Origin of the sequence: Thermaurantiacus tibetensis (assembly GCF_015354055.1) — a bacterium.
Classification (GTDB): domain Bacteria; phylum Pseudomonadota; class Alphaproteobacteria; order Sphingomonadales; family Sphingomonadaceae; genus Thermaurantiacus; species Thermaurantiacus tibetensis.
The window spans coordinates 221392-332088 of the sequence record NZ_JACHTM010000004.1; the positions used below are offsets into that span (position 1 = coordinate 221392).

Annotated in this window: 108 protein-coding genes, 2 tRNA genes, 2 pseudogenes and 1 riboswitch (2 of these 113 cut by a window edge); of the genes and pseudogenes, 41 read left to right on the forward strand and 71 right to left on the reverse strand. The window is 72.8% G+C overall.

Annotated features, from left to right (window positions below):
- A protein-coding gene (locus H3H34_RS11570; RefSeq protein WP_194745438.1) for an N-formylglutamate amidohydrolase crosses the window boundary here: on the forward strand, nt 1–21 show its final stretch. Its footprint begins 819 nt before the window's first position; only the last 21 of its 840 coding nucleotides appear in the window; its start codon lies off the left edge, out of view; it ends in the stop codon at nt 19–21.
- A 4-nt stretch (nt 22–25) separates the two neighbouring features.
- The gene (locus H3H34_RS11575; RefSeq protein ID WP_194745439.1) at nt 26–1369 is read left to right on the forward strand and encodes a flavin-containing monooxygenase; all 1344 of its coding nucleotides are present in this window, start codon (nt 26–28) and stop codon (nt 1367–1369) included.
- Nucleotides 1370–1682: 313 nt separating this feature from the next.
- Here the strand turns inward: H3H34_RS11575 and H3H34_RS11580 are convergent, their stop codons facing one another.
- The 3 genes from H3H34_RS11580 to H3H34_RS11590 are packed head-to-tail and all read right to left on the reverse strand — an operon-like array spanning nt 1683 to nt 3792.
- Complete coding sequence (locus tag H3H34_RS11580) at nt 1683–2096, reverse strand: type II toxin-antitoxin system VapC family toxin (protein WP_194745440.1); 414 nt, start codon at nt 2094–2096, stop codon at nt 1683–1685.
- Between the two features lie 10 nt (nt 2097–2106).
- On the reverse strand, nt 2107–2346 hold the full coding sequence (locus tag H3H34_RS11585; protein WP_194745441.1) for a type II toxin-antitoxin system Phd/YefM family antitoxin: 240 nt from the start codon (nt 2344–2346) through the stop codon (nt 2107–2109).
- Nucleotides 2347–2406: 60 nt separating this feature from the next.
- The gene (locus H3H34_RS11590; RefSeq protein WP_194745442.1) at nt 2407–3792 is read right to left on the reverse strand and encodes an MATE family efflux transporter; all 1386 of its coding nucleotides are present in this window, start codon (nt 3790–3792) and stop codon (nt 2407–2409) included.
- 60 nt (nt 3793–3852) lie between these two features.
- On the opposite strand from H3H34_RS11590, the gene H3H34_RS11595 reads away from it, so the two are divergent.
- The 5 genes from H3H34_RS11595 (at nt 3853) to H3H34_RS11615 (ending at nt 6532) form a co-directional block, all read left to right on the forward strand.
- Complete coding sequence (locus H3H34_RS11595; RefSeq protein WP_194745443.1) at nt 3853–4089, forward strand: DUF2312 domain-containing protein; 237 nt, start codon at nt 3853–3855, stop codon at nt 4087–4089.
- Nucleotides 4090–4123: 34 nt separating this feature from the next.
- A complete protein-coding gene (locus H3H34_RS11600) occupies nt 4124–4765 on the forward strand; it encodes a glutathione S-transferase family protein (protein ID WP_194745444.1) in 642 nt (213 codons plus the stop codon).
- A gap of 188 nt (nt 4766–4953) precedes the next feature.
- On the forward strand, nt 4954–5439 hold the full coding sequence (locus tag H3H34_RS11605) for a (2Fe-2S)-binding protein (protein WP_194745445.1): 486 nt from the start codon (nt 4954–4956) through the stop codon (nt 5437–5439).
- Nucleotides 5436–6218, forward strand: a complete 783-nt coding sequence (locus H3H34_RS11610) for an FAD binding domain-containing protein (RefSeq protein WP_194745446.1) — start codon at nt 5436–5438, stop codon at nt 6216–6218. The genes H3H34_RS11605 and H3H34_RS11610 overlap by 4 nt, the downstream gene beginning before the upstream one ends.
- Nucleotides 6215–6532 carry a heavy metal-binding domain-containing protein gene (locus H3H34_RS11615; protein WP_194745447.1) on the forward strand — a complete coding sequence of 106 codons (318 nt, stop codon included), beginning with the start codon at nt 6215–6217 and terminating at the stop codon, nt 6530–6532. The genes H3H34_RS11610 and H3H34_RS11615 overlap by 4 nt, the downstream gene beginning before the upstream one ends.
- A 193-nt stretch (nt 6533–6725) precedes the next feature.
- Here H3H34_RS11615 and H3H34_RS11620 read toward each other — a convergent pair whose 3' ends face one another.
- The 8 genes from H3H34_RS11620 to H3H34_RS11655 all read right to left on the reverse strand — a co-directional run bounded on the left by H3H34_RS11620 (nt 6726) and on the right by H3H34_RS11655 (nt 15577).
- Nucleotides 6726–8036, reverse strand: coding sequence for an acyl-CoA dehydrogenase family protein (locus H3H34_RS11620; RefSeq protein ID WP_194745448.1), 1311 nt, complete (start codon nt 8034–8036; stop codon nt 6726–6728).
- A 76-nt stretch (nt 8037–8112) separates the two neighbouring features.
- The gene (locus H3H34_RS11625; protein WP_328831964.1) at nt 8113–9288 is read right to left on the reverse strand and encodes an alanine racemase; all 1176 of its coding nucleotides are present in this window, start codon (nt 9286–9288) and stop codon (nt 8113–8115) included.
- Nucleotides 9276–10229, reverse strand: coding sequence for a pyridoxal-phosphate dependent enzyme (locus tag H3H34_RS11630; protein ID WP_328831966.1), 954 nt, complete (start codon nt 10227–10229; stop codon nt 9276–9278). The genes H3H34_RS11625 and H3H34_RS11630 overlap by 13 nt, the downstream gene beginning before the upstream one ends.
- A 79-nt stretch (nt 10230–10308) precedes the next feature.
- Nucleotides 10309–10383 (reverse strand) — tRNA-Gln (locus H3H34_RS11635).
- Between the two features lie 70 nt (nt 10384–10453).
- Nucleotides 10454–11515: an MraY family glycosyltransferase gene (locus H3H34_RS11640; protein ID WP_194745449.1), complete on the reverse strand. Its 1062-nt coding sequence runs from the start codon at nt 11513–11515 to the stop codon at nt 10454–10456.
- The gene (locus H3H34_RS11645; RefSeq protein WP_194751916.1) at nt 11512–13998 is read right to left on the reverse strand and encodes an SLBB domain-containing protein; all 2487 of its coding nucleotides are present in this window, start codon (nt 13996–13998) and stop codon (nt 11512–11514) included. Before H3H34_RS11645 ends, H3H34_RS11640 begins: the two co-directional genes overlap by 4 nt.
- Before the next feature lie 299 nt (nt 13999–14297).
- Complete coding sequence (locus tag H3H34_RS11650) at nt 14298–14531, reverse strand: hypothetical protein (protein ID WP_194745451.1); 234 nt, start codon at nt 14529–14531, stop codon at nt 14298–14300.
- A 158-nt stretch (nt 14532–14689) separates the two neighbouring features.
- Nucleotides 14690–15577: a branched-chain amino acid aminotransferase gene (locus tag H3H34_RS11655; protein WP_194745452.1), complete on the reverse strand. Its 888-nt coding sequence runs from the start codon at nt 15575–15577 to the stop codon at nt 14690–14692.
- 63 nt (nt 15578–15640) lie between these two features.
- Here H3H34_RS11655 and H3H34_RS11660 point away from each other — a divergent pair, with 63 nt between their 5' ends.
- Nucleotides 15641–16186 (forward strand): MarR family winged helix-turn-helix transcriptional regulator, encoded by a 546-nt coding sequence (locus H3H34_RS11660; protein ID WP_194745453.1) that lies wholly within the window; start codon nt 15641–15643, stop codon nt 16184–16186.
- On the opposite strand, the gene H3H34_RS11665 is transcribed toward H3H34_RS11660, so the two are convergent.
- The 3 genes from H3H34_RS11665 to aceA all read right to left on the reverse strand — a co-directional run bounded on the left by H3H34_RS11665 (nt 16107) and on the right by aceA (nt 19042).
- Nucleotides 16107–16736: a hypothetical protein gene (locus tag H3H34_RS11665; protein WP_194745454.1), complete on the reverse strand. Its 630-nt coding sequence runs from the start codon at nt 16734–16736 to the stop codon at nt 16107–16109. The genes H3H34_RS11660 and H3H34_RS11665 overlap by 80 nt on opposite strands.
- Nucleotides 16733–17626: a pyrroline-5-carboxylate reductase gene (gene proC / locus H3H34_RS11670; protein ID WP_194745455.1), complete on the reverse strand. Its 894-nt coding sequence runs from the start codon at nt 17624–17626 to the stop codon at nt 16733–16735. Before proC ends, H3H34_RS11665 begins: the two co-directional genes overlap by 4 nt.
- 135 nt (nt 17627–17761) lie before the next feature.
- On the reverse strand, nt 17762–19042 hold the full coding sequence (gene aceA, locus H3H34_RS11675; RefSeq protein ID WP_194745456.1) for an isocitrate lyase: 1281 nt from the start codon (nt 19040–19042) through the stop codon (nt 17762–17764).
- A 173-nt stretch (nt 19043–19215) separates the two neighbouring features.
- On the opposite strand from aceA, the gene H3H34_RS11680 reads away from it, so the two are divergent.
- From H3H34_RS11680 to H3H34_RS11695, 4 genes are all read left to right on the forward strand, one after another.
- Nucleotides 19216–20610: a helix-turn-helix domain-containing protein gene (locus H3H34_RS11680; protein WP_328831973.1), complete on the forward strand. Its 1395-nt coding sequence runs from the start codon at nt 19216–19218 to the stop codon at nt 20608–20610.
- A 19-nt stretch (nt 20611–20629) separates the two neighbouring features.
- On the forward strand, nt 20630–22213 hold the full coding sequence (gene aceB / locus H3H34_RS11685) for a malate synthase A (protein ID WP_235945775.1): 1584 nt from the start codon (nt 20630–20632) through the stop codon (nt 22211–22213).
- A gap of 777 nt (nt 22214–22990) precedes the next feature.
- Nucleotides 22991–24409 (forward strand): sulfatase family protein, encoded by a 1419-nt coding sequence (locus H3H34_RS11690; RefSeq protein WP_235983269.1) that lies wholly within the window; start codon nt 22991–22993, stop codon nt 24407–24409.
- A gap of 167 nt (nt 24410–24576) precedes the next feature.
- The gene (locus tag H3H34_RS11695) at nt 24577–25437 is read left to right on the forward strand and encodes a sulfotransferase (protein WP_235945858.1); all 861 of its coding nucleotides are present in this window, start codon (nt 24577–24579) and stop codon (nt 25435–25437) included.
- Between the two features lie 35 nt (nt 25438–25472).
- Here the strand turns inward: H3H34_RS11695 and H3H34_RS11700 are convergent, their stop codons facing one another.
- Both H3H34_RS11700 and H3H34_RS11705 read right to left on the reverse strand, forming a co-directional pair.
- Nucleotides 25473–26516, reverse strand: coding sequence for a DUF1972 domain-containing protein (locus H3H34_RS11700; RefSeq protein ID WP_194745460.1), 1044 nt, complete (start codon nt 26514–26516; stop codon nt 25473–25475).
- 82 nt (nt 26517–26598) lie between these two features.
- Nucleotides 26599–27438: a 2OG-Fe(II) oxygenase gene (locus H3H34_RS11705; protein WP_194745461.1), complete on the reverse strand. Its 840-nt coding sequence runs from the start codon at nt 27436–27438 to the stop codon at nt 26599–26601.
- Nucleotides 27439–27604: 166 nt separating this feature from the next.
- On the opposite strand from H3H34_RS11705, the gene H3H34_RS11710 reads away from it, so the two are divergent.
- The gene (locus H3H34_RS11710) at nt 27605–28636 is read left to right on the forward strand and encodes a glycosyltransferase family protein (protein WP_194751918.1); all 1032 of its coding nucleotides are present in this window, start codon (nt 27605–27607) and stop codon (nt 28634–28636) included.
- On the opposite strand, the gene H3H34_RS11715 is transcribed toward H3H34_RS11710, so the two are convergent.
- From H3H34_RS11715 to H3H34_RS11730, 4 genes are read right to left on the reverse strand one after another with little or no spacing between them, the layout of a single operon-like run.
- Complete coding sequence (locus H3H34_RS11715; protein WP_194745463.1) at nt 28578–29519, reverse strand: hypothetical protein; 942 nt, start codon at nt 29517–29519, stop codon at nt 28578–28580. The genes H3H34_RS11710 and H3H34_RS11715 overlap by 59 nt on opposite strands.
- The gene (locus H3H34_RS11720; protein WP_194745464.1) at nt 29516–30175 is read right to left on the reverse strand and encodes a glycosyltransferase family protein; all 660 of its coding nucleotides are present in this window, start codon (nt 30173–30175) and stop codon (nt 29516–29518) included. Before H3H34_RS11720 ends, H3H34_RS11715 begins: the two co-directional genes overlap by 4 nt.
- Complete coding sequence (locus H3H34_RS11725; protein WP_194745465.1) at nt 30172–31347, reverse strand: glycosyltransferase; 1176 nt, start codon at nt 31345–31347, stop codon at nt 30172–30174. The genes H3H34_RS11720 and H3H34_RS11725 overlap by 4 nt, the downstream gene beginning before the upstream one ends.
- 3 nt (nt 31348–31350) lie before the next feature.
- Nucleotides 31351–32379 (reverse strand): hypothetical protein, encoded by a 1029-nt coding sequence (locus H3H34_RS11730; protein ID WP_194745466.1) that lies wholly within the window; start codon nt 32377–32379, stop codon nt 31351–31353.
- 167 nt (nt 32380–32546) lie between these two features.
- Here H3H34_RS11730 and H3H34_RS11735 point away from each other — a divergent pair, with 167 nt between their 5' ends.
- Complete coding sequence (locus H3H34_RS11735; RefSeq protein WP_194745467.1) at nt 32547–33494, forward strand: GumC domain-containing protein; 948 nt, start codon at nt 32547–32549, stop codon at nt 33492–33494.
- A 2-nt stretch (nt 33495–33496) separates the two neighbouring features.
- Here the strand turns inward: H3H34_RS11735 and H3H34_RS14230 are convergent, their stop codons facing one another.
- The 4 genes from H3H34_RS14230 to H3H34_RS11750 all read right to left on the reverse strand — a co-directional run bounded on the left by H3H34_RS14230 (nt 33497) and on the right by H3H34_RS11750 (nt 36566).
- On the reverse strand, nt 33497–33853 hold the full coding sequence (locus H3H34_RS14230) for a hypothetical protein (protein WP_456243386.1): 357 nt from the start codon (nt 33851–33853) through the stop codon (nt 33497–33499).
- Nucleotides 33854–34036: 183 nt separating this feature from the next.
- Nucleotides 34037–34309 carry a transposase gene (locus H3H34_RS14235; RefSeq protein WP_456243387.1) on the reverse strand — a complete coding sequence of 91 codons (273 nt, stop codon included), beginning with the start codon at nt 34307–34309 and terminating at the stop codon, nt 34037–34039.
- A gap of 74 nt (nt 34310–34383) precedes the next feature.
- Complete coding sequence (locus H3H34_RS11745) at nt 34384–35562, reverse strand: DegT/DnrJ/EryC1/StrS family aminotransferase (RefSeq protein WP_194745468.1); 1179 nt, start codon at nt 35560–35562, stop codon at nt 34384–34386.
- A complete protein-coding gene (locus tag H3H34_RS11750; protein ID WP_328831979.1) occupies nt 35559–36566 on the reverse strand; it encodes a GDP-L-fucose synthase family protein in 1008 nt (335 codons plus the stop codon). Before H3H34_RS11750 ends, H3H34_RS11745 begins: the two co-directional genes overlap by 4 nt.
- Nucleotides 36567–36622: 56 nt before the next feature.
- On the opposite strand from H3H34_RS11750, the gene gmd reads away from it, so the two are divergent.
- Nucleotides 36623–37705 (forward strand): GDP-mannose 4,6-dehydratase, encoded by a 1083-nt coding sequence (gene gmd, locus H3H34_RS11755; RefSeq protein WP_194745469.1) that lies wholly within the window; start codon nt 36623–36625, stop codon nt 37703–37705.
- Here the strand turns inward: gmd and H3H34_RS11760 are convergent.
- The 3 genes from H3H34_RS11760 to putA all read right to left on the reverse strand — a co-directional run bounded on the left by H3H34_RS11760 (nt 37684) and on the right by putA (nt 43586).
- Complete coding sequence (locus tag H3H34_RS11760; RefSeq protein WP_194745470.1) at nt 37684–39120, reverse strand: mannose-1-phosphate guanylyltransferase/mannose-6-phosphate isomerase; 1437 nt, start codon at nt 39118–39120, stop codon at nt 37684–37686. The two genes, gmd and H3H34_RS11760, sit on opposite strands and share 22 nt — an antisense overlap.
- Nucleotides 39121–39149: 29 nt before the next feature.
- Nucleotides 39150–40352 carry a non-hydrolyzing UDP-N-acetylglucosamine 2-epimerase gene (wecB, locus tag H3H34_RS11765; RefSeq protein WP_194745471.1) on the reverse strand — a complete coding sequence of 401 codons (1203 nt, stop codon included), beginning with the start codon at nt 40350–40352 and terminating at the stop codon, nt 39150–39152.
- Between the two features lie 150 nt (nt 40353–40502).
- On the reverse strand, nt 40503–43586 hold the full coding sequence (gene putA, locus H3H34_RS11770) for a bifunctional proline dehydrogenase/L-glutamate gamma-semialdehyde dehydrogenase PutA (RefSeq protein WP_194745472.1): 3084 nt from the start codon (nt 43584–43586) through the stop codon (nt 40503–40505).
- Between the two features lie 150 nt (nt 43587–43736).
- Here putA and H3H34_RS11775 point away from each other — a divergent pair, with 150 nt between their 5' ends.
- The 3 genes from H3H34_RS11775 to H3H34_RS11785 are packed head-to-tail and all read left to right on the forward strand — an operon-like array spanning nt 43737 to nt 45933.
- On the forward strand, nt 43737–44402 hold the full coding sequence (locus H3H34_RS11775) for a hypothetical protein (RefSeq protein ID WP_194745473.1): 666 nt from the start codon (nt 43737–43739) through the stop codon (nt 44400–44402).
- Complete coding sequence (locus H3H34_RS11780) at nt 44402–44818, forward strand: TadE/TadG family type IV pilus assembly protein (protein ID WP_194745474.1); 417 nt, start codon at nt 44402–44404, stop codon at nt 44816–44818. Before H3H34_RS11775 ends, H3H34_RS11780 begins: the two co-directional genes overlap by 1 nt.
- Nucleotides 44815–45933 carry a pilus assembly protein TadG-related protein gene (locus H3H34_RS11785; RefSeq protein ID WP_194745475.1) on the forward strand — a complete coding sequence of 373 codons (1119 nt, stop codon included), beginning with the start codon at nt 44815–44817 and terminating at the stop codon, nt 45931–45933. Before H3H34_RS11780 ends, H3H34_RS11785 begins: the two co-directional genes overlap by 4 nt.
- Nucleotides 45934–46049: 116 nt before the next feature.
- Here H3H34_RS11785 and H3H34_RS11790 read toward each other — a convergent pair whose 3' ends face one another.
- From H3H34_RS11790 to H3H34_RS11850, 13 genes are all read right to left on the reverse strand, one after another.
- A complete protein-coding gene (locus H3H34_RS11790) occupies nt 46050–47048 on the reverse strand; it encodes a type II secretion system F family protein (RefSeq protein WP_194745476.1) in 999 nt (332 codons plus the stop codon).
- Nucleotides 47045–48016: a type II secretion system F family protein gene (locus tag H3H34_RS11795; RefSeq protein WP_235983270.1), complete on the reverse strand. Its 972-nt coding sequence runs from the start codon at nt 48014–48016 to the stop codon at nt 47045–47047. Before H3H34_RS11795 ends, H3H34_RS11790 begins: the two co-directional genes overlap by 4 nt.
- Before the next feature lie 10 nt (nt 48017–48026).
- Nucleotides 48027–49682: a CpaF family protein gene (locus H3H34_RS11800; RefSeq protein ID WP_328831983.1), complete on the reverse strand. Its 1656-nt coding sequence runs from the start codon at nt 49680–49682 to the stop codon at nt 48027–48029.
- Between the two features lie 232 nt (nt 49683–49914).
- Entirely contained in the window at nt 49915–51216 is a 1302-nt protein-coding gene (locus H3H34_RS11805; RefSeq protein WP_194745478.1) for an AAA family ATPase, read from the reverse strand.
- A complete protein-coding gene (locus H3H34_RS11810; RefSeq protein WP_194745479.1) occupies nt 51213–51611 on the reverse strand; it encodes a hypothetical protein in 399 nt (132 codons plus the stop codon). Before H3H34_RS11810 ends, H3H34_RS11805 begins: the two co-directional genes overlap by 4 nt.
- Complete coding sequence (locus tag H3H34_RS11815) at nt 51608–52867, reverse strand: type II and III secretion system protein family protein (RefSeq protein ID WP_194751919.1); 1260 nt, start codon at nt 52865–52867, stop codon at nt 51608–51610. Before H3H34_RS11815 ends, H3H34_RS11810 begins: the two co-directional genes overlap by 4 nt.
- Entirely contained in the window at nt 52864–54015 is a 1152-nt protein-coding gene (gene cpaB / locus H3H34_RS11820) for a Flp pilus assembly protein CpaB (protein ID WP_194745481.1), read from the reverse strand. Before cpaB ends, H3H34_RS11815 begins: the two co-directional genes overlap by 4 nt.
- A gap of 3 nt (nt 54016–54018) precedes the next feature.
- Entirely contained in the window at nt 54019–54543 is a 525-nt protein-coding gene (locus tag H3H34_RS11825; protein ID WP_194745482.1) for a prepilin peptidase, read from the reverse strand.
- 390 nt (nt 54544–54933) lie between these two features.
- Nucleotides 54934–55116: a Flp family type IVb pilin gene (locus H3H34_RS11830; protein WP_194745483.1), complete on the reverse strand. Its 183-nt coding sequence runs from the start codon at nt 55114–55116 to the stop codon at nt 54934–54936.
- A 77-nt stretch (nt 55117–55193) separates the two neighbouring features.
- Complete coding sequence (mmsB, locus tag H3H34_RS11835) at nt 55194–56096, reverse strand: 3-hydroxyisobutyrate dehydrogenase (protein WP_328831987.1); 903 nt, start codon at nt 56094–56096, stop codon at nt 55194–55196.
- Nucleotides 56093–56866, reverse strand: coding sequence for an enoyl-CoA hydratase-related protein (locus H3H34_RS11840; protein ID WP_194745484.1), 774 nt, complete (start codon nt 56864–56866; stop codon nt 56093–56095). The genes mmsB and H3H34_RS11840 overlap by 4 nt, the downstream gene beginning before the upstream one ends.
- A gap of 11 nt (nt 56867–56877) precedes the next feature.
- Nucleotides 56878–58377, reverse strand: a complete 1500-nt coding sequence (locus H3H34_RS11845) for a CoA-acylating methylmalonate-semialdehyde dehydrogenase (RefSeq protein ID WP_194745485.1) — start codon at nt 58375–58377, stop codon at nt 56878–56880.
- 46 nt (nt 58378–58423) lie between these two features.
- A complete protein-coding gene (locus tag H3H34_RS11850; protein WP_194745486.1) occupies nt 58424–59440 on the reverse strand; it encodes an NAD-dependent epimerase/dehydratase family protein in 1017 nt (338 codons plus the stop codon).
- A gap of 158 nt (nt 59441–59598) precedes the next feature.
- On the opposite strand from H3H34_RS11850, the gene H3H34_RS11855 reads away from it, so the two are divergent.
- The 5 genes from H3H34_RS11855 (at nt 59599) to H3H34_RS11875 (ending at nt 66706) form a co-directional block, all read left to right on the forward strand.
- Nucleotides 59599–61005, forward strand: coding sequence for a sodium-dependent transporter (locus tag H3H34_RS11855; RefSeq protein WP_194745487.1), 1407 nt, complete (start codon nt 59599–59601; stop codon nt 61003–61005).
- Between the two features lie 75 nt (nt 61006–61080).
- On the forward strand, nt 61081–61875 hold the full coding sequence (locus H3H34_RS11860; protein ID WP_194745488.1) for an SDR family NAD(P)-dependent oxidoreductase: 795 nt from the start codon (nt 61081–61083) through the stop codon (nt 61873–61875).
- Between the two features lie 7 nt (nt 61876–61882).
- Nucleotides 61883–63154 (forward strand): cytochrome P450, encoded by a 1272-nt coding sequence (locus H3H34_RS14045; protein ID WP_194745489.1) that lies wholly within the window; start codon nt 61883–61885, stop codon nt 63152–63154.
- Nucleotides 63155–63158: 4 nt separating this feature from the next.
- Entirely contained in the window at nt 63159–64208 is a 1050-nt protein-coding gene (locus tag H3H34_RS11870) for a dihydrodipicolinate reductase (protein WP_194745490.1), read from the forward strand.
- A 137-nt stretch (nt 64209–64345) separates the two neighbouring features.
- The gene (locus H3H34_RS11875; RefSeq protein WP_194745491.1) at nt 64346–66706 is read left to right on the forward strand and encodes a TonB-dependent receptor; all 2361 of its coding nucleotides are present in this window, start codon (nt 64346–64348) and stop codon (nt 66704–66706) included.
- A 36-nt stretch (nt 66707–66742) separates the two neighbouring features.
- On the opposite strand, the gene H3H34_RS11880 is transcribed toward H3H34_RS11875, so the two are convergent.
- Nucleotides 66743–66818: transfer RNA gene (locus H3H34_RS11880), tRNA-Ala, on the reverse strand.
- A gap of 226 nt (nt 66819–67044) precedes the next feature.
- Entirely contained in the window at nt 67045–67371 is a 327-nt protein-coding gene (locus tag H3H34_RS11885; RefSeq protein ID WP_194745492.1) for a TIGR02300 family protein, read from the reverse strand.
- 97 nt (nt 67372–67468) lie between these two features.
- On the opposite strand from H3H34_RS11885, the gene aroA reads away from it, so the two are divergent.
- The 3 genes from aroA to H3H34_RS11900 all read left to right on the forward strand — a co-directional run bounded on the left by aroA (nt 67469) and on the right by H3H34_RS11900 (nt 70636).
- Complete coding sequence (aroA, locus tag H3H34_RS11890; RefSeq protein WP_194745493.1) at nt 67469–68821, forward strand: 3-phosphoshikimate 1-carboxyvinyltransferase; 1353 nt, start codon at nt 67469–67471, stop codon at nt 68819–68821.
- 84 nt (nt 68822–68905) lie between these two features.
- A complete protein-coding gene (locus H3H34_RS11895) occupies nt 68906–69139 on the forward strand; it encodes a (2Fe-2S)-binding protein (RefSeq protein ID WP_235945786.1) in 234 nt (77 codons plus the stop codon).
- Between the two features lie 252 nt (nt 69140–69391).
- A complete protein-coding gene (locus H3H34_RS11900) occupies nt 69392–70636 on the forward strand; it encodes a cytochrome P450 (protein WP_194745494.1) in 1245 nt (414 codons plus the stop codon).
- A 10-nt stretch (nt 70637–70646) separates the two neighbouring features.
- Here the strand turns inward: H3H34_RS11900 and H3H34_RS11905 are convergent, their stop codons facing one another.
- The 7 genes from H3H34_RS11905 to thyA form a co-directional block, all read right to left on the reverse strand.
- Entirely contained in the window at nt 70647–71570 is a 924-nt protein-coding gene (locus H3H34_RS11905) for a bifunctional riboflavin kinase/FAD synthetase (RefSeq protein WP_194745495.1), read from the reverse strand.
- 10 nt (nt 71571–71580) lie between these two features.
- Complete coding sequence (locus H3H34_RS11910) at nt 71581–72132, reverse strand: dihydrofolate reductase (protein ID WP_328831996.1); 552 nt, start codon at nt 72130–72132, stop codon at nt 71581–71583.
- Nucleotides 72129–72908 (reverse strand): ABC transporter ATP-binding protein, encoded by a 780-nt coding sequence (locus H3H34_RS11915; protein ID WP_328831998.1) that lies wholly within the window; start codon nt 72906–72908, stop codon nt 72129–72131. The genes H3H34_RS11910 and H3H34_RS11915 overlap by 4 nt, the downstream gene beginning before the upstream one ends.
- On the reverse strand, nt 72905–73855 hold the full coding sequence (locus H3H34_RS11920; RefSeq protein WP_194745496.1) for a FecCD family ABC transporter permease: 951 nt from the start codon (nt 73853–73855) through the stop codon (nt 72905–72907). The genes H3H34_RS11915 and H3H34_RS11920 overlap by 4 nt, the downstream gene beginning before the upstream one ends.
- Nucleotides 73852–74631, reverse strand: a complete 780-nt coding sequence (locus H3H34_RS11925; RefSeq protein ID WP_328832001.1) for an ABC transporter substrate-binding protein — start codon at nt 74629–74631, stop codon at nt 73852–73854. Before H3H34_RS11925 ends, H3H34_RS11920 begins: the two co-directional genes overlap by 4 nt.
- Complete coding sequence (locus H3H34_RS11930) at nt 74618–76486, reverse strand: TonB-dependent receptor plug domain-containing protein (RefSeq protein WP_194751920.1); 1869 nt, start codon at nt 76484–76486, stop codon at nt 74618–74620. Before H3H34_RS11930 ends, H3H34_RS11925 begins: the two co-directional genes overlap by 14 nt.
- Nucleotides 76487–76601: 115 nt before the next feature.
- Nucleotides 76602–76805: riboswitch (cobalamin riboswitch) on the reverse strand.
- Nucleotides 76806–76837: 32 nt separating this feature from the next.
- A complete protein-coding gene (thyA, locus tag H3H34_RS11935) occupies nt 76838–77758 on the reverse strand; it encodes a thymidylate synthase (protein ID WP_194745498.1) in 921 nt (306 codons plus the stop codon).
- 143 nt (nt 77759–77901) lie between these two features.
- On the opposite strand from thyA, the gene H3H34_RS11940 reads away from it, so the two are divergent.
- The 3 genes from H3H34_RS11940 to H3H34_RS11950 all read left to right on the forward strand — a co-directional run bounded on the left by H3H34_RS11940 (nt 77902) and on the right by H3H34_RS11950 (nt 81489).
- Nucleotides 77902–78519: an acyl-homoserine-lactone synthase gene (locus H3H34_RS11940; RefSeq protein ID WP_194745499.1), complete on the forward strand. Its 618-nt coding sequence runs from the start codon at nt 77902–77904 to the stop codon at nt 78517–78519.
- A gap of 236 nt (nt 78520–78755) precedes the next feature.
- On the forward strand, nt 78756–80162 hold the full coding sequence (locus H3H34_RS11945) for a glycosyl transferase family protein (protein ID WP_194751921.1): 1407 nt from the start codon (nt 78756–78758) through the stop codon (nt 80160–80162).
- Nucleotides 80155–81489 (forward strand): hypothetical protein, encoded by a 1335-nt coding sequence (locus H3H34_RS11950; protein ID WP_194745501.1) that lies wholly within the window; start codon nt 80155–80157, stop codon nt 81487–81489. The genes H3H34_RS11945 and H3H34_RS11950 overlap by 8 nt, the downstream gene beginning before the upstream one ends.
- Here the strand turns inward: H3H34_RS11950 and H3H34_RS11955 are convergent.
- A complete protein-coding gene (locus H3H34_RS11955; protein ID WP_207790922.1) occupies nt 81486–82235 on the reverse strand; it encodes a MerR family transcriptional regulator in 750 nt (249 codons plus the stop codon). The genes H3H34_RS11950 and H3H34_RS11955 overlap by 4 nt on opposite strands.
- Nucleotides 82236–82274: 39 nt before the next feature.
- On the reverse strand, nt 82275–83834 hold the full coding sequence (locus H3H34_RS11960) for an FGGY family carbohydrate kinase (RefSeq protein ID WP_194745503.1): 1560 nt from the start codon (nt 83832–83834) through the stop codon (nt 82275–82277).
- Nucleotides 83835–83935: 101 nt separating this feature from the next.
- On the opposite strand from H3H34_RS11960, the gene H3H34_RS11965 reads away from it, so the two are divergent.
- The 3 genes from H3H34_RS11965 to H3H34_RS11975 are packed head-to-tail and all read left to right on the forward strand — an operon-like array spanning nt 83936 to nt 88221.
- Complete coding sequence (locus H3H34_RS11965; protein ID WP_194745504.1) at nt 83936–85645, forward strand: ATP-binding cassette domain-containing protein; 1710 nt, start codon at nt 83936–83938, stop codon at nt 85643–85645.
- Nucleotides 85632–86693 carry an HlyD family secretion protein gene (locus tag H3H34_RS11970; protein WP_235945789.1) on the forward strand — a complete coding sequence of 354 codons (1062 nt, stop codon included), beginning with the start codon at nt 85632–85634 and terminating at the stop codon, nt 86691–86693. The genes H3H34_RS11965 and H3H34_RS11970 overlap by 14 nt, the downstream gene beginning before the upstream one ends.
- On the forward strand, nt 86683–88221 hold the full coding sequence (locus tag H3H34_RS11975; protein ID WP_194745505.1) for a TolC family protein: 1539 nt from the start codon (nt 86683–86685) through the stop codon (nt 88219–88221). Before H3H34_RS11970 ends, H3H34_RS11975 begins: the two co-directional genes overlap by 11 nt.
- A gap of 118 nt (nt 88222–88339) precedes the next feature.
- Here H3H34_RS11975 and H3H34_RS13910 read toward each other — a convergent pair whose 3' ends face one another.
- The 6 genes and pseudogenes from H3H34_RS13910 to H3H34_RS14200 all read right to left on the reverse strand — a co-directional run.
- A complete protein-coding gene (locus H3H34_RS13910; protein ID WP_194745506.1) occupies nt 88340–88492 on the reverse strand; it encodes a tyrosine-protein phosphatase in 153 nt (50 codons plus the stop codon).
- A 94-nt stretch (nt 88493–88586) separates the two neighbouring features.
- Nucleotides 88587–89391 (reverse strand): annotated as a pseudogene (locus tag H3H34_RS13915) (tyrosine-protein phosphatase); the annotation flags it as partial.
- A 49-nt stretch (nt 89392–89440) separates the two neighbouring features.
- Nucleotides 89441–90610, reverse strand: coding sequence for a TonB-dependent receptor domain-containing protein (locus tag H3H34_RS11990; protein WP_328832037.1), 1170 nt, complete (start codon nt 90608–90610; stop codon nt 89441–89443).
- A complete protein-coding gene (locus H3H34_RS14050) occupies nt 90607–90759 on the reverse strand; it encodes a hypothetical protein (protein ID WP_194745508.1) in 153 nt (50 codons plus the stop codon). The genes H3H34_RS11990 and H3H34_RS14050 overlap by 4 nt, the downstream gene beginning before the upstream one ends.
- Nucleotides 90735–91631, reverse strand: a complete 897-nt coding sequence (locus H3H34_RS14055) for a hypothetical protein (protein WP_328832010.1) — start codon at nt 91629–91631, stop codon at nt 90735–90737. The genes H3H34_RS14050 and H3H34_RS14055 overlap by 25 nt, the downstream gene beginning before the upstream one ends.
- A gap of 43 nt (nt 91632–91674) precedes the next feature.
- A pseudogene (locus tag H3H34_RS14200) lies at nt 91675–91983 on the reverse strand (TonB-dependent receptor plug domain-containing protein); the annotation flags it as partial.
- Nucleotides 91984–92193: 210 nt separating this feature from the next.
- Between H3H34_RS14200 and H3H34_RS12005 the strand changes: the two are divergent.
- The gene (locus H3H34_RS12005; protein ID WP_328832012.1) at nt 92194–92841 is read left to right on the forward strand and encodes a class I SAM-dependent methyltransferase; all 648 of its coding nucleotides are present in this window, start codon (nt 92194–92196) and stop codon (nt 92839–92841) included.
- 165 nt (nt 92842–93006) lie between these two features.
- Here the strand turns inward: H3H34_RS12005 and H3H34_RS12010 are convergent, their stop codons facing one another.
- From H3H34_RS12010 to H3H34_RS12050, 9 genes are all read right to left on the reverse strand, one after another.
- A complete protein-coding gene (locus H3H34_RS12010) occupies nt 93007–93636 on the reverse strand; it encodes a cell wall hydrolase (protein ID WP_194745510.1) in 630 nt (209 codons plus the stop codon).
- A 185-nt stretch (nt 93637–93821) separates the two neighbouring features.
- Nucleotides 93822–94157 (reverse strand): DUF1491 family protein, encoded by a 336-nt coding sequence (locus tag H3H34_RS12015; RefSeq protein ID WP_194745511.1) that lies wholly within the window; start codon nt 94155–94157, stop codon nt 93822–93824.
- Nucleotides 94154–94627: a PaaI family thioesterase gene (locus H3H34_RS12020; protein WP_194745512.1), complete on the reverse strand. Its 474-nt coding sequence runs from the start codon at nt 94625–94627 to the stop codon at nt 94154–94156. The genes H3H34_RS12015 and H3H34_RS12020 overlap by 4 nt, the downstream gene beginning before the upstream one ends.
- Before the next feature lie 179 nt (nt 94628–94806).
- On the reverse strand, nt 94807–95382 hold the full coding sequence (hpf, locus tag H3H34_RS12025) for a ribosome hibernation-promoting factor, HPF/YfiA family (RefSeq protein ID WP_194745513.1): 576 nt from the start codon (nt 95380–95382) through the stop codon (nt 94807–94809).
- Nucleotides 95382–96101 carry a DNA polymerase III subunit epsilon gene (gene dnaQ, locus H3H34_RS12030; protein ID WP_194745514.1) on the reverse strand — a complete coding sequence of 240 codons (720 nt, stop codon included), beginning with the start codon at nt 96099–96101 and terminating at the stop codon, nt 95382–95384. The genes hpf and dnaQ overlap by 1 nt, the downstream gene beginning before the upstream one ends.
- Entirely contained in the window at nt 96061–96780 is a 720-nt protein-coding gene (gene coaE / locus H3H34_RS12035; protein ID WP_194745515.1) for a dephospho-CoA kinase, read from the reverse strand. Before coaE ends, dnaQ begins: the two co-directional genes overlap by 41 nt.
- On the reverse strand, nt 96777–97610 hold the full coding sequence (locus H3H34_RS12040) for a shikimate dehydrogenase (RefSeq protein ID WP_328832017.1): 834 nt from the start codon (nt 97608–97610) through the stop codon (nt 96777–96779). Before H3H34_RS12040 ends, coaE begins: the two co-directional genes overlap by 4 nt.
- Nucleotides 97607–98209: a Maf family protein gene (locus H3H34_RS12045; RefSeq protein ID WP_194745516.1), complete on the reverse strand. Its 603-nt coding sequence runs from the start codon at nt 98207–98209 to the stop codon at nt 97607–97609. Before H3H34_RS12045 ends, H3H34_RS12040 begins: the two co-directional genes overlap by 4 nt.
- On the reverse strand, nt 98202–99047 hold the full coding sequence (locus H3H34_RS12050; protein WP_194745517.1) for a pyruvate, water dikinase regulatory protein: 846 nt from the start codon (nt 99045–99047) through the stop codon (nt 98202–98204). Before H3H34_RS12050 ends, H3H34_RS12045 begins: the two co-directional genes overlap by 8 nt.
- Nucleotides 99048–99412: 365 nt before the next feature.
- Between H3H34_RS12050 and hemE the strand changes: the two genes are divergently transcribed.
- From hemE to H3H34_RS12075, 5 genes are all read left to right on the forward strand, one after another.
- Entirely contained in the window at nt 99413–100474 is a 1062-nt protein-coding gene (gene hemE, locus H3H34_RS12055; RefSeq protein ID WP_194745518.1) for a uroporphyrinogen decarboxylase, read from the forward strand.
- The gene (locus H3H34_RS12060) at nt 100471–100914 is read left to right on the forward strand and encodes a CopD family protein (RefSeq protein WP_194745519.1); all 444 of its coding nucleotides are present in this window, start codon (nt 100471–100473) and stop codon (nt 100912–100914) included. The genes hemE and H3H34_RS12060 overlap by 4 nt, the downstream gene beginning before the upstream one ends.
- 133 nt (nt 100915–101047) lie before the next feature.
- Complete coding sequence (locus H3H34_RS12065; RefSeq protein WP_194745520.1) at nt 101048–101851, forward strand: DUF2189 domain-containing protein; 804 nt, start codon at nt 101048–101050, stop codon at nt 101849–101851.
- Between the two features lie 122 nt (nt 101852–101973).
- Complete coding sequence (gene rho / locus H3H34_RS12070; protein WP_194745521.1) at nt 101974–103230, forward strand: transcription termination factor Rho; 1257 nt, start codon at nt 101974–101976, stop codon at nt 103228–103230.
- 162 nt (nt 103231–103392) lie between these two features.
- On the forward strand, nt 103393–103950 hold the full coding sequence (locus tag H3H34_RS12075) for a PEPxxWA-CTERM sorting domain-containing protein (protein WP_207790924.1): 558 nt from the start codon (nt 103393–103395) through the stop codon (nt 103948–103950).
- Between the two features lie 312 nt (nt 103951–104262).
- Here the strand turns inward: H3H34_RS12075 and H3H34_RS12080 are convergent, their stop codons facing one another.
- The 5 genes from H3H34_RS12080 to H3H34_RS12100 all read right to left on the reverse strand — a co-directional run bounded on the left by H3H34_RS12080 (nt 104263) and on the right by H3H34_RS12100 (nt 107665).
- Nucleotides 104263–105054 (reverse strand): JAB domain-containing protein, encoded by a 792-nt coding sequence (locus tag H3H34_RS12080; protein WP_194745522.1) that lies wholly within the window; start codon nt 105052–105054, stop codon nt 104263–104265.
- 43 nt (nt 105055–105097) lie between these two features.
- Complete coding sequence (locus H3H34_RS12085; RefSeq protein ID WP_194745523.1) at nt 105098–105532, reverse strand: hypothetical protein; 435 nt, start codon at nt 105530–105532, stop codon at nt 105098–105100.
- Nucleotides 105533–105608: 76 nt separating this feature from the next.
- Nucleotides 105609–105962 carry a hypothetical protein gene (locus H3H34_RS12090; protein WP_194745524.1) on the reverse strand — a complete coding sequence of 118 codons (354 nt, stop codon included), beginning with the start codon at nt 105960–105962 and terminating at the stop codon, nt 105609–105611.
- 80 nt (nt 105963–106042) lie between these two features.
- The gene (locus H3H34_RS12095; protein WP_194745525.1) at nt 106043–106693 is read right to left on the reverse strand and encodes a helix-turn-helix domain-containing protein; all 651 of its coding nucleotides are present in this window, start codon (nt 106691–106693) and stop codon (nt 106043–106045) included.
- Between the two features lie 195 nt (nt 106694–106888).
- Nucleotides 106889–107665, reverse strand: a complete 777-nt coding sequence (locus tag H3H34_RS12100; RefSeq protein WP_194745526.1) for a GntR family transcriptional regulator — start codon at nt 107663–107665, stop codon at nt 106889–106891.
- A gap of 123 nt (nt 107666–107788) precedes the next feature.
- On the opposite strand from H3H34_RS12100, the gene H3H34_RS12105 reads away from it, so the two are divergent.
- The 3 genes in view from H3H34_RS12105 to H3H34_RS12115 are tightly spaced (at most 2 nt apart) and all read left to right on the forward strand, a layout consistent with a single transcriptional unit that may run on beyond the window.
- Nucleotides 107789–109396 (forward strand): FAD-binding oxidoreductase, encoded by a 1608-nt coding sequence (locus tag H3H34_RS12105; RefSeq protein ID WP_194745527.1) that lies wholly within the window; start codon nt 107789–107791, stop codon nt 109394–109396.
- A gap of 2 nt (nt 109397–109398) precedes the next feature.
- A complete protein-coding gene (locus tag H3H34_RS12110; protein WP_194745528.1) occupies nt 109399–109836 on the forward strand; it encodes a cupin domain-containing protein in 438 nt (145 codons plus the stop codon).
- Nucleotides 109833–110697, forward strand: partial view of an LLM class flavin-dependent oxidoreductase gene (locus tag H3H34_RS12115; RefSeq protein ID WP_194745529.1) — the 5' portion only. 197 nt of this gene lie beyond the right edge of the window; the window shows 865 of its 1062 coding nt (coding positions 1–865); it begins with the start codon at nt 109833–109835; the stop codon falls past the right edge of the window. The genes H3H34_RS12110 and H3H34_RS12115 overlap by 4 nt, the downstream gene beginning before the upstream one ends.

Sequence of the window (110697 nt, forward strand, 5' to 3'; positions counted from 1 at the left end):
CTCCCCCTCGCTGCGGAATAGCCCCGTGCCTCACGCCCCTCGCCCGCCCCACGCCCTCCTCATCGGCGCCGGCTGCTCCGGCTTCACCACCGCCAAGCGCCTCAAGGACGAGAGGCTATCCTTCGACTGGTTCGAGATGTCGGACCGCATCGGCGGCAACTGGGCCTATGGCAACCCCAACGGCCGCTCCGCCGCCTACCAGAGCCTCCACATCGACACCTCCAAGTGGCGCCTCCAGTTCGAGGACTTCCCCTGCCCGGCCGACTGGCCGGATTTTCCCCACCACAGCCTGATTGCCGCCTATTTCGAGGCCTATGTCGACCACTTCGGCCTCCGCCCCCTGGTGCGCTTCCGCCACGAGGTCCGCCGGGTGTGGCAGGAGGGTGCGGACTGGTTCGCCGAGGTCGAGGGGCCCGGGGGCAGCGCCACCCATGGGCCCTACAGCCATGTCATCGTCGCCAATGGCCACCACTGGGATCCGAACGTACCCGAGATCCCCGGCACCTTCTCCGGCCACGAGTTCCACGCCCGCCACTACCGCTCGCCCTTCGAGCCCATCGACTGCCGGGGGAAGACCATCGTCGTCATTGGCCTTGGCAACACCGCGGTCGACATCGCCTCCGAGCTCGGCCAGCGGTCGCTCGAAACCCGCCTCATCGTCTCGGCCCGGCGGGGTGTGTGGGTGCTGCCGAAATATCTCCACGGCAGGCCCATGGACAAGACTCCCGCCCCGCCCTGGATGCCGGGCTGGCTGAAGCGTCGCCTCGGCGCCGCCGCCATCCGCCGCGCTGTCGGCCGCATGTCGGACTACGGCCTCCCCGAGCCCGACCACGCCCCGCTCGAGGCCCACCCCACCGTCTCGTCCGAGTTCCTGCTGCGCTGCGGCAACGGCGACATCGAGGTGAAACCGATCGTCACCGCGAAGGAGGGGGACCAGCTCGTCTTCGCCGACGGCAGCCGCGAGCGGGTCGACATCCTCATCCACGCGACCGGCTACCGGCTCTCCTTCCCCTTCCTCTCGCCCGAGGACGCGCCCGTCCGGAACAACCACCTCCCCCTCTTCAAGCGGATGGTGCAGAGCGACCCGCGCCTCCATGGGCTCTGGTTCATGGGCCTCGCCCAGCCGCTCCCCACGCTGGTCAACTTCGCCGAGCAGCAGGCGAAGCTGCTCGCCGCCTTCATGAGCGGCCGCTACGCCCTCCCCTCCCCTGCCGAGATGGACCGCATCATCGCCGCCGACGAGGCCACCCACCGCGGCCACTATTACGCAAGCCCCCGCCACACCATCCAGGTCGACTTCGACACCTACTGCCACGATCTCAAGGCCGAACTCGCCCGCGGCGCGAAGCGCGCCCGCGTCGCGGCCTAGCAACGGGAGACAGAGGCCTCCGGCGGCCGGGGCCTGAGGCCCCGGACCCCCCATCGGACTCAGCGTTCGCGCCGCACCGAAGGCAGCGCAAACCGAGGCGCCGCGGGCATTGACGCGCGCGGGATGCCTGATTCCGGTCGCTGTATCAGAGGGATGAAGGGCCTGCGGCGCTTCAAGCTGCGCGGACCTCGCCGCCGCGCTCCGGAAGGAAACTTCGGGGGGTGCAGGGGCGTCACGCCCCTGCCCGCCGGAGACCCTTCCTTCTCCTCCGTGCGTCTCTCCGTCCCGCATCCGGTCGCCCCGGGGTCGCAGGTCAGGGAGTGCCGATCACGTCGAGGCCCTCGGCGCGGGCGGCTTGGGCGAGGGCCGCATCGAGGGTGGCGAGCGTCGCGCCGTGGTGGCGGGCGCATTCGAGATAGGCGGCGTCATAGACCGTGAGGCCGTGGAGGGTGGCGAGCGCGAGCGTTGCGCCGATCGCGCCGGCGCCGCGCTGGTCGTCGTGGATCGGGAGGGCAGCGACATCGGCGAGAATGAGGGGAGGAAGCGCGGCCGCGATGCGCCCGCGTCGGGCGGCGGCGAGGAGGCCATTGGCAACCTCGTAGCGCCACAGGGCGGGGACATGCGCGCCCTCCCGGGCAAGGCGGGCCTCGAAGGCGTCGAGACCGGGGGCGCCGTCTTCGGCGAGCGCGACGGCGAGGATGTACGAGGCATCCACCACGAGGGCCATGGTGGACCCGTTACCGGCGCCCGTCGTCGATCAGGGCGCGGAGGTCGGCGGGTCCAAGGCCGGTCTTCAGGCGCGCGGCACGCTTGCGCAGGCGCCGGAGCGCGGCCGTGCCCGCATCGGGCGCCGGGGCGGGGACAAGGCGGGCGACGGGGCGGCCGCGGTGGGTGATGGTGACGCTCTCGCCGGCGCGCGCGCGGGCGAGCAGGCGGGACCAGTGGGTCTTGGCGTCATAGGCGGAGATGTCAGCCACCACTCCCGAATAGACCAGTTTCCAGACCGGTTCAAGCCGGGGTCCGGGGCCGCTCGGCCCTCAGTGCGCCAGCCCCTCCGCCATCCTTGTCCCCAGCGCGCGGAAGCGCCACCAAAGGGCGCCTGCCGAGAGGAAGCTGGCGACAATGACCGCCCAGAGGATGCCCTCGAGGCCATGGCCCAGCGTGATGGCGAAGGCCCAGGCCAGCGGCAGCATGACCGCGATATAGGAGACGGCGTGCATCATGGTCGGGAACCAGATGTCGCCCCGGGCGCGCAGCGCATTGGCCGCCACCACCTGCACCCCGTCGGCCATGTAGAAGAGCGCGCCGAGCGCGAGCGCTCCGGGAAGGATGGGGAGCACCTGCGGGTCCCCGGTGTAGAGCCGGGCGACGGGCCCGGCGCCCGCGAACAGCACGACCGAGACGGCGGCGAGCAGGGCCAGCGTCACCCCCATGCCGAGGCGGAAGGCGCGAAAGACGCCGGGCAGGTGCCGCGCGCCCACCGAGCGGGAGACGAGCACGGCGGTTGCCGTCGCAAGCCCCAGCGGCGCCATGAAGACGACCGCCGCGACATTGCCGACCACTGCCCAGGCCGCGACCGTCAGCGCCGAGATCTGCCCGGCAATCACGTTGAGGAGCGAGAAGCCGCCGCCTTCCATCACGTAGGAGGCGCCCGCGGCATAGCCGAGGCGCCGCTGCTCGCGCGCTTCCGCCGGGTCGGGCGCGTGGCGGCGGAAGGCGCCATAGGCCCGCGCCGGCCTCCAGAGGAGGAGCATGACGAGAAGGGTGAGCATCAGGAAGCTGCGCGCGCCGAGCGTCGCCCAGCCGGCGCCGACTGCACCCTCGACGCCGAAGGGCGAGTGGCCCGGCACCAGCCACAGCGCCAGCGCGAGGTTGACGGCGTTGGCCAGCCACAGCGCGATCGCCGGCTTCTCGGGCCGCTCGTGCGCCTCGAACCAGAAGATGAGCGCGTCGGCCACCAGATAGGGGGTGAGCGAGAGGGCGAAGATGGCCATCGCGGCGGAAGCCCCCCGGGCAAGCTCGGAATCGAGCGCGAGGTGAAGCGCCGGCGGCCCCAGGAGAAGCAGCGCCGCCGTCGAGACCAGGCCGATGACGAGCGCATCGCCAATGCCCCGCTGCAGCACGGCGCCCGTGCGTTCGGGCCGGCCGGCGCCGCGGTGGCGCGCGGTCAGCACCTGGGTGCCGAGGAGCAGGCCGATCCCGCCGACCAGCACGATGGCGGTGAGCGACCAGCCGAGCGCGTGGTAGCCGAGCTCGACCGCCGAATGGCGGCCGACGACGATGGCGTCGGTCACGCCCATCGCCATGATGCCGAAGCGCGAGACCATGACCGGCCCGGCGAGCCGCAGCAGCTCGCCAAGCGTGCCTTCGGGCGCGGAGACGGGCGCGCCGGTCCGGCTGTCGGGAGGCGGCGCGGCGTCCATGGCGGCGGCCCCTTACTTGAAGCCATTGCCGGCCGAAAGGTGGCGGGCTAGGCGGCGGCCATGACGACGGTTGCCTCCGACCAGCTCCGCCAGTTCATCGAGCGGATCGAGACCCTCGAGGAGGAGAAGGCCGCGGTCATGGCCCAGATCCGCGAGGTCTATGCCGAGGCCAAGGGCACCGGCTTCGACCCGAAGACGATGCGGGCGGTCATCCGTCTCCGCAGGATGGAGACGCACAAGCGCGCCGAGGCGGAGGCGCTGCTCGAGACCTACAAGGCGGCGCTGGGGCTGGCATGACGACAAGCCTGTTGCGGAACGGGAGACGGGACTGATGCGGATCCTGGGTGGGCTTCTTTCGCCCTACGTCATGCGGGCGGCGCTCGCGGCCCGCTTCAAGGGGCACGACATTCCGGTCGAGATGCCGGAAGGGGGCCTGAAGTCGCCCGCCTATCTGGCACGCAACCCCATGGGCAAGATGCCCTGCCTCGAGGACGGGGACTTCCACCTGCCCGAGTCCGCCGTCATCGCCGAATATCTCGACGAGACGCTCGACGGCCCGAAGCTCCTGCCGGCAGACCCGAAGGCGCGAGCGAAGGTGCGGCTCCTTGCCCGCTTCGCCGACCTCTACCTCGCACCAGCGCTCACCCCCATCTTCCGCGCGCGCGAGAAGCCGGAAGAGGTGCCCGCCGCGCTCGAGGCGCTGGGGAAGGCGCTCGACCAGCTCGAGACGCTGCGCGGGGCCGATACCCCATGGGCCGCAGGCGACGCGCCAACGCTTGCCGATGCGACGCTGATGCCGGTGTTCTTCTTCCTCGACGCCTTCGACGGCGCCTTCGGCACCGCGAAGCTGCTCGAGGCGCGCCCCGGGCTTGCCGCCTGGTGGGCGCGGGCCAAGGCGAGCCCCGAAGGCCAGCGGATGGTGGCCGAGCAGGGCGCGGCGCTCGCGGCCTTCATGGCGCCCAGGGCGGCCTGAGCGGCGACGGGGCCGGGCAGGGGCGACGGCGACGGGCGCGAAGGGACGGCGGACCGGGCCGGCGGCGGAACGGACGGGCGGCGGGCCGGGCGGGCGGCGGAACGGGCGGGCGGCGGAACGGGCGGGCGGCGGAACGGACGGGCGGCGGAACGGGCGACCGGGCAGGCTGCGAGAGAGAAGGAGGGCTGATGCGGATCAGGGTGAACGGCGAGGACCGCGAGGCGAACGCACCAGACCATCGCCTCCTCGTCGACTGGCTCCGGGAGGATCTCGAGCTCACCGGCACCCACGTCGGCTGCACCACCAGCCAGTGCGGCGCCTGCAACGTCATGGTCGACGGCGAGGTGGTGAAGGCGTGCACCACCCTCCTCGCCAGCTGCGCCGGCTCCGAGGTGGTGACGATCGAGGGGCTGGGCACGCCCGAGGCGCTCCACCCCATGCAGGCGGCCTTCAGGGCGGCCCACGGCCTCCAGTGCGGCTTCTGCACGCCCGGCATGGTGATGGCGGGCATCGCCATCGCCCGCGCCCACGGGCCCGACGTCTCCGAGGCGACCATCCGCCACGAGCTCGAGGGCAACCTCTGCCGCTGCACCGGCTACCAGAACATCGTCGCCGCCATCCGCCAGGGCGCGCGCGCCATGGCCGAGGCCGGCCTGCTCGAGGAACCCGCATGACCCCCTTCACCCTCGCCCGCCCCGAGAGCCTCGAGGCCGCGCGGCGCGCCTTCGCGGGCGATGCCGCCTTCCTCGCCGGCGGCCACACCCTCATCCCGGCGATGAAGTCGGGCCTGCGCAGCGTCGAGACGCTCGTCGACCTCGCCCGCGTGCCGGGGCTCGATTCCATCCGCCGCGAGGGCGACCGGCTCGTCGTCGGCGCCATGGCCCGCCACGCCGCTGTCGCCGCCTCGCCGCTCGTCAATGCCACCATTCCCGGCCTTGCCCGGCTTGCCGCCGGAATCGGCGACCCGCAGGTCAGGCGGCGCGGCACCATCGGCGGCTCGATCGCCAACAACGACCCGGCCGCGGACTACCCGGCCGCCGTCCTCGCGCTCGATGCCATCATCGAGACGAGCGAGGGAACCCACGCTGCCGACGACTTCTTCCAGGGCATGTTCGCAACGGCGCTGGGGGACGGCGAGATCATCACTGCCGTCCACTTCCGCGTGCCGCACGCCTTCGCCTACGCGAAGTTCCGCCACCCCGCCTCGCGCTACGCGCTGGCCGGCGTCGCCGTCGCCCGCTTTCCCGAAGGGGTGCGCGTCGCGGTCACCGGCGTCGCCTACTCGGTCTTCCGCTGGACCGAGGCCGAGGAGGCGCTCTCGGCCAGCCTCGACGCCGAGCTTCCCACCCTTGCGCGGGACGACCTCACCTCCGACATTCACGCCTCGGGTGAATACCGCGCCCATCTGGCCCGGGTGATGCTCGCCCGGGCGCTTGCAGGAGTGCGGGGATGATCGTGACGACGACGCCGACGGTCGAGGGCCGGCCGGTCCAGGAGTATCTCGGCGTGGTGGCAGGCGAAGCGATCGTGGGGGCCAACCTGTTCCGTGATCTCTTCGCGAGCATCCGCGACATCGTCGGCGGCCGCGCCGCGTCCTACGAGCAGGTGATGGAGTCGGCGCGCGAGACCGCGCTGTCGGAGCTCGCCGCCCGCGCCGAGGCGCTCGGCGCCAACGCCGTCGTGGGCGTCAGCCTCGACTACGAGACGGTCGGCGGCGGGAGCTCGATCCTCATGGTGGCCGCAACCGGCACCGCCGTCCGGGTCTGAGCCCTCCGCCCCGCCGCGGGGGGCAGGGCGGGCGAGGGCGGGGAAGGCAGGGGTCGGCGCAGCCGGGCCCGGGGCGGAGCGGGGAAGCGGCGGAGCGGAGGAACGCGCCGCGCGGGCTGCCCACCCGCGCCGCGACCCGGCGTGCCGCGCCCGGCCCCTCGCCAGCCTGCCCCCGCCGCGGTGGAGCCCGCCGCTACTCCGCTGCCTGCCGGAGCTCGGCCCGGAACTGCTCCCGCTTCGGCCCGAGATAGCCGAACAGCCAGGCTGCCACCTTGCGCATCTGGATCTCCTCCGAACCCTCGGTGATCCGGTACCGGCGGTGGTGCCGGTAGATGTGCTCGAAGGGCTTGTGCCTCGAATAGCCGATGCCGCCATGCACCTGCATCGCCCGGTCGGCGGCTTCGCACACCAGCCGGTTCGCCCAGTAGTTGCACATCGAGACCTTGTCGGAGAGCGTCTTCTCCACCTCCGGCTTCGACATGCGGTCCATCTCCCACGCAGTCTTGCGGATGAGGAGGCGCAGCATCTCGCACTGGGTCGCAAGCTCGACGAGCGGGAACTGGATCGCCTGGTTCTCGGCGAGCGCCCGGCCGAAGGGCTTCCGCGCCCTGGCATATTTCACCGCCTCCTCGATGCAGTAGGTGGCAGCGCCGAGCGAGGAGGCCGCCTGGCGGATGCGGTTCTCGTGGACGAAGTGCTGGGCAAGCGCGAGGCCGCCGCCCAAGGGCCCGAAGATGGCGCTCTCGGGCACCCACACGTTCGTGAACGAGACGCGGGGGTGGTCCGTCGGCATGTTGAAGGTCCAGAGATACTCCTCGATCCGCACACCCGGTGCATCGGCGGGGACGAGGAAGCAGGTGATGCCCGAGGCGTCCCCATCCTGGCCCGAAGTGCGGGCGAAGAGGGCGCAGTGGGTCGCCACATGCATGCCCGTCGTCCACATCTTCTCGCCGTCGATGCGGAAGCCGGCCACGCCGTTGCGGCGCTCGGGCACGGCGCGGGTCTCCATGTGCGTCGCATCCGAGCCGTGGTTCGGCTCGGTGAGCCCGAAGGTGATTCGCCGCTCGCCGTTCAGCATCCCTTCGATGAACTCGGCCTGCTGCTCGGGCGTGCCGAAGTCGCGGAACATGAGCACGAACGGGTTGTTCCCCACGATCGAATGCTCGTTCTGGAGATCGTTGTGAAGGCCCAGGCCCTTGGCCGCCAGATGCTCGCGGATGACGGCCATCCAGAGGTTCGAGCCGTCGCGCCCGCCATATTCCTTCGGCATGGCGAAGCGGTAGTGGCCGGCCCGGTCGGCCCGGCGCTTCGCCTCGGTGAGGAGCGCCTCCCACTCCTTGCGCGGCAGGCCGCCGTTCTCGAAGTCGGTCCGCGCCCATTCGCGGCGGTGGTCGAAGAAGCGGATGTTGTCGTCGGCCTCTTCGAGCGGCTTGATCTCGGCCTCAATGAAGGCGTCGAGCTCGGCAAGATAGGCGACGAGATCGGCGGGCAGATCGAAGTCCATGGCGTCCTCCTCCGCGGCCTTCCTGCCCGCTTGCCGCCGCTTCGCCAACCCCGTCTTGCGCGAGGCTGAAGCCCCGTCAGGCCGCGCGGCGGGCGTCGACCGCGACGCGCGCGAGCGCGCCGTCCTCGTCGGCGAGGAAGAGGGCGGCATGGAGGTTCACCGTCGGGTCGACGTGCCCGGGCTGGAGCCAGACGAGCGCCCCCTCCGGCGGAAGCGGCGGGTCGGGACGGAAGCCGGAGTCGCAGTCGAGGCGCGCGACTGCCCCGGCGAGCGCCAGCGTATCTGCCGCGGTGGCGAGGTGCGGGAGCGCCGCGGGGTGGACGATGGCGCCATGCTCGTCGCCCTGGAAGCGGAAGCGGCTGCCCTCCGGCGCGCCGGCCACCACCCGCGGCGGGGGGCCGTCGGCCGCGAGCGCCTTGAGACCGGCATCCACCGTCACGTGGGTCCGGTGGGTCGCGGAGACGACGGCGGTGGCGAGGAAGAGCGCGGGCGCGAACTCGGCGCCGGCCTCGGCATACTGCACGTCCATGAAGGCGTAGGAGCCGGCCTGGAGCTCGGTGAACACGCCCGAGGCAAGGTCGAGGGGGGCCGTGCCGGTGCCGCCGCCGGTGACCGTGGCGGGCGCGAGGCCGGCGGCGCGGAGCGCCTCGACCAGCCGGGCGAGCTCGGCCACGGCAGCGGCGTGCGCGGCGGCGCGCTGGGCATGGTGCTGGAGGTGGCCGAGGTAGCACTGCAGCCCCTCGAACCGGAGCCCGGGCGCAGCAGCGGCAAGGCGGGCGAGGGCGGGCGCCTCGGCCGGCGGCACCCCGCTGCGGCGCTGGCCGAGATCGACGTCGACGAGGAGGCCGAGCGTCGTGCCAAGAGCGGTCGCCGCGTCCGCAAGGCGCGCGACCTGGGCGGGGCTGTCGGCCACGGCGGCCACGCGGTAGCCGGCGGCCGCGAGCGCGGCGAGCGGGGCCGCGCCCCAGGGCGGGACGGGCGCGGTGACGAGCAGGTCGGCGATGCCGGCAGCCGCGAAGGCCTCGGCTTCGCCCACGGTCTGGCAGCAGAGGCCGACCGCCCCGCGCGCGACCTGCATGCGGCCGATGGCAGAGGCCTTGTGCATCTTGCCATGCGCACGCAGCCGCACGCCCGCGGCGTCGCACGCGGCCTGCATGGCGGCAAGGTTCGCCTCGAGCGCGGCGCGGCGGACGACGAGCGCGGGCGTGCGGGGCGGCGGGATGCGGGCGAGGAGCGCCGTCAGCTGTTCCACGGCAGGCGGTCCAGGTCGACGTTGCCGCCGGTCAGGATGATGCCGACGCGCCGGCCCGCCACGTCCACCTTGCGCTCGAGGATGGCCGCCAGCGGCAGCGCGCAGCTCGGCTCGACGACGATCTTGAGCCGCTCCCAGATGGTGCGCGTGGCAGCGACGATCGCGGCCTCCGAGACGGTCACGATGTCGCGGGCAAGCCAGCACATGATCTCGAAGGTCATCGGCGACATCGCGGTCGTCACCCCGTCGGCGATGGTCGTGACGGGGAGCACCTGCGGCTGGAGCATGCGGGTGCGGAAACCGCGCGCGGCATCGTCCGCGGTCTCGGGCTCGACTCCGATGACGGCGGCGCGCGGCGCGTGAGCGGCGGTTGCGATGAGCGTGCCCGCAAGCAGGCCGCCGCCGCCTACGGGAACGAGCAGGAGATCGAGCGGACCGGGCGCGTCGGCGATGAGCTCGACGGCCGCCGTTCCCTGACCGGCCACGACGGCCGGGTCGTCGAAGGGCGGCACCAGGGTCGCCCCCGTCTCGGCGACGATCCGCCCGGCGGCCTCCTCGCGCGCAGCGAGCGTCGGCGCGCAGGAGACGATGGTGGCGCCATAGGCCTCGGCCGCGGCCCGCTTCGCCGCCGCCGCGGTCTCGGGCATGACCACATGGGCGGCAAGGCCACGGAGCGCAGCAGCGTGGGCGAGGGCTGCGGCGTGGTTGCCCGAGCTGTGGGTGGCAACCGCCCTGACCCCGGATGGAAGCGCGAGGACGGCATTGGTCGCGCCGCGGGCCTTGAAGCTCCCCGTCTTCTGGAAGTTCTCGCACTTGAAGAGGAGTTCGGCCCCTGTCTGCCGGTCGAGCGACCGGCTCCTGAGGATCGGGGTCCGGTGGACGTGGGGGGCGATGCGGCCGCACGCCTCCTCCACGTCGGCAATCATTGGTGGTGGCTTCACCCGTTGGTCCCGTGGCGCCGGCAGGTCGTGAGGTCGGCAAAACTGGCGCACCGCGAGCGGCTTGCCAAGAGCCGCGGGCTGGCTGGGGTGCCAGGATTCGAACCTGGGAATGGCGGAACCAAAATCCGCTGCCTTACCGCTTGGCGACACCCCAATCCGGCCGGGAGGCGCGCTTTAGCGCCGCTGCCGCCAGCTTGCCAAGCCCCGGCGCGCGCCTTCGGCCCTCAGCGGCGCGGGTGCGGCACGCCGCCGGGCTCGGGAGCCGGCCGGGTCGCGAGCCGGAGGAGCGCGAGGTAGCCGACAAGCGTGACACCAAGCCAGAAGAGACCCGTGCCCGGCACGAGGAGCGCCCCGAGATTGGGAAGAAGCACGAGGAGCAGCACCCAGGGGAGCGGCCTAGGCCAGCCCCAGCGGGCATGGAGATAGTGGTGGAGATGGTCCCGGCCCGGCGTGAACGGGGTTCGGCCCGAGGCGAGGCGGTGGAGGATGAGGCGGATGGTATCATAGACCGGCAGCGCGAAGATGAGCGCGACGTCGGAGGCGCGCATCGCGGCGAAGCCGTTGTTCCAGGCGTGGATGGCGATGAGGCCGAAGATGGCGGAGAGCGCGTAGCTGCCGCTGTCGCCGAGGAACAGGCGGCCGTGCCAGTTGAACCAGAAGAGGACGACGAGCGCGCCGCCGATGGTGGCGACGAGCGGTGCCTGCTCCGGTGGCAGCCGGAAGAGCAGCACGAAGGCCCAGACGATCGCCTGGCCGATGACGAGACCGTTCTTGCCGTCGGCCATGTTGACCGCGTTCAGGAGGCCGATGAGGCAGAGGAGCGTGAAGCCGATCCCGGCAAGCGTCGGGAACACGAGAAGCTCGCGCTGGCCTTCGAAGAGGAGGAAGGCGAGCCGGAAGTCCGGCACCTGAAGGAGCACGAGCGCCAGAAGTCCGGTTGCGAACAGCAGGCGAAAGGGAGCGGTGAGCCCGAAGCGGTCGTCGGCGACGCCGGTCGCGAACAGGCCGATCGCGGCGATCGCGAACCACGCCCGGTCGAACCCGGCGCCGACGCCGGGCACGAGGAGGCCCGCGAGCGCGGCGAGGAGCACGGCAAGCCCGCCGACGAGCGGCGTGACCCGGGCATGGAGCTTGCGCCCGCCCGCCGGGTCGGGGAAGTCGAGGAGCCCGAGCGCGCGGCCGATCCGGTCCGCGCTGTGGCCGATCACGAAGGCGATTCCGGCGCCGGCAGCCATGGCGCCGAGCACGGCCAGCACGGGCGCCGACCCGGTCAGCGCTCCGCTCATCGGGTGGCGAGCACGCCGACGGTCGCGGCCGAGACCGCAAGGTTGGCAATGATCGACGAGACGTCGCGGAAGACCGAGAGCCGGTAGAGCGGGTCGATGTTCTTCGGCACGACGATCGTGCTTCCGGGCGGCGGCGTCACCCGCGTCCGCGCCGCCCACAGGCCGGTCCGGATCGGCTGGGCGAGCCCGTTGGGGAAGACGATGTAGGCCCGGCCTTCGTCGGCGGTCGCAAGCGTGCCCCCCGCGTCGCGCAGATAGGCTTCGGCCGGCTTGCCGTCGACGAACTGGAGCGCGCCCGGGTTGAGGACGTCGCCGAGAGCCAGCACGTAGTTGGGCCGCTTCGGAATCGAGATGGAGTCGCCGGCCTCGAGCAGGGTGTCGAGGTCGGGGCGGATGGCAAGGACGCGCGGATCGGCCTCCACCACCACCCGCCCGGTCGCCTCGGCGGAGGCGATGAGCTGGATGAGCGCTGCAGCCCCCTGCAGCCCCTCGGTGCCTCGGCTCTCCGAACGCGCGGTGACCGCAAGCAGGCTGTTGTTGAGTTCCCGGGCGGTGCGGCGGAAACCCTCCTGCTCGGCAAGCCGCACCCGCTGGCGCGTGAAGATGGCGCCATAGGGGTAGGCATTCTCGGTGAGCCCGCCTGCACGCGCGAGGAGCTGCGAGAGCGTCTCCCCCTTCCGGATGGTGTAGAGCCCGGGCCGCATCACCTCGCCCGAGACGAGCACGGCCGAGGTCTCGAAGGCCGGCTGGCGGCCGTTGAACCGGAGGTCGTCGCCGACCGCGAGCCGGAGCTCGGACATCGCCCGGTCCCCGGCGGCCAGCGGCACGCTCTCGAAGCCTGCATCGAGCGCGCGCGTGACATCGAGGGAGAGAGCGGTGGTGCCCGGCACCAGCCCTTCGGCCAGCGCAAGGAGCTCGCCGGCGGTCGCGGAGCCGGCGATGGGGTAGGCACCGGGCTGGCGCACGGCACCGGTCACCGTCACGCTGTTCTCGAGAAGGACGGCAAGCAGCTCCGGCTCCAGCTCGAGAACCGGGGCACAGCCCGTCGGCGCATCGGCCCCCCGCTGCAGCCGGCTTGTATCGCGGACCGTTTCCCCGAGATTGGCCCCCGTCGCTGCCACCGCCGCCTGGCCCTCGCCCTCGCGGACGACCAGGCTCCCGCGGGTCGCCGCGGCAAAGCGCAGCGAGCCCGTGTCGCGCACGAGCGTCGCGAGACGCTGCAGAGAGCGGCACTGCGGCAGCGGGTTGGGCTGGCCCAGCACCACGGTCCGCACGGCCACGCTGTTCAGGAAGGCGATGTCTGCGCGCGAGAGGAGGAACAGGCGGTCCTGCCCGCGCAAAGGGGTTGCGGTCATGCCGCGCAGCTCGCGGGCGAGATTGACCGGCTCGAACAGGCGGGCGCCGGTGCCCGGATCAACCCGCTCGAGGACGGCGAAGGCCTGATAGGTGTCGGGCCGGAGCAGCTCGACAGGGCCGACGAGGTCGGCAACCGTCCGGGCCGTCGCGAGCGGCCGCGGACCCGGGTTATCGACATGTCCGTCGAGGACGACCCGACCGACCGCGCCGCCGGCGGAAAGGCCCACCACGAACAGCGCGTCCCCCGCCTCGACCGCGGCCTCCCGGCCAACCCCGCGGATGAAGCGTTCGGCCCCGTCGCTGCCCACGCGCGCAACGACAATGTCGGCCCCGCGGCCCCTGAGCGGCCCGCCGGCGAAGGCGAGGACGTCGGCCGCGCGGGCGGAGCCGCGCAGCTCGTAGATGCCCGGTCGCGCCACGGCGCCGGTCACCGCGACCGTCGGGCCGATGACGGGGACGACGATCCGGTCGCCATCCCGAAGCTGGAGGGCAGGCGGCGCGCCGATGCCAAGGAAGGGGTAGAGGTCCACGACGGTGGCGCCGCCGGCGCGCACCAGCCGTACCTGCCGCAGCGTTCCGGTGCGGCGGACACCGCCCGCCTGGGCGATCGCCGTCATCACGTCCGCGAGCGAGGAGAGCTGGTACTGGCCCGGGCGCTCCACCTCGCCGCCGACGAACACGCTAATGGCGCGCACCTGCCCCACCGACACGAACGCGTCCGTGGCAAGCAGGGTGGCGCGGGTCTCGGCCTGAATGTCAGCGCGCACGGCCGCGAGCGTTCGCCCCGCCGCCGGGATGGGCCGCAGCTGCCCGATGATGAGCCGGCCGTCGCGGTCCACGCGCGCCGTGCGGCTGTCGTTGGTGGCGCCGCGGAATACGACCTGCACCTCGTCACCGATCCCGAGCACGTAGGAATCGCCCACGGCCCCCGTGCGGCCGCCGGTCGGGGCGGGAGCAGCCTGGAGCACGTCGTAGCCGAACTGGCGGAGCGTCCGGTCGCCGGTGCGGGCGCGAAAGTCGCGTTCGAGCGGAGTCGGCTCGTAGAGTTCCGCGAGCTCGGCGCGGGCCCGCGCCCGTCGAAGCTGCTGCTCCTCGAGCGTGTCCACCCTGCCAGGAAGGCCGCCCATTCCCGGCCCGGCCGCCTCGCCGGGCTCTCCAGGCGGCGGGGCGGCAGGCCGTTCGGCACCCGCCGTGTCGCCTGCCCCGAGCGACCGCTGAATGGCGCGAAGCGCCTCCGGGTCGATGGCCTGTGCCCCCGCTGCCCCGGGGATCACACCCGCAAACGCTATCGCGCATCCCAGGGCCAGCACGCGGTGGAGAAACGAGACCCCGAGGTGCAGCAACGTTCGCCCCTTCACCGGGGCGGCCATAGGCAAGAGGGTTACCACGGGTCAACAGCGCCGGAGCGCCGTCGTGGGCACGCCGCTCAGGGGAGGGGACGGGCGCGCCGGGCGGCGACTTCCTCGCTCACCACCCGCGCCAGCGTGTCCGCGGACGCCCCTGCGGGACCGGCGCCCTGCCCGAGGCCGGTCGTCGAGGGAACCAGCACGAGAAGCGCGACGATCGCAACCACGGCCGCGATCTCGCCGAGGCGTACCGGCGATACGCCCGTGCGCCGCCACCGTTCATCCGCCAGCCGCAAGGGATGATCCTGGGTCATTTCCAATCCTGAGCACTTTTCCCCGACGCTCCGCCCTGCAGCGCCTAGCTAGACCATGTTGCAGTCGCGAGACAGAGGTAAATGTGAAGGCGCGAGCCGCTTGTCGCGCCCGGCAAACCGCTTGTCGCTGCCCGTCGCTGCCTGTCTCTGTCGGCGGCTCAGTCGCCCCGGCGGTTCCCGCGCACGTGGGCGGCATAGTCCCGCATCAGCTGGCGGGTGAGCGCGCCCACCTCGAATCGCCATGGCCCGATCGCGCCCACCGGCGTCACCTCGGCCGCGCTTCCGGTCAGGAAGCACTGCTCGAAGCCTTCCATCTCCTCGGGCCAGATGGCGCGCTCGACGACTTCGACGCCCCGTGCGCGGGCGAGCGCGATCACCGTGCGGCGGGTGATTCCGTCGAGGAAGCAGTCGGGCACGGGCGTGTGCAGCACGCCCTCCTTCACGAAGAAGATGTTGGCGCCCGTGGCCTCGGCCACCTGCCCGCGCCAGTCGAGCATGAGGGCGTCATCATAGCCGCGGTCGGCGGCCCGGTGCTTCGAGAGCGTGCAGATCATGTAGAGGCCGGCCGCCTTGGAGGCGGTGGGCGCCGTGTAGGGCGCCGGCCGGCGCCAGGGCGCGATGTCGAGGCGCAAGCCGCGGGCGAGCGCCTCCTCGCCGAAATAGGCCCCCCACTCCCAGCAGGCGATGGCAAGGTGGATGCGGGCGTTGGGCGCGGCCACCCCCATCTGCTCGCTCCCGCGCCAGGCGATCGGGCGCATGTAGGCGTCGCGCAACCCCGAGGCCGCAAGGGTTTCCCGGCAGGCCGCGTCGATCTCGGCGACGCTCCACGGAATGGTGAAGCCGAGCAGCTCCGCCGAGCGGACAAGACGCTCGCTGTGCTGCGTCAGCGCGAAGATCTGCCCACCATAGGCGCGCTGCCCCTCGAACACCGCGCTCGCGTAGTGCATGGCGTGGGTCAGCACGTGGACATGCGCCTCGCGCCAGGGAACCAGCCGGCCATCCATCCAGATGGTGCCGTCGCGATCGTCGTAGGATTGGCTCGCCATCCGTCCTCCCGCTCGCCTGCCGAGGCTTGCGGCGGCTATCATGGCAGTGCAATATAGGTCAATATGATTGACGCATCTCGCCCAGGACCCTCACGCGCCGCAGGTGCTGCCTCCCCGCTCTTCCTGCGCGACGCCGAGGTTCGGCGGGGAATCGAGCTCCTTTACTTCGGCTATGCCAGCATGATCCGCGGCGCCGACCGGATCCTCGCGGAGCGCGGCCTCGGGCGGGCGCACCATCGCGCGCTCTACTTCATCGCGCGCCGGCCCGGCCTTGCCGTCTCCGACCTCTTGCGCCTGCTCGCCATCACCAAGCAGTCGCTCTCGCGCGTGCTGGCCGACCTCGTGCGCCACGGCCTCGTCGAGAGCCGGGTGGGCGAGGAGGACCGCCGCCAGCGGCGCCTCCGGCTCACCGAGGAGGGCGCAGAGCTCGAGGCCGAGCTGTTCGAGGCGCTGCGCGAGCGGGTGGCCGGCGCCTACGCCCAGGCCGGGCAGGAGGCGGTCTCGGGCTTCTGGGCGGTGCTCACCGGCCTCATTCCGCCGCAGGATCGGGCGCTGGTCCTGTCCCTCGATCGCGACCCGCGGGGAAGGCGGGAATCAGCCGGCGGATGAGGGCGCCGATGCCGCCCTCGGCCACCTCCTCGGCCTCGGCAAGCAGGCGGTCGAGCGCCGCCATGGTGCCGGCCATGTCGCCGCTGTCGTCGCGGCGCCAGGCGTGAAGCGCGCGGGCGGCAAGGCCGGCGAGCGCCGCGAGCCGCGCGGCCCCCGCGGGACCGGTTGCGTCGATCCCGGCCGCCACGGCCAGACGCCGCAGCGCCGGCCCCGCGCGCGCGGCAAGAAGCGCGTGAACACCCGGGTCCCGGCTCTTCACCAGCGCCTCCACGGCCGCGCGGTGCGGCTGGAGCGCGTCGAACCCGGCCATGAAGCCGTCGAACAGCCGGTCGCGCACCTTTCCGCCTGCGCCTGCGGCGGCCGAAACTGCGGCTCGCGCGACCCGGTCGGCAAGCGCGGCGACCGCGTCGAAGGCATCCCCTGCGCCCGAGACGCACTCGGCCTCGCTCACGCCCGCTTCCGCGGCAGCGGCGGCAAGCGTCGCACCACGCCAGCCGTCGCGGCCGATGACGGCGAGCCAGGCGTCGACCAGGCGGTCGTGCGCGCTCATCCGGCCCGCGCCGGCTCGCGCGCGAGGAGCCGCTCCTCGACTTCCGCCTCGGCCGCTGCGGCCAGCGCCCGCGCGCGCTCGGCCGCGGCCCTCACCGTCGCGCGCATCAGCGCGGAGAGCGCGCCCGCGCCGTCGAGCACGTCGAGGCCGGCCTCGGTCGTGCCGTGGGGCGAGGTCACCTGCTGGCGGAGCTCGGCCGGAGAGTGGGGCGAGCGGGCAAGGAGCGCCGCCGCGCCTTCGACGGTGCGGCGGGCAAGCGTCTGTGCCATGGCAGGTTCGAGCCCGGCCGCCTCGCCGGCCCCTGCCAGCGCCTCGACGAACCGGTAGAGGAAGGCGGGCCCGGAACCGGAGAGCGCCGTCACCGCGTCGAACCGGCTTTCCTCCTCGAGCACCACCGTCTCGCCCGCAGCCGCCAGCAGGAGGTCAAGCGCCGTGCGGTCCTCGGCCGCGATCGCGGGCGCGTAGAGCGCCGTCACGCCCGCGCCCACGCGCGCGGCGAGGTTGGGCATGATCCGGGCAACCGGAAGGCCCGGCATGAGGCCGGCGAGCGTCTGCACCCTGACGCCTGCCAGCATCGAGAGCAGCACCGGGCGCGCGTCGTGCGGGGGGAGCGCGGCGGCAAGCGCGGGGCCCACTTCGGCCACCAGCTGCGGCTTGACGCCAAGGACCACGAGCGTCGGCCCGGGCGCGGTCGCGGCCGCCTCGGCGGGCGTCGCGACGCACGCCACCCCCTCGGGCAGGGCGCGCGGCGCCGGGTCGACGGCCAGCACCGACGCCGGGGGAAGCCCCAGCTCGAGCCAGCGGGCAAGAAGGGCGCCGGCCATCTGCCCGCAGCCCACCACCCAGATGCGCGCCAGCCGCGCGTGCGATTCGAAGCTGCTCCCTGCCATGCCGGCGGAGTTAAGGAACGGCCGCGACGGGCACAAGGCCGCGAGGCGCATGCGCCCGCGCGGGGTCCCGCGCGGGCGCTCCTCCCCTCGAGGTTCGCGGCATCCGGCCCGCCGCCGCGTCGGTCTCGCCCGGCCTCAGGCGGCCTTCTCGAACTGGGCCGCCTCGGTGGACTCCTTCAGCGCGGTCGTGCTGCTGGTCCCGCCCGAGAGCGTCTCGGCGACGAGGTCGAAATAGCCCGTGCCCACCTCGCGCTGGTGGCGGGTGGCGGTGTAGCCGTGGGCCTCGCTCGCGAACTCGGCCTGCTGCAGCTCCGAGTAGGCCGCCATGCCGCGGTCGCGGTAGCCGCGGGCCAGCTCGAACATGGCGTGGTTCAGGCTGTGGAAGCCGGCGAGCGTGACGAACTGGAACTTGTAGCCCATGGCGCCCAGCTCGCGCTGGAACTTCGCGATCGTGTCGCGGTCGAGGTTCTTCTCCCAGTTGAAGCTCGGCGAGCAGTTGTAGGCAAGCAGCTTGCCGGGGAAGGCCTTGTGGATGGCTTCGGCGAAGCGCCGGGCCTCCTCGAGGTTGGGCTTCGACGTCTCCCACCAGAGAAGGTCGGCATGCGGCGCAAAGGCGAGCCCGCGCTTGATGCAGTGATCGACTCCGGTGCCCGGCTTCAGCCGGAAGAAGCCCTCGGCCGTGCGCTCGCCGGTCAGGAACTCGCGGTCGCGCTCGTCGACGTCGGAGGTGAGAAGCATCGCCGATTCGGCATCGGTGCGGGCGACGAGAAGGGTCGGCACCCCCATCACGTCGGCGGCAAGCCGGGCGGCGTCGAGGTTCCTGATGTGCGCCTGGGTCGGGATCAGCACCTTGCCGCCGAGGTGGCCGCACTTCTTCTCCGAGGCGAGCTGGTCCTCGAAGTGGACGCCAGCCGCCCCGGCCTCGATGTAGGCCTTCATGATCTCGAAGCAGTTGAGCGGCCCGCCGAAGCCGGCCTCGGCGTCGGCGACGATGGGGGCGAACCAGTCGCGGGTGACGCCGCCTTCCGAGTGCTCGATCTGGTCGGCGCGCTGGAGCGTGCGGTTGATGCGGCGGGCAAGCTCGGGGCCGGCGTTGGCCGGGTAGAGCGACTGGTCCGGGTACATCTGGCCGGCGGTGTTGGCATCGGCCGCCACCTGCCAGCCGGAAAGGTAGATGGCCTTCAGGCCAGCGCGGACCATCTGCATCGCCTGGTTGCCGGTGAGCGCGCCGAGCGCGTTGACGTAGGGCTCCTCGTGGAGGAGCGCCCAGAGCTTCTCGGCGCCGCGGCGGGCGAGCGTGTACTCGATCCGGACCGAGCCGCGCAGCCGCTCGACGTCGGCGGGCGTGTAGGGCCGTTCGATGCCGGCGAAGCGGCCGGCCGGCGCGGGGACGAGATCCTCGAAGCTGAGCGACATGGGGGGACTCCTCGACGGTTGGGGCACAGGCCCCGGGGCGTGCTGTGCTGCAGCATGGCTTGACCCGGCCGAGCCGCGCTGTCAACGAACTCACACAGGATTGCGCAGAAATCGCGTCGCGAGGTCCGAACTTGACAGTCCAGGCTGGTGAAGTTGTGAAGGAGTTTACAGGCGTGGCGAGCGAGCCGGCGCCCGGCAAGCTCTTCGCCGGCGGGCGGCTCCGCCGCCTGCGCCTGCGCCTCGGCCTCACCCAGGCGCGCATGGCCGAAGACCTCGCCCTCTCCCCCTCCTACCTCAACCTCCTCGAGCGCAACCAGCGGCCGCTCACCGCCGCCGTCCTGCTGCGCCTCGCCGAGGCCTATGACGTCGACATCCGCGAGCTGACCGGTGCCGACACCGACCGCCAGGCCGCCGACCTCGTCCGCCTGCTCGAGCGGGTGGCGCCCGCCCCCGTGGGCCGCGCCGAGGCGCGCGACTTCGCCGACTCGCACCCTGCGATCGCCGAGGCGGTCCTGAAGCTCGGCGAGCGCCTCAGGGACGCGGCCGCCCCCCAGCCCGCGCCGCCCTCGCCGCTCGCTGCCGTCCGCGCCCACCTCCTCGAGCGGGCCAACCACTTCCCCGCGCTTGAGTCCCATGCCGAGGAGCTCGCCGATTCGCTCAGGCTCTCGGGCCTGTCGCTCGATGCTGCCATCCGCGAGCGGCTGCGCGCCCGCCACGGGCTGGTCGTGCGCCTGCTCCCGCTCGACGTCATGCCCGATCGCCTGCGCCGGCTCGACCTCCACGCCCGCCAGGTCCATCTCTCCGAGGCCCTCGACGGCGCCTCGCGCACCTTCCAGCTCGCCGTCCAGCTCGCCGACCTCGAGGCGCGCGCCCTCATCGACGCCGAGGTCGAGGCCGCGCGCGGCAGCCTCGCCCCCGCCGGCCCGGTGGCCGAGCGGCTGCTCCGGCTCAACCTCGCCAACTACTGGGCCGGCGCGCTCATGATGCCCTATGCCCGCTTCCATGCCGCCGCCGAGCAGCTCGGCTATGACCTCGAGCTCCTCCAGGCGCGCTTCTCGGCCGGCTTCGAGCAGGTGGCGCACCGCCTCACCACCCTGCAGCGGCCGGGCGCGCGCGGCATCCCCTTCATGATGATCCGCGCCGACCGGGCAGGGCAGATCTCGAAGCGCCTCTCGGCAGCCCCGCTCCCCTTCGCCCGCGACGGCGGCCGCTGCCCGCTTTGGGTGCTCTACGAGGCCTTCGCCCAGCCGGGGCGGATCCTGACGCAGGTGGCCGAGGACGAGGACGGCACCCGCATCTTCACCATCGCCCGCACCGTCCGCCCGCAGGTGACGCCCTGGGGTGCCGAGCGGCCGAGCTTCGCCATCGCGCTGTCCTGCGCCCTCGACCATGCCGGCGCGCTCGTCTATGCCGCCGGCACCGATCTGGCCGCCCAGCGCGCGGTTCCGGTCGGCCCGTCGTGCAATGCCTGCCTGCGGCGCCAGTGCCGCCAGCGCGCGGCGCCGCCCGATGGCGCGGTCCTGCGGCTCGACCCGCTCGGGCGCGGGCTCACCCCTTACGAGTTCTGAAAGACCACGGGAGACGAACATGGCGGTCGAAGGCGTCGAGATCCTGGGCGAAGTGCGGGAGGGCTGGCGCGAAATCCTGTCGGACCCGGCGCTGGCCTTCCTGGCCAGGCTCCACCGCGCCCACGAGCCCACCCGGCAGGCGCTGCTCGCCGCCCGCAGCGCGCGCCGGGCGCTTCTCCGCGCGGGCGAACCGCTCGACTTCCCGGCCGAGACCGCCGCCATCCGCGCCGGCGACTGGCGCGTCCGCCCCGCGCCCGCCGACCTTCAGGACCGCCGGGTCGAGATCACCGGCCCCTGCTCGGCCAAGATGGTCATCAACGCCCTCAACTCGGGCGCGAAGTGCTTCATGGCCTGCCTCGAGGACGCGACCTCGCCGACATGGGCGAACATCGTCGAGGGCCAGCTGAACCTCCGCGCCGCGGTGGCCGGCACGCTCGCCCACGAGGAAAAGGGCAAGGCCTACCGGCTTGCCGACGAGACGGCCGTCCTCATCTGCCGGCCGCGGGGCTGGCACCTGCCCGAGGCCCACATCCTGGTCGACGGCGCCGAGATGGCCGGGGCCCTCGTCGACTTCGGCCTCTACGCCTTCCACAATGCGCGCGCGCTGGTGGAAAAGGGCACCGGGCCCTACTTCTACCTGCCGAAGCTCGAGCATTATCTCGAGGCCCGGCTGTGGCGCGACGTGTTCGCCATGGCCGAGTCGGCGCTTGGCCTGCCGCTTGGCACCATGCGCGCGACCGTCCTCATCGAGACGCTGCCGGCCGCCTTCATGGCAGAGGAGATCCTCTACGAGCTCCGCGACCACATCGTCGGCCTCAACTGCGGCCGCTGGGACTATATCTTCAGCTACATCAAGACCTTCGCGCACGATCCGGCGAAGGTTCTGCCCGACCGCGCGGCGGTGACCATGACGGTTCCCTTCATGGCCGCCTATGCCGCGCACGTGGTGCGCACCTGCCACCGCCGCGGGGCGCATGCCATGGGCGGCATGTCGGCCTTCATTCCGGTGAAGGACGATCCCGCGAGGAACGAGGCGGCGTTCGCGGCCGTCCGCGCCGACAAGGAGCGCGAGGCGCGCCTCGGCCACGACGGCACCTGGGTCGCGCACCCGGCCCTCGTGCCGGTGGCGAGGGAGGTGTTCGACCGGCTGATGCCCGCGGCCAACCAGCTCTCCGTTCTTCCCCCGGGCGAGGCCACGGCCGAGGCGCTCACCACGCCGAGCGAGGGCCCGCGGACGGCGGAGGGCCTTGCCATGAACGTGAACGTCGCCATCGGCTACATCGCGGCCTGGCTCAGGGGCCAGGGCGCGGTGCCGCTCCACAACCTCATGGAAGATGCGGCGACCGCCGAGATCAGCCGCGCCCAGCTGTGGCAGTGGCGCCACCATGGAGTCACGCTTGAGGACGGGCGGCAGGTGACGGCGGAGCTGGTGCGCGACGAGATCGCCCGCCAGCTCGAGGCGTGGAAGGCGGAGGTGGGGGACAATTTCTTCGCCTCGGGGCTGTACCGCGAGGCAGCCGACCTCCTCGACGCGCTCGTCATGGCCGAGGACCTTCCCGACTTCCTCACCCTTCCCGCCTACCGCCGCTTCCTGGCGGGGTAGGGGAAGCCTCGCACGCTTGCGCATTAGCCCGCGACACAGCTAATAAGCAGGTGTGATGGGTGAGCCTGCAGCGCTTCGCGTTCTCGGCTGGCTGTTCATCCTTGCTACAGCTGCTCCCGCGCACGCGTACATCGATCCCAACGTTGGCGGCCAAATATACCAAGCACTTTATCCAATTTTGGCGCTCCTCCTCGGCTTGGTCGCCTTCGCCAGGCAGTGGTTGATAGTCCTCGTTCGATGCCTCTCTAGGCTTGCTCTGTCGGTTATCTCTCGGATATCCGGCAGAGGATGATGCGGGGCCCGCTGGCACGAAGCGCGCAGGCGCTGCCGCTGGCGATCGCCGGTTTCCTTCTGCCATTGATGGCCGTGAGCAAATTGGGGTCGCTCAGCCACTATCTGAGGCCATTCGAAATTCTCGAGGCCTACGGTACAAGCGTGCTTCTCCATCTCCCAATCTTGTTCGTAACCGCTCTACTCGGGCTTTTTGCGGCGCTCCTCGCCGAGGCGCTGCCCAGACGGGCCCGAGCTGCAGTGGTTGAACGGCTGCCTGTCGTCCTGCTTTCGGCTGGGTTCGGCCTTGCCGTCTTCATGGGGGCCCGACCCCTGCTTGACCCCCGAGGTCTTGTCGGTACCTTCTCTCCGGCGCTCCTGGCCGGCCTTGCGATTGGGGCGGGCGCAACGCTCGGAGCACTGTGGCCCCGTGCGGCAGCAGGTGCCGTTCTCCCGGCAGGACTTCTGACCGGCGCCGGCGCCGTGTCCGCGCTGGTTGCAGTCCTCATGGCGGTGCGGGCCCCGGGACAGGTTCCACCGGCGCCGGCTCGATCGTCTGACCGACCGGACATCCTTCTGATTACCTTAGACTCGCTGGCGAACGCGCATCTCTCAGCCATTGGACATCGACGGCCGACTACGCCGACGATTGACCGGCTAGCGGCAGCGGGAACTTTTTTTACCCACACGGTAGCCTCCTCAAACTATACGACGCCCACGCTCGCGACGCTGATGACGGGCCTTCACCCTTGGCGGCACAAGGCGCTTCAACTGAAGTCGCAGCCGGTATCTGACGCGGTCGCTGGAGGTCTGCCCGCCCGGTTGCACGCCGGGGGCTACGTGCTGCGCGCGGTCTCGACCAACCCCTATGGTGGTCCGCATAAAAACGGGTTTGGGCCTTGGTTCGAGACAGTGGCCGCTGATCGTCTGCGCTGGCTTACAGGTTGCTCCGATTGGCTGAGCCGCTACCTGCCGCGTGCCTGCGCGGCCACCGAGATTGGCGTAATCGACCCGCTCGCTGCGCGGATCAATCTGCTCCTCGATTGGTTAGGCGCATGGGAACCGGGCCGGCACCTCGATCCCCGTCTCGCATTCACCGCGGCAGCCCAGCTGTGGGTGAAGCCGACCGGCGGGCGGCCGAAGTTTTTGTGGGTGCACGTGGTACCGCCGCACGACCCCTATGTAGCGCCCGCCCCCTTCCTCGGCAGGTTCGACGGTTCGCCCGGAGCCCGCACCATCCCAGACAGCCGTCCGCTCTTCCACTTCTCCTTCAGCGCGGAGGGGCCAGCGCGGCAGCAGCTGCTTGAGGCACGCTACGATGAATCGATCGCTGCGACGGATGCCGACCTAGCCGCCTTCGTGGAGACGCTGGAGCGTGACGGCCAGTTAAGCAATGCCGTTGTCATACTGTCCTCCGACCACGGCGAGAGTTTTTCACACGATTACGGCGGTCACGGCGGCCCTATGCTGCACGAACCGCTGATCCGCATCCCGCTCATCTTTGCCGGGCTCGGGATTCCCGTTGGGAATCGGATCTCAACTCCAGTAGAACAGGCGGATGTTCCAGCGACCATTATCGCGCTCGCGGGCCTCAACGTCCCGTCCGAGTGGGACGGACGCTCCCTTCTGACGCTGATCCGGGCGGGTGGGGGAGCGTGGAAGCCTACCCTTTCAATGAATCTTGAGTCCTCCTCTCGCTTCGGCACTCCTATCGCTGGTTCCGTGGCCCGCACCGAGGGGCGGTGGAAGCTCGTCCACTACTGGGGGCTTCCAAACAAACCAGGCGTACGCGACCTGAGGACGAGCTTGTTCGATTTAGAAACCGACCCCGGGGAGAGAGCAGATCTCTCAGCCGCCAATCCCGCGCGCGCCGCGGGCATGCGGGCTCGGATCGAACAGGCGTTGGCCGCAGCCTGGCCCAATTGAGAAAGAGGGGGGCACCTCCTGCGCCCGTTCTTTGGGGGGGGATGGCGCTGCGGCGCTGGCTGCTGGCGGGCGGGCGGCCGGAGCGGCGTTCGCCGCTCCTGTCAGCCTCGCGCGCGCTGGCCTTCGAAGCCGCGCGGAAGCTACAGCATCACCTCCCGGCAGTCCCGATGCCGGAACTTCCGCCGCTGTTCTTGCTTGGTTTATGGCGCTCGGGAACGACTCTTCTGCACGGTCTACTCGGAGCACTTCCCACCTTCGTCACACCTCGCGGGTGGCAGTGCTTCCGGCCAGCGACGCTTCGGCTAACCCCGCCGCCACGCCATGGTATGTCTGTTCCGCGTCCGATGGACGGCGGGAGGATCGAAACCATGGGACCACAGGAGGATGAGTTCGCGCTCCTGCTCCTTGGGGAGCAAAGCCTCTATCGCGGGTTTCTTGATCCGCGCAGGCTATCCGAGCTTACACCGCTGCTCTTCGGCGCGGATGACACCAGCTTCGGTCGGCCGCTTTCTGCCTTCATCGCAGCCGTTGCAGCCGGCGCTCCAGCACGGCCGCTTCTTAAATCCCCGAACCATCTTTTTCGAGCTGCAGCGCTATCCACGATCTTTCCTGGGCATCTTTCGATCGTGACAGTCCGAGATCCGGCAGAGACCTACTGGTCGACGCTGCGGATGTGGAGCACTATGACGAGATACCACGGCCTGTGGGTGGCGCCGGAGCATGAGATCTCCAGGTTCGTCGTTCGCGCACTCTCTGCCGGAGCCAACCATCTCGTCGAGCTGTGTGGAACCCGACCGGTTGCTGTCATTCGCTTCGAGGCGCTCATCCGAGACCCTGTGACCGTCGTGCTGCGGACCCTTAGTTTGCTCGGGATTGCTCACGGACCGGACGCCGCGCCGCGACTTCGGGCAGCCGCTGCGCGGCTTCGCGTTGTCCCTCGAACAGAACCACGTCCCGTGCCACCAGAAGCCGAGGCGGCCTGCGCCCAGCTGGCCGAGGCCCAGCAGGTCCTGCTCGCCGGACATTGAGAGCTGGCGCGAAAGGCCACACCGGACGCCCTACCTTAGCGGGGACCTAGAAGGCCAAAGACATCAAGATAGGCTCTGGAGACTGTCTGCCAGCGGTAGCGAGCTCGAAGCCGTGCAAGGGCCTCAGGGGAAATCCGGCCGGATTCTGGCTGCCGCATCAGTGTGGCCAGTGATGCTGCATCTGAAAAGTAGGCACCCTCCCCCTCCAGGGTTGCGCGGTTGAAAGGGCAGTCGAAGGCCAAGATCCGATCGACGTGGAAAAGCGCCTCGACAAGGGAGGGATTTGTCCCGCCGACACTGTGGCCGTGGACATAGGCAGAGGCTCCCGCGCGCAGCCGGCCAAGGCGATCTGGATCATAGACGGGTGGGTGGAGCATAATACCCTGGGTTCCACCATAGCGCGCGGCAAGCGCCCGAGCATAGGAATTGCCCTTCCACGTGCCGACGAAAAGAAGCGGTGCCCCCGCAGCCTCCGCCGCCTTCAGAATAAGGTCCGCTTTGTTCTCTGGCTCCACCCGCTGAATTACAAGGAAGGGGCCGGCAGGATCACGTCCTGCGCTCTCCGGAAGGCGGATGTGATCCCCTCCGTAGGCTATCATTCGAGGGATCTTGCCATAGGTAGAGTATACGATCGGGACCAGCGCATCATTATCGGCCACGACGACATCGGACGCACGGACGGCCAATTGCTCGAGCGCCTTCAGCAGAATCCGCACAGCACGGGAGAACTTGTCGCGGCGCCACTCCAGCCCGTCGATGTTTGTGACTATTGTAAGGCCGGGCCGAAGGCGACGCAGAAACGGAAGAATCCAAGCCCCGGAGGTGCCAAGAACGAGCAGCCGCCGGTGGCCGTCGCGCATAACGGCTGTTGCAGCCTGGAGTGCATCGTGAACTAAGCTTTGTGCTCCTTGGGCCCGCAGAGGCAGCCAGACGCGCTCGTGGCCCTCAAACGGGCCAGCTCGCTCGACTGGCGAGAAGGCGGAACGCTGGCCGTAGAAGGTAAGCCGGGCAACGTTAGGAGGGATGTTGCGGGCAAGCTGCTCTGCAAGCGTCTCGAAGCCGCCGTAGCGGGCAGGCACCCCCCAGCAACCAACAACAGCTATCCGCGGGACTGACACATCCACCCCGCCTGCCAGCCCGCACTCTTTCCCGGAGGGCACTTCAGCGGTTCCGAGCGCTCCCGATCCCGAACAGACGGTTCTTCCAGCGGACTAGTGGAAGGACGAAAGGAGCGACCACGCTACGCAAACGGCTCCCGTCCGGCTTCCAAGCGGTGGATCTAGGGCGAATGGCCTGCCCCGGAACCATCAGCGAGTAGCCGTACGCGGCGATACTGCAGCGAAAGCGGCCTTGCGGAAATGTAATCGCATCGTAGCCGTGGAGCGTGTGATCCTTTGTCAGCATAATGACACAGCGATTAAAAAGTGGCGCAATCTCAGCTTGTTCGCCGGTTACAGAGTGTCGAAGCTTCAAGGAGCCGCCCCATTCTGGCTCCCAGCCGGGATTGAGGTAGAGGAGGATATTCACTTCCCGCACCCATTCCGAGTTCAGGGGGTGAACATTAAAGTCGGCGTGCATGTCGAGGAAGCTGCCTGGCCCGCCAATGTGAAGGCCACCGCCGAGGAAGTCAGGATCGAGAAAAAGATCAATACCGGTAACAGCTCTGAGCCATGTACGGAACCTGTCTGAAAGCAGCTCTTCGCGTAGCTGCTGCGTTAGGGGGCTAAGCGCGGCGAACTGGTTTTTCTCGTACTTCTCGCGTGCAAATATGTAATCCCGGCTGCGTTTGAGCTGGGACAGGTTGGGGAAGGTCTGCAGGATCGCTAGGAGCTTGTCTGGATCGCCAAATTCGTCAATGATCACGTGTTCGAACGGCTTGGCGGCGCGCCAAGCCTGCGCCAGCAGGGCCGAGTCTCGCTCGAGACGAGAAAAGTGAATAATGGAAGACGCCATGGCGCCTGGGGCGACTGAATGGATGGACTCGCGTGCCAGGTCGTTCATACGACCCCCTATCGCAGCTGGAGCGGGCTAACACAAGCTGCTTCCAGAGCTCCCGACTTGCCGTTGGACAGCACCCAGTCTACCACGAGCAGCATCTCAGGGGTCGTGACTTCCATTGCGAATCCTCTTTCTCCACGCCTTCGACGCCAAGGCCGGGGCGCAGCGTATGGCTGCGCTGACGATTGCATGCCTCCGAGCTGCGGGACTCGCACCCGAAGTTTCGGTCGGCTTCGGCGCGCGGGGCTTCCTCAGCGAAAAAGCCGGGGTAGCGCCCTTCCTGGCGATCGAGAGCCCGCGGCTGCGCCGGCTCCTGTACCCGGTCTGGCTCGCGGTTGCAGCGCTGCGCTGCCTTGCTGCCGTTGCGAGGGGCACCCTCATCTTCGTTAATGCCGTCTACGCGCTACCGGCGGCTCTGCCAGCGCTGATGCTCCGGCCGGGGCGCATTTTCATCCACGTTCACGAGCTTGAGATGCCGGGCCTCTTCCGCAGCCTGCTTCTCTTCGCCCGGGCACGGGGCGCGCGGGTAATCGCCGTCTCGGCTACCCACGCCGCCGAGCTTGGCTGCGCAACCGACGTGCTCATGAACGCAGTTGACGCTGGCGCACCACCTCCGCCGCCGACACGGCGGAGTCGACTAGTTTTCGTAGGAGACAACCGGCCCTCCAAGGGTTTTGGACTCTTCGTAGCGATCGCTGAGGCTGGTGTTCCTTGGTCGCCTCGTGCCGTGCTTGGCGGCTGCCCTAAGGCGCACGACCCCAAGCTCCTCGCACGCGCCAGAGCGGCCGGCATCGAGCTATGCTTTGGCCTTTCTGACCCTGCCCAGATGCTTGCTGATGCTGCACTCCTCCTTCAGCTTACCGATCCGGCACAAGTGACGGAGACTTTCTCGCTGACCGCCGCGGAGGCAGTCTGGCATCTCGTGCCGGTGGGCGCTGCCGGCTCAGCGGCAATCGCGGAGGTGGCTGGGCCAGCACTCGCCTTCAGCCTCAACACCCGGGATCCCGGAGAGTTTGCGAACGCGATCCGGGCTCTCGCGAGCGACCAAGGACGTTACGCCGAGCTCGTCTCGGGATGCGAGCACGTCCGCTCGGCTCTGGCACGCGAGCGCTACTGCCAAGAGCTCCTGACTCTTCTGACATCTAACGGGCCGCTGCCACCGAAGACGTGTGACCTCGCGGTCGGATCGAAAGGACTGTGAGCACAAGCATTGCGATCAATGGCGGGACGACGACGAGCGCCTCGCCCGGGCCGATCAGCTGCAAACTCCGAGGGGCCAGAGCAGGTGCCAGCGCGTTGGCCGCAAGGATCACAACCATCCCGGCAGCGTAAAGGAGAGTCCCGAGGACGATCGCGCCGGGAACCGAAAGCCGGCGGGCGTTGAAAGCCGCCGCCTGAACAGCAGCGTTTCCTAACTTGAGAGCGAGAATCGGGCCGAGGAGGCCAAGAAAGTTGAGCGAAAGCACAGTAGCCGCTTCGATCAGCCGAGCACCCATCAGCTGGCGGAACTGGAGGCTCGTCAGCGCCGCCCTGAGCCCGACTCGCAGGAGACGGAGGTCAAGTCTCAGCCGCGGCAGCGGGGCGCAAGGGACGCCTGTTGCTGCCATGGTTCCGGCAACGGTGGTAAGCGACAGGACGAGCCCAGCGACGTAGGCGACCGGCTGACGCTCAAAAAGCAGAACGGCGGTCAAAAGGGCGAGACTGTTGAGGCAACCGCGCGAGAAGTCGGCTCGGACGAAGGTTGCAGTGCGCTCCTCGTAGAGCATGAGATGAGGCAAGAAGGCCGCTACCTCGACGGCAAGCAGGAGCGCGAACAGCAGGCCGATGGTGTTCGGATGCGTGAGAAGGAGAACGAGAACGCCGCCGGCTGCCAGTGTTGCCTGGAGGCTGCGCAGGTCGTGCATACGATCCGCGCGATACTCGAAGACGCTGGGCAGGACCCAGAGGCACACCCACGAGACGATACCGTATAGCACCGAGGCGGAGATATAGTCGGCAAGCGCCGAACCCGGGGCGAGCATGATGAAGCCGGCGGCGTTGAGGAGGTGAAGCCCTGTCGAGAGGACGGAGAGCGGGACGCTCACCGCCGCCGCCGTTCCGCACGCACCCGCCGCACCTCGGCCATCAGCGCGGCGAACCGGCGCTCGGAGAGCCCGCCGCCGGGCATGGAGACGACGGTGAGCGGCCGGAAGCCGGCCCGCATCCGATCCCCGGCGCGCAGAAGGAACTCCCAGTCGCCGGCAATGTGGAGCGCCGGATCGAAGCCGGTCTCGAGCACGAATTCGCGGCGAAGGATGGCGCCCACCATCGCAACCTGCTGGCGCCAGTAGTGGATGCGGCGGCGGAACGGCGCGCCAAAGATCCGCTCGCGGCGGCCGTCGAAGACGAGGGCGCGCGCGAAGAGGGCGTCGAGGCCGGTGAGGTCGGCGCCGTCAAAATGGTCCGGGTTGATGACGCAGTCGCCGAGGCCAAGGAAGGTGAGCTCCTCGCCGTTTGCCAGCGCCGCCGCCCGGTTCCAGCCGTCGTAGAGCGAGCGGTCCTTGAGCACGGCAAGGTGCACCCGGCCGCGCGCCTCCCACGGTGCCAGCGCTGAAGCTGTTGGCTCGTCCGCTTCGCTCAGGCCGACGAGGACGTCGGCGCGCCGGACCGCAAGGCAGGAGGCGAGCTGGGCATCGAGCGTCTCGGTCGCGATGCCGGGACCGGGCTTGATGCACAGGATAAAGGTGAGGCGCGCGCTCACGGGGCTGTTTCGCCGAGCCAGTCCACGCCCCCGGCGGTTCCCAGAAGGAGGTTTGCGACGTGACACGAGAGGCGCTCGACCGTTGCGTGGCGCTCCACCCAGGCGCGGTTGCCTGCCCCGATGCTGCGGGCGAGCGCCCGTTCGGCGATGAGCCGCGTGGCTGCCGCTGCAAGCCCTCCGGCATCGCCGGGGGCGAAGACCGGCCCCGGCCGCCCGGCCGACAGGTAGCCGGCGAGGCCGGCGATGGCGGTTGCGACGACCGGAAGGCCGCAGGCCATCGCCTCGACGAGGGCAGTCGCCCCGGCGGCGTAGGCGACCGGGCGCAGCGGCAGGACGGCAGCATCGGCGGATGCGATCCGGTCGCGAAACGCTGCGACCGGCAGGTGCGGCATCAGCCGGACGTTGGCCGGAAGGGCCTGCCCGGCGAGGCGGGCGGCATCCGGCCCGGAGTAGCCATGGCCGAAGATCTCGATCTCGGCGTCGATCATGGGCGCGGCGGCAAGGAGGGTCGAATAGTCCCGGTCGGCGGCGCCTACGGCGACGAGGCGCGCGCGCCCGGGCGCGCGAGCGGCCGGGCGGAAGAAGCCGGCGTCTGCCGGGATTGGGACGCAGCTCGTCCAGCCCGGCGGCACCCCTGCGGCGACAAGCGCCGAGCGCTGCGCGGCGGCATAGGTGAGGAAGTGGGTGATGGGCCGGCCGGCCAGAAGGCGGACGAGGCGGCGGCGGCGCGGCGAGAGATGGTGGACGAGGAGGACGAACCGCCCCTTCCAGCCGCGCGCTGCGAGGAGGAGCGCCGCCCGCAGGCCGACGTCCTCGTCAAGCGCGTAAACGCGGCCGTAGCGGGCGGCATCGAGCGCCGCGCTCGCCGCCGAGCCCCACACCGGGCGGGAGGCGAACAGCCGCGCGAAGAGCGGCCCGCGGCGGGCGCTCGCGGTGGAGAAGGAGGCGATGTCGGCACCCACCATGCGGGCGACCTCGCGCCAGTGCGGCTGGGGCTCGCCTGGTGGCGGCGGCCCTGCCGTCTCGTCCATCCGGTGGCCGAGGCTGAGGAGCACGAGGGTGCCCCTGGCCGCGGCGGCATCCCGCAGCACCGCGTCCTGGCCGGGGCCGGCGGCAGGCGCGGGCTCCGGCGAAGGCTCGGGAGCGGCCGGCTGAGTCGGGTCGAGCCGCATTGCTCAGGCCGGGACCGGCGCGCGGCGAACGGGCGCCGTGGCAGGGGGGGCTGCGGCCGGCGCGGGCAGCCGGCGGGCGAGCCACAGGAGGACGGCTGCGGCGATCGCGAGATCCTGGTTCACGAGCCCGTGGATCGCAACGAAGCCGACCGCGAGATAGGCCAGCATCACGAACCGGCCGGCGGGGAAACCCTTCATGCCGCGCGCATAGCCTACAAACCAGGCGAGGATGGCAAGAGATCCCACCGCTCCGAACTGGAAGAAGATTCCGATCACCTGGTTGTGGGGGACATAGACGGGATCGCCGCGGAAGCCTAGAAAGTCGCCGGGCATGTAGATGAGATCCCGCGAGCCGAAGAGCAACTCCGAGAGTGTCGCCGTCTGGAACCAGGAGAGGAAGATGAGGAGCTCGACGGCGCGCAGGTTGATCCCGACCTCGGGGAAGGGGTTGGTGAGCTCGTCATAACTGTTGGCAACTCGATCCCAAACTTCAAGCCTTGGGAAGGACAAGGCGGCTGCGAGCACGAGGGCGCCGGCGGCCAAGATCGGCAGGCTCAGACGCCGGAGCGCGAAGACCAGCCAGACGAGGAGCGCAGTGCGCGAGCCGGCCCCGACAAACGGCAGCGCGAGCGAAGCGAGCGCGAGCGCGGCGACCCGCCGACCGGTGCCGGCCACGGGCCGGGCGAGGCGGCGCTGGCGCTCGGCAAAGAAGGCCGCCCAAAGAAGCAGGATGATGGACGGCCCAACGGTGAACAGGACCGAGAATTCGCCTGTCCTTCCGAAGAAAAGGAGGAGAGCGCAGGCATAGATGGCGAGGGCAACAGACGGCGAGACCGGAGCATAGCGCGCCATGACAATGAAGGCGGCTGCGAACAGCGTCTGGCGCACACCGAGATAGCCGAGCTCACCGCCAAGGGCGGCGCTGAGTGCGAGGAGGAGGAGGAGGAGGAACCGCTCGGCTGGCGCGCCACGCAGCAGCAAGAAGGCGAAGGCGAGAAGCCCAGCCGCCCAAGCGCCGGCATAGCTCTCCAACGCCCGGCCTAGAAGGATGAGGGTGGCAAGGAGGGAGCCGGCAACGTCTGCGGCGAAAGACTGGCTCAAAGGCCGGGACCCCCGCTCGTTCACCATCGGCGCACGGCTAGCACAAGCCGGCCGGGGGCGCTATCCGGAACGAGGTCAACATCGCGGAAGGCTGCCGATTGAACGACATGGGCTCTGACCTGCGGACCGAGACACGGCCCGATCCTGGCCTCTCCGCGATTCTTCTCGTGCTGCGTCGGCACTGGCAGTTCCCTACCGTGGGCGTCGTCCTCGGCCTAGCGACCGCGCTAGTCATCCTGCACGCTGTCCGGCCGCGCTTCGACGCCTATCTGCAGATCGTGCCCGTCGAGCGCAGCGGCGAAACGGTTTCGCGGAACCTTGCCGGGTTGGCATCGCTTGCAGGGATCAACATCCGCAACGAGCCAATCTCACAGTTCCACCTAACTCTTGAAATACTCGCCGGGCGCGATGTCGCCGCAGAAATCGCAGCCAATAAGGCGCTTATGCGCCGAATGTTCGCCGATGAATGGGACGATAGAGCTCAAGTATGGAGGCCGCGTCCTGATGCGTTCAGGAGCCTAAAGAAGGCTGCCAAGGCGCTCCTTGCGATCCCGGTACGCGAGTGGAGTCCGCCAGATGACGCCGATGTGCAGGATTATCTCGATCGACGACTAACCCTGGAAGAGAACAAGCAGCGCGGGGTGGCGACGATCATCCTCAGGGATCCCGACCCGGATCTCGCGCGCGACCTTCTTGTTGCCACCTACGCGGCCGCCGATCGGCACCTGCGACAGCGAGCGGACGCGCGCGCCGAGGCCTACATCGGTTACCTTGCCAAAAAGCTGTCCGAAGTGACCCTCGCCGAGCATCGGGCAGCGCTTGCTGAAGCGCTTGCCGAGCAAGAGCGCCTCCTCATGATGGCCCGCTCCGGCCAGCCATTTGCTGCCGAGCCGCTTGGCGCGGTTACGGTAACAGACCGGCCAACTTGGCCGCCGGTCTTGCTCGTGTTGGCCGCCGGGCTGGTCGCTGGAGGGCTCGCTGGAGCAAGCGCGGCACTGCTATTGGATCAGGCGCGCAGACCGCTCCCGAACGAACGGGAGCCCTAGGCTCAGAACTCATTGACCAAGCCAAAAGACGGCGGTGGCTGCGATGCAGATGGCTGAGAAGAAGGCGTGTGCGCAGCGGTCGTAACGGGTGTGGATGCAGTGCCAGTCTTTGAGACGACCGAACATGTTTTCGATCTTGCGGCGCTGGCGGTAGAGGACGGGGGCGTGGGGATGGCGATCTTTCGGCTGGACTTGGAAGGGATGCAGGCGGCGATGCCCCGCTCGGCCAGTGCATTGCGGAAGCCGTTGCCGTCATGGCCCTTGTCGGCGATCCGCTCCTTGGGGGGCGGTAAGGCATTGCGCAGCAACGCAGCGCCCCAGTAATCGCTGGCCTGACCTTCGGTGAGCAGCATGACCAAGGGCCGCCCCTCGCTATCGGTGAGGGCATGCAGCTTGGAGTTCAGTCCGCCTTTGGTTCTCCCGATACATCGGGGAGCGAAGCGGACCAGAAAATGATGCGGTGAATCATTTTCCCGCTGAGCCCCCCTTGTTGCGTAGACTGGCAGCGGTTCGATGCGCCTTCAGGTGCGTCGCGTCGATCATCAGCCTGTCCGGCTTGCCGCCCTTGGCCGCCAGCTCGGCGAAGATCCGGTTGAACACGGCCAGGCGGCTCCAGCGGATGAACCGGTTGTGTGACGCGTCTTGTGCGGCCCAGAGGCCGGCGGCGCATCCCGCCAGCGCAGGCCGTTCTCGAGCACGAAGATGATTCCGGAGATTACCCGCCAATCATTAGCCCGCGGAACCCCATGAGAAAGCGGGAAGAATGGCTCGATCCGCCGCATCTGCGCCTCGCTCAGCAACCACACGTCCGACATCAGCAGCACCTCAGAGATGCCGCCATTGAATCAACGCAGTGCCGCCAACACAAGCGACTAAATAGGTCCTGCGATTAGAAGGAACCTAGAAGATCGGCAATGTCGTCAAGCACCGGCCCGAGCGGATAATGATGGTTCCCTATAAACAGGCCCTGTTCGTGGATGTGGTCAGCATTAGCGAGCCGGCCGAAAATCTCATGGTCAAAGCAGTTGATAACAGGGTTTCGAACGAAATTCCCTGCCACAATCGGACGGGTTTCCACCCCATGCGTCTCAAGGAGCTGACGCACTTCGGCGCGTTGAAGCCCGGAGTTTTTTTTGCACACGATGGAGAAACCAAACCAGCTGCTCGTCCCGGTCTCCCGCTGGATGGCGATCCGCGGGTGGCCGGACATGCGGCAAACCCACTGATCGGCATTGGCCCGCCGCGCAGCGATGAACCCGTTGAGCTTCTTCAGCTGCTCGCGTCCGATCGCGCCCTCCATCTCGAGCGGCCGCACGTTGTAGCCAGGAAGCACGAACCGGAAGCTCTCCTCGAACGGGTCGGGGCTCTTGCGCCCGGTCACCCTGTTCTCTTCTGGAAGGTTGCGGGTCCAGCCATGGGCGCGAAGGCACAAAAGAATTTGGTGGAGCTCCTCGTCATCGGTGACGATGACTCCCCCCTCCATCGTCGAAATGTGATGCGAAAAGAAGGTGCTGAAGCTGCCCATAAGTCCGAAGGTTCCGGCCTTTCTGCCCTCGAACTCCGCACCCATGGATTCGCAGTTGTCCTCGATGAGCGTGATCGGCCGGTCACCAACGATCTTGCGAATACGACCAAAATCGTTCGGATTACCGAGAAGATTTACCGCAAAAATCAGCTTCGTGCGATCGCTGATGGCTTCTTCCAGCATATCGAGATCGATGTTTAGAGTCTCGAGGTCGATGTCGACAAACTTGATGCGAAGTCCGTACTGGTGAAGCGGATAGTAGGTCGTGCTCCACGAAACAGCCGGCACGATGACCTCGTCTCCTCGTCGCAGGCGGCGATCACGCTCTTCAGTAAAGAAGAGAGCGGCCACCATAAGGAGGTTGGCAGAGGAACCCGAGTTGACCATGACCGCATGGCGGGCGCCGAAGGCGCGCGCGAATTCCTCTTCGAAGGCTTGCACTTCCGCTCCCATCGTGAACCGGCCGGACTCGACCACCCGCCCGATGGCCGCATGTTCGGCTTCGTCCCAGGTAGATGTGGCAAGGGGGAGTCGGATGCTCATGTCGAGTGGTTCTCCAGGAAAAAGCGATAGGTCTCCGCCAGCCCCTCCTCAAGGGGTCGCGGCGCGGGGAAGCCCAGCCGGCGCTGCCATTCGATGCTGACGAGCTTGCGCTGCATGCCCGCCGGACGGGAAGGGTCGAACCGAAAGCGCCCCTGCCATCCAACCACCCGGGCGGCCGCTTCATAATATTCGAGGATCGAGTGGTCGCTGCCGACACCCAGATTCATGAGCTCCGGCAGATCCTCGAAGTGACGGCAAGCGTGCCAGATCATCCGGGCAGCGTCGCCCGCATACAGGAACTCCCGGCGCGCCGAGCCATCGCCCCAGATCAGCACATCCCCGCCCGAACGGGACGCTTCATGCACCTTGCGCAGCGCAGCCGGCACGAGATGGGAGGTGAGCGGATCGAAGTTGTCATGCCGGCCGAACAGGTTGCACGGGATGAGCGACTTTATGCGCGCGGCACCCGCGGACTGGTTGAGGTACTGCCCGAGGCGCACGACCGACAGTTTGGCCAAGGCATAACCTTCGTTGGTCGGCTCGAGCGCTCCGGTCAGGAGGCAATCCTCGGAAAAGGGGATCGGAGCTTTCGGCGGGTAGATGCACGAGCTGGCGAGGTTGAGACACCGAATCCCACCCCGGTACGCGGCCTCGAGGACGGCAAGTCCCATGCGGAGGTTCTGGACGAGAAAGCCGGCCTGATCGGCCATGTTCGCCGCAATGCCCCCAACGCGCCCGGCCGCGTGAATGACGAAATCGGGCGCGGCGGCATCGAAAGCTCGCCGCACCGCCTCGGGATCCGTCAGGTCCACCTCGCCGCGCGAAGGGGCGACAAGCTCCACGTCCGTCGGCGCCGTCTCGCGAAGATTGCGCCCGACCATGCCGCTGCCGCCTGTGAGCAGGACCCTTATCACCCTACCACCCTTCACGCCCGCCAGTGGCGACACGGAAAGCAACGGCGTGACATGGACGCCGGATGGCCCCCGTGGCGCTCCTCTAGACACGTCCGCAAGCTCCGGCTACCTCCCCGCGGCATTACATCGGGCGAAAGGCGCTTGTCATGAAGACCGCTTTGATTACTGGCGTAACTGGGCAGGATGGAGCCTATCTCGCCGAGCTTCTTCTCAACAAGGGCTACAGAGTTCACGGTGTCAAGAGGCGGTCTTCCTCGTTCAATACTGGACGAGTTGATCATCTTTTCATAGATAGGCATGAGGGAGAAAATCGTTTTTGTCTTCACTTTGGTGATATGACAGATGCGACCAATCTCATTCGCCTGGTACATGAAACGCAGCCCGACGAAATCTACAATCTCGCTGCCCAGAGCCACGTCGCCGTCAGCTTCGAGACACCGGAGTATACTGCCAACGCCGACGCGCTCGGCGCCCTTCGTCTGCTCGAGGCCATCCGGATCCTCGGGCTGGAGCGTTCCGTTCGCTTCTACCAGGCATCCACCTCGGAACTCTACGGGAATGCACCGGAATGTCCGCAGTCCGAGACGACGCCCTTCCGCCCGCGTAGCCCCTATGCCGCCGCCAAGCTGTATGCCTTCTGGATCACCGTCAATTACCGGGAGGCGTACGGCATCTACGCCGCCAACGGAATCCTCTTCAACCACGAGAGCCCAATCCGTGGCGAAACATTCGTCACGCGCAAGATCACTCGGGCAGTCGCTGCCATCGAGGCCGGACTCCAGAAGACCCTCTGGCTCGGAAACCTCGACGCGGAACGCGACTGGGGCCATGCCCGGGACTATGCGGAAGGCATGTGGCGGATCCTGCAACATCCCGTCCCGAAAGACTGGGTGCTCGCGACAGGACGAACGACGAGCGTGCGACGCTTCGTCGAGCTGGCGTTTGCGGAGGTTGGTCGCAGGATCGTCTGGGAGGGCGAGGGCATCTCGGAAGTGGGGCGTTGCAACCGGACCGGTCAGGTCCTCGTCGCCGTCGATCCGGCCTACTTCCGCCCCACCGAGGTCGACCGGCTTCTGGGAGACGCCAGCCAAGCCGAACGCGAGCTCGGCTGGACGTGCCGTGTTACCCTCGAGGAGCTCGTGCGCGAGATGGTCGCGCATGACCTTCGGCTGATCTCGCACCGAGCGGAACGCAACCAAAAAACGGCTCAGGCGGGCGCGCGGCCGTAGAGGTCGGCCAGGCGGACGATGTCATCCTCGCCGAGGTAGCTTCCCTGCTGTACCTCGATGAGCTCGAGCGGCTCAGGCCCCGGGTTCTCGAGCCGGTGGACTGCACCGACCGGAATGAAGATGCTCTCGCCCGGCCCCATCCGCCGGCACTCCTCGCCCACCGTCACGTCGGCCACGCCGGCCGCGACCACCCAGGTCTCGGCCCGGTGGGCGTGGCGCTGCAGGCTCAGCTTCGCGCCCGGCTTCACCGCGATCCGCTTCACCTGCCAGCCCTCGCCGCGGCCAAGCCCGCGGAAGCTGCCCCAGGGCCGGCGCACCTCGTGGCTGGTGCGGGCAAGGTCGAGCCCTTCGGCCTCGATCCGCTCGACGACCTGGCGGATCTCCTCCGCGCGAGCACGCGGCGCGATCAGCACGGCATCGGCAGTTGCCACCACCACCATGCCCTCAAGCCCGAGCGCGGCCACGAACGGGCCGCCGTCATTGCGGACCAGGCTGTCGCGGCAGTGGATCAGTGCGCCCGCCCCGCGCAGCACGTTTCCCTCGCCGTCGGGTACCGTCACCCGCCAGAGCGCGTCCCACGAGCCCACGTCCGACCAGCCCATGTCGACCGGCACCACGCTTGCGTTGTCGGCGCGCTCCATCACCGCATAGTCGACGCTGATCGAAGGCACGCCCGCGAACGCCTCTGCATCGGGCCGGACAAACGGGCCATCCACCGCGAAGCGCGCGGCCCGCGCGCAGGCTTCCGCCACCTCGGGCGCGTGGCAGCGAAGCGCCTCGAGGAACGTGTCGGCGCGGAACAGGAAGATGCCGGCGTTCCAGAGAAGGCCGTCGGCCACGTAACGGGCGGCCGTCTCGGCATCCGGCTTCTCGACGAACCGCCGCACCGGCCGCACCGCCCCCTCCGCCGGGCCGGCCTCGATGTAGCCGTAGCCCGTCGCCGGCTCGCTCGGCGTGATGCCGAAGGTGACGAGCCGGCCGGCGGCGGCTGCCGGCGCGGCCGCGGCCACCGCGGCCCGGAACGCGGCCTCGTTGCCGATGAGGTGATCCGACGGCATGGCAAGGAGGAGCGCCTCAGGCGCGCCTTCCGCCTGCTGCCACAGCGCGGCGAGCGCGATCGCAGGCGCCGTGTTCCGCCCCTGCGGCTCGAGCAGGATCGCCCCCGGCTGCACCCCTGCTTCCGCGAGCTGCTCGGCGACGAGGTGGCGGTGCCCCTCGCCGGCCACCACGAGCGGGGGCAGGAAGCGCACGCCAGGCACATCCACCGCCGTCCGCCGGGCAGTCGCCTGCAGCATCGTCTCCTCGTGCGCAAGCGCCTGCAGCTGCTTGGGCATGTCCGCCCGTGAAAGCGGCCACAGCCGCGTACCCGCCCCGCCGGACAGGAGAACCGGGCAGATCTCGGTTACGTCCGTCATCCTCGCCTCCGGCGGCCCCGGTGGCGCCCTTACCCTGCAGCCGCGCTCGCTGCAACGCGGCCAGACCTGCGCACCCGCACCGGCCGCATCTGCGAAGCGGGGGGAAGCGCCCCGGCCGGCAAGCCCCGCAGGCGCGCAGCGATCCGCTGGGCCGCCCGGCCGTCGCCGAAGGGGTTGCGCGCGGCCGCCATTTCGGCGCGGGCGGCCGGGTCGTCGAGCAGGCGGTCGATGGCTGCAACCAGCGCGCCGGTCCGCGTGCCCACCACGCGGGCCAGGCCGCATGCGACCGCCTCGGGCCGCTCGGTCGCCTCGCGCGTCACCAGCACCGGCCGGCCGACGCCCGCGGCCTCCTCGAGCACGCCGCCCGAATCCGTCACCACGAGATCCGCCCGCCGCAGCAGGTGGAGGAAGGCGAGCGGGTCCTGCGGCGCGAGGAGGTGGACGCGCGGCAGCCCGCCAAGGAGCGTCCGCGCCGTTTCCCCGACCGCAGGGTTGCGGTGGACGAGGAAGACGATCTCGACGTCCTCCCGCGCGGCCACCATGCGCAGCGCCGCGCACACCCGGGCAAGGCCGCTTCTCAAGGACTCTCGGCGATGGCCGGTGGCAAGGATCAGCCGCCGCCCGGGGGCGGGGAAGGGCAGGCGGGCGGCAAGCGCCTCGCCAAGCGCCTGGTCGGCATCGAGCCGCGCCTCGAGCCAGCGCAGCGCATCGATCACCGTATTGCCGGTGACCTCGATGGCGGAGGCGGGAATGCCCTCGGCCCGGAGGTTGGCGGCAGCCCCGGCGGTTGGCGCGAAGTGCCGCCGGGCGAGCCGCGCGACGAGCTGGCGGTTCCCCTCCTCCGGCCAGGGGGCGGCGAGGTCCCGCGTGCGCAGGCCCGCCTCGACGTGGGCCACGGCAACGCCGGCGTGGAAGGCGGCAAGCGCCGCGGCAAGCGTCGTCGTGGTGTCGCCCTGCACCACCACCCAGTCCGGCCGCTCGGCAGCAATCACCGCGCCCACGCCTTCGACCGCCCGGGCGAGGAGCGTGTCGAGCCCCTGGCCGGCGCGCATGAGCGCGAGGTCATGGTCGGGCCGCAGGCCGAAGCAGGCGAGCGCAGGCGCAAGCAGCTCCCGGTGCTGGCCGGTCGAGCAGAGCCGCGAGGTGACACCAGGCGCGGCCGCCAGCGCGTGGAGCACGGGCGCGAGCTTCACCGCCTCCGGCCGGGTGCCGAGGACGGTCAGGACGCGCATGCGCGCCTGCGGTTCGCCCAGGCCGGCAAGGGGAAGACAGGTGCCACGGCCGCGCCATCCTCGAAGCTGAGGTGCGCCCTGCCGCGCCACCCGGTGCGGGCTTCCGACAACCCTTGACGGCCAAGGTCTTACCGCATCGGCGCGCCGTGCTCAAGACGGCGACGCCTCGTCGGCTTCCGCAAGCAGGGAAGCGTTGCCGCCTGCAGCCGTCGTGTCGGTCGAAGTCACGCGCTCGGTCGCGAAGCGGAGGAGATAGTGCGGCCCGCCCGCCTTGGGGCCGGTGCCCGAGAGCCCCTCGCCGCCGAAGGGCTGCGAGCCCACCACCGCGCCGATCATCGCGCGGTTCACGTAGAGGTTCCCCACCCGCGCCAGCCGCTCCACCTCGGCCGCGCGCCCGGCAATCCGGCTGTGAAGCCCCATGGTAAGCCCGTAGCCCGAGGCGTTGATCCGCCGGACGAGCCCGGCGATGTCGCGGCCGTCCCAGGTGGTGACGTGGAGGAGCGGCCCGAACCACTCGGCGTCGAGCGCCTCGACCGACGGCAGGCGGATGAGGGCAGGCGGCACGAAATGCCCCGTCACGGGCACGGGGAGGCGGTGGAGCACGGAATCGCCCATGGCGTCGAGGCGGGCCAGGAGCTTCGCCCGCGCGGCCGCGTCGATCACCGGGCCGACGTCGGTCGCCGGGTCGCGCGGGTCCCCCACCACGAGGCAGTCCATCGCGCCCTTCAGCATGGCAAGCACCGGCTCGGCCACCTCCTCCTGCAGCACGAGCAGCCGGAGCGCCGAGCAGCGCTGCCCGGCCGAGCGGAACGCCGAGGTGACGACATCGGCCACCACCTGCTCGGGCAGCGCCGTCGAGTCGACGATCATGGCGTTGAGGCCGCCGGTCTCGGCGATGAGCGGCACGAGCGGCCGGCCGTCGTCGGCAAGGAGCGCCCGGGCGATCGCCCGGGCGGTGGCGGTCGAGCCAGTGAAGGCCACGCCCGCGACGCGCCGGTCGGCCACCAGCGCTGCGCCCACGTCCCCGCCGCCGGGCAGGAGGTGGAGGACTTCCGGCGGGATCCCGGCCGCGTGGGCATGGGAAACCGCACGGGCCGCGATGAGCGGCGTCTGCGGCGCCGGCTTCGCCACCACGGCGTTGCCGGCGACGAGCGCCGCCACCGTCTGGCCGAGGAAGATGGCGAGCGGGAAGTTCCAGGGCGCAATCGTTGCGAACACCCCGCGCCCATGGAGCCGGAGCAGGTTGGCCTCGCCCGTCGGGCCGGGCAGCGCCTCGGGCCGGAACAGGATCCGCGCCCGCGCTGCGTAGTAGCGGCAGAAGTCGACCGCCTCGCGCACCTCGGCCAGCGCATCGGGCAGGGTCTTGCCGGCCTCGGCCTGGAGCAGGGCGAGAAGCGCGGGCCGGTCGGCCTCGAGCAGGTCCGCCAGCCGCTCGAGCGCGGCCGCGCGCGCCTCGACCGGCGTTGCGTCCCACGCCGGCTGGGCGGCCTCGGCTGCTGCCACCGCCTCCGCGCAGGCGGCAGCGTCGGCCTCCACCACCTCGCCCACCCGGAGCGCCGGGTCGAAGGGGGCGACGACCGGCAGCAGCGGGCCCCGCCGCTCGCGCCCCGCAACCACGGGCGCCGCCCGGAAGCCCTGCCCGAGTGCCGCCTGCACCGCAGCGACGGTTGCCTCGAGCACGTCGGGGTCGGCGAGGTCGAGCCCTTCCGAGTTGCGCCGCTCGGGCGCGAACAGGTCGCACGGCAGGGGGATGCGCGGGTTGGGCGCGCCGCCCGTTGCCCTCACCCTGGCGACCGGGTCGGCCAGGAGCTCGGCCTCGGGCACGCTCCGGTCTGCCAGCTGGTGGACGAAGGAGGAGTTGGCGCCGTTCTCGAGCAGCCGCCGGACGAGATAGGCCAGCAGATCCCGGTGCCCGCCGACGGGCGCGTAGAGGCGGCAGCGGTAGCCCTCCTCGCGCACCATCCGCTCGTAGAGCCCGGCCCCCATCCCGTGCAGGCGCTGGAACTCGAAGTCCCGCCGGGCCCCTGCCCACTCGGCGATGGTGGCCACCGTCAGCGCATTGTGGCTGGCGAACGCCGGGAACAGCCGGGGGGCCGCCAGGAGCGCCCGGGCGCAGGCCAGGTAGGAGACGTCGGTCGCCGCCTTGCGGGTGAAGACGGGGTAGCCGGCCAGCCCCGCCTCCTGCGCGCGCTTCACCTCGCTGTCCCAGTAGGCGCCCTTCACCAGCCGCACGCCGAGGCGCCGGCGGGTGGCGCCAGCAAGCTCCTCCGCCCAGTCGACGAGCGCGCGCGCCCGCTTGCCATAGGCCTGGATCGCGAAGCCGAAGCCGTCCCAGCCGGAGAGCCGGGGCGCCCGCGCCACCGTCGCCAGGATGTCGAGCGAGAGCAGCAGCCGGTCCTGCTCCTCGGCATCCACGGTGAGCGGCACGCCGGCCGCAGCTGCCGCCACTGCCAGCGCCTCCAGCCGCGCACCGATCGCCGGCACGGCGCGCTTGGCCTCTGCCGTCTCGTAGCGGGGGTGGAGCGCCGAGAGCTTGACCGAGATGCCGTGGCCGCGGCGGTTGGCCTCCCGCCCCACCGCCCGCACCGCCTCCATGTAGGCGTCGAAGTAGCGCTCGGCATCGGCGGCCGTGCGCGCGGCCTCGCCCAGCATGTCGAAGCTGGCCGAGAAGTCCCGGCTGTCGGCCCGGTCGGCCCGGCGGAGCGCCTCGTCGATGGTGCGGCCCATGACGAACGCGTCGGCCATCAGCCGCATCGCCGCGGCAACGGCGGTGCGGACGAAGGGCTCGCCCGCCCGCCGCACCAGCCGCCCCAGCACCCCGCCGTCGGCCGCCAGCATGGCGCGCGAGAGGAGAAGCCCGAAGGTCGCGGAGTTGACGAGGAGCGAGTCCGACCGGCCGGCATGCGCCTCCCAGTGGGCCGCGCCGATCCGGTCGCGGATCAGGAGGTCGGCGGTCGCCGCATCCGGCACCCGCAGGAATGCCTCCGCAAGCGTGAGGAGTGCGCGGCCCTCCTCGCTGCTCAGGCGGTATTCGAGGAGGAAGCGGTTGACCCAGCCATCCTGCTCGCCGGCGCGGATGTCGGCGAGGAGCCCGGCGGCGCGGGCGAGGACTCGCTCGCGCAGCTCCGGCGAGTCCTCGGCCTCGGCAAGCAGCGGCGCCAGCACCTCCGGCTCGGGCGCGCGGGCAAGGCGCGCGAGGCGGGCGCGAAGAGGATCGGGCCTTGGCTCGGGCATGGGGCCTCCGGGCACGGGCGGCCGGGAAGGGTGACCGCCCGTTCACCATCTTCCCCGCAACCACAGCGGGCGCGCCCATGCAAGCGCCGCCCCGCCCGCCGTTACTGTCATGCGGAAAGGCGGAACCCGGCGATGCAACGGTGGCTCGGAATGGCACGCTGCCGGCCCGGCCGGCAGCCGCGCATCGCGCGGCAGAGCGCACGCGCGGAGGAAGGGCCGCGGGAAGCGCAGCAGGCAGGGCAGCCGGGCGCGCGGGCGGGGCGGCAGGAGGGACGGCGGGAGAGAAGGCAGGCGGGACGGCGGGAAGGGCTGGGGACAGCGCGGCACCGGAGGCTGCTCGCCGACGACGCCGGAACCGCCGCGCTCGAATTCGCCCTCACCCTCCCGCTCCTCGCCCTCCTGCTCCTCGGCTCCGCCGACTTTGCGCTGACCGCCGCCCGCGCGCGCGAAGTCGAGGCGCTCGTCGAGAGCGCCGCCAAGGCCGTCCGCCGCGCCGCAGCCCAGGAGCTTCCGCCGCTGCGCGGCTGGGCCGGGCTCCAGCAGGGGGGGCTCATGAGCCTCCCGCCGCTCCCCGGCCTCTCCCTCGAGACGCTCGTCACCCTCCCCCCCGACGTCGCGCCGAAGCTCCGGCTGTTCCGCGGCTGCGCAGCCCCCTCCGGCATCGTCCCCACCCCCGCCCTGCGCTGCCCCGACGGCAGCCCGCCGCCCGCCTTCGCCGAGATCGAGATCACCGCCCCCGTCGCCCGCCTCGTCGCCTGGCCCGGCGGCCTGTTCCCACCCACCGTCTCGGCGCGCAGCATCGTCCGGCTCGACTGATGCGCCGCACCCGCCGCACGCCCCTGCGCCGGCTCGGCGCCGATACCCGCGGGGCGACCGCCGTCGAGTTCGCCCTCGTCTCGCCCCTCCTCCTTGCCCTGGTGCTCGGCGGGATCGAGGCCGGCCGCTACCTCTGGTTCGCCGCCGCGCTCGACCACGCCGTCGCTGCCGCGGTGCGCTGCGCCGAAGTCCCGGAGTCCCCCTGCGGCACCCCGGCCGGCCTTCTCTCGGAGATCAACGCCACGCTCGAACGCCTCGCCGTCTCGCTCACCATAGCCTCGGCCGCGCTCGAGACCGCGCCCGCCCCCTGCGGCACGGACGTGCGCGTCGGCCTCCCCTACCCCGCGCTCGTCCCCGGGATCGCGCCCGCCATGCCGGCACTCGCCGCCACCGCCTGCATCCGCGAGAGCGCATGAGCAGCCCAGCCAGCCCCTCCGCGCCCCGGCCCGGCCTCGCGGCCGACGAGCGCGGCGTCAGCACCGTCTTCACCGCCCTGTCCCTCGCCGCGATGCTCGGGTTCCTGGCCCTCGGCCTGAACGCCGCCGCTGGCCTCGCGCGCAAGCGCGACCTGCAGCAGGCAGCCGACGCTGCCGCCGAGGCCGGCGCGGCTGCCCTGCGCGGCGGCATGGCCGCCGCCCCGGTTGCCCGCGGGCTCGCCCACGCCCGCCTCGGCGCGGACGCCGAGGTCAGCGTCGAGTGGCCGCCGGCCCGCGGCCGCCGCCGGGGAGACGCGCGGGCCATCGCCGTCGAGGTCGCCGCACCCCGCACCGCCATCCTCGGCGGCCTGCTCGACGCCGAGGCCGGCACGGTGCGCGCCCGCGCCGTCAGCGCCGTCATCGAGGACGGCCCGGCCTGCCTGCTGGCCCTCGACCGGGGCGTGGGCGCCATCGCCGAGACGGGCGGCGGCCGGCTCCTCCTCTCGGGCTGCCGCGCGCTCGCGGACGGGCCCGGCGTGCCCGCCGCCCGCCTGCCACAGGCCAACCCCTACTCCATCCCCAGCACCCCCCCGCCGGCCTGCCTGCCCGGCCAGCTCGCCGTCACTGGCACCCTCGTCGTCCGGCCCGGCCAGCTCCCGCAGGCCCGCTGCGGCGGCATCCGGGTGGCCTCGGGCGGCACGCTCCGCATCGAGGGCCTCGCCTGGCCCCTCGCCGGCCCGCTGACGGTGGAGCCGGGCGGTCGCCTCGAGACGGCCGCCGCCACCCTCTGGTCCGGCCCCTTCGCGCTCGACATCCGCCCGGGCGCTACCGTCTCGCTCCAGCCGCCCGCGACCGGCGCCTTCGCCGGCGTCGCCGTCCTCGGCGCAGCCTCGGGTCCACGCGCCACCAGCCGCTTCCTCGCCGGCGCCGCCCAGACCCTCACCGGCGCCATCCTGCTTCCGACGCAGCTCGTCGAGATCTCCGGAAATGCCGCGAGCTGCACCCAGGTCGTCGCCGCCCGCATCCGGGTCAGCGGTATCACGCCGCTGGCTCACGCCTGCGACGGCACGGGCGTGCGCCCCATCGTCGACCGCCGGGTCGCCCTCGTCGAGTAGGGGCGGCGGCGCGGGCCCGGGAGGCCGGGGGGGCGGGGGCGCGGGCTCGGGGGGCGGCGGCGCGGGCTCGGGGGGCGCGGGGCCGGGGGGCGCGGGGCCGGGCGGGGCGCCGGGGCTCAGCGGGCGAGGAGCTGGGCGATCACCGGGCCGATCAGCACGATGAAGAGCGGCGGCAGAATGAAGAGGATCATCGGCACCGTCAGCACGGCCGGCAGCCGCGCGGCCCGCTCCTCCACCCGCAGGAAGGCCGCGGTGCGCAGCTCCGCCGCCAGCGTCCGCAGCGCATCCGCAAGCGGCGTTCCGAACCGCTCCGTCTGGTGGAGGAGGGCCACCAGCGCGCGCACCCCGTCGATCCCGGTGCGGGCCTCGAGGTTCGCGAACGCATCGGCCCGGTCGGGCAGGAACCGCAGCTCGACGGCAGCGTGCCGCAGCTCCTCGCCAAGCACGGCGTGCGCCCGGCCGAGCTCGCCCGCCACCCGGGCGATGGCGGCATCGATCGAAAGACCGGACTCGACGCAGATGACAAGAAGGTCGAGCGCGTCGGGAAAGCCGCGCTCCATCGCCCGCCGCCGGCGGGCGCCAAGCGAGGAGACGGCGAGCGGCGGCAGCGCAACCCCGAGCGCGCCAAGCGCAAGCGCGAGAGGGGCTGGCTCGAGGCCCGCGAGCGCGGCCAGCGCGAGGCCGAGTCCGGCGAGCAGCGCCGGCAGAAGGAGCCGGGCGAGGAGGTAGAGGCCGACGGCGCCGCGGCTGCGGAACCCGGCCCTGCCCAGCGCCTGAGCGAGCGCCCGCCGCTCGGCCGCACCCTGGAGCGGCAGCCGTGCGGCCGCTGCGCCTGCCCGCTCGGCGAGCGCAAGAAGGCGCGCCCGCGCGGGCGGCCGGGCGGCGCCGGTGCGGGCAAGCGCGCGGGCCCGGCGCGGCAGCGCCGCGGCCGGGTCGAGCGCGCGGCCGAGGGCGAGGGTGCCGAGAAAGACCGTGGCGCCGACCGCAAGGGCCGCAAGGGTCGGCGCGGGCGAGGCGGCGACGAGGTCTGCCGGCGGCACCCCCGCGAGCGCCGCCCCGGCCCCCGCTGCCCCCGCCGCCGCGCCCGCCCCCATCCCCGCCGCCACGCCCGTCATCGCGCCGCGTCCTGGGCCGCGACCAGCCGCGCCATCATGAAGGCGCCGAAGCCGAGCGAGGCGGCGGCGGCCGCGAGCAGCAGCCGGCCCGGCTCGGTGGCGAACAGCGGCGCGAGGTAGGAGGGCGCGACGAGGGCAAGGGCCGCGGCCATCACGAGCGGCAGCGCGCCGATGATGAGCGCGCTCGCCCGCGCCTCGGAGCTGAGCGCTCTCACCTTCAGGCGAAGCGCAAGCCGCTTGCGCACGGTGGCCTCGAGCTCCGCCAGCGTCTCGGCGAGGTTGCCGCCGGTCTCGCGCTGGATCGAGACGGCCACGCACAGGAAGTCGAACTCGGCGAGCCGCACCGCCGCCGCCACGTCCCACAGCGCCTCCTCGAGCCCGCGGCCGAGCCGCATCTGCCGGTCGGCCTCGGCCATGAGCGGCCCGGCCGGGGCCGGCATCTCGCGCGCTGCCTCGGCCACCGCCTCGGCGGCGGGCAGGCCGGCGCGGACGCAGCGCACGAGAAGGCCGAGGAGGTCGGGCACCTGCTGCTCGAAGGCGCGCGCGCGGCGGGCCGCCTCGCGCCGGCTGAGCAGCCGGGCGAGGCCCGCAGCCACGCCGAGCCCGGCCGGAAACGCAAGCGGAAGGGCAGCGCCGGCGCGGGCGAGGAGGAGCGCAGCGAGCACCGCACCAAGGGCGAACAGGGCGAGCCGCCGCCGCGAGACCGCCGCCCCTCCCGGCGCGGCAAGCCCGAGGGCGGCGGCCAGCTTCACAAGCCGGCCGCGCGGCGGCGCCGCCCGCTCGAGCCGCACGGCGCCCTCCCCACGGCCCGCACGCCTGCCGCCGCGCAGCCGCCGGGCCCTGCCGGCAAGCCGCAGCGCCCCGCCAAGCCGGCCAAGCCCGGCGGCCGCCAGCAGCGTGGCCGCCGCCAGCGCGCTCACGATCAGCGCGGCAAGAAGGGCGGGCGGCAGATCGGCAATCGGCACCATCACGCCCGCCTCACGCCAGCGCCTCGGCAAGAAGCGCGCCAAGACCCGCCTGCTCGGCCCGCGCCGCGAACTGGGGCCTCAGCCCGGTCGCGACGAACCGCCCCACCACCTCGCGGCCGCTGCCATCCTCGGGGGCTGCTTCCTGGCGGAAGGCGAACAGCTCCTGGAGCGTGATGACGTCGCCCTCGATGCCGGTCACCTCGGTGATGCTCGTCACCCGCCGGACGCCGTCCTTCATCCGGGCGATCTGGACGATGAGGTTGACGGCCGAAGCGATCTGGGCGCGCACCGCATGCGAGGGCAGCTGGAACCCGGCCATGGCCACCATGTTCTCGAGCCGGGTCAGCGCCTCGCGGGGCCGGTTGGCGTGGATGGTGCCGAGCGAGCCGTCGTGCCCCGTGTTCATGGCCTGGAGCATGTCGATCGCCTCGGCGCCGCGGATCTCGCCGACGATGATGCGGTCGGGCCGCATGCGCAGCGCGTTGCGCACGAGGTCGCGCATCGTCACCTCGCCCCGGCCCTCGAGGTTGGGCGGGCGCGTCTCGAGCCTGACGACGTGCGGCTGCTGCAGCTGCAGCTCGGCGGCGTCCTCGATCGTCACGATCCGCTCGTCGGGGGCGATCATGCGCGAGAGCGCGTTGAGAAGCGTGGTCTTGCCCGAGCCGGTCCCGCCCGAGACGAGGATGTTGAGGCGGATGCGGGCGGCGATCTTGAGCAGCGTCGCCATCTCCCGGCTCATGTTGCCCTGTGCGACCATGCGGTCGAGGTCGATGGTCCGCCTTGCGAACTTGCGGATGGAGATGGCTGGCCCGTCGAGCGCGAGCGGCGGGATGATGATGTTGACACGGCTGCCGTCGGCAAGCCGCGCGTCGACGAGGGGGCTGGCCTCGTCCACCCGCCGCCCCACCGACGTCACGATCCGGGAGATGATGGCCATCATGTGCGCCTGGTCGCGGAACCGCGCGCGCGTCTTCTCGAGCCGGCCGTGCCGCTCGACCCAGATGGCCTTCGGCCCATTCGCCATGATGTCGGTCACCGTGTCGTCGGCGAGGAACGGCTCGAGCGGCCCCAGGCCCAGCATGTCGTCGATGAGGAGCCGCACGAGATCGCGCGTCTCCTCCGCATTGAGGGCGAGGCCCCGCTCGGCCAGGATCGGCCCCACGAGTTCGCCGAGGCGCCGGGCCAGCTCGCCCCGGTTCATCGCCGCGGCCGCCTGGCTGTCGATCCGGTCGAGCACGGCCTCGAGCACCAGCCGGTGCGCCCGCTCGGCCGCGGTCTCGGCCTCCTCGCCCGCCGACGGAGGCGGCGCCGACATCAGCCGGCTCGCACCGATCAGCCCGTTGAGGAAGTGGGTCACCAGCTCGCGCCGGTCCTTCGGCTCCACCGTCACGCCCTCGGCCTCGAGCGCCGCGTCGATCCGGGCGCCGATCGCGGCCGCAAGCTCGCCGCGCGGGCGGGTGCCGTCGGTCGCGGGGTCGAAGCTCCGCGCGATCGCCGGCTGCACCAGCGCGCGCGCTGCCTCCTGCGAGACGCGGGCGAGACCGCGGCGCATCAGCACCGGGCGCGCCCGCGCCGGGGCGGGCGGAGCGGGCAGCGGCCCGGGCGCGGCCGAGGCCCCGGCCGCCGCCGCGCCCGCCGGCGCCTTCCGCCCGAAGCGCCCCTTCACCGGCGCCTCCGCACGCTCATCCGCACCTCTTCCCCGTCACCCGTCGCGCCTCCTGCCCACCTCTCCCCTGTCGCGCCTCCTGCCCACCTCTCCCCCCTCGCCCGCGCCGCCCGCACCCGCGCCGCCCGCACCCGCGCCGCCCGCACCCGCGCCGCCCGCACCCGCGCCGCCCGCACCCGCGCCGCCCGCACCCGCGCCGCCCGCACCCGCGCCGCCGGCACCCCGGCCGCCGTCACCGGCGCCCGCGGCCTGCAAGGCGCCCCACCAGCCCGACGAGCCCGCCCCCGCGGTGCGCCGCGCTGCCCCCAGCCCCCTCCACGGCTTCCGGCGCGAGCCGCCCGGCCAGCTCGGCGAGCGGCCGGGCAAGGGCCGGCGGCGCCGCGTCGAGGAGCGTGGTGGCCCCCTCCGCCGCTGCCCGGGCCGCGGCCGGCACCTCCGGCAGCCGGAGGTCGAGCGGGCCGCCGAGGCAGGCGGCGAACTCGCCCGGGTCGAGCTCGGCCGCGCTCGCCCCCACCCGGTTGGCGACGACGAGCGGCCGCTGCCCGGCCCTGAGGCCGGTTGCCAGCGCCACCATCCGCCGGGCGTCGCGCAGGCCGGGAAGCGTCAGCGGAGTCACGAGGGCGAGGTGGTCGGCGGTGCGCAGCACCGCGCGGCGTGCCCGGTCGAGCCAGCGGGGCAGGTCGGCGACGACCACGTCCGCCTCCGCGCCCGCGGCGGTCACGAGCGCCAGCACTGCATCGGGCTCGATCGCGAGCGCCGCCTCGATCGGCGCGTCGGCGGCGAGCAGGCGGAAGCCGGCCGCATGCGGCCGCATGGCCTGCGCCACCACCAGCGGGTCGAGCCGGTCGGGCGTCTGGAGCAGCTGGACCACCCCGGGCGCGGGCTCGAGGTCGAGATCGAGGGCGAGGCTTCCGCCCTGGAAGTCGAGGTCGAGGAGCACGGTGCGCCGCCCGTCGCGTGCGAACTGCGCGGCGAGCGCGGCAGCGAGCGCCGAGGTGCCCGCCCCGCCGCGGGTGCCGACGAGCGCCACCACCTGCGCTTGCCGCTGCGGTGCCCCGGCGGCCGGCGGCGGCTGGTCCAGCGTCTCGAGCGCAGCGTCGATCGCCTGGGCGAGCTGCTGGTCGGTCACCGGCTTCAGGAGATAGTCGGAGACGCCAAGCGCCCGCAGGCCCCGGTAGAGCGCCACGTCGTTGCGCGTGCCGATGGCGATCACCCGGGTCTCGGCGTCGCAGAGCTCGGCGAGCGCGTCCACCTCAGGCAGCGGCGCGCGCGAGGCCGAAAGGTCGATGACGAGGAAGCCGGGCGCGGCGCCGGCAGCGAGCCGCGCGTGCGCGGCATCGAGGCCGCCGTCCACCACCTCGGGCGCGTCCCAGCCGCGGGCGGCAGCCGCCATGGCGATCGCCCGGCGGCTGTCGGGATCGGTGGCAAAGCCGAGGAACGGCCGGCGCTGCCCCCCGCCGGGGCCAGGCGCAGCCCCGCTCGCCTGCGCCACCGGCCCCGTCGCCTGCGCCACCGGTGCGGCGGTCGCGGTCATGGCGGGCCTCCGCCCGGCGCTGCCGCCGGCCCCGTCGCCGTGGCGGGCGGGAGCGGTGTCTCGCCGCGGCGCAGCCGCTCGGTTGCGCGGATCGCGTGCTCGCCCACGGGTGGCGGCAGGTCGGCGGGCCGGGCAAGCTCTTCCGGCCGGGCCAGCATGGCCTCGAGGTTGAGGGCATTGGCGCAGCCGAAGGGAAGCGGCCTGCCGGCCGCCGCCGCCGCGGCCGAGCAGCCGGGAATGGCCGCAGGCCCGTGGGAGACCGGGTTGCCCGGCGCGGGCCCGACGGGGGCGACGCCCGGCGGCCGCGCTCCGGCGGCGGGGCCCAGGGCGAGGCCGGCGGCCAGCGCCGCGACGGGGGCGAGCAGGGCGAGGCGGGCGGAGCGCGGGCCCGTCACTGGAGCCTCGTCGGGGCGGCCGGCCCGGCAAGCTCCGCGGGCGCCGTCGGGCGGACGAGATAGGGGGTCACGATCACGACAAGCTCGGTCTCGTCGCGCTCGAACCGGCGCGAGCGGAGCAGCTGGCCGATGACCGGAATGCTGGCCAGCCCGGGGAACTTCCGGAGCTCGAAGGCATCCGCCCGCTGGATGAGCCCGGCAATCGCGAAGCTCTGGCCCGAGGCGAGGTCGACCGCCGTCTCGACGCGGCGCACGGTGAGCGAGGGGATGCGCGCGCCGTTGAAGGCAAGCGCCCCGGCATCGGAGAGCTGGCTCACCTCGGGCTGCACCTGCAGGTGGATCCGCCCGCCGTCGGTGATGGTGGCAACGAACCCCAGGCTCACCCCGAAGCGCCGGTACTCGATCGTGGTCACGTTGCCTTCCTGCGGCACCGGGATGGGGTATTCGCCGCCGGCGAGGAACGAGGCAGGCACGCCCGAGAGCGCGGTCAGGTTCGGCTCGGCAAGCACCGTCACCAGCCCCTCCTTCTCGAGCGCATCGACCACGCCGGTCACGTCGACGCTGCGGCCGGCGAAGGCGCCGAAGATGCTGTCGGCGCCGCCGTTGCGGGTGAGGAGCCCGGCGGCCCCGCGCACCGGGTTGCCGGTCGCGATGCCGAAGGTCACGTCGCCCGCCGTTCCGGCGGCCTCCCAGTTGAAGCCAAGCGCGCGGGTCACCTCGCGCGAGACCTCGATGACGCGCACGCGGAGGTTCACCTGGGTCGGCGTGGCAACCGCGAGCTTGTTGATGATGCGCCCCCGGTCCCCTCCGGGCACGAAGCGCGCGGCAATCCGCGCGGCGTCGGCGGCTTCGGCCGCCGTCGCCACTTCGCCCGCCAGCACCAGCGCGTCGTTGGCGGTCGCGATCTCGAACCGCCCGCCGGGGATGGCGCGGGCAAGCGCGGCCTTCAGCAGCCCCTCGTCGAAGCGAACCTCGACGGCCAGCGCCGCGACCGGCCGCTCGGCCCGGTCCACCGCGAAGAGGCTGGTCTCGCCCGGGCCCCGGCCGAAGAGGTAGAGGAGGGTGGGCGAGCGCACCTCGACATCGGCGACCGCGGGGTCGGCCACGAAGACGCTGGCGGCCGGCCGGTCGAGCCGGACAAGCCGGCCCTTGCCGACCTCGACGGCGATGCGGCCTGTCACGTCCTCGCTGGTTGCCGCCTCGAGCCGCGGCGCGACAAGGAGAAGAAGGAGGGCAAGGCGCCGGGCGAGCGTCATGGCGCGGCCTCCGCTGCGGATGCGGGCGGGGGCGGCGCCTCGCCCCGGTGGGAGCCGCCGCGCACCACCTCCACCCCTCGCACGACCGTCACGGCCGGGCCTCCGCGCCCCTGGCCGCGCCCGCCGGAACCGCCCGGACCGGCTGCAGCCTCCGGCCCTCCGGCCACCGCCCCGGCCGCGGGCATGGGGAGGGGCGCGGCCGGCGGCAGCGCTGCTGCCATGGCGCCCGCGCCGGCCGCCGCGGCCGCGGGTGCGAGCGCCGCGGCGGGAAGGCCGAGCGCGTCTGTGTCCCACGCCGGCGCGCGCGGCGCGGCCGCCCCCCCCGGTGCCGCCTCGTCCGGCCGGCGCAGCGCGAGCGTCACCCGCCCGAGCGTCTCGAGAAGCGCGATCGCCTCGGCCTGGCGCGGAGTCGCCTCGAGGGTGACGGTGGCCGGCACCGCAGCGCCCGCGTCCCCCTGCCCCGTGGCCCCGGCCGGCCCGACCGCGGGATCGAGCCGCTGGTCGAGCCCCAGCACCTTCACGCCCGTCGCCACCGTCGCCGTCACCGTCCGGCCGTTGGGGAGCGTGCGGGTGAGGAGCAGGTCCACCCGGTCCCCGGGGGCGATGAGGCCGGCCACCGCGCTCGCCGCCGAGACCGGAATGGCGATGGCGCGCATGCCGGGCGCCAGCAGCGCGGCAAGCGGGCCGCCGGCCGCCCCCGGGCCAGTCACATGGCCCTCGACGAGCGGCAGGCCGGCCGGGACCGGCGCGCGGAGCGGCCGCCCCTCGAGTGCGGCGAGGCGCGCGTCCCCGGGCGCGAAGTGGCCCGCGGGAAGCGCCTCGACCGGCCAGCGAGCGGGCGCCAGGAGCGACGCGGAGAGGCGCGTGCCCGCCGGCAGGTCGCGCGCGGCCACCAGCAGCGGCGCAAGGCGCGGCGCCGCGGCCCGCGCGCCCGCCACCCGCGCCTCGAGCCAGGCGCCCGCCGCGACCGTCGCCAAGGCGCCAAGCCCGAGCGCCGCCGCCATGAGCAGGAGCCCGCGCACCTGGCGCGACCGGCCGAGCCGTGCCGCCGGCAGCGGCAGGACGGCGCGGCGCGCGGGCCGCGGCGCCGGGCGCGGGCGACGCGGCAGCACGCCCGGCTCGGCCTCGATGCGGCGGGGAAGCTCCATCGCTCAGCCCCCGAGATAGCCGAGCCGGCCAAGGATCACGGCGAGACCTCCGGCAGCGATCGCCACGCCGAGCGGCAGGGTGGGCCGCGCCGCGCCCGCCTGCGGCCCGCCCGCAAGCCAGCGCGTGCCGAGGAGGACGAGCGGCACCAGGAGGAAGGTGGCCAGCGCCTGCACGAGGAACAGGAGGGCAAGGCCCTCTGGCCCCGCCCAGAGCGCCGCAGCCGCAAGCAGCTTCACGTCGCCGCCGCCGACGAGGCCCGCGCGAAACGCGAGCGCCCCGGCCGCGAACAGCAGCAGCGCAACGGCCACATGGGCGAACGCCGCGGAAGGCCCGGCCAGCGCGAGGAAGGGCAGCGCCGCGAGCGCCACTGCCAGCACCCCGCCGTTGCCGATCCGCCGCTCGCCAAGATCGGTGGCGGCAACCGTCATGAGCGCCGCCGCCGCCGCAGCTCCCCCCGCTGCCGCGGCGAAGGCCGCGGCCGGCGGCGCGGTCCCGAGCGTGGCGCTGAACGTGGCCAGATCCGGCACTTCGGCTCTCCCGCGAACGCCCTGTCTCCCCGGCTGGTCTTCCCGCGCGGTCTCTCCCCGCGTGTCCCCGCGTGCGCCGCCCCTGGGCCACCCTCCCGCGTCTCGCGCCTCAGCCCTTCCCCTTGCCGGGCACGGCACCCGAGAGGCCCGGCGCAGAGCCCGAGAGGCCGGGCGGCGGCGCGCCCGCAGCCGGCGTGGTGCCGGAAAGGCCCGGCGGCCCGGCGGGCGGACTTGCCGCAGGCGCAGGCGCAGGCGCCGGGAGCGGCGCAGCCGCGAAGGGCGGTGCCAGGGGCCCGGGCGGCGGGGCAGCGGCGGGGGGCGGGGGCGGCACGGCCGGCTCGGGCGCGGGCACCGGGAGGGGCCCGGGAGCTGCCGAGCCGCTCCCCCCGGCTACTTTCCCGACGCCCCCTTCGCCAGCTCGGTGTTCACCTTGCCGAACACGCTGTTGAGGTTGTTGCGGATCGACGGCAGCGTGGCGACGATCGCGAGCGCCACGAACGCGGCAATCAGGCCATACTCGATCGCGGTCGCGCCCTGCCGGTCGGCGACGAGGCGGGTCAGGAGGGTCTTCATGGTCGGCTCCTCTCGGGCACGCCGGAGCGGACGGTGGCCCCGGCCGTGCCGAAGGAACGGCGCCGGCGCGAAATGGTTTACCGGAATCGCCGCATGATGCCGGAGAAGTCGAGGCCGGCGTTCCCCTCCGAAGCGAAGGACTCGTAGAGCTCAGCCGCGCGTGCGGCCATCGGCGTCTCGGCTCCGGTGGCGGCGGCGGCCTCCAGCGCCAGCCGAAGGTCCTTCAGCATCAGCGCGGTCGCAAAGCCGCCCTGATAGCCCCGGTCGGCCGGGCTTGCCGGGCCCACCCCCGGCACCGGGCAGTAGCTCGTCATCGCCCAGCACTGGCCAGAGGAGACCGAGGCGATGTCGTAGAAGCGCTGCGGGTCGAGCCCCAGGCGCTCGGCGAGCGCGAAGGCCTCGCAGGTGGCCACCATCGAGGCGGCGAGCAGCATGTTGTTGGCAAGCTTGGCCGCCTGGCCGGCGCCAGGCCCGCCGGCGTGGATCACGGCCTTGCCCATGGCCGCGAGAAGCGGCTTCGCGCGGGCGAAGGCCGCCTCGCTTCCCCCCACCATGAAGGTGAGCGTGCCGGCAGCAGCAGCGGCGATCCCGCCCGAGACCGGCGCGTCGACCGCGACGAACCCGCGCGCAACGGCCTCCGCGTGGAGCGCCCGCGCGGTCGCCACGTCGATCGTCGAGCAGTCGGCAAGGAGCGTGCCGGGTGCTGCGTTCGGGAACAGGGCCTCGCGCCAGACGGCCGCGACATGGGCACCCGCCGGCAGCATGGTGATGACCGCCTCGGCCCCCTCGGCCGCCGCTGCCGCCGAGGCGGCAGGAACGCAGCCCGCGGCCTCGGCGCGCGCGAGCGCCTCGGCCGAGAGGTCGAAGGCGGCAACCTTGAAGCCCCTGGCGGCAAGGTTGGCGGCCATGCCGCCGCCCATGTTGCCGAGGCCGACGAAGCCGACCCGCCGCGCCGAAGCGGCCCCCGCGCCGCCGGTCACCGGCCGCTCCACCGGCCCGGGCGCTTCTCGATGAAGGCTGCCATCCCCTCGGTCTGGTCGGCGGTGCCGAACATGGCGTGGAACAGCCGCCGCTCGAAGAGGATCCCCTGCTGAAGCGTCGTCTCGAAGGCCGCGTTCACCTGCTCCTTCACCGCAAGCGCGGCAAGCGGCGGCATCCCGGCGATCTCGAGCGCGAGCTTGCGCGCCTCGGCCATGAGCTCGGCGGCCGGCACCACCCGGGCGACGAGCCCCGCCCGCTCCGCCTCCTCGGCCGACATCATCCGCCCCGTGAGGCACATCTCCATGGTCTTGGCCTTGCCGATGGCGCGCGCCATGCGCTGCGAGCCGCCCATGCCCGGGGTGACGCCGAGCTTGATCTCGGGCTGGCCGAACTTCGCGGTGTCGGCCGCGAGGATGATGTCGGCCATCATGGCCAGCTCGCAGCCGCCGCCCAGCGCATAGCCGGCAACCGCGGCAATCCACGGCTTGCGGGTGGCCGTCACCCGGTCGTAGCCGGCGAAATAGTTGGCGCCGAACATGTCCCCCACCGTCTGCGGAGCCATCTCCTTGATGTCGGCGCCGGCGGCAAAGGCCTTCTCGTTGCCGGTGATGATGGCGCAGCGGCGTTCCGGATCGGCATCGAACCGCTCGAACGCGCGGATGAGCTCGGCGAGCACCTGGCTGTTGAGCGCGTTCAGGGCCTTCGGCCGGTTGAGCGTGATGATCTGGATCGGCCCCTCGCAGTCGACGAGGATGGTCTCGTAGCTCATGGGCAGTCCCCTCAGGCCATGGTCGGGATAACGAAGGCGTTGTGGCCGTCGGCCGCGCCGTCCGGCCAGCGCTGCGTCACCGTCTTCACCCTCGTCCAGAAGCGCACGCCTTCCGGCCCGTGCTGGTTGTGGTCGCCGAAGGCCGAGCGCTTCCACCCGCCGAACGTGTGGTAGGCAACCGGCACGGGGATGGGGACGTTGATTCCCACCATGCCCACGTTCACCCGCTGGGCGAATTCGCGCGCGGCATGGCCGTTGCGCGTGTAGAGGGCAACGCCGTTGCCATACTGGTGGCGGCTGGGAAGCGCGAGCGCTTCCTCGAAGTCGCGCGCGCGGACCATCTGGAGCACGGGGCCGAAGATCTCCTCGCGGTAGCTCGCCATGTCGGGCGTCACATGGTCGAAGAGCGAGGGGCCGATGAAGAAGCCCTTCTCGTGCCCCTGGAGCACGAGCCCGCGCCCGTCGACGACGAGCTCGGCCCCTTCCTCCACGCCCTTCGCGATCCAGCCCATGATCCGCTCGCGGTGCGCGGCGGTGACCACCGGGCCGTAGTCGGCCGACGGGTCGTCGGAACGGCCCACCTTCAGCGCCTCGATCCGCGGCACGAGGCGGCGGCGCAGCTCCTCTGCCGTCGCCTCGCCCACCGGCACCACCACGGGAAGCGCCATGCAGCGCTCGCCCGCCGAGCCGAAGGCGGCGCCCACGAGGTCGTTCACCACCTGGTCCATGTCGGCATCGGGGAGCACGATGCCGTGGTTCTTGGCGCCCCCCATCGCCTGCACGCGCTTGCCCGCCGCGGTGCCGCGGGCATAGACGTGCTGGGCGATGTCGGACGAGCCGACGAAGCTCACGGCCGCAATGGCCGGGTGGTCGAGGATGGCGTTCACCATCTCCGGCCCGCCGTGGACGACCTGGAGGATGCCGGGCGGCGCGCCCGCCTCCAGCATCAGCTCGGCCAGCCTGACGGGCACCGAGGGGTCGCGCTCGGAGGGCTTCAGGATGAAGGCGTTGCCGCAGGCAAGGGCAACGGCGAACATCCACATCGGGATCATGGCGGGGAAGTTGAACGGCGTAATGCCGGCGCCGATGCCCACCGGCACGCGCATGGAATAGACGTCGATGCCCGGCCCCGCGCCCGGCGTGTACTCGCCCTTCTGGAGATGCGGGATCCCGCAGGCGAACTCCACCACCTCGAGCCCCCGCTGGATGTCGCCCCGCGCATCGGCAAGCGTCTTGCCATGCTCGGACGAGAGGAGGCGGGCGAGCGGCTCCATCTCCCGCTCGACCAGGGCCTTGAAGGCGAACAGCACGCGCGCGCGCCGCTGCGGGTTGGTGGCGGCCCAGCCGGGCTGGGCGGCAAGCGCTGCTTCCACCGCCCGCTCGAGCACCTCCGCCCCGGCGAGCGGCACCTGCGCCTGCACCTCGCCCGTATTGGGGTCGAACACGTCGCCCATCCGCGCCTCGGGCAGGCCATCGGCGCCCAGCGCCAGCACATGTGGGATCAGCCGCATCGTCCTCTCCTTGCGCGGCGGCCCTAGCCGCCGCCCGCGCGCGGCTTCAACCTGTCCCTTTGCCGGAGACCCGCGGCCGCCAGACGTCGCGGTACCAGGCCACCCAGCGGGCAATCCCGTCGGCAAGCGGGGTGGCCGGGCGGAAACCGGCGTCGCGTTCGAGCGGGCCGACGTCGGCATAGGTCGCCTCCACGTCCCCCGGCTGCATCGGCGCCTCCTCGACGATCGCGCGCCGCCCCGTCTCGGCCTCGAGCAGGGCGAGAAGGTCCGTCACCCGCTCAGGCCGGCTGTTGCCGATGTTGTAGAGCGCATGCGGCGCCAGCGAGCCGCCCGGCTTCTCGGCGCCGTCGTCGGCGGGCGGGCGGTCGAGGATCGCGAGCACGCCCGCCACGATGTCGTCGACATAGGTGAAGTCGCGCCGGAGCCGGCCGCCGGCAAAGAGGCGGATGGGCCGGCCCTCGTAGAGCGCCTCGGTGAAGCTCCAGACCGCCATGTCCGGCCGCCCCCAGGGCCCGTAGACGGTGAAGAAGCGCAAGCCCGTCAGCGGGATGCGGAAAAGGTGGGCGTAGGCCTCGCTCATCAGCTCGTCGGCCCGCTTGGTCGCGGCATAGAGCGAGACGGGGTGGTCCACGCGGTCCTCGACCGCGAAGGGAAGTCGCTGGTTGGCACCGTAGACCGAGGAGGAGGAGGCATAGACCATGTGGGAGAGGGCCGGCGCGCGGCGGGCGAACTCGAGCAGCGCGAGATGCCCGGCAAGGTTGGCATGGGCATAGGCTTCCGGGTTCTCGAGGCTGTAGCGCACGCCCGGCTGGGCGCCGAGGTGGACGATCCGCTCGATCCCGAGCCCCGCGAGCGGCGCGAGCGCCCCCGGGCCTGCGAAGTCCGCCTCCACCATGCGGAAGCCCGGGCGGCCGGCGAGCGCGGCGGCGCGCGCCCGCTTCAGCCGCACGTCATAGTAGGGCGTGAAGCAGTCGAGGCCGACCACCGTCTCGCCCCGGGCAAGGAGCGCGGCGGCCACGTGGAAGCCGATGAAGCCCGCCGCACCCGTCACCAGAACCGCCATCGCCGCTCCCCCTCCGGTCCTCGCCGGTGTCCGCACTGCCCCCGGCCCCTGCGGGCGCGCGAGGGCAAAGGCAAGGCGCACCCCCGCTTGACCGGCCGGCGCGCCCCGTCGAAAGGGCCCGTCATGCAAGGCGGACCTTCCCGCGCCCGGGGGCAGGCGTGAGCGCCGGGGCTGGCGCTTCCCCCATCGCCCACGGCCACTGGTCGTCGCGCCTTGCCTTCCTCATGGCGACGATCGGCCTTTCGGTCGGGCTCGGCAACATCTGGCGCTTCCCCTACCTCGCCGGGGCCAACGGCGGCGGCGCCTTCGTCCTCATCTACCTCGGCTGCGTCGCCTTCATCGCCCTTCCCATCGTGATGGCCGAGCTCCTCATCGGCCGCCGCGGCGGCCTGACGCCCGCGGCGGGCTTCGCCCTCCTTGCCCGGCGCGAGGGCCGGAGCCCGGCCTGGGCCTTCGGCGGCCATGTCGCGCTCGCGGCCGTGTTCGTCATCTCCAGCTTCTACTGCGTCATCGGCGGCTGGACGCTTGCCTACGCCACCCACGCCGCCACCGGCGCGCTCGAGGGCCTGACGCCTGCGGCAGCCAGCCGCCTGTTCGAGGGGCTTCTTGCCTCGCCGGCCAAGCTCTCCGCCTGGATGGCGCTCTTCCTTCTCGCCAACGTCCTCATCGTGGTGCGCGGCGTCCAGAAGGGGGTGGAGCGCGCCGCCTCGGTCCTCATGCCGCTGCTCTTCCTCATGGTGGCGGGCCTCTGCGTCTACGGCCTCGTCGCCGGCGACGCCGAGGCGGGGCTTGCCTTCCTGTTCCGGCCCGACTGGTCGAAGGTGACGGCAGCCACCTTCGCGGCAGCACTCGGCCAGGCCTTCTTCTCCGTCTCGGTCGGCATGGCGGCCATGATCCTCTACGGCGCCTACCTGCCGCGGAGCGTCCGCATTCCCGAGACCGCCGCCGTCATCGCCTTCGCCGACACCGCCGTCGCCATCCTCGCCGGCATCGCCATCTTCCCCTTCGTCTTCGCCAACGGCCTCGAGCCCACGGCCGGGCCGGGCCTCACCTTCGTCACCGTGCCGCTGGCGCTCCAGGGCGTCTTCTCCACCTCGCTCGTCGCCTTCGTCTTCTTCGCCCTCCTCGCCATTGCCGCCCTCACCTCCATGATGGCGCTCTTCGAGGTGGTCGCCGCACTCGGCGAGGAGAAGGGCTGGCCGCGCCGCCGCACCGTCTGGCTCACCGGCCTCCTCACCGCCGCAGCCGCCATGCTCACGGTCCTCAGCTTCAACCGCCTCGCCGCCGTCCACCCGCTCGGCTTTGTGCCCGGCCTTGCGAAGGCAACCTTCTTCGACGTGCTCGACTGGGTGAGCTCGAACCTGCTGCTCACGGTTGCGGCCCTTTCGAGCGCGCTCTTCGCCGGCTGGGTGATGCGCCCCGAGAGCACGGCCGACGAGCTGCAGACCCCGCCGTCCCACCCCGGCTACCGGCTCTGGCGCTTCCTCGTGCGCGTGCCCGTGCCGCTCGTCATCCTCTACCTCATCGGCGCCTCGATCCTCGGCCTGTTCCGCCCGGCCGGCTGAACCCGGCCATTTCGGCGGGTGCCGCGAAGGGCGCCCCGCCGCTATCCTGGAAGCGGGGAACGGGAGGAGACGGGCATGGGCGCGCTCGACGGCAAGGTCGCCATCGTCATGGGGGCAGCGGGCGCCGGCAACATGGGGCAGGTCATCGCCCGCCGGCTCGCCGCCGACGGCGCGAAGGTCGTGGTCGCCGGCCGCCACGAGGCGCCGCTCGCGGCGCTTGCCGCCGAGATCGGCGGCGCCCACGCCGTCGCCGACGTGACCCGCCGGGCTGACCTGGCCGCCATGGTCGAGACCGCGATCGCCCGCTTCGGCCGGCTCGACATCGCCGTCAACGCCGCCGGCGCCGGCGTCATGAAGCCCTTCCTCGAGACCACCGAGGAGGAGATCGACTCCATGTGCGCCCTCCAGTTCAAGGGGGCCTTCCTCTTCCTCCAGGAAGTGCTGAAGCGCATGAACGACGGCGGCGCGATCATCCTCGTCTCCTCCGCCACCGCCACCATCATGCTCGAGAACTACGCCGCCTACATGGGCACCAAGGCCGGCGCCGACCATGTCGCCCGCTGTGCCGCCAACGAGTTCGGCCACCGCGGCATCCGCATCAACTCGGTCTCGCCCGGCTTCACCCTCACGCCCATGACCGCCGCGGCCGCCGCCACCCCCGGCCTCATCGACGCCTTCGTCAAGGAATATCCGCTCGGCAGGGTGGGCACCAGCGAGGACGTCGCCGCCGCCATCGCCTTCCTCGCCCGCGACGACTGCTTCATGACCGGGCAGAACCTGCAGGTGAACGGCGGGCTCACCCTGCGCCGCAACCCCACCCAGGCCGAGATCGGCGCGGCCGTCGCTGCCGCCATGGCCAAGGCCGGCTGAGGGCGAGGTGGCAGGCGCCGCGCCGCAGGGCCTGCCCCCGGGCGGCCTCGTCGACCCGGAGGTCATCGCCTGCCCCTACCCGCTCTACGCCCGCCTCCACGCCGAGGCCCCGGTCTGGCAGGACCCGGCCACCGGCTTCTTCGTCATCACCCGCTATGCCGACATGCAGGCGGTGATCCGCGACACCGAGAGCTTCTCGAACGACCTCCTCTTCCTCGAGCGCCGGCCGCGCACCGCCCCGGCCGAGGCCGAGCGGATCCTCCGCGAGGAAGGCTATGCCCGCCCGCAGGTGCTCCAGCGGAACGACCCGCCGCGCCACGCCCGCTACCGCCGCCTCGTCGACCGCGCCTTCACCGCAAGCCGGGTCCGGGCGATGCAGCCCTACATCGCCGGCATCGTCGACGAGCTGGTTGCGCCCATCGCCGCGGCCGCGGCACGCGGCGAGCCGGTCGAGTTCATGTCCGCCTTCGCGATCCCGCTCCCCTCGATCGTGATCGCCGACCAGATCGGGGTGCCCCGCGCCGACGTCGCCAGCGTCAGGCGCTGGACCGACGCGCTTCTCGACCCGGTCGGCCTCATGATCTCGCCCGAGCGCGAGGTGGAATGCGCGCGCGAGACGGTCGAGTTCCAGCGCTACTTCGCCGCCCGCATCGCCGAGCGGCGGGCGCACCCCAGGGACGACATGCTCTCCGCCCTCGTCGCCGAGATGGAGGGCGAGGAGCCGCTCTCCACCGAGGAAGTGCTGAACCTCCTCGAGCAGCTGCTGACGGGCGGCAACGAGACCACCACCAACGCGCTCGGCTCGGCCCTTCTCCTCCTCCTCCGCCACCCCGAGGAGGAAGCGAAGCTCCGCGCCGACCCCTCGCTCGTGGCCAACTTCGTGGAAGAGGCGCTGCGCATGGAAACGCCCGTCCAGGGCCTGTTCCGCGAGGCCCGCCGCGACGTCACGCTCGGCGGCGTCACCATCCCCAAGGGCGCGGTCGTCATGCTCCGCCACGGCGCCGTCAACCGCGACCCGGAGAAGTTCGAAGAGCCGGACCGCTTCGACGTCTGCCGGGCCAATGCCGGCGCCCAGCTCGCCTTCGGCGCCGGGGTTCACTTCTGCCCGGGCGCCATGCTCGCCCGCGCCGAGATGGCGACGGCCTTCCGCACCCTCCTCGACCGCTTCGCCGGCTTCGAACTCGCCGAGCCGGACTTCGTGCCGCGCTACCGGCCGAGCTTCTTCCTGCGCGGGCTCGAGCGGCTGCCGGTCCGCTTCCGCCTCGCCGGCACGGCCTGACGGCATGGCATCTCCCTTGCGCGTCGCCGTCTGGGGTGCCGGCAACGTCGGCACGCGCGCCATCCGCATGATCGCCGCGCGCCCCGACATGACGCTGGTTGCCCTCCACGTGCGGCCGGGCCCCAAGACCGGCGCCGACGCCGGCACGCTCGCCGGCATCGGCCCCCTTGGCGTCGCCGCCACCAGCGACCGCGAGGCGCTGCTCGCCGCCCGGCCAGAGGTGCTGCTCCACGCGCCGCTCCCCGCCCAGATGACCGGCGGCAGCCGCGCGGCCGACGACGCGGCGCTCGCCTGGCTCCTCGCCTCGGGCGTCAGCGTGGTGACGACGGTGGGCTACGTCTGGCCGGCCGCCTACGGCGCCGAGGTGGCCGCCCGGCTCCAGGCCGCCGGCGAGGCGGGCGGCGCCGCGCTCCACGGCACCGGCCTCAACCCCGGCTTCCAGGGCGACGTGCTGGCGCTCGCGCTCGCACGCCTCTCGAGCGGCGTCACCGCCGTCACCGTCCGCGAGGCCACCGTCTTCGACCGCTACCCGAGCGCCGAGGTCGTCCTCGGCCTCATGGGCATGGGGCTTGCCCCCGACGCCTTCGCCGCGCGCACCGCCCGCTACCGCGCCTGGCTCACCAGCCTCTTCACCGAAAGCCTCATGCTGCTCGGCGCCGGCCTCGGCCATGCCGTCGGCCCGGTGACCGATTCGGTCGAAACCGCGCTCGCCGAGGCGCCGCTCGCGATCGCCGCGGGCACGGTCGCCGCCGGCACGGTCGCCGCCCAGCGCTGGCGCTGGACGGCCGCGGCCGGCCCCGTCGCCCTCGTCCACGAGACGCTCTGGCGCGCCCACCCCGCGGTCGCGCCCCACTGGGGGGAAGGCGGGAACGCCGTCGAGATCGCGGGCACGCCCGCCATCCGCCTGCCGCTCGCCCCCGGCTGGTCGGGCGACGGCCTCGCGGCCACCGCCGCCCATGCCGTCAACGCCCTGCCCCACGTCGCGGCCGGCCGGCCCGGAATCCTGACGGCGCTCGACCTGCCGCTTGCGCTCGCCCCCCGCGCCGCCGGGTGAGGTGCGCACCCGTCGCGCCTTGCAGCTAGGAAATCTCGGGGGTGGACCCGGCGGGCCGTTCCGGGGGAGCATGAAGGCTGAGGGAAGCCGGCAGGAGCGCGAGGGACGCGCGCCGGCGGAGGCACGGGGAGACGGAAATGGGCACGAGCGTGCGCCGGCGTGGCCGGCCCTTCGCGATTCTTTTCGCAGCCGCAGGTGCCTGGGCCTCAGGCCTTGCGCCTGCCGCTGCGCAGACGGCGGATGCAGGCCCGGCCGCCGGCGTTGAAGACATCATCGTCACCGGCCGCTTGCGGACCGAGCGCCTCCAGGACACGCCGCTCGCCATCACCGCCTTCAGCCAGGCCCGCCTCGAGCAGACGGTCATCGAGAACGTGACCGAGCTCCAGCGCTTCACCCCCAACGTCCAGTTCTCCGACGTCCAGTTCTCCGGCAACACGCTGGCAAGCTCGATTCGCGGGGTCAGCTTCTCCGATCTCGAGAAGACCTTCGAGAACGCGATCGGCGTCTCGATCGACGGCGTGTTCCTCGGCTCGAACGCGGGGGCCGCCGTCGAGATGTTCGACATCCAGAGCGTCGAGATCCTGCGCGGGCCGCAGGGCACGCTCCAGGGGCGCAACACCATCGGCGGCGCCATCAACATCCGCCGCACGCTGCCCACCGACGACGCGCGGGTCGATGCGCTGCTCCGCGTGCGCCGCTACGACAACGTCGAGGGCGCACTCATCGTCAACACCGGCCGCTTCGCCGACCTCTTCGCCTTCAAGGGCTTCCTCAACTACCGCAGCGGCAAGGCCCACACCTTCAACGTCACGCGCAACCAGCGCGAGGACGGCATCGACTTCCTCATGGGCGGCGGCACGCTCCTCGTCGATCCCGGCGGCGACTGGAGCGGTTTCGTCACCATCGAGGCGATGCGCGACCGGAGCCAGTTCCAGAGCCCGCTCAACATGACCAAGCCCAACCTGAGCGAGGCGCGGCGGGAGCAGATCCGCAGGACCTTCCCCCCCAGCGTCTGGTTCGGGGTGGCGCTCGGCTCGGGCGGCACGCTCTGCGACGCCGTCCTCACCCAGTTCGCCTCGGACGCCGCGTGCGACACCGCTTCGCTCATCCCGGCGCGCGAGGCGGGCTTCGGCATCACCTTCAGCCCCATCCCGTTCAAGAACTTCATGGACCTCTTCGCCGTCACCAGCAACATCAACGGGCAGATCGGCAAGATCAGCGTCAAGTCCATCACCGGTTACAGAAAGTCCAACGAGCTCCTCATCGAGGAAAACACCGGTGCGCCCCCCATACCCGTGGTCAACGCGCCCCTGTTCTTGGCGGCGCGCGATACCGACTACATGCAGCTCAGCCAGGAGCTCAACTTCAATTTCGACCTGACTGACCGCATCGACATGGTCGCAGGCCTCTACTACCTCCACACCGACTACACGCTGGTGCCCGCAACCTTCAACGGAGTCCGCGCCCAGGCCTTCCTGCTCGGCAACCCCATCCAGTCCTTCACCGCCGGCCAGACGCTCAACGCCTACGCCATCTTCGGCGAGGCCATCTGGTCGGTGACCGAGCGGGTCCGGCTCACCGGCGGCTTCCGCTACTCCTACGAGGAGAAGGATTTCGAGATCGTCTCGGTCACTCCGACGGCCTTCGCCGTCCGCCGCTCGGAAAGCTGGGGCAAGCCCACCGGCCGCTTCATCGTCGACGTGAAGCTCACCCCCGACATCATGGGCTATGCCGGCTGGTCGCGCGGCTTCCGCGCCGGCGGCTTCAACGGCCGGGCGGCCTCGCAGGTGGCCGCCGAGCGCGCCTACGACCCCGAGACGGTGGACAGCGTCGAGGCGGGGTTCCGCATGTCCTTCCTCGACGACCGGCTGCGGGTGAACCCCACCGGCTTCTACACGAGCTACCGCAACGTCCAGCAGGACATCATCGTCGCCGCCCCCGGCGGCCAGGGCACCAACACCTTCGTCGAGAACGCGGCGGGCGCGCGCATCTACGGGTTCGAGCTCGAGGCCAACGCCCGACCCACCCCGCGCCTCAACCTCTACGCCGCGCTCGGCCTCCTCAACGCCAAATACACGAAGTTCCTGATCGAGGACCCCGCCAACCCCGGCAGCTTCATCGACGTGAAGGACCAGCGGCAGTGGCGCCGCGCGCCCGACGTCACCGTCTCGATCGGCGGCGACTGGACCATTCCGGCCGGCCGCGGCGAGCTCATCCTCGGCGGCAACCTGAGCTACATCGACGAGCTCGCGACCGCGCCGGTCAAGGACCCGTTCGGGCGCGAGATCGTCGATGCCCAGACCCGGCTCGAGCTCAACCTCGCCTACCAGCAGGAAGACGTGGGGCCGTTCCGGCGCCTGCGCGTCTCCGCCTTCGGCAAGGACATCGCCCACAACGCCAACGCGCGGCTCAACACCACGATCAACGCCGGCATCTTCTTCTTCGGGGTGACGGTGCCGTCGCGGATCTGGGGGCTCGAGGCGCAGCTCGGCTTCTGACCGGGGCGGCGCGGGAACATGGACGCGGGAAGGGGATGGTGGAGCCGAGGGGGATCGAACCCCTGACCTCTACAATGCCATTGTAGCGCTCTCCCAGCTGAGCTACGGCCCCATCCCGGTCCCGCCCTGGGGGTGCGGGAGCGCGCTCGCCTAGTCCAAAGCCAGCGCCGCCGCAAGGGCCTCCTGCCGCCGTGCGCCCTCGCCTCCACGCAAGGCTTGCAGCGCCTCGCGGGCCGGGGACTTCAGCCCCCCCCCCGCCGCCCGCGCACCGCCCCCGCGTCGGGCCGGTCTCGCCGCACCGGCGCGGGCGCGTCCACGCCCTTCGGCCCTCCGGAGGCTCAGCGCTCCTCGTCCTGGTCCTCGACCGTCACGTCGCCGAGGCCGTCGTCGTCGCCGATGTCGATCTCGTCGTCGGCCGAGGCCTCGCCCTCCTCCGCCACCGTCTCGAGATCGAGCTCCTCGGCGGCCGCCGCCTCGCCAGGCTGGGCCTCGGCGTCGGTCTTGGCCACCTCGAAGGGCAGCGCCTGCTTCGACTTCAGGATCGGCTCGGGCACCCACTGGTAGCCGCACTCGACGCACACCACCGGGTCGCTGCGGCCAAGGTCGTAGAAGCGGGTGCTGCACTTGGGGCAGGTGCGCTTGGTGCCCCACTCGGGCTTGATCACGCGGAACTCCTGGCAAGCGCCCGGGCCTCGTCCCCGGCCGGCGCGCGACGACAGCGCCTTGCCACAGCGGGGGGGGCGGTGCAAGGGCCGCCGCGCCATGGCCCCTGACGCGCCCGCCCCCTTCGCCCTCGTCGCCCGGGGCCCGCTCGCAGGCAGCGTCGAGGTGCCGGGCGACAAGTCCATCTCCCACCGCGCGCTCATGCTGGGCGCACTCGCGGTCGGCAGGACGGCCATCGACGGGCTCCTCGAAGGCGAGGACGTGCTCGCCACCGCCGCGGCGCTCCGCGCCATGGGCGCCACCGTGGCGCGCCGAGGCCCGGGCACCTGGGAGGTGGAGGGCGTCGGCGTCGGCGGGCTCCTCCAGCCCGAGACCGCGCTCGACATGGGCAACAGCGGCACCTCCACCCGCCTCCTCATGGGCCTCGCCGCCTCCCACGACCTGCTTGCCACCTTCGTCGGCGATGCCTCGCTCTCGCGCCGGCCGATGGGCCGGGTGGCCGAGCCGCTCGAGCGCATGGGCGCGGAGATCCGCATGGCCCCCGGCGGCCGGCTGCCGCTCACGGTGCGCGGCCTCGCCCCCGCGCTGCCCCTCACCTGGCAGCTCCCCGTCCCCTCCGCGCAGGTCAAGACCGCCATCCTGCTTGCCGGCCTCAACGCCTGCGGCACCACCAGCGTCCTCGAGCCGGTCCCCACGCGCGACCACGGCGAGCGCATGCTCGCGGCCTTCGGCGCCCGCATCACGGCCGAGCCGCTGCCCGACGGCGGCCGGGCGATCACCGTCGACGGCCCGGCCGAGCTTCGCCCCCAGGCCCTGCGCGTCCCAGGCGACCCGTCCTCGGCCGCCTTCCCGCTGGTCGCGGCCCTTCTCGTGCCCGGAAGCCGCGTCACCATCCGCGGAGTCGGGGTCAACCCCACCCGCGACGGCCTCTTCCGCGTGCTCGAGGCCATGGGGGCGCGCCTCGCCCGCTCCGCGCCGCGCGAGGTGGGCGGCGAGCCGGTCGCGGACCTCGTCGTCGAGGCCGGTCCGCTCCGGGCAACCGACGTGCCCCCTGCGCTCGCCCCTGCCATGATCGACGAGTTCCCCATCCTCTTCGTCGCCTGCGCGCTGGCCGAAGGGCGGAGCGAGCTCCGCGGCCTCGAGGAGCTCCGGGTCAAGGAAAGCGACCGGCTCGCGGTGATGGCCGAAGGCCTGCGCGCCGCCGGCGCCCGGGTGGAGGAGCGCGCCGACGGCCTCGTGATCGAGGGGACCGGCGGCGAGCCCCTTCCCGGCGGCGCGCGGATCGACCCCAGGCTCGATCACCGCATCGCCATGAGCTTTGCCGTTCTCTCGCTGGCCTGCCGGGCGCCGCTCGAGGTGGCCGATTCGCGGCCGATCGCGACGAGCTTTCCCGGCTTCCTGCCGCTCATGGAAGCGCTCGGCGCCGAGGTGGTGCGGCCCGCCGCGGCCTGAGCGGGCGGGCACCGGGGGGCCGGGGCGAGGCCGGGGGGCGAGCGGGCCCGGGCGCGCGAGCGGGGCAGGGGCAATGAAAATCACTTGCAGAAACACGCCGGCTGCTGCAAAGGCGTCGCAACCGCACGCAAGCCCGAGTCGCCGATGTACGTCTGCATCTGCAACGCCCTGCGCCAGAGCCAGATCGAGGCGCTCGTGCGCGAGGGCCTGCGCTGCGAGAAGCAGATCTACCGCCGTCTCGGCTGCCGCCCGCAGTGCGGCACCTGCCTCCCCGTCGCCCGCGCCCTCATCCGCGAGGCCGCGCCCCAGCCCGCCTGATCCGCCGGCGCGGCCGGGGCCGGGGCCGGGGCAGGAGGGACAGCGGAGACCGCCGGGCGCCACGCGGGGGGCCGGCCCCACTCCAGCGCCCGGTCGGACCGGGGGGAGGAGGAACGGCAGCGGGGAGAAGGAACCGCAGCGGGGAAAAGGAACCGCAGCGGCCGCGAGGGCGGCGGCGCGTTCCAAGGCCATCCCCTCCGCCCGGCCGAGCGCGCGCGACAGGCGAGGGCTGGCCCGCTATGGTCCACCGCCATGACGGAAGATGCCCTGCCCGGCTTCGTCGAGCTGACCGCGGCCGACCCCGCCTACAGCGCCTGCCCCGAGGCCCGGCTCGCCCCCCTGCGCCGCCGCTGCCCGGTCCACGCCGACCCCCTGACCGGCCACGTCCTCCTCGCCCGCCACGCCGACGCCCGCCGCCTGCTCGCCGACCCGGCGCTCTGGCGCCACCCGTCGCGGGCCCGGCCCGACACGCTCTTCCACCGCTTCACCGCGCTCCGCCCGGTGGACCCGGCGGTGCCGCCGGGCGAGCGCACCAGCATCCTCATGCTCGACCAGCCGGACCATCTGCGGATCCGCACCCCCCTCCAGCAGGCCTTCCACGCCCGCGTCTTCCGCGCCCGCCCGCTCGTCGAGGAAGTGGTGGCCGACGTGCTCGAAGGCCTCGCCGGCGCGCCCGCCTTCGACCTCGTCGCCGCCTTCGCCGAGCCGGTGCCCATCCACGCCATCGCCCGCATCCTCGGCGTCGCGCCCGAGCGCCGCGAGGAGTTCCGCCGCTGGTCGGAAGCCATCATCCTCACCCTCAACCCGCTGCGCACGCCCGAAGAAGACGCCGCGGCGATCGCCGCGACCGACGCGCTCCACGCCCACTTCGCCGAGCTCATGGCCGCCCGGCGCAAAGTGCCCGCTGACGACCTCGTCACCGACCTCGTCCAGGCCCAGGCCGCCGGCGCCCCCCTCTCCGACCGCGAGATCCTCCTCAACCTCACCGCCCTCCTCGTCGGCGGCAACCTGACCACGACCGACCTCATCGCCTCGGGCGTGCGCCTCCTCCTCCTGAACCCCGAGGCGCTCGCTCGCCTGCGGGCCGATCCGTCGCTTGCCGCCGCCGCCGTCGAGGAGACGCTGCGGCTCGAGGGCCCGGTCGACGTCACCCCCCGCATCGCCCCGTCGGACATGGAGATCGCCGGCGTGCCGGTCCCGGCCGGCACCCCGGTCTTCGCCCTGCTGCGCGCCGCCAACCGCGACCCGGAGGTCTTCGCGGAGCCCGACCGGTTCGACCTCGGCCGGCAGGCGGGGGGCGCGGCTCCCCACCTCGCCTTCGGCGGCGGCGCCCACAGCTGCATCGGTGCCGCGCTCGCCCGGCTCGAGGCGCGGGTCGCCTTCCAGCGCCTGTTCGCGGCCTTCCCCGGCCTGCGCCTCGCCGGCGAGGCCCCCGCCTGGCGCAGCCTCCCCGGCTTCCGCGGCCTCGCCCGCCTGCCGGTCGCCACCGGGGCCTGAGCGCCCCGCCTCAGCCGAGCGCTGCCCGCGCCGCCTCCGCGTCGGCCAGGATCTGCCGCTTCAGCGCCTCGAGCCCGTCGAGCCGCCGCTCCTCGCGCAGGAAGGCGACAAGCCCCACCTCGAGGCTTTGTCCGTAGAGGTCGCCCTCCCAGTCGAGGATCCATGTCTCGAGCAGCTCGCGCGGAGGCTCGAACATCGGCCGGATGCCGAAGTTCGCCACCCCCGGCCGGCTCTCGCCCGCCGGCAGCCTGACCCGCACGGCATAGACCCCGTAGCGCGGCCGGGCATAGGCGCCGGCCTCCATGTTGGCGGTCGGCACCCCGATCGTCCGGCCCCGCTTGTCGCCGTGGATGACCGGCCCCTCGATCGCGAACGGCCGGGTGAGGAGCCGGGTGGCAAGCCCCGCGTCGCCCCGCGCCAGCGCCTCGCGCACGCGGGTCGAGGAGACCGGCGCCCCTTCCGCCTCGACGGGGGCGAGCGCCTCGGTCGAGAAGCCGCGGGATGCGCCCAGCGCGGCGAGCGTTGCCGCGTTGCCCGAGCGGCGGTGGCCGAAGCCGAAGTCGGCGCCGGTCACGAGGTGGCGGGGCGCCAGCCGCCCGACGAGCCAGCGGTCGACGAACGCCTCGGCGGACAGGCCCGCGAGCGCCGCATCGAACGGGATCACCATGGCCCCGTCCACCCCGAGCCCGGCGAAGTGGCGCAGCTTCTGGGCAAGGCTCGTCAGCTGGAACGGCGGGGCCTCGGGCCGGAAGTGGCGCGACGGGTGCGGCTCGAAGGTGGCGACGATCGCGGGTGCGCCGCGCGCGCGGGCCCAGCGCACCGCCGCCCCGATCACCGCCTGGTGGCCGAGGTGCACGCCGTCGAAGTTGCCGATCGCAACCGCACCCCCCCGCAGCGCCGGCGGCGCCCCCGCTCCGTCGCGCATCACCTCCATCGGCGGCGCGTTAGCCGAGCGGCCCCGCCGGGGAAAGCCGCTCCCAGCGCTCGTAGGTGACGCCATCGCCCGGCTCGGCCGAGACCCGCTGCCACGTGGCCGGGTCGGGCCCCGGGAAGAGGGCGTCCCCCTCCGGCCTCGCATGCACCCGGGTGAGCTCGATCGCGGTCGCCACCGGCAGCGCCAGCGCATAGACTTCCGCGCCGCCGATCACGAACAGGCGCGGCGCGCGCGTGCGCGGGTCGAGCCCGGCCGCCGCCACCGCCTCGGCAAGCGAGGAGGCCGCCGTCACCCCTTCCGCCCGCCACGCCGGGTCGCGGGTCAGCACGATGTTGTGGCGGCCGGGAAGGGGCCGGCCGATCGCTTCGAAGGTCCTGCGCCCCATGATGACGGGGTGCCCCACCGTCATCCGCCGGAAGCGCCGGAGGTCCTCGGGCAGGTGCCAGGGCAGCCGCCCGGCCCGGCCGATGACGCCGTTCTCGGCTGCCGCCACCACCAGCACCACCTCGGGCCGCACCACCTCCCGCCCGCCCGTGGACGCGCTGCTTTCCGCCTCGCTCACCCGTCCGCCCTAGCCGCTTCGCCAGCGGCCGCAACCGGCACCAGCTCGGCCGAGACGCGGATGCCGAAGGCCCGGGCCAGCGGCCCGGGCGCCAGCACCTCGGCCGCCGGGCCGGCCGCCAGCACCCGCCCCCCGACGAGGAGAAGCGCGTCATCGGCCAGCCGCCGCGCGAGCGGCAGGTCGTGCACCACCGCCGCCACGGCCGCGCCCCGCGCCGCCGCGTCCCTCAGCAGCGCAACGGTGGCCAGCTGGTGCGCCGGGTCGAGGTTCTGCAGCGGCTCGTCGGCCAGTAGCACGCGCGGCGCCCCGGCGAGCACGCGGGCAAGCAGCACGCGCGCCCGCTCGCCGCCCGAGAGCGCGCGGACCGGCCGGCCGGCGAGGTGGAGCGCATCGGTGGCGGCGAGCGCCGCATCGACCGCCGCCACGTCGGCTGGCCCCGGCGGGCCCACCGGCGGCCGGTGGGGCGTGCGCCCCAGCATGACGAGCGCGCGCGCCGAGAGGTTCCAGTGCACGTCCCCGCCCTGCGGCAGGTAGCCGACCGCCCGCGCCCGCATCTTCGGCGGCAGGGCGGCGAGCCGCCGGCCGTCGAGCAGCACCGCGCCCCCCGCTGCCGGCACGAGACCGGCCAGCGCCATCAGCAGGGTGGACTTCCCGGCCCCGTTCGGCCCCAGGATGGCAAGCACCCGGCCCGGCACCAGCGCAAGCGCGAGCGGCCCCAGCGCGAAGCCCGCCCGCTCCACCCTCAGGCCCTCGGCTGCCAGCACCGGCGCCGTCACGCGAGCTCCGTCCGCGTCCGCCACAGGAGCCACAGGAAGAAGGGCGCGCCGAGGAGCGCCATGGCGATGCCGAGCTTGAGCTCGGCCGCACCCGGCACGAGCCGCACGAGGCTGTCGGCGAGAAGCACGAGGGCCGCGCCGCCCAGCGCCGAGGGAAGGAGGAGCCGCGACGGCTCCGGCCCCACAAGCGGCCGCAGCAGGTGCGGCACCACGAGCCCCACGAACGAGATGACGCCGGTGACCGCCACGCTTGCGCCCACGCCGAGGCCCACGCCGGCGATGACGAGGAGCCGCGTGCGCGCGAGATCCACGCCGAGCGAGGCGGCCACCGGCTCGCCGAGCGAGAGCGCGTCAAGCGCGCGCGCGGCCGCCGCCATCAGCACGAAGGAGACGAGCGCCGGCCCGAGGAGCAGCCGCACGTCGAGGAAGGTCCGGTCGGTGAGCGCGCCCATGAGCCAGGTCACGATCTCGCCGAGCGCGAAGGGGGTGGGGGCCAGGCTCACGAGGAGCGAGGTGAGCGCCGCCGCGAGGCTTGCGAGCACCACGCCGGCGAGCAGCAGCTGGAGCCCGCTCGCCCCGCCGACGAGGGCGAGAAGGGCGACCGCCCCGGCGCCGAACGCCATGGCGCTCGCCGCCACGACCAGCGGCTGGCCGCCCGCGCCGAGGAAGATGGCGAGGACCGCGCCCAGCGCTGCGGTCGCCGAGACTCCGAGCACGCCCGGCTCGGCGAGCGGGTTCCGGAGATAGCCCTGGAGCACCGCGCCGCCGGCGCCCAAGAGCGCGCCGACCAGAAGCCCGAGGAGGGCGCGGGGCAGCCGGAGCTCGAGGAGCACCAGCCCCTCGCGCGTGCCGTCGGCAAAGGCCCAGGGGGCGATCCAGGCCTTCCCCGCCGAAAGCGAGAGCAGGAACGCCGCCGCGACGAGGGCGGAAAGCCCGGCGCGGATCACGGCAGGCCCCGGCGGATGGCGGCAAGCGCCGCCGCGGCGCGGATGATGGAAGGGCCGCCGCAGTTGAGGAGCCGCATGTCGAAGGGGGCGACGCGCACCCTGGCGCGCGCGAGCGCCGGGTGGAGCGCGGCGCCGGGGTCGGCGAGCAGGAGAACGGGCGGGGCGAGCAGCAGCCGCTCGACGGGAAGCACGTCCCACCGGGCGAGTCCCATCGTGGCCGCCGCGTTGACGAAGCCGGTCGTCGCCATGAGGTCGGCCATCAGCGTGCCGTCCCCCGGCACCACGCCCGCGGGCGTGCGCAGCACCGCTGGCACGGGCGGGCCCTGGTGGCGCGCGGCGGCAAGCGCGCGTTCGATGCGCCCCACCAGCGCCTCGCCCGCCGCCGGCCGGCCCACGGCCCGCGCGAGCGCCCGCACCTCGGCAAGCGAGTCGGCGACGCTCGCCGGCACCCCCACCGTCACCACCGGCACGCCGAGGCGGGCGAAGGCGGCGCGCGTCGCCGCCGGCGTGTGGGCGCCGGCGACGACGAGGTCGGGCGCGAGGCGCAGCACTTCCTCGGCGGTGCCGAAGTGGCGGGGGAAGCGCCGCGCCCGCGCAAGGTCCATGGAGGTGCCGCGCGGGTCGTGCGACCAGTGCGAGACCGCCGCGATCTGCCCCGGTGCGGCCACTTCGGCGAGGATGGCATCGGCGCACGGGTTCATCGAGACGACGCGCTGCGGCGCGGCGGCCGCAGCGCTCGCCCCCACGAGGGCGACGAGCAGGCTAGAAGCGCGCACGCACCCCGCCGGCGAACTCCCGGCCCGGCTGGCCGTAGAAACTCGCCGTCTCCCAGACCGTGTCGGTCACGTTGGTCACGCGGCCGTAGAGCTCGAGGCGGTCGCCGAGCGGCACCGCCCCGCGCAGGTCGAGGAGCACCCGGTCGGGGATGCGCCGGCTGTTGCTCGCGTTGTCGAAGCTCTCCGAGGCGTGGGAGAGCGTCATGCCGAGGCTCCAGCCGGCAGGCGCGGTCCAGTCGGCCACCAGCGCGGCCGTGTGGCGCGGCCGGCGCGGCAGCAGCCGGTCGAAGTTGGCCGTGCCGCGGGCCCGGTTGCGCGCGTCGAGGAAGGTGTAGGCGAACGAGACGGCAAGCCCCTCCGCCGGCGCCAGGCCCACTTCCGCTTCGACTCCGCGGGCACGGGTGCGCGCCACGTTGTCGTAGGTGCCGAACGGCCGCCCGGCGCAGGCCGGAAGCGGGTTCGCAAAGCAGGAGACGAAGTCGATCTGGTCGCGCGTGGTCCGGCCGAAGGCGGTGGCGGCAAGCCGCAGCTGCCCCTCGGCAAGGCCCGCCTCGAAGCCGGCGTCCCAGCCCTCGGCGCGCTCGGGCCTGAGGCCGGGGTTGCCGAAGTCCGAGAAGAGCTGGAAGAGGGTAGGGGCCTTGAAGCCCTCGCCCCAGCTCGCCTTGAGCCGCCACAGGCCGTCGCCCGGCGCGAAGGAGAGCGAGACGCCCGGCGTGGTGGCGCCGCCGAAGTCGCTGTGGGCGTCGTGGCGCACGCCGGCCACCGCGGTCAGGCCGGGCAGCGGTCGAACCACCGCCTGGACGAAGCCGCCGGTCAGCGTCGCCTCGGCGCGGAACCGCTCCGGGTCGGGGTCGAAGGCGGACGGCGAGGCCGTCGCCAGGCGGCTGCGCTCGCGCTCGGCGCCGAAGCTCGCCTCGAGCCACGGGGCCAGCCGCCACTCGCCGGTGTAGCGCAGCCTGAGGTTGCGGCCGGTCGCAAGAAAGGTGGCAGAGGGCGTGCGGCGCGGGTCGGTGGTGCGCCGGTCCACCTCGGTCAGCTCGGCGCCAAGCAGGTGGCGGCTCGGCCCGCCTTGCGGCGCGAAGGCAAGGCCGAGGAAGCCGCTCGCCTCGTCTTGGCGGCTGCGCTCGGGCGTGTCGGCAAGCTGGAAGCGCGGCGGCGGGAAACCGTCGATCCCGAAGCGGCTCGCCTGGAACCGCCCGCGCGCGTCGAGCGCAAGCGCCGGCGTGAGGTCAAGCGTGGCCCGGAGCGTCCCGCCCCAGCCGGTCCAGTCGTCGCGCTCGGTCGCCCCGCGCGCCTCGGCGGCGGCCGAGATGCCGTCGGTGCGGCCGTAGGTGACCGAGGCGCCGAGCCCGAGCCGCCCGGCCTTGGCGCTGCCGTCGGCGGTTGCGTAGACACTCGCGCGGCTGCCGCCCTCGATGCGGGCGTTGAGCTCGGGCGCACCCGGCGCGCGGGTGGTGATGGCCACGACCCCGCCGATCGCCTGGCTCCCCCAGGCAAGCGACTGCGGCCCGCGCAGGAGCTCGATCCGCTCGACGCCGCCGGCGAGCAGGCCGCCGAAGTCGTAGCCTGCGCCAGGTGCTGCCGGGTCGTTCACCCGCACGCCGTCGATGACGACGAGCGTCTGGTCGCCCTCGGCCCCGCGGATCCTGACGGCGGCAAAGGCGCCGCGCCCGCCGTTCGCCGACACGGTGACGCCCGGCAGGAGCCGGTGCAGGTCGGTGACGGCGGGTGTCTGCAGCCGGTCGAGGTCGGCGCGCAGCAGCACCGAGAGCGAGGCGCCGAGCTCGCCCGCCTCCACGGGCGCGCGCGCGGCAGTCACGATGATGGGAGCATCTGCAGCAACGGGAACGGGCATGTCTTACCTCCACGACGAACGATCCTGTCGTCCGCGCGAAGGCTCGGGTCCGCGCCGGCGCCCACGGGGCGCCGCCACGGCCGGTCTCGATCGCCCCGGAACTCCCGCCGGCGCGAAGGGACGACCGGCAGGGGCAGGTCTCCTGGCTTCCGGATCGCCGGCCCGGCGTGGCCGCCTTCCCACCCTCGTCGGGCAGTGGCATGTGGCCACGGGCCTCCCCGGCTACAGTTGCGGGTACAGCGCCGGACTTGGGGTCTCCCCCGCACCGGCTTCCCTTTTCACCCGGGTTCCCCCGGGCACCCTTGCCGTGGCCGAGGCCGCTAGCGCGTCACGGCGCGCGCTGCAAGCGGCTCAGACGGCAACCGGCGCAGGCACGTGCGGGTGCGGATCGTAGCCCTCGATCGCGACATCCTCGGGCGCGTAGGAGAAGAGGTCGGCCGGCCGGCGCCTGAGGTGCAGCTTCGGCCAGGGCCGCGGGGTGCGGGCAACGAGCGCCTCAACGAGCGGCCCGTGGTTGAGGTAGAGGTGGACGTCGGCCCCCGTCCACACCAGCTCGCCCGGCGCAAGGTCGCACTGGTCGGCCAGCATGCGCAGCAGGAGGGCCGCCTCGAAGATGTTGAAGGGAAAGCCGAGGCCGAGGTCGCAGCTGCGCTGGTAGAGCAGGCACGAGAGCCGGCCGTCGGCCACGAAATACTGGTAGGTCATGTGGCAGGGCGGCAGGGCCATCTCGGCGAGCTCGGCCACGTTCCAGCCGGTGAAGATGTGCCTCCGGCTGGAAGGGTCCTGCCGCAGCCCGGCAACGAGCGCGGCGAGCTGGTCGTGCTCGCGCCCGTCAGCCCCGCGCCAGCGCCGCCACTGGCGGCCGTAGACCGGCCCGAGGTCTCCCCAGCGGGCGGCAAACTCGGGGTCGGCGAGGATCCGGGCCTCGAAGGCGTCGCGGTCGATCGCCTCCCCCGTCTCGCGGCGGAAGCGGGCGAGCGGCCAGTCGGTCCAGATGTGGACTCCGGCCTCGACCAGCGGGCGGATGCTCGTCTCCCCTGAGAGGAACCAGAGCAGCTCCTTCACCGCCACCCGCCAGTGGACGCGCTTCAGCGTCATGAGCGGCACCGTGCCGTCCGAGAGGTCGAACCGCAGCATCGCCCCGAAGCGCGCGCGCGTGCCGACGCCGGTGCGGTCGCGGCGCTCGACCCCGTTCTCCCAGACGTCGCGCACCAGCGCCTGAATGGCGCGCTCCGGGTGTTCGCCGGGCACTTCGGGCGCAGCAACAGCCATGGCCGACCGGTTGGCGGGCCGTGCCAGCGCGGTCAAGCGGCCCCTCCCCGATCGGGGATATTCCGCTGCTCCGCCCGCTCGCGTTAACCCTCGGCCTGGGGTCGCACCCGCCACGGAGCGGAGGGCGGCCGGAGGATGGAGGCATGGTCGAGCTCATCACCGCGACGAACCGGGATGCCCGCGCCGGCCTGCTGCGCGGCATGCACGCCGACCGCAAGGCGGTCTTCGTCGACCGGCTCAAGTGGCAGGTGCCGGTCGTCGACGACCGCTACGAGATGGACGAGTTCGACACCGAGCACGCCCTCTACCTCGTCGCGGCGGACCCTTCGAGCGGCATGCACCTCGGCTCGGTCCGCCTGCTGCCGACCACCCGCCGCCACCTCCTCGGCGACATCTTCCCCATGCTCGTCGATGGCGACGTGCCCCGCGGGCCCGACGTCCTCGAGGTCACCCGGCTGTGCACCTCGCCGCTCCTTGCCGACTGGGAGGCGCACAACGCGGTGCGCGAGCGGCTGGCAACCGCCCTCATCGAATATGCGCTCGTCGCTGGAATCACCCGCTACACCATGGTGACCCACATGGCCTACCTCTCGCAGCTTCTTTCGACCGGCTGGGACGTGGAGCCGCTCGGCCTGCCCAAGGAGATCGGCGGCCAGCTGCTCGGCGCGCTCATGGTCACGGTGAAGCCCGAGACGCTCACCCTCTTCCGGGCACGGTTCGCCCTGCCCGACCAGGTCCTGAGGCTCGACCTCAGCCGCTAAGGGGGCCGCTGGTTTCATGCGGCGATTTCCGACCCTGCGCTGCATGAAGCCATCCGGTTCCCCGGACGCTCCGGGGCTGGTTCCCCCAGGAGAGGCACGGCCCTCCCCGTGCACTCCCCCCTGGCAGCCCCGGGGCGTCCACCCCTCCTCCCGCCAGGAGAGCCGCGGCCGCGGCGCCTGACCATGCCCCGCCCCGCCGTACCGCAGGCAGCGAGGCGCCGCCCGGAGTGCCTCCGGTGACGGCGCTCGCGGCCGAGCCCTTCCTGCCGCTCCTCGCCCTCCTCGCCGTTCTCGTGCGCGAGTCGCTCTGGCTCACCGGCCTTCTCGTCGCCGCGAACGCCCTCGACGATCTCGCCATCGATGCCCTTGCGCCCTTCGCCCACCTCGCCGCCCGGCTGGCGCCAAGGCCGCCGCCCCCGGCCTCCCCGGGCCGCTTCGCCATCCTCGTCCCCGCCTGGGACGAGGCGGCGGTCATCGGGCCGATGCTCCGCGCCACCCTCGCCCGGCTCGACCACCCGGACTACCGGATCTTCGTCGGCGTCTACCCGAACGACCCGGCCACGGCGGAGGCGGTCGCCGCGGTGGCCCGGGAGGACGCGCGCGTCACCGCCGTCGTCACCAGCCGCCCGGGCCCCACCACCAAGGCCGACTGCCTCAACCACCTCTGGCGCGCGGCCGACGACGAGTCGCGAACGAGCGGCCGGCCGTTCCGCGCCGTCGTCCTCCACGACGCCGAAGACATGGTCGATCCGCAGGAGCTCGCCGTCCTCGACCGCGCGCTGGCCCGCGCCGACATGGTCCAGCTTCCCGTCGTCCCCCTCGTCGACCCGGGGGAGTTCCTCGTCAGCGGCCACTATCTCGACGAGTTCGCAAGCGCCCACGCCCGCGATCTCGTGGTCCGCACCTTGCTGCGCGCCCCCGTGCCGAGCGCCGGGGTCGGCACCGCCATCGCCATGCACGCCCTGCGCCGGCTCGAGGGGCCCGCCCGCGCCCCCTTCGACGCAGCCAGCCTCACCGAGGACTATGAGCTCGGCCACCGCCTGCACCGCCTCGGCTTCCGCGCCGTCCTCGTGCGCGAGCGGGCCGCGGGCCGCCTCGTCGCAGTGCGCAGCTACTTCCCCGCAACACTTCCCGCCGCCGTCCGCCAGAAGGACCGCTGGCTCAGGGGCATCGCGCTTGCCGGCTGGGACCGGCTCGGCTGGAGCGGCGGGCCGGCCGCGCGCTGGATGCTGCTGCGCGACCGCAAGACCATCGCGACCGCCGTGCTCGCGCTCGCCACCTATGCCGCGCTCGGCGCCGCCCTCCTCTGGCAGGGGCTTGCCCTCCTCCTCGGCCTGCCCGCAGGCGCCATCCCCGGCGTCACTGACGACCCGGCGCTCGCGCCCCTGCTCGCCGTCCTTGCCCTGGTGCTCGCCTGGCGCCTTCTCCTCCGTGCGCTCTTCGCCTGGCGGGTCGCGGGCCCCGTGCAGGCCATGCTCGCCATCCCCCGCGCACCGGTCGGCAACCTCGTCAACGCGCTTGCTGCGCTGCGCGCCTTCCGCCTCTATGCCGAGGAAGTGCGGTCCGGCCGCGGCCGCCCCTGGGAGAAGACCGCCCACCGCTTCCCCGAAGCAGCGGCTGCACTGGGCGAGGCCCGTGGCTGAAGAGGCCCCCCGCGCCGGCGCCGCGCTCCGCCTCTACCAGGTGGTCGGCATCCTCGCGCTCGGCTGGGCGGCCGGCCGCCTCCCCGAGTGGCTTGCGGCCCGTACCAGCGAGGAAGCGCGGCTCCGGGCGCTCGTCGGGGGCAGCCCGGCGGCGCCGGCCGCCCCTGCCTCCGGCGCCTCCGCCGACGAGGTGGCCGCCATCGCCGCCGAGGTCGCGGCCCGGGTCGCAAGCGAGACGGTCGCGCGCCTGGTTGCCGCCGGCTGGGGCCCGGCCGGCCCCGCTCCGGTCCCGGCCGGCCCCGCCCCCGGCCCCGCCGCCCGCCCGGCCGAGGCGGTGGTGCGCATCGTCCACGAGGTGCCGCGCCAGGCTGCCGCGCCCGGCTGGAGCCTTCCTCCCATGGCCGCACCCGCAGCCCCCGCATCGGCTGGCCCCGCGGCTGCCGACGCCGCTCCGGCGCTGCTCGCCGAAGCCGCGCCCGCCGCCCCGGCGCGCCCGGCCGCCGCGCGCGACGAGGCCTTCCGGCTCGCCAGCGAAGGCTATGCCGCGCTCCGGGCGGGGGACCGCCGCGCCGCCGCCGACGGCCTTGCCCGGGCGCTCGCGCTCGACCCGGCCGCCCCCCAGGCCTCGGCCTGGGCGGCCGACCTGCGCACGCTGCGCCGGCGGCTGTCATTCGGAGTCTACGCGCTCGCCCGCGAGGGCGCCCAGGGCGATGCGGTCGCCGCCACTCCGGTCCTCGGCAGCACGCAGACGGGCGCGCTCGCGGGCTGGACGCTCGACCCGCTCGCCCGCCGCCGCGTGACCGCCTTCGCCCGCGTCGCCACCGGCTCGGATGCGCGCGGCCGGCTCGACCCCGAGACCGCCGAGGCCGCCGTCGGCGTCCGCGTCGACCCCTTGCCCCGCGTTCCCGTCCACGTCGCCGTCGAGCGGCGCATCGCGCTTGGCGCCTTCGGCCGCAACGCCTGGTCGGCGCGGCTTGCCGGCGGCACCGCCCGCCAGGTCTCGGCGCTGGGCCGGCCGGTCGAGCTCAGCGTCTACGGCGAGGGCGGGGTGGTCGGCTTCGGCCCGGCCGACCTCTACGGCGGCGGCGAGGCAACGGCGCTCGCCCCGCTCGTCTCGCTCGACCGCATCCGCCTGTCCGCCGGGGTGGGCGGCTGGGCGAGCGGCCAGGAAGGGTTCATCACCTCCCACCGGGTGGACGTCGGGCCGATGCTGAAGCTCGGCTTCGCCAACACCCCGGTCTCGGCCCGGCTCGACTATCGGGTGAAGGTGGCGGGCAACGCCGCCCCGGGCTCGGGCCTCGCGCTCACCATCGCCGGGGACTTCTAGCCCGCGCCGCGCCCCGCCGCGTCCGGCGTCACCCCTTCGCCCGCTTCCCCCAGGCCCGCATCTCCCGCCCGCCGGTTCCGCCGCGCCGCAAGTCCCTTCAGCACCTCGCGGGTGAACAGCTCGCCGATGAGGGCGATGAGAAGCCCAAGGCCGCGCTCGGCCATGTCGGCGGCCTTCTCCTCGTCCACCCGGGGGCCGGTCAGCCGGAAGAAGTCGCGCACCTGCGCCTCGGCCAGCCAGCGCATGGCGGCGAGGTAGCGCTTCAGACCGTCCTGGGCGTAGCCGGCCTCGCGGTTGAACCCGAGGCGCGAGAGGTCGGCGATGAGCCTCAGGATCCGCGCATCGCGCGGCGAGACGGTGCCGTCGTCCGCCACCTCGACGATTCCGCCGGCCGCAAGCTCGGCCAGCTCCTCGGCGCCGCCCGGCATGTCGGCGAGGATGGCGCGCGCGTCCTCGCGCGCGCCGGCCAGCTCGAGCCGCGCGCGCAGCAGCGCGTCCACGTGGGGCAGGATGTCGGGGCTGTCCCAGCCGGCCTCGGGCGGCGCGTCGAGCAGCACGCGGATGACGCCGAGCGGCAGGAACCGGTCCTCGCGCAGCCGGCGGATGGCGAGCAGCCGAGTCAGATGCTCCTCGCCGTAGAGCGCGGCGTTGCGCGCGGTCCTCACCGGCTCGGGCAGCAGCCCCTCGCGGATGTAGAAGCGGATGGTCTCCCGCCCGATCCCGGAGGCGCGCTCGAGGTCACGCATGCGCATGGGGGCCAGCCTAGCAGCCGCCGCAGGCCCCGGCTACGCGCCCGGCCGCGGCCCGCCCGCCACGTCCCCGCCCGCCACGTCCCCGCCCGCCACGTCCCCGCCCGCCACGTCCCCGCCGGCGCGGATCCCGGCCAGCACCTGCGCAACCGCCCGCCGCCAGCCCGCCCGCCGCGCCGCGCGCGCCGCCCTATCCGCCGCCGGCCGGAACCGGCGGTCGGTCCTCACCATCCGCGCCGCCGCGGTCGCAAGGTCGGGCACGAGCCCCGCGCCCACCGCCGCCAGCATCGCCGCGCCCAGCGCGGTCGTCTCCACCGTCTCGGGGCGCACCACCTCGAGGCCGGTCGCATCGGCAAGATCCTGGCAGAGCCAGTCGTTCGCCACCATGCCCCCGTCCACCTTGAGGACCGAGGGCGACACGCCGTCGCGGGCGAACGCCTCGACGAGGTCGGCCGTCTGGTTCCCCATCGCCTCGAGGACGGCGCGGGCAAGGTGCGCCCGGCTGGTCGCCCCCGAGAGGCCAGTCAGAAGGCCGGTCGCCCGCGGCTCCCACCAGGGCGCCCCGAGGCCCGCGAAGGCAGGCACCAGGACCACGCCGCCCGAATCGGGCACGCTTGCCGCCAGCGCCTCGGTCTCGGCCGCGGTGCCGATGAGCCCCAGCCGGTCGCGCAGCCACTTGACCGCATCCCCGCCCACGAAGACGGAGCCCTCCAGCGCGAAGGCCGGCCCGCGCTCCGCGGCCGCCCGCGTCGCAAGCAGCCGGCTCGCGCTCCGCGGCACCGCGCCGCCGCTCGCCACCAGCAGGAAGATGCCGGTGCCGTAGGTGCTCTTGGCCTCGCCCGGCGCAAGGCAACCCTGGCCGACGGCCGCGGCCTGCTGGTCGCCTGCCACCCCGGTCACCGGGATCGCCTGCCCGCCGAGCCTGACCGTTGCGACCCGCCCGACCGAGGGGCGGATGGCGGGCAGCGCCGCGGCGGGCACGCTGAAGAGGTCGCAGAGCGCCGGGTCCCAGGCGCCAGCGGCGAGATCCATGAGGAGGGTGCGCGAGGCGTTGGTCGGGTCGGTCGCGTGCACCCGCTCCGCCGAGAGCGCGAAGAGAAGCCAGGAGTCGACGGTGCCGAGCGCGAGCCGGCCGGCCGCCGCCGCGGCCGCCACCTCCGGCACCTCGGCCAGCATCCATGCCCACTTGGTGGCCGAGAAATAGGGGTCGAGGAGGAGGCCGGTCCGTTCCTGCACCAGGGCCTCATGGCCGGCGGCGCGGAGCGCCTCGCAGCGGTCGGCCGTCCGCCGGTCCTGCCAGACGAGGGCGGGCGCAAGCGGCACACCCGTCTCCCGGTCCCAGGCAACCGCCGTCTCGCGCTGGTTGGCAAGCCCCACGGCGGCGATCGCCTCGGCGCCCACCTCGGCCACGACCGCCTCGGCGGCCTCGCGGGTCAGGTCGCGGATGGCGGCGGCATCGTGCTCCACCCAGCCGGGGGCGGGAAAGACCTGCGGCAGCGGGCGCGCGACCGATGCCACCACCCGGCCCGCGCGGTCGAAGGCCAGCGCGCGGGTCGAGGTGGTGCCGGAATCGATCGCGAGCAGCAGCTTCGCCATCACCGCGCTCCGCGGCGGCGGGCCGCAGCCGCTGGCCGCGCCGCATTGCAACGGCGGCCCCCCCGCCCTACAATCCGGCGTCCCGCTAGGACAGGAAGCCGATGGCCGCGCCGGCAACAGTCAGCATTCGTGACGTCATCGCCTGGGCGCGCCCCATCCTCGGGGCAGACCGGGGGTTCGTCGCGCTTGCCCTCGTCTACGGCCTGGCGCTGAGCCTGCTGCTGCTCGCCACCCCCATCTCGGTGCAGATGCTCATCAACCAAGTGGCAACCGGGCTCGAGACTCCGCTGGTCGTGCTCAGCCTCGCGCTCCTCGGCCTTCTGCTGATCTGGGCTCTTCTGGCATCGCTGCAGACCTGGATCATGGAGATCTTCAAGCGGCGCTTCGCCGCCCGCCTCGTCGCCGAGGCCACGATCCGCGCGGTCCATGCCGAGAACCCCTTCTTCCTCGACTCTCGCCGGGCCGACGTCTTCAACCGCTACTTCGAGATGATGACAGTGCACAAGTCGGTGCCGAGCCTTGTGGTCGGGGCCTTCACCGTCATCCTCCAGGCCGCCGTCGGGATCGTCGTCACGTCCTTCTACCACCCGTTCTTTCTCGTCTTCAACATCCTGTTCGTGCTCGCGCTCATCGCCATCTGGTCGGTCTTCCTGAGAGGCGCCATGCGCACGTCGATCGAGGTCTGCCACCAGAAGTACCGCATCGCCCACTGGCTCGAGAGCGTCGGCGCGTCCGACGGCTTCTACAAGTCCGCGGCCCACATGGACTTCGCCTACCAGCGCTCGGAGGCGCTCACCGCCGACTACATCGCCGCCCGTGTCCGCCACTTCCGCTGGAGCTTCCCGCAGACCATCGCGCTCTTCGTCCTCTACGCCGTCGCCTCGGCCGCGCTGCTTGCGCTCGGCGGCTGGCTCGTCATCCAGGAGCAGCTCTCGATCGGCCAGCTGGTCGCCGCCGAGCTCATCCTCGCGGGCGTTTTCTACGGCGCCGCCCAGCTCGGCCCCTACCTCGAGGACTTCTACGACCTCGTCGCCGGCCTCGAGGAGCTGAACCAGCTCTACGGCATCCGCCGCGAGCCAACCGAAGGGCGCAATGTCCTGCCGCCGGCGGACGCCACGCTCCGGCTTGTCGGCGTCCGCTTCGCCCACAGCTCCGGGCCGGTCGTCTTCGACTTCACCGTCCCCGAGGGTGCGAAGCTCGTCGCCTCGGGCGACCCGGGCATGGAGCGGCTCCTCTCCCACCTGCTCAAGCGCCATGTCCGCCCCGAAAGCGGCCTCGTCACGCTCGGCGGAGTCGACATCGCGAGCCTCGACCGCGTGCGCCTGCGCACCGAGATCATCGTCCTCGACCGGCCGAACATGGTCGAGACCAGCATCGAGTCCTATCTTTCGCTCTCCAACGTCAGCGGCGACCCGGCCGACATCACCGCCGCGCTCCGCCTCGTCGGCCTCGAGGACCGCATCGCCATGCTGCCCGACGGCATGCAGACCATGCTCTCGCCGACCGGCTGGCCGCTCAGCCTGCCCAAGACCATGCAGCTGAAGCTCGCCGCCGCCATCCTCTCGAAGCCGAAGATCCTCGTGCTCTCGCCGGTCCTCGACATGGTCCCGGTCCACCGTCTCGAGGACGTGTTCCGCCACTTCGCCGCCACCCGCACCACCCTCATCTACTTCACCAACCGCCCGGACGACGTCGCGCTCGACGGCTTCCTCTGGATCGGCCGCGAGCAGCAGACCCTCATGAAGGACCGCAGCGCCTTCGACCGGCTGCGCACCAGCGTGGGCAAGGGGCGCCGCCTTGTCGTTGCGTGAGGAAGACCTCGCCCGCTTCCCGACGCTCGCCGCGATCCGCACCCCCCGGATCGCCCGCGCAATCGCGGCGATGCTCGTCTTCGGCATCCTCGTGGTTGCCGCCTTCCTCGCCTTCGTGCCCTGGGTGCAGACTGCCTATGGGGAAGGCCGCATCACCACCCTCGACCCGGCCGACCGGGTGCAGAACATCACCGCCCTGGTCCCCGGCCGAGTCGAGGAGTGGTATGTGCGCGAGGGCGAGCTTGTGGAGGCCGGGGATCCCATCGTCCGCATCGTCGACACCGACCCCGCCATCATCGACCGGCTCGAGGCCGAGCGCTCCGAGGCGGAGGCCGAGATCCGCGCCGCCGAGCAGGCGGTCCGCATCGCCCGGCTCGACGTCGAGCGCCAGCGCACCCTCGTCGCCGAGGGGCTCGCCGCCCCGCGCGACCTCGAGGCCGCGCAGCTTCGCGTCGCCGACCTCGAGGCCCGGGTCGCCCAGAGCCGCGCCAAGCTCCAGGGCATCGATGTGCGCATCAACCGCCTCTCGCTCCAGGTCGTCTCCGCCCCGCGCGACGGCCGCGTCCTCCAGATCCGCGCGCTCGACCAGGCCACCCTCGTCAAGGAAGGCGACGTGCTCGCCACCTTCGCGCCCCGCCAGGCCCAGCCCGTCGTCGAGCTCTTCGTCCAGGGGGTGGATGTCCCCCTCGTCGAGGCTGGGCGGCGCGTCCGCCTCCAGTTCGAGGGCTGGCCGGCCGTCCAGTTCTCCGGATGGCCCTCGATCGCCCGCGGCGTGTTCGACGGGGTGGTCTACGCAACCGACGACGCCGCCTCGCCCAACGGGCTCTACCGGGTTCTCGTGCTGCCGGCCGCGGACCGGCCGCCCTGGCCGAAGGAGCCCGCAATCCGCCTCGGCGCCCAGGTGAGGGGCTGGATCCTCATGGACACGGTCACGGTCGGCTTCGAGCTCTGGCGGCAGCTCAACCGCTTCCCGCTGCAGGTCACCCGCTCGGTGAGCGAAGGCGGGCTCATCCCCGACGGAACCACCACGGCAGCCGATGGCGCCTGACCGTCCGGCCGGCCCAGGGCCGGCGCGCGCGGGTCTCCTCGCCCTCGCCCTCCTGCCCGCCGGCCTCCTGCCCGCCACCCCGCTGCCGGCGCAGCCCGCCGCCCCGCCATCCACGCCCGCGCCAGCCACGCCCGCGCCAGCCACGCCCGCGCCATCCACTCGGGCTGCCGAAGCGCCGCTCGGCCTTGCCGAGGTGCTCGAGTCCTCCCGCCTCCACGCGCCCCAGGTGCTCGAGGCGCTTGCCCGCGTGCGCGCCGCCGAGGGCCGCCGCACCGAGGCCGAGGGCGCCTTCGACACCATCGTCTCCGGCACCGCCGAGACCCGCCTCTCCGGCACCTACGACGGCCGGCAGCTCGCTGCCTCGGTCACCCGGCCGTTCGCCACCCGGGGCGGCCAGCTCTACGCCGGCTATCGCGTCTCGGGCGGGGACTTTCCCACCTACGAGGACGAGACCTTCACCAACCGCGGCGGCGAGCTCAAGGTCGGTGCGCTGTTCGCCCTCCTGCGCGACCGCGCCATCGACGAGCGCCGCTTCGGCCTGTTCCGCGCCGAGACCGGCATCGCGCTCGCCGAGACCGAGACGCTGCTCGTCGCGATCGCCGTCCAGCGCCGGGCGCTCGGCGCCTGGCTCGACTGGGTGGCCGCCGGCCAGAAGCTCCGGGTCTACCGCAACCTGCTCGCGATCGCCGAGGAACGGCAGGACGGCTTCCGCCGCCAGGTGCGCGAGGGCGCGCGCCCGCAGATCATCGTCACCGAGAACGAGCAGGCCATCCTCCGCCGCCAGGCGCTCGTCGTCGATTCCGAGCGCGCGCTCGAGGCGGCGGCGGTGCGCCTCTCCTTCTTCCTGCGCGGGGCCGACGGCCGGCCGCTGGTCCCGCCCGAGGCCCGCCTGCCCGCCGCCCTGCCGCCGCCGCTTCCCCTCGAGCCGGCCGGCCCCCGCCGCACCGCCCGCGCGCTGGACGCCCGGCCCGACCTCCGGGCGCTCGACCTCCGGCTCGCCCAGGCCACCGAGCAGCTCCGCCTCGACGAGAACCTCCGCAAGCCCCGCATCGACCTCAAGGTCGAGGCCTCGCGCGACATCGGCCTCGAGGGCCTCGGCGGCGGCAGCCGCTCCGGCACCGAGACCAAGGTCGGCCTCGCCTTCTCGGTGCCGCTCGAGCAGCGCACCGCCTCGGGCCGGATCGCCGCCACCCGCGCCGAGATCCAGGCCTTCGAGCTCCGCCGCCGCCAGCTCGAGGAGGAGATCGCGATCGCGCTCGACGCGCTCGACGCCGACGTCCGCGCCACCCGCCGCCTCGTCGAGCTCGCCGCGCGCGAACGCGAGGCCGCAGTCGAGCTCGCCCGGGCCGAGCGGCGCCGCTTCGCGCTCGGCGCGAGCGACCTCTTCCTCACCACCCTGCGCGAGGAGGCGGCGGCCGACGCCGAGGTCCGCGCGATCGAGGCGGTGCTGCGCCAGGCCGCCGCCCACGCCGACGTCGCCGCCGCCACTGCCGATCTCGCTGCGCTGGGCCTCCGCCCGCCGGCCTGACGCCGGCCCCGGAAGCGCCGCCGCACGCGCGCCCCGCCCTCCCGCTCAGCGGCCCGTCCCGCGCCCCTCCCGCCAGCCGCCGGCCCCGCGACCGCGCCCGCGCCCGGGAGCCGGCCGCTCAGCGCAGGTCGCGCCGGCGCAGCGTCGCGATGTCCCCGGCCGAGAGCCCGAGGTTTTCGGCCATGAAGCGGTCCATGCCCCCCGGCCGGGCGTCGATCGCGGCAAACGCCGCCTCGAGATAGGCCCGGTCCACGCCCTGGAACACGCGCATCACCTCGGGCGGAAGCCGCGCCGGCGGCTGGCGGCTTCGGCCGGCAGGAGCGGTCGGAGAGGAGATAGTCGGCGATCGCCGTCTCGCGGCTCGCCCCCAGCGCAAGGAGGAGGAGCGCGGCGGCAACCCCGGTGCGGTCCTTGCCGGCCGAGCAGTTGAAGGCGAGGGGCGCCCGCCCTTCGACGAGCGCGGAACATGCGCCGGTCGTCCTGCGCGAACCGGAACGGGAGCTCGCGGTAGAAGCCGGCGAAGACCGCGCGGGCGGCCTCTGCCGTGGGCGGCCCGCCGGCGAAGAGGGCGCCGAAGTCGGGCATCTCCGGCGCATCGTCGCGGGGAAGCGTGTCGCGCCCCTCGGCGAGCCGCGACGGGGCCGCCGCCCGCTCCGCGGTCGCGCGCAGGTCGCACACGGTCGAAATGCCAAGCCGGCCGAGGTAGGCCAGATCCGCGGCCGAGAGCGTCGAAGGGTCGCCAGAACGATAGAGGAGGCCCCAGGCCACCTGCCGGCCCTCGGCGGCCGGATAGCCGCCGAGGTCGCGGAAGTTCTGGCCCGACTCGAGCGGCAGCAGCCGCTCCGCCACCACGAAGCTCCGCCCGTCGGCCGCGCGCAGGAGGAGATAGGGCCGCGGGCTGGCGGGCGCCGGCACCGTCGCCCGCCCGCCCGTCGCCCCGCGCGCCACCCGGCTCGCGCGGGTCGGCCGGGCATCCGGCCGGTCGAGGCGGAAGATGTCGACCCGCGCCGGCCCGCTCCACGAGACGGAAAGCGCGTCCCCCTCGCGCACCGGCTCGGCCGCGAACGGGGCGCAACCGCGGCCTCGCGCGCGCGGGCGGGTGCCGGGGCCGCCGGAGGGAGCGCCAAGGCCACCACCAGCGCTGCCGCGAGCGCCCCCAGCACCTGCCACCGTCCGCCCGCCATCGGCGCCTCCCCTTGCACTCCTCCGCGCCCGCCCGTCAGACGTCGAACCTCACCCCCATCAGGTAGCGCCGGCCGATCCGCTCCACCTCCACCGGGAAGGCGGGCTCGTCCTCGAACACCACGTAGGTCGCATGCGTCAGGTTGGCGAAATCGGCGAACAGGATCACCTGCCGGGAGAGCGCGTCGCGCAGCGTCACGTCGAGGTTGCCATAGGCCTGGCGGAACTCGTCGCCCGCCTCGCCCTGCACGCCGAAGCCGCCGGGCGTGTCGGGCCAGTCGGAGCGCCACTGGCAGGCGACGCGGGCCGAGACGGGCCCCTTCTCGCAGAAGAGCGAGGCGTTCACCACCACGTCCGAGGTGCCGGGGAAGGGCGCGCCCTCGCGGCCCGGCGCGTCGAAGCTGCCGCCGAGCAGCGCGAGGTTCCCCTGGAAGCCGAAGCCGTCCCACGGCGCCGGCAGGAAGCGCCACTGCTGCAGGTAGGCGAACTCCACCCCGTAGAGCCTGCCGCGGTCGCCGTTGAAGGTCGAGGAGATGATGTAGCCGGTGCGGTCCACGCCCGGCTCGTCGTGGAGATCGGTCTCGTTGACCACCCGGCCGGTGTAGAGCACGTCGTCCACGAACCGCGCGAAGGCCGAGACCGAGGCGAGGCCCCCGCCCGGGGTGTCATATTCGAACGCGCCGTCGAGGCCCCAGGTGAGCTCGGGGCGAAGCAGCGGGTTGCCGCCGCTGATGGTGCCCGGGGTCGCGATGTCGCTGATGCTCGCTCCAGTTCGGATCTCGCCGAAGCTCGGCCGCGCGGTCGAGCGCTGCACCGAGCCGCGCAGCACCGCGTGCTCGCCGAGGTCGAAGCGGAGGTTGAGGTTCGGGAACCAGTCGCTCCGCGCCCGCTCCACCCGCGTCGGCACCGGCGGCTTCCCGGCCGCCTGCAGGAAGCCGGCGATCTCCTGCCGCTGCCGCTCGAAGCGCACGCCCGCCACCACGGCGCCGCGGTCCCACGCGAAGGTCGCCTGCGCATAGCCGGCGTGGAGCCGCTCGTCGATCGTGTAGAGGTTGGCCTTTGGCACGTTGTTCGCCGGGCTGTCGACGCCGATGCCCTCGAGCTTGCCGAGGATCCGGGAGACGTCGCGGAACAGGCGCGGGTTGTCGATGGTGAGCGGGGTTTGGAACCCGCTTGGAAAGCGGGTCGGCCAGCGCGAGCGTGTCAGATCGTCGCCGGGTTCAGGGTCTCGCCCACCCGCGGCAGGTTGGGCGTCAGCAGCAGCGTGTTCGAGGCGGCGATGGTGTTGCCGTCGATCGCCCGGTCGTCGATCTGCAGGCCGGCCTTCAGGGTCAGGCGGTCGAGGGTGCGGGCCACGTCGGGAAGGCCGGTCCAGCTCTTCGAGCGCGTGTCCTGCACCACGGGCAGGAAGATCTGGAAGTCGTAGGCAAGCTGGTTGAGGCACCCCTGCTCGGGCCCGCGCGCGAAGGTCCCGGCACCGTCTGGAACACGCGGACGATCGGGAACCGCCGGGCGCCCGACAGGTCATACTCGATGGAGGGCCGCAGCAGCCGGTTGTTGGCCTGCTGCAGCAGGATGGGACGGTCGGTCGTGTTCTCGGTCTCGGTGCAGTTCACCCGCCAGCCGACCGCCCAGCCCTCGCCGAACCGGTGGTCGCCGCCGCCGGTCGTGATCCAGTTGTTGCGGTAGCGCCCGTCCTCGAGCGTGCCGCGGTTCTGCACCGAGACCAGCGCGCCGCGCTCCGCGCCGCGCCTGCCCGCCGGCGCCGCGGTGAGGTGCTGGAGCACATACGGGTTGCGCTCTTCGTCGTCGTTGAACGCGGTGTAGGTGGTGCCGAGGAAGAGCCGGTGGTCGGGCGAGGGCTTCCGCTCGGCGCGGGCGAAGGCGCCGAGGTTCTCGCGGGTCAGGATGTCGTTGCGGAAGTCGAGGATGGTGGGCGCCCCGGCCGCGTCACAGGCAGCCTCGCGGTTGTCGCTGTTCTGCCGGCGCCGGTAGGTCGAGCCGCCGATCACGAACCCGAGGCGCGCGGCCGACCAGGAGCCGCGCAGGTTCGCCTGCCGCTGGAGCCCCATGCCGAGCCCCATGATGCCGGTGCCCGCGTCGCCCGAGAGCGCGAAGCCCGGCTGCTCGAACAGGGACCAGGACCGGAGGTCGATCTGCCCCACCACCGCCTCGGCCGGGATCTCGGCGGTCAGCGACTTGCTGAGGGCGATCGCCGAGCGGAGCACGGCCGGGAATGGCGTCGAAGCGGAAGGCACGGGTCGAGCCGCCCTCGTCCACCCCGATCACCGGCACGCCGTCGAACTTCACCGCCGTCCAGCGGCTGGGCGCGCCGCGGACCCGGATGCAGCGCTCCTGCCCCTGGTCGCGCTGCACCGCCACCGCCGGCAGCCGGGCGAGCGCGCCCGCCACCGTCTGGTCGGCGAACCGGCCCACCGTGTCGGCGGCCAGGATGTCCACCCGGTTGATCGAGAGCCGCTGCTCCCGAAGCGACGTCTCCTGCGCCTCGAGGATGGGGGCAAAGACGACGATCTCCTCGGCCGCGGTTGCACCCCCGGCCGGGTCGGCCGGCTGTTCCACGGCCCGCGCGGCTCCCCCCGCAAGCAGCGTGCACAGGAGGAAAGACGCGCGCTGCCATCACCTGCCCCCGTCGACCGCTGGCGGATGCCTGGCGGCAGGGCATGACGGCAGGATTGCGCGGGCGTGGCGAAGGCGTTGCAGCCAGTCCCGGGGCGGTCCTCCCGCACGCGCCCCCTTGCATCCGCGGCCGCGCCGGCGCAGCAGGCGGGCGTGCCCGCCTCTGCCCCTCCGCCCGCGCCGCTGTCCTGGTGGGACCGGCATGTCGTGCCGCGCCTCATCGGCCTTGCCTGCACGCAGGCGCCCATCATGCGGCGCCGCGCCGCCCTCGTGCCGCGCGCCCACGGCCGGGTGCTCGAATATGGGGTCGGCGGCGGCGCCAACCTCGCCTTCTACGATCCGGCCCGGGTCGAGAGCGTCACCGGCATCGATCCGTCACCGCCCCTTCTCGCCCGCGCCCGCGCCGCGCCCCGCGCTGCCGTCCCGGTCGTCATCGAGCAGGGCGTCGCCGAGGCACTCCCCTTCGCGGACGCCAGCTTCGACACGGTGGTCACCACCTTCACGCTCTGCAGCGTGGCCGATCAGGCGCAGGCGCTCGCCGAAGCGCGGCGGGTGCTGAAGCCCGGCGGCACCCTCCTCTTCCTCGAGCACGGGCTGAGCCCCGATCCGGGCCCCTGCCGCTGGCAGCACCGGCTCGAACCGCTGTGGAAGCGGGTGGCCGGCGGCTGCCACCTCACCCGCCCGGTCGCCGACGCCATCGCAGGCGCCGGCTTCCGCGTCACCGACGTCGCGCGCGGCTACATGGAGACGTCGCCGCGGTTCCTCGGCTGGATCGAGAGCGGCAGCGCCACGCCCGCCTGAGCCGCCGGGGGCGGGTGCCGCGCGGGCCCCGGGCAGCCGCAGGGCCGGAGGCTGGCGCGGCGCCGGTCACTCGCGGAGGCCATGCTCGGCAAGGCCCTGCCCCCGGCGTCAGGCGCCGCGCCCCGCGCCTCCCCCCATGCTGCGCCGCCCGCTCCCGCGCGGGGCCTAGCGGTAGAAGACGTGGTTGCCCACCTGCGCCACGCGGGTCAGGCGCCAGCCGGGCTTCACGCGCGTGGCGTGGAAGTGGGTCGCCTCGCCCACCACCGGGCGCCACAGCTCCTCGCGCGCGATCCGGGCGATCGCCCGCGCCACCTCGAACGCACGGGCGTCGGCAGGCTTCGGAATGGCCCCGCCGCGCACGAAGCCGAACTGCCCCGGCGCCTTCACCACCGCGCAGATGCTGCCGCCGAAGCGGCCGGCCTCCACCCGGTTCAGGATCACCTCGGCCACCGCGAGCTGGCCTTCCAGCCGCTCGCCCTTCGATTCCCAATAGACGGCCCGCGCCAGGCACTCGAACTCGGGGTCGTGCGGGCCCGCAGGCGTGCGCCGCACCTCGTCCACCAGCTCGGCGAGGCTCTCGGGGGCAATCCGCACCTCGGGGGCCTCGACCAGCGCTGCCTCGGCGATCGCGGGGTCTTCGACGAACGGCGGAACCTCCGCCGCAGGATCGAGCGTCTCGCTCGGGGTGCCGCCGGCCAGCCAGCGGCCGACCTCGGCACCGAAGGGGGCCTCGCTCGCTGCCACGAGCAGGACGGAAAGTCCCGCGGCCGCGAGGGCCCGCCACCAGTTCCTCATCCAGGCACTCGTTCACTCGCCGGCCATGGGGCTGCTTCGGCTCGCCCTCCGCGTCACCCAAGGCGAAGGGGGAGGCCGGAGCGCGGCCAGCGCACCTCCGATCCAGCAGCCCCGCCCAGGGCTGCCGGCGCATGGCAGGCTCGGCCATGCCGCTGGTTCGCCATCGCCTGCGGGTCGTGCGGAGGTCAATCGGCGGCGGGCAGGCCCGCGACGAAGCGTGCGGGGTCCGGGACGGCGAGTTCGACGATCCAGAGATCGGGGTCGAAGCCGCGGGCCCTCGCGCAGAATCGCTCCACCCCTTCCTCCCCCGTCGCCGCCAGCCGCCACACCACCCCGCCCCGCGCGTCCGGCACCCGCTCGAACGCCCGTGGCGGGCCTTCGGCCGGGCGGTGGACGAGGACGAGCGCGCTGCCGGCCTCGTGGCCGCGCGCCAGCACGGCGGCGAACCCGCCGGCAGCGAACACCCGGCGGAGAAGCGCCGGCACCACGAGGCTCGCCGGCGGCTCCGGCTCCCCGCTCACCCGGCCTCGGCCGAAGCATAGCCCGGAAGCGAGGCCAGCGGGATGCGCGAGCGCATGAAGGTGCCCTGCCCGCGCGCCACCTCCTCGCCGTCGGCGGTGAGCAGGCGGCTCTCGGCGATCAGCACCCGCCTCCGGCCCGAGACCCAGGCGCCGAGCGCGACGAGCTGCCCGGCCGTCACCGGGCGGGTCAGGAACAGGTTGAACTGGGTCGTCAGCACGAACTGGTCTGGCACCATGGCGTTCGCCGCGTAGAAGGCGGCGTCGTCCAGCATCTTGAAGTAGATGGTGCCGTGCGCGGCGCCCGCGGCGTGGAAGTGGGCGGGCTCCACCTCGAAGCGGATCTCGGCGCGGCCCGGCGCAGGCAGCCGCAGCGTCGAGCGGAACAGCGCGTTGATCGGAGCAGAGGCGTAGAGCGCCTCGAGGCGCCGCAGATGCGCTTCGGTCGCGCCCGCGCCGGTTGCCGCGTCCATGCCCGGCCTCCTGTCCTGCCTGCCTCCTGCCCCCGTGCCCCTGTCCGGCCGCTTCCGGGCCCGCCCGTCCCGCCCTCCCGCCGTCCCGCCGTCCCGCCGCCCGCCCGGCCCGCCGTTCGACCGGCCCGCGGCCCCATCCCTCCCGCCCCTCCGGCCCGCCCGGCTCCGGGCGCGCGACGTCAGCCGCGCGGCTCCACCCAGCCGATGTTCCCGTCCTCGCGCCGGTAGACCATGTTGAGCCTGCCGGTTCCGGCGTTGGTGAAGAGAAGGGCGGTCGTGTTCCTGAGGTCGAGCATCATCACCGCGTCCGAGACGGTCGCCTCGGGGATGTCCACCTTGGTCTCGGCGATGGTGAGCGGGGCGTCACCCGGCTCGCCGTCCTCGGGCTCGGCGCGGAAGATGCGGTAGTCGGCGTTCTCGGGGATGGTGTCGGCCGCCACGCTGTCGAGCGAGGCGCCGTTCTTGTCCTTCAGCCGCCGCATGTAGCGCCGCAGCTGCTTCTCGATCCGGTCGGCCGCACCGTCGAAGGCAGCGTGCGCGGTCGCCGCCCGGTTCGAGCCCTTGAGCACCAGCCCCTGCATCACGTGGCAGACGATGTCGCAGGTGAAGCTGTCGTGCGGCCCGGCCGAGAGCGTCACGTGGGCGCCGAGCGCGCGCGAGAAATATTTCTCGGCCATGGCGTTGAGCCGCGCCTCGACATGCGCGCGGAACGCCGCGCCGGTGTCGACCTGGTGTCCGGAGACCCGGATGTCCATCAGCTCACTCCTTCCCGTCCATCCACCGCCGCGGGGGCGGCCTCGAGCGCCGCCCACAGCGGGTTCGCCATTTGGGCCACGAACGCGCGATGGCGCAGACGCTCGGCCTCGGGCACCTCGAAGTGCCTGACCGGCCAGGTCCGTGCCGGGCCCGGGGGCGGTGCCACGGCTGCCTCCAGGAGCCCGGGCTCGAGGTCGAAGCCCATCTGCCGGCCGCCGGTCAGCTCGACATAGACCCGGGCAAGCAGCTCGGTGTCGATCATCGCCCCGTGCTTCACCCGCCGCGAGAGGTCGATCCCGAAGCGCTGGCAGAGCGCATCGAGCGAGTGCTTGGCACCCGGCAGCCGCGCCCGGGCGAGGTCGAGCGTGTCCACCAGCCGCTCCTCGGGGATCGGCGGCCGCCCTGCCGCCACGAGCTCGGCGTTCAGGAACTGCCAGTCGAAGCGGGCGTTGTGCGCGACGATGGGCGAGTCGCCGAGAAAGGCGAGGATCTCGTCCGCGCAGGCCGCAAACGGCGGCTTGTCGGCGAGAAAGGCGTCCGAGAGGCCGTGCACCCGCTCGGCCTCGGGCGGCATGGGCCGGCCGGGGTTGAAGTGGAGGTGGAGTGTCGCGCCCGTCGGCATCCGCCCGCGGAGCTCCACTGCCGCAAGCTCCACCAGCCGGTGCCCCTCGCGGGGGTCAAGCCCGGTGGTCTCGGTGTCGAGCACGATCTCGCGCATGGCCGGCCAAGAGATGCGCCTTTCGCCGCACCCTTGCAAGCGCTCCGGCCCCGCGCGCGAGGCGCTTCACCATCCGGAAGGTGAGGAGCCGGCCGCGCCCCGTCTCGATCACCACGTCGGCCCGCCGGCGCTTCTCGGCATCGGGCATCTGGTGGGCGAGGACGGCTGCGAACTTCGCCGGCGTCATCCCCGGCCGGGCGAGCACGCGGGCGCGCTGCACCCTGGCCGGCGCGCTCACGACCACCACGAGGTCGACCTGCCGCCAGCCCCCGCCCTCGAGGAGGAGCGGCACGTCCACCACCACGAGCCGCCGCCCCCGGTTCGCCCGGAGGAAGGCCGCCTGCAGCCGCCCCACCTGGGGGTGGACGATCCGCTCCAGCCGCCGCAGCGCCTCCGGCCGGCCGAACACCGCCGCCCCCAGCGCCCTGCGGTCGACGCCTTCCGGGCCCGTCGTGCCGGGGAAGGCCGCCTCGATCGCCGCCAGGGCCCGCCCGCCCGGGCCCTGCACCGCCCGCACCGCGGCGTCCGCATCGAACACGGGCACGCCCAGCCGGCGGAACATCCGCGCCACCGCCGACTTTCCCATGCCGATCGAGCCGGTCAGGCCGAGGATCAGCGGCCTCCCCGCCCTCCGCAGCCGCGCAGCCCCGCCCCCGCGCCCGGGCCCGCCCCGCCTCATGCCACCCCCGCAAGCAGCGCACGGAGCTCCCCATCGCGCTCGCGCACGGGGTCCAAGCCGAAGAAGGCGGCAAAGGCGGCCGCGGCCTGCCCCACCAGCATCACGAGCCCGTCGACAGCCGGCAGCCCCAGCGCCCGGGCCCGCACGAGGAACGGAGTCTCGAGCGGCGCATAGACCATGTCGAACAGCCCCGCCGCCGCCTCGAGCGCTGCCAGCAGGGCCTCCGGCACTGCGGGTCCGCCGCGCATGCCGAGGCTGGTCGCGTTCACGACCAGCGCGCCCGCGAAGGCTTCGCCGGCCGCCTCCAGCGCGAACAGGCGGGCCCCCGGCGCCAGCGCCTGCGCGAGCGCCCCGGCTCTCTCCGCGTCCCGCGCCACGAGGCGCACCTCCTCCACGCCCAGGCCGGCAAGCGCGGCAAGCGCCGCCCGCGCCGCCCCGCCGCTCCCCAGCACCGCAGCCGGCCGCCCGGGCCCCGCGCCCACCTGCGCAAGCGCTTCCGCCGCTCCCGCCACGTCGCTGTTGTCGCCGGCAAGGCTGCCGTCGGCCCCGACCGTCACGATGTTGGCTGCCCCCACCCGCCGCGCGCCTTCCTCCAGCCGGTCGAGGTGGGCGAGCGCCGCCACCTTGTGCGGCACGGTGAGATTGACGCCCGAGAAGCCCAGCGCCGGCAGCGCCCGCAGCGCCGCCCCCAGCGCCTCGGGGCGGACGGGCAGGCGCACATAGTCGCCGTCCACGCCCGCGGCGTCCAGCCAGAAGCGGTGGATGACGGGGCTCAGCGAATGGGCCACCGGCCAGCCCATCACGCCCGCCACCCGGAAGCCTGCGCTCACGAAGGCATCTCCCCCATGGCCCGGAGCTGCGCCAGCACGGCAAGCAAGGGCAGCCCGCGCACGGTCCACAGATCGCCCGCAATCGCATCGAACAGCTGCACGCCAAGCCCCTCCACATGATAGCCGCCGACCGAGCCCAGCACCGCCTCGGGCACCGCGGCCACATGGGCGGCAAGCCAGACGTCCGAGAACGTCCTGACGGCAAGCGTCGCGACGCCGGCGTGGCGCCAGAGCGCTGCGCCGTCCCGCGCCAGCACCGCTGCCGAGACCAGCCGGTGCCGCCGGCCCCGCAGCGCCCGGAGCTGTTCGGCGAGGCCCTCGCGCGTGCCGGGCTTGGCCAGCCAGCCGCCGCCGTCGACCCTGCCGGCGGTGTCGGCGCCCAGCACGAGGCGGCCGGGCATCCGCGCCGAGACCTTGACGGCCTTCGCCTCGGCAAGCGCATCGGCCAGCCGCAGCGGGTCCGCGCCCTCGGCGAGGAGCGCCGCCGTCAGCGCCTCCTCGTCGAGGTTCGCCGGCACCACCTCGAACGGCACGCCAGCCGCCTCGAGCATCGCCGCCCGCGCCGCCGAGGCCGAGGCGAGCACCACGGGCTCAGCCAAGGACCGCTCCGCTTCCCGGCCCGGCAAGCTCGCCCTTCGCCGTCTGGTGAAGCGCGATGACCGCTGCCGCCGTCTCCTCGATCGAGCGGCGCGTCACGTCGATCACCGGCCAGCCGCGCGCGGCGAAGAGGCGCCGCGCCGCCGCGAGCTCGTCGGCCACCCGCTCGGGGTCGGCATAGTCCTGCCCCATGCCGGCCGCGCCGCCCAGCAGGCGGTTGCGCCTCACTGCCAGCAGCCGGTCGCGGTCCATGGTGAGCCCCACGACGAGCGGCCGCCTGAGCTCGAACAGGCGCCGGTCGGGCGCCCGGCCCGGCACCAGGGGCAGGTTCGCCACCCGGTAGCCGCGGTTGGCAAGGTAGATGGAGGTGGGCGTCTTGGAGCTGCGCGACACGCCCACCAGCACCACGTCGGCCTCGTCCCACCCCTCCGGCCCCTGCCCGTCGTCATGGGCAAGCGTATAGTTGAGCGCCTCCATCCGCTGGAAATAGGCAGCGTCCAGCACATGCCGGCCGCCGGGCCGCGGCCGGGCGGGAAGCCCGAGCAGACGCGACAGGCCGAAGACGATCGGGTCGAGCACGGCAATCACCGGCAGCCCCAGCCGCTCGCAGCGCGCCTCCAGCCGGCGGCGAAGCGCGTCGCCCACCAGCGTGTAGAGCACGAGCCCGGGCCGCGTCTCGATCTCGTCCATCACCCGGTCGAGGTGGCCCTCCGAGCGCACCAGCGGCCAGAAGTGCCGAATCGCCTCCACGCCTTCGAACTGGGCGATCGCCGCCTTGGCCAGCACGTCGAGCGTCTCGCCGGTCGAGTCCGAGACGAGGTGGAGGTGGAACTGCCGCACTTTGCTGGGGATAGACGGGTGGACGAACGGCGGGAAGGCCGGCGCGCGACTCGGCTGCCTGTCCACCGCGCCGGCATGTGACAGCGCCATCCACGACGGACGCTGCCGCCATTCCGGATCCATCCCCCTGTGGACAACTCCCGCGCCTGCTTCCGGCATCGCCGGGAGAACGGGAAAGCCGCCACCCGCAGAAGGGGTTGCGCTCCGCCGCTCGGTGAACAAGCCTGTGGATGAGCTTTCGTCCCCACGATCCACCGCAACACAGCCGTCACCGGCAAGACCCGAAACTGTCATGAAAGGAGCGTGGACGGGTGGCCGCGCAATCCCGGTTGACGCCCGCCGCCCATCCCCCGAAGGAAGGGGCCATGGCCTCCGCCCCCGCGTCCCCGCCAGCCGTCGCGCCCTCCGCCCCCCAGGTTCCGGCCGCGCCGCTCCTCCGCGTGCTCCGCGGCGAGCGGGTCGATCCGCCGCCGGTCTGGCTGATGCGCCAGGCCGGCCGCTACCTGCCCGAATACCGCGCGCTCCGCGAGGCGAAGGGCGGCTTCATGGAGCTTCTCCTCGACCCGGAGGCCGCCGCCGAGGTCACCGTCCAGCCGGTCCGCCGCTTCGGCATGGATGCCGCCATCCTCTTCTCCGACATCCTCGTCGTGCCCTGGGCCATGGGCCAGGCGCTTGCCTTCGAGGCCGGCGAGGGCCCGCGCCTCACGCCCGCGCTCAAGGACGCGCCGCTCATGCTCGCCCTCCAGGCCATGACGACCGAGGCCGGCAAGCTCGCTCCCGTCATCGAGACGGTCCGCCGCGTCCGCGCCGCGCTTGCGCCCGAGGTCGCGCTCATCGGCTTTGCCGGCGGCCCGTGGACGGTTGCCACCTACATGCTCGCCGGCGAGGGCGGGAACCTCGAGGCCGCGCGCCTTGCCGCCTATCGCGATCCGCTCGGCTTCCGTGCCCTCGTCGACCGCATCACCAACGTGACCATCGGCTATCTCGCCGCCCAGATCAGTGCCGGGGCGCAGGCGGTCCAGGTCTTCGACAGCTGGGCGGGCGTGCTGCCGCCGGCCGAGTTCGACCGCTGGGTCATCCGCCCCACCGCCCAGATCGTGGCGGCCATCGGCCACCTCGCCCCCGTCATCGGCTTTCCCCGCGGCGCGGGGCAGCAGCTCGCCCGCTATGTCGAGAAGACGGGCGTGACGGCCGTCTCGCTTGACGAGACCGCCGTGCCCGACGGCCTGCCGACATCCCTCCCCGTCCAGGGCAATCTCGACCCCGTGGCGCTCCTTGCCGGGGGCGAGGCGCTCGACCGCGCGCTCGACCAGTGCCTCGCCCGCTTCGAGGGCCGCCCCCACGTGCTCAACCTCGGCCACGGCATCGACAAGGAGACGCCCGTCGCCCATGTCGAGCAGCTGCTTGCCAGGCTGCGGGCGCGATGATGGGCTTCCTCGGTGGCGCCTACGTCTGGGTGAAGGCGCTCCACGTCATCCTCACCTTCTTCTGGATGGCAGGGCTCTTCATGCTGCCGCGCTACCTCGTCTACCAGCACGGCGAGGTGCCCGGCTCGGCTGCGGACCGCCAGTGGACCGAGCGCACCCGGCGGCTGCGCCGCATCATCCTCACCCCCTCGCTCATTGGAGTCTGGGTCCTCGGCCTCATGGCCGCCCTCTCCTACGGGCTTGCCTCGGCCGGCTGGCTCCATGCCAAGATCGCGCTCGTCCTGCTGCTCACCGGCTACCACGGCTGGATGGTGGCGCTCTCGCGGAAGATGGCGGCCGGCGCCCGGCCCATGACCGAGAAGGCGCTCCGCCTGTGGAACGAGGCGCCTGCGCTTGCCACCATCCTCATCGTTCCGCTCGCCATCCTGAAGCCCTTCTGACGCGCTGCCGCGCGCGGGAACACGACGGGCGGAAGCCTTCCCGCAGCGCCGCCCCCTGCTTCCCTTCGTCCCGATTCCGGACTAATGTGGTCGCGGGAGACAGGGGGGCGGAGGAGGGGGCGGAGGAGGAGCCATGGGCCAGTCCGTCACGCAAGCGCCCGACGTGCCGGAGGCCGCCGGCCCGGCGGCCGTGCGGCGCATCACGCCCGATGATCTCCGCTGGGCGCTCGCCGCCGGCTGGGACGATTTCCGCGCGCTGCGCGGCGACATCCTCTTCCTTCCCCTCATCTACGCTGCCATCGGCTTCCTGGCGGCTGCGCTCGCCTTCCAGCGCGATCTCTTCCCGCTCATCTTTCCCATGGCCGCCGGCTTCGCCCTCGTCGGGCCCGTCGCCGCTGCCGGCTTCTACGAGATCGCCCGCCGCCGCGAGGCCGGCCTCGACACGAGCTGGCTCCACTTCCTCGACCCGCTCGCCGGCCGGTCGCGCCTGCCGCTCCTCTTCCTTGCCGTCATGCTCGCCGGCCTCTTCCTGCTCTGGGTCGCTGCCGCCCAGGCCATCTACGCCCGCACCCTCGGCCTCATCGGCCCGCCCACGCCGGAGGCCTTCCTGGCCAGCCTCTTCACCACGCCCGAGGGCTGGCGGATGGTCGTCATCGGCAACCTGGTCGGGGCCGTCTTCGCCCTCGTCGCGCTCGTCATCTCCGCCTTCAGCTTTCCCATGGTGGTCGACCGCGGCACCGATCCCATCGCCGCCGTCCTCACCTCGGCCCGCGTCTTCGCAGCGAATCCGGGCACCATGCTCCGCTGGGGCGCGACCGTCGCCGGCATCCTCCTCCTCGGCTCGCTGCCGCTCTTCGTCGGCCTCATGGTCGCGCTTCCGGTCCTCGGCTACGCCACCTGGCACCTCTACACCGTCGCCGTCGTCCGCGAGCCTTGATTTCCCTCTCGCCGCCTCCTAGGTGGCGGAAGGCCCCGTCCGGGGCCGCGGCCTTCCACACCTCCGGCGCCAGTCTCCAGCCGTCCGCGCTCCCGGTGGCGCCTGCTCCCAGAGGTTTCGCCTTGCACCTCCTCGACCTCAAGAAGAAGACTCCCGCCGAACTCGTCGAGATGGCCGAGACGCTCGGCGTCGAGCAGGCCTCGACGCTCCGAAAGCAGGATCTCCTCTTCGGCATCCTGAAGGCGCTCGCCGAAAAGGGCGAGGAAATCACCGGCTCGGGCACCATCGAGGTGCTCGCCGACGGCTTCGGCTTCCTCCGCTCGGCGGATGCCAACTACCTCGCCGGCCCCGACGACATCTACGTCTCTCCCGCCCAGGTCCGCCGCTACGGGCTTCGCACGGGCGACACGGTCGAAGGCGACATCCGCGCGCCCAAGGACGGCGAGCGCTACTTCAGCCTGGTGCGCCCCACCCGGATCAACTTCGACGATCCGGAGGTGCTCCGCCACCGGGTCAACTTCGACAACCTCACCCCGCTCTACCCCAACGAGAAGCTGAAGCTCGACACCGAGGATCCGACGAACAAGGACAAGTCGGCCCGGGTCATCGACATCATCGCCCCCCAGGGCAAGGGCCAGCGGGCGCTCATCGTCGCGCCGCCCCGCGTCGGCAAGACCGTCCTCCTCCAGAACATCGCCAAGGCCATCTCGGCCAACCACCCGGAGGTCTACCTCATCGTGCTGCTCATCGACGAGCGGCCCGAGGAAGTGACCGACATGCAGCGCTCGGTCCAGGGCGAAGTGGTGTCCTCTACCTTCGACGAGCCGGCCAGCCGCCACGTCCAGGTCGCCGAGATGGTGATCGAGAAGGCCAAGCGCCTCGTCGAGCACAAGCGGGACGTCGTCATCCTCCTCGACTCGATCACCCGCCTTGCGCGCGCCTACAACTCGGTCGTCCCCAGCTCGGGCAAGGTGCTCTCCGGCGGGGTCGACGCCAACGCCCTCCAGCGGCCCAAGCGCTTCTTCGGCGCTGCCCGCAACATCGAGGAAGGCGGCAGCCTCTCGATCATCGCGACGGCGCTCATCGATACCGGCAGCCGCATGGACGAGCTCATCTTCGAGGAGTTCAAGGGCACCGGCAACTCGGAGATCGTCCTCGACCGCAAGGTCGCCGACAAGCGCATCTTCCCGGCGATCGACGTCGGCAAGTCCGGCACCCGCAAGGAGGAGCTCCTCGTCGACAAGGCGACGCTCGCCAAGATGTGGGTGCTCCGCCGGATCCTCATGCAGATGGGCACGGTCGATGCGATCGAGTTCCTCCTCGACAAGATGAAGGACTCGAAGTCGAACGCCGACTTCTTCGCCAGCATGAACCAGTAGCCGCGCGGGGGCGGGCGGTCGCTGCCCCTGAGCGCGCCGGAGGGCAGGCCCGGAACGGGGCAGCCCGCATCCGCCGCCGTCCCGCGCCCCGTTCGCCCGCCTTGCGTCTTGTGTCCTTGAGGAAATGATGGCATTGTCGCTCCACTTGCAGGGGAGACATGCATGATCGCCACCGCCCGCCTGGCTGCCGTCCTGCCGCCCATCGCCCTGGCCGCGCTCGCGGCCCCGGCCGCCCACGCCGTCGACTTCGGAGACACCGTCTCCTGTGCCCAGGTCACGCCCGGAGGCCTGTTCGTCTGCGCACCGGCCACTGCTCCGGTTGCCCCCGGCCCCGAGTTCACCATCGGCTTCCCCGGAGACCCCTATATTACGGCAGACGTCTCGCCCGGCCTCCTGCGCCTCGAGGGACTGCGCCTGGGCGGCCCGCTCATCACCACGGTCCTCGAGTTCCGCAACCTCAGCCGGCCGTTCGTCGCTGCCACGCCCCGCCCCAGCCGGTGGGACGGCTACGCCTTCGCCGATGACGTGACGCTCGCGTCAGGGGCGCTTCGCCTCGACCTGCGCGGCACCAGCTTCAACAGCGAGAGCTTCATCGAGATTGGCCTTGCCAGCTATGTTCCCGAGCCTGGCACCTGGGCGTTCCTCGTCGCCGGCTTCGGCCTTGTGGGCGGGGCACTCCGCCGTGGGCGTCGGGCGGGGCACGCCGTCGCGCTTGCCTGAGCCCGGGCCTGCGGGCGAGGCCGCTGCGCGGGCGGGAGCGGGGGCCTCGCCCTAGGTCCAGCGCCACCGCCTAACTCGAGGCCGCCGCGCGGGCGGGAGCGAGGGCGTGGGGCGAGGGGGGCGGCACCGTGGCGCGCCGGTTGTGTCCCAGGGCGGGCCTTTCCATCGGCCCGGTTTCGGTGCAGACTGTGCGGTGGCGGTGGCGCCTGCAGGGTCGATGGGTTTCGGCGCCACCGCCACCATCCGGATGCCGGGGACGGCCGGCGGTGCCAGAGCTCCCAGGCTGTTCGGCAACCCGTGGAAGCACCCGCATCAAGCGCGTTGTGCCACGCCTGCGCAAGCCTGAGCGGTTGACATATCAATCGTTGATAGGGGGGAGGCCGAGAGCGGGGAAGGCCGCGCGACAGCCGGCATCGCGCTCGCCCAGCCGCCCCGGGCAATGACCACATGGTCGAGAAGCGTCATCTCGAGGGTCGCGAGCGCAGCGGCCACGCGGCGGCTCATGGCCACGTCGTCGGCAGACGGCGTCGGGTCGCCCGACGGGTGGTTGTGAACGAGGATCACGCCTGCGGCTGAAAGCTCGAGGCCCCGTCGCGCAATCTCCCGCGGCCAGACGGCGGCACCGCTCACCGATCCGGAGCCCAGCACCTCGGTCTTCAGCAGCCGCTGCCCGGAATCGAGGTAGAGCGCGCGCACTTCCTCGACCGGAAGCCAGGCCATGCTGGCGTAGAGCCACTCCGCCACGGCTCCGGCATCGGCGATTCGCGGCCGGTCGGCAGGCTCGGGCGCCAGCACGGCCGCAATCGCCTCCCGCACCAGCCCCAGGATCGCGACGACGCGCGCATCGGCGCCGAGCTGGCGGAGCCGCTCGTCGGAAAGCGCAAGCACTGCGCCGAGCGAGCCGCGCTCGGCGAGCAGCCGGTCGGCGAGGCGCGGCACGCTCTCGACGGCGGCGAGCAGGCGCATGAGGAGCCAGCGGTCGCGCGCGCGGACAGTGTCGGCCGCCGGGTCCCGTGCGGTCGGCCGGCCTGGCGCACGCACCGCCGGCCCGGCGGTGCGCAACCCGATCCGTCGCTCGCCGACGCCCCCGGCCACGCTCGTCATTCCTGGTCCCCCTCACGCGCGGCCAGTCCCGTATCGCCGCGTCTCATTGTCCCGTCCCTGCCCGGCGCTCTCGTCGGGAAGGCCCGCGCCGCCCCTCGAGCCAAGTCCCGAGCCCCACGGCCACCACCACGGGGTAGGACCAGATGATGAGGGTGGCGGCATAGGCAGCGGGCAGCATGCCCGGCATCTTCGCTGCGGCCAGATGGACGGCGAGCGCCCCCAGCTGGAACCCGGCGGCCCACAGCGGCCAGAAGGCGCGCGACCTGAGCCCGAGCGCAGCCAGCACGAGAAAGAGCAGCGCGTCGACGAGGACGATGCCGTATTCCGGCCCGGCGAAGCGGCGGAGCTGGGCGACGGGCGTGAGGAGCGAGGCCGCAAGCAGCGCGCCTGCGCCAATCCGCTCCTCCGGGCCGCCCCGCGCGAAGGCGAGGACGACGACCGTCGCCAGCAGCGCGGCAAAGACGATGGGCTCGAGCATCAGGTCCGACCCGGGCGCGTCCGTTTCCGCCGTGAGCGCACCGGAGGCCCCTCCGCCATCCGGTGCGCCCTCTCCGTCACGCCGCCCGGTTCTCGACCACGCGCAGCATCGACTTCTTCGACGGCCACTCGGGCTTGTCGATGAAGCTGCCGAAGGCGACCTCGCCAAGGCCGATGGACTTCTGCACCTCGGCGAGCGCCTGGTGCGCGGCGACCAGCTCGCGCCGCGCTTCCGAGAGCCGGGCGATCGCGGCCGCGGCGTGATCGATGGCCTCCTGGCCGGTGCAGGCCGACAGCCGGGCATCCTGCCGGGCGACCGGCATCATGCCGAGGAAGGCCGAGGCCTTGGCAAGCGCCGCATCGAGCGCGGCTTCGGTTTCGTAGAGCGATTCGGCCACCCGTGCGGCGACCTCGCGACGGTGTCTGGGCATGGCGTCTCTCCCTCGCGGCGGCCCATGGCCGTGCCGCGCATGTCCTCGGGTTGATCTGAAGGGTCGGAAGGGGGCCCGGCTCAGGAATGAAGCTGGATCAGCGCCGCGATCCCGGAGAGCAGGAGCCCGAAGGCCAGCATCGCCCCGATCGAGATGAGGAGGATGCCGGCAAGGCGCTGGGCGAGGCTCAGGTCATTGGCGCCTCCCCACAGCCGGAGGGAAGGTGCCGGCTCGACCGGCCAGGTCCAGGAGGCAGCGTCCGCCACCCGCGCGACCTCGTGGGGCCTGAGCCCGGCCGCGCCCGGCAGCCCCGGGTCGCGATCGGCCGGCCCGCCTCCGGGCGCTTCGAACCGGCGAGGACCGAGGGTGTCGACTGCTGCGTCATGTCCCTCGTCATCGGGGCTGGAGGCGGCGTCCTCAATCCGCGACGATTGATATGCGAACGGCTGATAACCATGCGCCGGGCCAGTGCCCGCGGCCAATGCGCCCTCGCGCGCAAGGCTCGAGGCCCGCCAGATGATCGCTGCCTCGCGCCGGCTCGTCACGCCGAGGATCTGCATCGCCTGCCGAAGCCGCGCGTCGACCGTGTGCCGGGAGATGCCCAGCTGGAGGGCGATCTCCTTGGATGTCGCATGGTCGTCGACGAGGTCGAGGCAGGCGCGCTGGCCGGCCGTCAGCCGCGCCACCCGCGCCGCGAGGTCCAGTTCCGCCTGCTCAACCCGCCGTCGCACCGCTGTCTCCACCGACCCCGATCAAAGATAGTCCGAAGTGGCCGGCTTGTCAGCACCTGCATGGGCCGGGCCCCGGCGGTTTTCGCCAGCCACGCGTCTGCCATGCGCGCCCGGTCGCGTCCTGCCCGGTCGCGTCCTGCCCGGTCGCGTCCTGCCCGCTCGCGCCGGTTCCGTTCGCGCCGGCCTGGCGGCGGGTCAGCGGCCCGGAAGCCAGGCTTCGGCGCCCGGGTCCACGCCGCCGCGCACGGCCCGTGCCGCTGGCGCCCCCTCCTCCCCGTCGGCCGCGGACCGCATGATGCGGAGCACCCAGCGGATGTGGCTCGAGAAATGGATGACCGCCGTATGGCTGTCGCCGGAGAGGATGGTCGCGTGGATGAGGCGATAGTTCGCGATGTACTGCTCCCAGTGCACGCCCGGGACGAGGTCGGCAAGAAGCAGCGTGTAGAAGCGGATGTACGGCCTCCTGTAGAAGAACTCGAGAAACAGGTTCCCGCTGATGCGGTTGAGGAGAATGTGGTAGTTGTAGAGCGCCACGACGAAGTCGCGGGAATGCCGGCGGTGCCATGCCGCCTCGATCGCGGCGTAGTGCTCGACAACGGCGTCCCGTGACGGGCCGGGCGCGAGCCGGGCGGTGGCGAGACGGACTCCGAGCACGCAGATCGCCTCGGTGAACTCGAGGAAGTCGATGCGTTCCTGGAGCGAGAGCCGGCGGATCCGGGCGCCGCGGTTGGCGACCAGCTCGACCACGCCTTCGCCTGCAAGCATGTGCAGCGCCTCGCGCACCGGCGCGCGGCTCACGCCATATTCCTCTGCGAGATCGGCAGCGATCAGCCGCTGGCCCGGCACGTAGCGGCCCTCCATCACGCCGTCGACGATCGAGTCGACCACGAAGGACACGAGCGAGGCGCTGCTGTCGTCTTCGGCGGGGCCGGACGCGGAGACGGATGAGGGGCTCGCCGCAGGGTCGGTCATGGCGCGCCTTTAGGCAAGCCGAAGCCGCCCGCCAAGCGCGCTGCCGACAGCGCAGAACGGCAGCTTGCGAGGCCGCGGAACTTTGCATACAAAATCATCGAATCATCCACGGGAGGCGCTCGGATGGCCACTGCCGCAGCACGCGAATCCGAAACCGGCCGCGCAATCCAGCAGCTCCAGCAGCTGCTCGGCCCCGACAACGTCGTCCTCGACGAGCGGGAGCGCGCCTTCTTCTCAACCGATCTCTCCTTCCGGCCAAGGGAAATCGCCGCCTGCGTCATTCGCCCGGGCTCGACCGACGAGCTCGCCGAGGCGGTCGCCGTCGCCACCCGCGCCGGCCTCGCCGTCGTCCCGCGCGGCGGCGGCATGAGCTACACCAGCGGCTACACGCCCGCGCGCGCGGCCTCCGTCCTTGTCGACATGCGCCGCATGAATCGCATCCTCGAAGTCAACACTGACGACATGTATGTCACCGTCGAGTGCGGCTGCACCTGGAAGGCGCTGTGGGAAGCGCTGGCGCCGCTCGGCGTGCGCACCCCCTACTGGGGGCCGCTCTCGGGCGCCTATGCCACCGTCGGCGGCGCGATCAGCCAGAACAGCCTGTTCCACGGCTCCGGCGTCCACGGCACGGTGGCCGAGTCGGTCATCGGCCTCACCGTCGTCCTGGCCGACGGCAGCGTGCTCGTGACCGGCTCGGGCGCGCACCGGAACTCCAACCCCTTCTGGCGCTTCTTCGGGCCCGACGTCACCGGCCTCTTCACCGCCGACACCGGCGCCTTCGGCGTCAAGGCCGTGGCAACGCTCCGTCTCGTCAAGGTCCCGGCCCACACCGGCTACCTCTCCTACAAGTTCGAGACGCTGGAAGCCATGCTCCGCGCGCAGACGCGCATCGCCCGGCTCGGCATCGCGTCGGAATGCTATGGCTTCGATCCCTACTACAACGCCGGCTTCGAGAAGCAGGGCATCACCTTCGAGGAGGGCCTGTCCAAGGTTGGCCAGATCGCCCGGAAAGGGGGCTTGAAGGGCATCGTGAATGCCGCGAGAGTGGCCATGGCGGGCAAGCGCATCCTGCGCGACGTGCCCTATTCGCTCCACATGACGCTTGACGGCCATACCGAGGTCGTCGCTGCCGAGCACACCGACCTCGCCGCCGACATCTGCGCCGAGGAAGGCGGAGTCGAGATGGCCAACTCGATTCCGGTCGTGTTCCGCGGCGCGCCCTTCGGCGGGGTGCGCACCATCCTGCTCGGCTCCGAGGGCGAGATCTGGATCCCGGTGCACGGCTTCTTTCCGCTTTCGAAGGCCATTCCGGCCGCTGCGGCAACCGAGACGTTCCTGGCCGAGCGCCGGGCGCTCATGGACGAGTGGGGAATCAAGACCAGCTACCTCACCTGTTTCGCCGGTCCCGAATTCGTCATCGAGCCCAGCTTCTACTGGCACGACGAGCTCGGCGACTTCCGCCTCTCGCTCATCGAGCCCGAGTTCGCGGCGAAATGGCGCGACATCCCGGCGAACGAGGCGCGCCGCCGCGTGGCGCTCGGCCTTCGCGACGAGCTTCGCGACCTCTTCGACGGTCTCGGCGGCCTCCACCTCCAGATTGGCAAATACTATCCCTACACCGAGATCATGAACAATGCGCCGCTTCAGCAGGTGATCCGCGGCGTGAAGCAGCTGCTCGACCGCCAAGGCCTCATGAACCCCGGCGCGCTCGGCCTCGGGCGGGAGGGCTGAGCATGGAGCCGATCCGCTGGGGCCGTTTCGCCGTCTACCACTATGACGCGGGCGACCTCGACGACGCGCCCGACATGGAGTTCCCCTTCGTGCCCGGCTCGCGATTCCGCGCGGCCAACACCGGGATCGACGCGCCCGGACTCCAGCTCAACCTCGAGGATTTCCACAAGGGCCCCGACATCCCCTGGACGCTCGCCCACGACGAAACCCATCATGTGATCTCGGGCGTGTGCGAGGTGGAATATCATCTGCCGCCGCTGATGCTGGAAAGCGGCAGGGTGGTGGTGAAGGCGGGCGACACCTACTTCATGCCGCGCGGCTGCCGGGTGGTCTGGCGCGTGCTCTCCGACGAGCCCTTCCGCCACCTCTGCTTCTGCGTGCCCAACCCCGGCTACCCCATCCCCGTGGTGCGCTCGAAGCGAAGCGGCGCGCCGGCGTGAAGTTCGGCGTCTTCCTCCCCAACGGCAGCAACGGCTACATCCCCTCGGCCGCCGCGCCCCGCTACCTGCCGAGCTACGCGCACAACCTCGCCATCACCCGCGAGGCCGAGCGCCAGGGCCTCGACTTCGTGCTCTCCATGATGAAGTATCGCGGCTTCGGGGGCGAGACCGGCTACTGGGACGCCTGCCTCGAGACCTTCACGCTGATGGCAGGGCTTGCTGCGGCCACCAGCCGGATCGGCCTCTTTCCCAGCGTCACCCTCCTTGCCCACCATCCCGCCGTCGCCGCGCGCATGGTCGCCACCATCCACGACATCTCCGGGGGCCGCTGCGGCCTCAACATCGTCACCGGCTGGAACCGGCCGGAATATGCCCAGATGGGGCTGTGGCCGGGCGACTCCCACTATGAGCGGCGCTACGAGCTTGCGGCCGACTACCTCGCCATCGTCAAGGCGCTCTGGCGCGACGGCCGGGTCACCCACCGCAGCGAATTCTACACCCTCGAGGACTGCACGGTCACCCCGCACCCGGGGCGGGAGCTGCCCATCGTCTGCGCCGGGCAGAGCCCGAAGGGCGTCGCCTTCACCGCCGCGCACGGCGACCACAACTTCGTCATGGCCCATCCGGCAAGGCTCCGGGCCATCGTCGAGGGGGTGAAGGCCGAAGCCGCGCGCCACGGGCGAAGTGTCGGCACCTACGCGCTCTTCGGCCTCATCATCGCCCCGACCGACGCCGAGGCCCGCGCCATCGGCGAGCGCATCATCGCACGCGCCGACCGCGGCGCGATCGCGAACATCCTCGCCAGCGCCGCGCTCGACACCAACGTCGGCGGCACCGCGGAGCGCATGCGCGAGGCCCTCG

What these genes read in the sequence shown, in the direction of transcription:
- hpf (WP_194745513.1), bottom strand. Translation starts at nt 95,382, where the DNA reads ATGGACATCCGGGTCTCCGGACACCAGGTCGACACCGGCGCGGCGTTC.
- H3H34_RS11900 (WP_194745494.1), top strand. Translation starts at nt 69,392, where the DNA reads ATGACGGAAGATGCCCTGCCCGGCTTCGTCGAGCTGACCGCGGCCGAC.
- H3H34_RS11610 (WP_194745446.1), top strand. Translation starts at nt 5,436, where the DNA reads ATGACCCCCTTCACCCTCGCCCGCCCCGAGAGCCTCGAGGCCGCGCGG.
- H3H34_RS11905 (WP_194745495.1), bottom strand. Translation starts at nt 71,570, where the DNA reads ATGGAGGTGATGCGCGACGGAGCGGGGGCGCCGCCGGCGCTGCGGGGG.
- H3H34_RS14235 (WP_456243387.1), bottom strand. Translation starts at nt 34,309, where the DNA reads ATGTCGGACGTGTGGTTGCTGAGCGAGGCGCAGATGCGGCGGATCGAG.
- H3H34_RS11785 (WP_194745475.1), top strand. Translation starts at nt 44,815, where the DNA reads ATGAGCAGCCCAGCCAGCCCCTCCGCGCCCCGGCCCGGCCTCGCGGCC.
- H3H34_RS12060 (WP_194745519.1), top strand. Translation starts at nt 100,471, where the DNA reads ATGATGGGCTTCCTCGGTGGCGCCTACGTCTGGGTGAAGGCGCTCCAC.
- H3H34_RS11650 (WP_194745451.1), bottom strand. Translation starts at nt 14,531, where the DNA reads ATGACCCAGGATCATCCCTTGCGGCTGGCGGATGAACGGTGGCGGCGC.
- hemE (WP_194745518.1), top strand. Translation starts at nt 99,413, where the DNA reads ATGGCCTCCGCCCCCGCGTCCCCGCCAGCCGTCGCGCCCTCCGCCCCC.
- H3H34_RS11655 (WP_194745452.1), bottom strand. Translation starts at nt 15,577, where the DNA reads ATGGCGAGCCAATCCTACGACGATCGCGACGGCACCATCTGGATGGAT.
- H3H34_RS12010 (WP_194745510.1), bottom strand. Translation starts at nt 93,636, where the DNA reads ATGAGGAACTGGTGGCGGGCCCTCGCGGCCGCGGGACTTTCCGTCCTG.
- H3H34_RS11955 (WP_207790922.1), bottom strand. Translation starts at nt 82,235, where the DNA reads ATGCGTGACCTCGAGCGCGCCTCCGGGATCGGGCGGGAGACCATCCGC.
- H3H34_RS11975 (WP_194745505.1), top strand. Translation starts at nt 86,683, where the DNA reads ATGGCGCCTGACCGTCCGGCCGGCCCAGGGCCGGCGCGCGCGGGTCTC.
- H3H34_RS11600 (WP_194745444.1), top strand. Translation starts at nt 4,124, where the DNA reads ATGCGGATCCTGGGTGGGCTTCTTTCGCCCTACGTCATGCGGGCGGCG.
- H3H34_RS11695 (WP_235945858.1), top strand. Translation starts at nt 24,577, where the DNA reads ATGCCGGAACTTCCGCCGCTGTTCTTGCTTGGTTTATGGCGCTCGGGA.
- H3H34_RS12110 (WP_194745528.1), top strand. Translation starts at nt 109,399, where the DNA reads ATGGAGCCGATCCGCTGGGGCCGTTTCGCCGTCTACCACTATGACGCG.
- H3H34_RS11760 (WP_194745470.1), bottom strand. Translation starts at nt 39,120, where the DNA reads ATGACGGACGTAACCGAGATCTGCCCGGTTCTCCTGTCCGGCGGGGCG.
- cpaB (WP_194745481.1), bottom strand. Translation starts at nt 54,015, where the DNA reads ATGGAGCTTCCCCGCCGCATCGAGGCCGAGCCGGGCGTGCTGCCGCGT.
- H3H34_RS12065 (WP_194745520.1), top strand. Translation starts at nt 101,048, where the DNA reads ATGGGCCAGTCCGTCACGCAAGCGCCCGACGTGCCGGAGGCCGCCGGC.
- H3H34_RS11870 (WP_194745490.1), top strand. Translation starts at nt 63,159, where the DNA reads ATGGCATCTCCCTTGCGCGTCGCCGTCTGGGGTGCCGGCAACGTCGGC.
- H3H34_RS11710 (WP_194751918.1), top strand. Translation starts at nt 27,605, where the DNA reads ATGGCTGCGCTGACGATTGCATGCCTCCGAGCTGCGGGACTCGCACCC.
- H3H34_RS11790 (WP_194745476.1), bottom strand. Translation starts at nt 47,048, where the DNA reads ATGACGGGCGTGGCGGCGGGGATGGGGGCGGGCGCGGCGGCGGGGGCA.
- H3H34_RS11775 (WP_194745473.1), top strand. Translation starts at nt 43,737, where the DNA reads ATGGCACGCTGCCGGCCCGGCCGGCAGCCGCGCATCGCGCGGCAGAGC.
- H3H34_RS11745 (WP_194745468.1), bottom strand. Translation starts at nt 35,562, where the DNA reads ATGAGCATCCGACTCCCCCTTGCCACATCTACCTGGGACGAAGCCGAA.
- wecB (WP_194745471.1), bottom strand. Translation starts at nt 40,352, where the DNA reads ATGCGCGTCCTGACCGTCCTCGGCACCCGGCCGGAGGCGGTGAAGCTC.
- H3H34_RS11860 (WP_194745488.1), top strand. Translation starts at nt 61,081, where the DNA reads ATGGGCGCGCTCGACGGCAAGGTCGCCATCGTCATGGGGGCAGCGGGC.
- H3H34_RS11705 (WP_194745461.1), bottom strand. Translation starts at nt 27,438, where the DNA reads ATGAACGACCTGGCACGCGAGTCCATCCATTCAGTCGCCCCAGGCGCC.
- H3H34_RS11875 (WP_194745491.1), top strand. Translation starts at nt 64,346, where the DNA reads ATGGGCACGAGCGTGCGCCGGCGTGGCCGGCCCTTCGCGATTCTTTTC.
- H3H34_RS11815 (WP_194751919.1), bottom strand. Translation starts at nt 52,867, where the DNA reads ATGACGCTCGCCCGGCGCCTTGCCCTCCTTCTTCTCCTTGTCGCGCCG.
- H3H34_RS11940 (WP_194745499.1), top strand. Translation starts at nt 77,902, where the DNA reads ATGGTCGAGCTCATCACCGCGACGAACCGGGATGCCCGCGCCGGCCTG.
- H3H34_RS11930 (WP_194751920.1), bottom strand. Translation starts at nt 76,486, where the DNA reads ATGCCCGTTCCCGTTGCTGCAGATGCTCCCATCATCGTGACTGCCGCG.
- dnaQ (WP_194745514.1), bottom strand. Translation starts at nt 96,101, where the DNA reads ATGCGCGAGATCGTGCTCGACACCGAGACCACCGGGCTTGACCCCCGC.
- H3H34_RS11645 (WP_194751916.1), bottom strand. Translation starts at nt 13,998, where the DNA reads ATGGGCGGCCTTCCTGGCAGGGTGGACACGCTCGAGGAGCAGCAGCTT.
- H3H34_RS12100 (WP_194745526.1), bottom strand. Translation starts at nt 107,665, where the DNA reads ATGACCGACCCTGCGGCGAGCCCCTCATCCGTCTCCGCGTCCGGCCCC.
- H3H34_RS11850 (WP_194745486.1), bottom strand. Translation starts at nt 59,440, where the DNA reads ATGGCGGTTCTGGTGACGGGTGCGGCGGGCTTCATCGGCTTCCACGTG.
- H3H34_RS11640 (WP_194745449.1), bottom strand. Translation starts at nt 11,515, where the DNA reads ATGAGCGGAGCGCTGACCGGGTCGGCGCCCGTGCTGGCCGTGCTCGGC.
- H3H34_RS11665 (WP_194745454.1), bottom strand. Translation starts at nt 16,736, where the DNA reads ATGAGCGCGCACGACCGCCTGGTCGACGCCTGGCTCGCCGTCATCGGC.
- H3H34_RS11725 (WP_194745465.1), bottom strand. Translation starts at nt 31,347, where the DNA reads ATGCGGCTCGACCCGACTCAGCCGGCCGCTCCCGAGCCTTCGCCGGAG.
- H3H34_RS12020 (WP_194745512.1), bottom strand. Translation starts at nt 94,627, where the DNA reads ATGGACGCGGCAACCGGCGCGGGCGCGACCGAAGCGCATCTGCGGCGC.
- gmd (WP_194745469.1), top strand. Translation starts at nt 36,623, where the DNA reads ATGAAGACCGCTTTGATTACTGGCGTAACTGGGCAGGATGGAGCCTAT.
- aceB (WP_235945775.1), top strand. Translation starts at nt 20,630, where the DNA reads ATGGCGGTCGAAGGCGTCGAGATCCTGGGCGAAGTGCGGGAGGGCTGG.
- H3H34_RS11795 (WP_235983270.1), bottom strand. Translation starts at nt 48,016, where the DNA reads ATGGTGCCGATTGCCGATCTGCCGCCCGCCCTTCTTGCCGCGCTGATC.
- H3H34_RS11580 (WP_194745440.1), bottom strand. Translation starts at nt 2,096, where the DNA reads ATGGCCCTCGTGGTGGATGCCTCGTACATCCTCGCCGTCGCGCTCGCC.
- aceA (WP_194745456.1), bottom strand. Translation starts at nt 19,042, where the DNA reads ATGTCGCTCAGCTTCGAGGATCTCGTCCCCGCGCCGGCCGGCCGCTTC.
- H3H34_RS11690 (WP_235983269.1), top strand. Translation starts at nt 22,991, where the DNA reads ATGGCGGTGCGGGCCCCGGGACAGGTTCCACCGGCGCCGGCTCGATCG.
- H3H34_RS12075 (WP_207790924.1), top strand. Translation starts at nt 103,393, where the DNA reads ATGATCGCCACCGCCCGCCTGGCTGCCGTCCTGCCGCCCATCGCCCTG.
- H3H34_RS13910 (WP_194745506.1), bottom strand. Translation starts at nt 88,492, where the DNA reads ATGCGCGTGTTCCAGGGCGTGGACCGGGCCTATCTCGAGGCGGCGTTT.
- H3H34_RS11780 (WP_194745474.1), top strand. Translation starts at nt 44,402, where the DNA reads ATGCGCCGCACCCGCCGCACGCCCCTGCGCCGGCTCGGCGCCGATACC.
- thyA (WP_194745498.1), bottom strand. Translation starts at nt 77,758, where the DNA reads ATGGCTGTTGCTGCGCCCGAAGTGCCCGGCGAACACCCGGAGCGCGCC.
- coaE (WP_194745515.1), bottom strand. Translation starts at nt 96,780, where the DNA reads ATGAGGCGGGGCGGGCCCGGGCGCGGGGGCGGGGCTGCGCGGCTGCGG.
- aroA (WP_194745493.1), top strand. Translation starts at nt 67,469, where the DNA reads ATGGCCCCTGACGCGCCCGCCCCCTTCGCCCTCGTCGCCCGGGGCCCG.
- proC (WP_194745455.1), bottom strand. Translation starts at nt 17,626, where the DNA reads ATGGCAGGGAGCAGCTTCGAATCGCACGCGCGGCTGGCGCGCATCTGG.
- H3H34_RS11805 (WP_194745478.1), bottom strand. Translation starts at nt 51,216, where the DNA reads ATGACCGCGACCGCCGCACCGGTGGCGCAGGCGACGGGGCCGGTGGCG.
- H3H34_RS11840 (WP_194745484.1), bottom strand. Translation starts at nt 56,866, where the DNA reads ATGAGCTACGAGACCATCCTCGTCGACTGCGAGGGGCCGATCCAGATC.
- H3H34_RS11960 (WP_194745503.1), bottom strand. Translation starts at nt 83,834, where the DNA reads ATGGCGAAGCTGCTGCTCGCGATCGATTCCGGCACCACCTCGACCCGC.
- H3H34_RS11615 (WP_194745447.1), top strand. Translation starts at nt 6,215, where the DNA reads ATGATCGTGACGACGACGCCGACGGTCGAGGGCCGGCCGGTCCAGGAG.
- H3H34_RS11845 (WP_194745485.1), bottom strand. Translation starts at nt 58,377, where the DNA reads ATGCGGCTGATCCCACATGTGCTGGCGCTGGGCGCCGATGGCCTGCCC.
- H3H34_RS11830 (WP_194745483.1), bottom strand. Translation starts at nt 55,116, where the DNA reads ATGAAGACCCTCCTGACCCGCCTCGTCGCCGACCGGCAGGGCGCGACC.
- H3H34_RS11595 (WP_194745443.1), top strand. Translation starts at nt 3,853, where the DNA reads ATGACGACGGTTGCCTCCGACCAGCTCCGCCAGTTCATCGAGCGGATC.
- H3H34_RS11620 (WP_194745448.1), bottom strand. Translation starts at nt 8,036, where the DNA reads ATGGACTTCGATCTGCCCGCCGATCTCGTCGCCTATCTTGCCGAGCTC.
- putA (WP_194745472.1), bottom strand. Translation starts at nt 43,586, where the DNA reads ATGCCCGAGCCAAGGCCCGATCCTCTTCGCGCCCGCCTCGCGCGCCTT.
- H3H34_RS12090 (WP_194745524.1), bottom strand. Translation starts at nt 105,962, where the DNA reads ATGCCCAGACACCGTCGCGAGGTCGCCGCACGGGTGGCCGAATCGCTC.
- H3H34_RS11605 (WP_194745445.1), top strand. Translation starts at nt 4,954, where the DNA reads ATGCGGATCAGGGTGAACGGCGAGGACCGCGAGGCGAACGCACCAGAC.
- H3H34_RS11965 (WP_194745504.1), top strand. Translation starts at nt 83,936, where the DNA reads ATGGCCGCGCCGGCAACAGTCAGCATTCGTGACGTCATCGCCTGGGCG.
- H3H34_RS11590 (WP_194745442.1), bottom strand. Translation starts at nt 3,792, where the DNA reads ATGGACGCCGCGCCGCCTCCCGACAGCCGGACCGGCGCGCCCGTCTCC.
- H3H34_RS12080 (WP_194745522.1), bottom strand. Translation starts at nt 105,054, where the DNA reads ATGACGAGCGTGGCCGGGGGCGTCGGCGAGCGACGGATCGGGTTGCGC.
- H3H34_RS12085 (WP_194745523.1), bottom strand. Translation starts at nt 105,532, where the DNA reads ATGCTCGAGCCCATCGTCTTTGCCGCGCTGCTGGCGACGGTCGTCGTC.
- H3H34_RS12105 (WP_194745527.1), top strand. Translation starts at nt 107,789, where the DNA reads ATGGCCACTGCCGCAGCACGCGAATCCGAAACCGGCCGCGCAATCCAG.
- H3H34_RS11660 (WP_194745453.1), top strand. Translation starts at nt 15,641, where the DNA reads ATGATTGACGCATCTCGCCCAGGACCCTCACGCGCCGCAGGTGCTGCC.